The organism is Lacrimispora sp. YZC11 (assembly GCF_057543815.1).
This window is the reverse complement of the sequence record NZ_BAAJYQ010000005.1, coordinates 461,372-576,714: the sequence shown is the minus strand read 5'-3', so window position 1 is coordinate 576,714 and position 115,343 is coordinate 461,372. Positions and strand designations below refer to the sequence as shown.

Genomic DNA, 115,343 nt, shown 5'->3' with positions numbered 1-115,343 from the left:
AGGTGGGGAGCAATAAAATGAGTTTAGACTTCAGCATAAAAACTCTTATATTCGCAATTGTTATAGGTCATCTTTTTTCTGGAATATTAGGTATCGCCTACATGATCCAACATAAAAAGGATTCTTCTTTATATATATTTTTATTTGCAAGACTATTCGATACTTTTGCATGGGTTCTTCTTGGGTTACGGGACATCATCAATATATTTATTTCAATATCGCTTGGTAATTCCTTTTTAATTATTGCTCAGACTATGCAGATTATTGCGTTCTTAATTATAAAAAAACGCTGTAACAAATTGATAAAACGGGCATATTTTATTGCTGCCGCCATTTCTATTGTGATGATCCATCTAGCCATATTGCTGCATAATGTGGAGGGTGTGCGGGTTTCAATTATGTCCATCAGTATGATTATACTTTGGTGCTTCCCGATCTATGTATTATTAACGGATAAAAATTCTTCGGTTTTACAAAAGACGGTTGCTTTTATTTATTTGGCAGAATTTATTTTGCTTATTTTAAGAGCCTTTATGGGAATAAGTTTAAGAGAATCCATGTCTTTGATGTCGAATAACATTTACAATGTTTTGTTTTTTATTTGCTTATATCTGATTATGTTAATCGGGAATATTGGTTTTATCCTTATGGCAAAGGAAAAATCGGATTTAGAATTAACTAAGGTTGCTACATATGATGAACTGACTGATATATTCAACCGAAGAGCATTCTTATTACGGGCAAAAGAGAACATTTCATTATTTACAAGAAAAAAGGAGCCTATCTCATTCTTTCTTATTGATCTGGACAATTTTAAAAATATTAATGATGTTCATGGCCATTTTGCAGGAGATATGGTACTAAAAGATTTTGCAGTGAAAATAAAAAGTCAATTACGGGATTATGATCTGTTTGGCAGAATTGGCGGAGAAGAATTTACGGTACTCCTTCCGGGAACGAATGAAAAGGGGGCTTTAGAAGTTGCAGAAAGATTAAGAAAGATTGCGGAGAATGCTTCTGTTAACGTTGGCAGAGATCAAATTATAAAATACACGATAAGTATAGGAATCGTCACTGTTATTCCAGATGAAAACACTTCCATATATACACTGTATAAAATAAGCGATGATGCTTTGTATGCGGCAAAAAGGAATGGACGAAATCGGATAGAAGTAGTCAAATCATGATGTTATGGATAATGAATATCATCATTTTATTTGTTCATACATATGCTTCTCCGTCAAGAGGATATCAGTCAGGCAGGATTCTTTTTGGCCTTCCTGTTGCAATTCCGGAACACTTAATAGATAGAAAGTTCACAGGTTTATCATTGATTCAGAGCATTTATCGTAATTTATTAAAACACATTAGAGGAGTAGAGATTTTGAACAATAAGAGAGAACAACTTATATTAGAATTAAGAAAAATCCAGGAAAATCAATACAGGGTAACAGAAGAACAGAATCCGTGGGATTATGTTTTACAGATGCTTGACCATATTGGTGATATTGATTCCGAGTTTCGTGATGATTTAATATATAACACCTTCAGTGAGTGGATAGAAGTGAAGGAATTTTTCGATGAAGAGCAGCTTAAATATATTCTTTCCGTTCTTATGGATAATGAACATTTATTTTATCAAATAGGCAGCGACGGGAATGACAGTGTTTTTACAAGGACTTTTTCAGCGCTGGCCATAGTTCTGGTTTTAATTAGACATAGAAAAAAAGCATTGTTAAGTGTTGATGAGTTTACCGATATCAAGAACAAACTGATAGAATACTATACTTCGGAAAAGGATCTCAGGGGATATATTCAGAAATCAGAATGGGCACATGCAGCAGCGCACGGCGCCGATGTAATGGATGAGTTGGTACAATGCCATGAATGCAACGAGGATATGATTAAGGAAATTTTAAATGCCTTTAAGAAAATTTTGCATAATGGAAGATATATTCTTCATACTGAAGAAGACGAGCGTATCTGTCGTGTTGTTTTTAGAATTATGAAAGAAACCCTTTTATCAAACCAAGAGGTCGTTATATGGCTTGAAGAGCTAAGCGAATGTATTGGATGGCAGAGTGACCGGATACAGTATATTGCAAGAGTCAACTCCAAGAACTTCATAAGATGTCTGTATTTCAAAACTATGCATTATGACAGTACATTGGATCTTATAAATGTAATATTCAATGTAGAAGAGAAGCTAAACCGCTTCCTTAAAATAGATAAGGAATTAATAGAAAATCAATTTTAATAACTTCACTGACAGTAGTTGTCAGTGAAGTTGTTTTATTATAAAGCTAACATCGTTTTTTCTCGCGGCTGGCTGTTTGATCCGCGCTTAGAAACTAAAAAAATGGAGGATATGTATATGAATAAAAACGTTGTATATCTTTATGTTTTTGATACAATGGCTGATTGGGAAATAGGTTATTTAACTGCGGAACTGAACTCCGGAAGATATTATAAGAAAGGTTTAGCCCCATCTAAGATCGTTACGGTAGGAATTAAAAAGACTCCTGTTATTACAATGGGAGGCCTAAAAATATTACCGGATATAGAACTTGATGAGTGTACCATGGAAAACGCAGACGCCTTGATTTTACCTGGCGGAGATACATGGACAGAGAAGGTTCATGACCCTATTTTGTCTATGGCAGAGCAGTGCTTGAAGGAAGGTATTATTGTGGCTGCTATTTGCGGATCTACAATGGGTCTTGCCCGGAAAGGATTGCTGGATTCAGCCTGGCATACAAGCAATGACTTGGAATATCTTAAAATGATCTGCCCAGGCTATGGGGGAGAACAGTACTATAAGCAGGAGAATGCCGTAACTGACGGGAACTTGATAACTGCTTCCGGAATAGCTCCGCTGGAATTTTCCCTCCATGTCCTGAAAGCTTTGGATGTATTTTCTGCAAAAACATTAGATGCCTGGTATAATCTTTACAGGACACATAAAACTGAATATTTTTTTGAGTTGATGGATTCAATAAAGAATGTTTCTATGGAAGGATAAGATCTGGTCTATTGAAAGGAGTAGAAATTATGGGTGGATTTAAAGTGGAGCATAAGAATCCGGAGGGTTTATTCGTATCAAAAGCATTTAGCCAGGCGATTACTGTAAGTGGTAAGGCAAAAACAATTTATATAGGCGGACAAAATGCGACTAATTCCAAAGGTGAGCTGGTTGGAGCCGGTGATTTGGAATTACAGACAAAGCAAGTGCTTCATAATATCGCTACTATTTTGGCTTCTGAAAATGCAGGCTTTGCAGATCTGGTTAAACTCAACATTTATTTACAAAATGGATGCGACCCGCAAGTTGGCTTCAAAGCGTTTCAGGAAGTGGCTGGTTTATTAAATAATCCGCCGTTAGTCACGGTCTTATTTGTTTCAGGTGTTGGGCGTCCAGGCTGCTTGCTTGAAGTGGATGGAATTGCTGTCGTTGAGGATAAAGACTAAAATGGATGTGTTACAGAGATTCAGAATGAGTACCGGCAGGTTTTCCTGCCGGTACTTGTCATTCCTATTAAGCTGGATTATAAGTAAAGAAAAGTCTGGTCAGCCAAGAATTCTCCGGTTCCCGCCGATTTGTCAGCCTATCACAGAAGTATTCAAACTCATTCTCCCCAGTATGACAGAGCGATTCTCTGCCCCTGATCAATTTTTGCCCACTGTTCTTCTTCCGTCAGCTCGTTGCCGCCATCACAGGAAGCAAATCCGCACTGATGAGAGAGGAGCAGGCGGTCTTTCGGGATGATTTCAGATGCCTCGTTAAGCAACCGGATCACACGGGCTTCGTCATCCAGCGTATTGGTTTTTGATGACATTAAGCCCAGTACAATCTCTGTATCTGGCTTATCCTGAAAAACTCTTAGCGCTTCAAGGGATCCCGCCCGGTCATCATCCCATTCCAGGAAAAAGCGGTCATAATTTAACTGTTTTAAAAACAGGTTGGCAATCTTAACATAGGAGCCGCCGCCCATATTCCGTGAATCATAGTTACCGCGGCAGTTGTGGGTCCACATAGCAAGCCCCAGGCTGTGGCCGAAATCAATCACTGCATTATTGATTTCGATAAATGTAACGGCAAGTGCCTTGACTTCCTCCTGGTTGATGTGTTCACCCGTATATGGGGAATTGGGATTATCGTCTGCAAAAAGCTCCCAAAGGCAGTCATCAAACTGCAGGATTTTTCCGCCGGCAGCAGCGTATTCCTCTACGAATTCTATGTACGCTTTAGTCAGCCCCGCCTTCAGCTCCTGCGGGTTACTGTAAACAGAATTATTTCCGCCGATGTTATCTGACCATAACAGTTCTCCTAAGATATGGGACGGCGATGGTATGCAAAGCTTTGTTTCTCTATCCCCGGCAATGGACTGAAGCTTCTCAAAAACTTTGATGAAATGGTGATTCCTGCCCCTAAGCGGTTCCGTGATCTTAAGACCGATATCCCGGCGGGTCTCGTATTTCTTTGCATCATCTTTGTCACGGAAAAAGTAGCCGTGTTCAGCAATGTAACGGCTAACGCCGTGAAATCCCCAAACAAAGTCCAGATGCCACATGGACTTGGAATACTCGCCATCGGTAATGACTGTTAATCCATGTCCGATTTGTTTTTCGACGACATCTTTCGTTGATTCTGCTTCACACTGTTCATAGCCTTCAAAATCTTTGTAGAATGGATAGGTAATATCATCCCGCTTTTCAATTTGGTTCTTGTATTTCAGCAAAGCTGCCGGGCGCAGCAGGCTGCCTACTGTCTGGAATTTTTTGCTCATTGGGAAAGCCTCCTTTATCAGGTACATCAATTTAGTAAATTGATTGTACCATCCCAGGTGGACTTATTGGTAACATCAAAAAAATATGCCAAGTTATAGCTTTAGACTATAACTCATTTTTAATATCAACGCCGTATTCGGCCACAACCGCTTTCAATTCCTCAAGGTACATTGCCGCCTGCCGTGACAGATGAATATCTTTGTGGGAGATCCAGCCAACCTCAATCGAATCGTTGATGCGGAGAGGCACTGCCGTGATATTATCACCGTTTAAGTCTGCGCTCACAATTCCAGTGGAAATAGTATAACCGTTAAGCCCTATCATAAGGTTAAAAATAGTGGCTCTGTCACCGACGTGAATATCTTTCCTGGCGTATTCCGTGCTGAGTATTTCTTCTGAGAAATAAAAGGAGTTGTAATCTCCCTGTTCAAAGGACAAACGGGGGTAATCAGCCAGGTCTTTAAGAGTTACATATTTTTTCCTGGCAAGGGGATTGGAGGCACTTATAAAAACATGAGGAACGGCATTAAACAGCGGATGAAATGTCAGATTGTTTTCCCGCAGCAGCTTTTCTAACACCTGGCGGTTAAAATTGTTCATGTAGAGTATACCGAGTTCGCTGCGCAGGTTTTTAACATCCTCCACAATCTCAAAAGTCCTTGCTTCCCGCAGTGTGTACTCATATTCTTCTGCATCGGTTTTTTTTACCATATTGACAAATGCATTCACAGCAAAGGCGTAGTGCTGGGTGGATATGGAGCACAGCCGCCGTGACGGTTTCTTGTTCAGCCACCGTTGTTCTAAGAGACTCGCTTGTTCAACGACCTGACGGGCGTAACCCAGAAACTCCGCACCGTCAGTGGTTAAAGATATGCCTCTCGGAGTCCGGGTGAGAAGTTCGTGTCCGATTTCCGCTTCTAATTCCCGGAGAGCGTTTGAAAGGCTTGGCTGGGCAATAAACAATCGTTCGGCGGCTTTGTTGATAGAACCGCAGTTTGCCACTTCGATAAAATATTTTAACTGTTGTAATGTCATCTCATTGTTCCTCCCTTACACAACCGGCTGTATAACCGCCCAGAAATATTCTGCGATTTCCTCCGGCGGCTGTTTCATATGATTTTTCAGCCACCACCGTACCAGATTGACAAAGCTCCTTGAAATATGATCGATGAGAAAGTCTTCCGGTACAATGGTATTTTTACGGGTGTTCCCACTAAATATGTGCAGCGTCACAAGTTCATGGAAGTATTGATGAAAGTAACTCTGGAACAGTTCCCCGTTTTCGCAGGTCAAAAGGATAATCATCGTCCGCCCATGCTCTCTTAAGTGGTAGAGAATATGGGTGACAATCGCCTTTGGATCGCCGGTTACCATTGAAAAGTCATGAGTCGGTTCTGCCTCCGGCTTTTGGGAAAAAACATGCTCAAACAGTTCCGCACACATTTCCCGCAAAAGATCGTCCTTTGTTGGAAAGTGGGCATAGAAGGTTGTCCGGCCCACGTTGGCTTCATCAATGATTTCCTGCACGGTGATTTGCGAATAGCTGTTATGAATCAGCAGTTTGCTGAATGCATCGAATATTGCTTCCCTTGTTTTTCTTTGTCGTCTGTCCATATACCTCTCCATTTTGAACAATTTTGCAGATTTGTTCGGTATCGTACATTATGAATAAATCGTTTCTTGTATCGCTTAAGTGTCATTGTTATACTATTTAAAGAACAATATGTTCTGTTATGAACTTATTGTACTGAAAAATGTTAAAAGAATCAAGAGACAATTTTGGAGGACAGATCATGTTGAAAAAAATAAGCGACTTATTTGCTGGGCTTACTATGACTATATTTTCCGGTGCGTTTCTGGTGCTCAGTCTGATACTGCTGCTGACGGGGAAGGAATCCCTTTTGAATCCGGCATGGATAACCATTATTTTATCCGGATTTCCACTTGTTTTTCTTGCAGTCACTAGATTGGTATATGAAAAATGGATCTCTTCCGCATTGCTGATCTCTATTGCGATGGCTGCCTCCATTGCCATCGGTGAATACTTTGCTGCCGGTGAGGTTGCCTTCATCATGGCAATTGGTGCAATTTTAGAGGAAAAAACGGTTGAACGGTCAAAAAGGGGATTAAAGCAGTTAATCAGTCTTACACCCATGATTGGAAGAAGAATTCTTACTGATGCATCGGGAAGCCGGGAGGAAATAATCCCGTTGGAACTGATCAGAAAGGGCGATATCCTTCGTATACTGCCTGGGGAAGTAATCCCCGTAGACGGAGAATTAACAGAGGGAAACACATCCATAGATCAATCGATCATAACCGGAGAATCACTCCCGGTGGATAAAAGCGTGGGAGATCAGGTTTTCTGCGGAACCATCAACCGTTTCGGATCGATTGAGATTGTTACGGCAAGGGTTGGAGAGGATTCTTCCCTGCAAAAACTGATCCGAATGGTTGAGGAGGCTGAAAATAAAAAAGCGCCTATGCAGCGTATTTCGGATAAATGGGCGACATGGCTTGTGCCGGTGGCATTAGGTATTTCTGCGGCGGCATTTGGTATCACATGGGCCCTTGGATATGAAATCACGGAAGCTTTAAACCGTGCCGTTACCGTCCTTGTGGTTTTCTGCCCATGTGCATTGGCTCTGGCTACCCCCACCTCTATTATGGCAGCCATCGGCCAGGCAACAAAGCACGGCGTTATCATTAAATCCGGTGAAGCATTGGAAAATATGGGAAAGGTGGATTGCATTGCCTTTGATAAAACCGGGACTTTAACCAACGGCAATCTAGTGGTCTCAGATGTGGTTCCTTTGAAAGAAGAAGTAGGGAAAGAACAGCTTTTAAGCCTGGCGGCCTCTGCGGAAGCCTATTCAGAACATCCTTTAGCCAAAGCGATTGTCGCTCATGCGAATGAACTGCAGATGACAATAGGGCCTGCAGACAATTTTCAGATGCTGCCGGGAAAAGGCATCTCTGCAACGGTCAACGGACAGACACTGCTATGCGGAACCGTAAGCTTCTTAAAAGAATATGAGATACCGATGGATGAATTGGCGTTCATCAAATTAAAGGAGTTTCGTTCACAGGGAAAAGCGATGATACTTGTGGCAAAAGAAAGGTCATTAATCGGAGCGATTACCCTTTCCGATACGCTGCGGGATACCGCTCATGGCGTGGTAAAGGAACTCCATGGCATGAATAACCAAGTCGTGCTGCTGACCGGAGATCATATTCAAGCGGCACGATATTTTGCTGAAAGGACTGGTATTTCGACTGTGAAAGCCGGGCTGCTTCCCGAAGATAAAGTCAGCAGTATTGCGGAACTTAAAAAACAAGGAAAAAAGGTGTGCATGATCGGGGATGGCGTCAATGACGCACCTGCGCTTAAACTTGCAGATGTAGGTGTGGCCATGGGCAGTATGGGAAGTGATATCGCTATCGAAGCGGCAGACATTGCTTTGGCCGGCGACGATATTTCAATGATTCCATATTTAAAAAGGCTGTCCAATTCTACGGTTCACACCATAAAATTTAACATCGCTGTGTCAATGGCAATTAATTTTACCGCCATACTTTTATCGGTAACAGGCGTACTAAACCCGGTTAGCGGTGCATTGGTACATAATGCAGGCTCTGTACTGGTGGTACTGAACGCTGCGCTGCTCTATGACCGGAAGTTTATGTAAGGAGGAGATGAGAAAGAGGCCATTATCAGGATTCAGGAAAAATCCGCCAATCAGGAAAGAGCATCCCTCAATGTGCAGGGGTGCTCTTTCTTCTATCTTTGACCAATAATCGTCAATTCCCCGTATTATGGCTATCTGAGAGAGGTTTACCATGTCCCGCAGGAACATGGAATTCGTATAAATTTTATAAATCTGACAGTAAATTAATAAAAAAACATAAAAAGTGCTACAATATAATATTGCGCTATTTTTTATAGAAAAACAGACAAACTATCTGTAAAAAGATATCGTTATGTCGGAAGGATTTCTTAAATAAGGAGGAGCTTCAATTGCAGAGCTTTTTGGAAAAGACTAATTTTTATATAAATTCACCGTTTCTGCTGAATACTCTATTGATACTGGCTGTGTCGATCTGCCTTGTACTCTTCATATTGTATTACCGGCGTTATCATTTTAGTAAGAAAGTGCATTTCCCGGCCTGCTTCCAGGGAGAAGAAAATAAACTTGATCCAAGCGAGTGGGAGAAGCAGATGCTTGATATGGCAGAAAGCCATAGCCAGGTCAGACTGGTGGGACATAGCTTTGTTCTTAATGATTATAATCAGTCCGCCTATAAAAAACTGAATAAAATAAGAAACAGCATCTCTGCAGTATCCACGGATATCATTTCCCTGATTCCGGCGGCACGCTGGCTCTTTGACAATTTCCAGATGTTGTACCGGGAAATTAAAAAAGTCCGTACCTCGGGAACCAGCTATGCCGTATTGCCGGTTCTGGAGGGAAAGGAATACCGGAACTTTCCCCGTATTTATGTTGTGGCAAAAAAGATGGTGGCTCTTTCCGGCGGACACTTAAGTGAAGAAAATATTTCTGTGATGTTAAAGGCTTATCAGCAGAAGATCCCCCTTACGGACAAGGAAATCTGGGTTTTACCGGAAGTGCTGGGCTTTTGTATTCTTGAAGAAATCATTGTAATCGCGGAAGAAATTCTTCATATGATTGATGTGAAGTCAAAGGCAGAAAGGTTTCTCCGGGATAAGCTGGCAGATAAGAAGGGACCGGCCGATATATCAGCGCTGCTTTGCAAAACAGAGGATAACTTAAAGCAGAACTACTCGTTCCATGCCCATGTAATACACCTGCTGAAAAACCTGTCTTTTGATGAGGCTTCCATTCAAAAATACCTGGAACATCATTTTTCTTCTCTGGAAAGGCAGATGAAGACCTCCGGCATATTCATGGAGGAAGGAAAGATTGAATCATTTCTTGAGACAAATATCCGGACCTTGATTGTCAGTTTAAGGGATATTAATGAAGTTGATGAAGAAAAATTCTTTGAGGAATATTCTTGTCTGGAGCAGATTTTATCACAGGATCCGGATGGGGTATATCCAAAGATGGATTTGGAATCCAGGGGTATGTACCGTGGGGTGATCGTTAAATTATCGCACCGTTATCGGCTGCTGGAGGAAAAGATTGCAAGGGACTGTCTGGAGCTGGCGGTTCAGGGTAGGGAGGACTTACATTGTTCTCATCATGTGGGCTCCTATCTTTTGGGTAAGGGTTATCCGATTCTGAAAGCAAAGGCGTTAGGAAAACCGATTCCTCAAAATATTAAGAAAAGGATGAATGTAAATGGCATCCTTTATTTCCTTACCTTGTTCCTGATTATTCCGGGACTTTGCGCCTGTTTACTCTATGCTTTCCGGAACCTTGGCGGGCTTTGGAAGACCAACCGGCAAGTGATCATCCTTCTGGCAGCAATGCCGCTTTTAATGGGTATTTCCATAGAGATTACAAATTTTATTTTTACAAGAAGAATTAAAGTCAGGAAGATTCCTTCCCTGAACTATCTGGAGGAAATTCCGGAGGATGCAAAGACTTTTGTGGTTATGCCGGTTATTGTCTCCTCAAAGGAACAGGGCTTGGGGTACATGGAACGTCTCCAAAAACATTACCTTGCGAACCCGCAGCAGGGCCTTTTCTTTGCATTGCTGCTTGATTTTGAGGATTCCCCGGATCAGCTCATGGCAAAGGACCAGGTGATCGAAAATGCTCTTGCTGCACGTATGAAGGAGCTAAATGAGCTCTATCCGTCGGAACAACAGCGCTTTTCCCTGTTCTTCCGCAGCCGCAAATGGAATAAAGCGGAAAACTGTTATATGGGCTGGGAGCGTAAAAGAGGAAAGCTGGAAGAGTTTAATAATCTTTTAAATGGAGCAGAAAAGGAGAATACCACCTTTTCCTCCATTTACTGCGACGTAAAGCTCCTTACCACCTTCCGGTATGTAATCACACTTGATGCGGATACCAATCTGCTTCGTGACAATGCAGCAAAACTGGTAGGACTGATTGATCATCCTTTAAATAAACCGATTCTGGATCCGGCAGGCCAAAAGGTGGAAGAGGGCTATGTCATCATTCAGCCCTCGGTAAGAAACCATATTGTGGATAAGAACGGCAGCAGGTTTGCGAAAATTTTCGGTGGAGAATCGGGCCTTGCCCATTACGGAACTGTAATATCAGATATTTACCAGGATATTTTCAACAAAGGAATCTATACCGGGAAGGGCATCTATGATAGGAAAGCCTTCCACAAAGTACTTCAAAACAAGGTACCGGAAAACAGGATTCTCAGTCATGACCTTTTTGAGAGCTGCTATGCAAGGACGGCTTTTTCCAGTACGGTCAAGATTATGGACAATTTTCCAACCAGTGTTTTATCCTTTACCAAAAGGGAACACCGATGGCTGCGCGGGGACTGGCAGCTGTTACCCTGGCTGTTTTTAAGAAAGACCCAGGACGGGAGAAACTTATGCGCGCTGTCAAGATGGAAAATTTTTGACAACTTAAGAAGAAGCCTGGTTCCATTAAGTAAGACGGTATTTGTATTGCTGAATCTGGCATGGATGCCAAAGGCATATTATCTTTGGCTGCCCATTGTGTTCTTTAATGATATATTTACCCTGGTGATTCAGCTGCTTGCAGTAATCACCCAAAAGCTGATCAGGCCAAAACTTGCCCTTGTTTATAAATCCTTTTTAAAGGAGCTTGCTGCAATGTTTTACAGAGCATTTCTGGAGTTTACAATCACTCCTTACCGTGCTTATGTCGCAACTGATGCGATGATCAGAACCCTGTATCGGATCTTTATCAGCAAAAAAAATCTGCTTCGCTGGAATACGGCGGAAGCAGTGGACGCCTCCATTGTCAATACCAGAAGAGGATATTTTATCACCATGTGGAGTTCTCTTCTTCCGGCGATTGTCCTTGGGATCATTTTATTTATGGGATATTTAAACCCGGCAGGAATGATTTTGACGGCAATCGTTATTGCCGACTGGTGCTTTGCCTCCCAAATCGCCTACCGGATCAGTCAGCCGGATAAAAAGCTTCATCATAAGAATAATGCACAGAACAATGAACTGCTTCTGGATACTGCACGCAGAACCTGGCAGTTTTTTAAGGAGCTTTCCACTAAGGAGAATAACTGGCTTTGTCCGGATAATTACCAGATATCTATGGTTGAAAAAGTCAGTGATAAAACATCGCCGACCAATATGGGCCTTCAGTTTCTGGCAATCCTGTCAGCCAGGGATTTGGGATTTGAAACGTTAAGCTCAACGGTTATGGTCGTGGAAAACTTAATGGAAACGATTCAGAAAATGCCGAAATTCAATGGACATCTCTATAACTGGTATCATATTCAAACCCTGGAGGTATTAAATCCTGCCTATATATCAACCGTAGACAGCGGCAATTTTCTGGGTCATCTGGTCGCTCTGAAAAACGGACTTTTAGAACAGATCGACAGGCCGGTTTATCCGGAGAATTTTCTGTCCGAACTTAAGATTGCGGTTGAAAACAGCAATGAGGAAATTCGGATGAGAACAGGCAATCCTGCCGGAAATGAACTTAAGGCCAGGTATCAAAGGATAGGGGAGCTGATAGACGATATTGCGGAAATCTGGGAAGATTTAAACGAAAGGGAGCTTACACCGGCTGAAGATTACCCATGGACCAGACAGCTGATGAATCTCGTAGACAGCACCGTAAAGGAAGCTGCGGCCTTAAAACTGAAGGAAGAGACCTTTTCTTCTCATCCTTCCCTTCGCAGTATTACGTCGGAGGAGAATAAATTTGCGGATAGCATGATAGAACGGATCGGAGCGCTCGGCAATAAAATAGACTGTATTTTAACAAATGTTGATTTCCGCTTTTTATTTAACGAAAAGAGAATGCTGTTCCATATCGGATATCATGTTTCCTCCCACACGCTGGATGAGGGATGCTATGACTTGATGGCGTCAGAATCGGCACTTACAAGCCTTCTTGCCATAGCCATGGGAGAAGTACCGCTAAAGCATTGGCATAAACTGGGAAGACCGCTGACCATTGTGGGAGGCATTCCCTGCTTTGTATCCTGGAGCGGTACGATGTTTGAATATCTGATGCCCAATCTCGTATTCAAAGAATATGAAGACTCCGTCTATGCCCAGACCTCCAGGGCAGCGGTGCTCCAGCATATGAAGTATGCGAAAGAGGCGGAGATTCCCTGGGGAATATCGGAATCCCAGTATTACCGGTTCGACTTAAACTCTAATTACCAGTACAAGGCCTTCGGTGTTCCAAAGATAAGACTCCAGCCGGTCCGTAAAAATTCCCTGGTAGTTGCTCCCTATGCAACGATGCTGGCACTGGATATCGCAGAAGAGGAATGCATGGGAAATTTAAAACGGCTGAAGGAATTAGGCGCTTACGGCGCTTACGGTTTCTATGAATCCGTAGATTTTAATGTACCAAATTCTGTGGAACTGACACCTTATTGCATTGTAAAATCCTATATGGCCCATCACCAGGGGATGAATCTGGCTGCAATTAATAATTATCTGAATGGGGGAATCCTTCGGGAGAGGTTTCATGGGGAGATGATGATAAAAGCCACAGAAGTTCTTCTGGAAGAAAAACGCCAGTCCTATTTGATTTCCATTGCAAAACAGGGATATACAATAAAGATCGGGAAGGCTCTTTTTAAAGAAGACATTTACAGTAACCGGTATGTCAATCGCACCGGCGTGAATCCACCGGTTGTGAATTATTTATCAAATGGTATGTATTCATTGATGATAACTACCGATGGAGACGGCTTCAGTAAATATGAAGACCGGATGCTTTACCGTTTCCGGTCGGATATTTATGCGAATACAGGTAATTATATCTATATCAAAGACATGAAGCAGGGGAAGGTTTGGAGTGCCGCTTATCATCCGACCAGAAAGTCGCCGGATGATTACCAGGTGGTTTTCAGCCCGCACCAGGCGGAATTTAAACGCAGGGATGGGGATATCTCATCAAACATGATTGTCAGCTTGAATGCGGACCAAAACTATGAGATACGTAAGGTTATCTTTACCAATCACGGGAATGAGGAAAAGCAGTTGGAAGTGACCAGCTATCTGGAGGTGGTGGATGATACTCATCTGGCAGAAATAAGCCATCCTGCATTCAATAAGCTCTTTCTGGAGAGTGAGTACTTAGAAGAGCAGGACATCTTCCTTGCAAAAAGACGGCGGAAAGATGATGATGATAATCCTTATTTGATGCACATGGTAAGAACAGGAACAAAGTTATGCAAAAAATTGGAATATGAAAATGACAGAAAACGCTTTATAGGAAGAAACAATACTCTGGAAAATCCGGATTCTGTGGTTAACAGCATTGCTTTTTTAAATAATTCGGGATTTTGTAATGATCCGATCATGAGCCTGCGGGCACAGATTTGCATTGGGGCAGGTGAAACCGCCTGTATTTCTTTTATTACCGGAGTGTGCCAAAGTAAAGCGGAAGCGATAAAAATCGCAGGGGAATTAAATGTAAGTTACCGGATCGATGATATCCTGGAGAAATTCCGGCTTCAAACGAATCTGGAGTTAAAGTATTTAGAGATTACCAGATCACAGTTAAACGCCTTTCAGGATTTAATCAGCCCTGTTTTCTATCCTTCGGGCATTTACCGGGGGCCGGATGAAAATATAAGGCGGAATTTTATGAATCAGAGCTTTTTATGGAAATTCGGAGTGTCCGGCGATAACCCCATTCTGCTTTTAATGGTCCGGTCCATAAAAGAGGAGAGAATCGTGAAGGATGCATTAAAGGCTTATGAATATTTAAGAATCAACCGTGTTATGGTGGATTTAATTATCCTGATTGATTCCAAGCATGGTTATCATCAGGAGGTGGATGAATTAATCAACGATATGACCAGCTCTCTTCGGATTTATGATTCCAGAAGCGAGAAGCCAAGCTTCTTTACGCTGCATACGTATGAGATGAAACCGGCGGAGCTTGATTTGCTGTATACGGTAGCACGGGTTGTATTTTCAGAGAAAACGGGGATCTATTTTACCAATGTCAAAGAAAATCAGTATGAATTACTTGAAGAATATTAGGCTTTAAGGAGGAAGGGCTTTGGACACAGCATCTGCACCAACAACGCAGGAAAAAGAAACAGAAAATTATGAATTTTTTAACGGCTTCGGAGCATTTGCCTGTGAAGGCAGGGAATATGAAATTCTGCTGGAGGGGAATAACAGGCCGCCGGCACCCTGGATAAATGTTGTCTCAAACAAGAACTTTGGATTCCAGATATCGGAGTCGGGCGCTGGTTTTACCTGGAATATCAACAGCAGGGAAAATAAGCTGACTCCATGGTCCAATGACCCTGTAAGTGACAAAGCCTCTGAGGCAATCTATATTCTGGATGAAGTATCCGGTGAGGTAATGACTCCCATGTCATTAGGAAGGTCTGACCGGGGCACTTACCGGGTAAGGCATGGTTTTGGATACAGTAAGTTCCTTCATGAGGAAGCGCTTATTTGTCAGGAGCTGACTGTTTTTACTCCTTTGGATGAGTCATTGAAGCTATGGAGCCTTACGCTTACAAACCGTTCGGATAAGGTGAAATATTTAAGCCTGACCTATTACGTGGAATGGGTTCTGGGAACCCAGGGGGAGCAAACCAATCCCTATATCCTGACCACCTATGACAATGAGCATGAATGCTTATATGCAAAGAATATTTACACGATGAACTTTCAAAATACCTATTCCTACCTGTTTTCCAGTGAAACCATCATCGGTTATACCGGGGACAGGCAGGAATTTCTGGGGCAAAAGGGCAGCGTCCGGGAGCCGCGGGGAGCGGAGGTCAAGCTATCCTGCAATACGGGGGTATGCTTTGATCCCTGCGGGGCAATTCAGGTATCCGTTGCAATACAGCCGGAAGAGAGCAAGACGGTGTTGTTTGGGCTGGGGCAGAGCACCAGCCTTGAAGAGATATACAAAACCAGAAATAAGTACAGGGAGACCGCCGCTTCTGCAAAGGAGCTTGACAGGGTGAGAACTTATTGGGACGGGTTATTAGGGATGGTTAAAGTCAAAACAAAGGACAGGGCATTGGATATCCTGGTTAACGGCTGGCTGCTCTATCAGACGGTGTCCTGCCGCATCCAGGCAAGAGCAGGCTTTTATCAGTGTGGAGGAGCCTATGGATACCGGGACCAGCTGCAGGATACCCTTTCCCTTCTCTTTGCAGATTCAAGCATTTTGCGCGGGCAAATTCTTATAGCCTGCAGCAGGCAGTTTGAAGAGGGAGATGTCCAGCATTGGTGGCATCCTCCCATGGGGATCGGTGTGAGAACGAGAATAACCGATGATTTGCTGTGGCTGCCTTATTGCACCGCTGCTTATATCCGAAGTACCGGGGATACCACAATTTTAAAGGAGAAAGTCCCTTATATCAAAGGTCCGGTGCTTAAGGAGGGGCAGCATGATGTGATGTTTACCCCGGAAATATCCCAAAGTTTCGGAAGTGTTTATGAACATTGCAAAAAAGCCATCGACCGGACCAGCTTCGGAGAACATGGACTTCCTCTCATGGGAGGAGGTGACTGGAATGACGGTATGAATGAGGTAGGAATAGCGGGGAAGGGAGAGAGTGTCTGGCTGGCATGGTTTTTCTATACAGTGCTGGGTGACTTCATTCCTTTGTGCCATCAGGAGGAGGATGAGGCCTACGGCCGGGAACTGGAGCAGAAACGGGAAAGCCTGCTTCAAAGCATTGAAGAACACACCTGGGATGGGGAGTGGTATCTTCGAGCCTTTTACGACGACGGCTCGAAACTGGGATCCAAGGAAAATGATGAGTGCAGGATCGATTCTATCAGCCAGTCCTGGAGTGTGATATCAAAGGGGGCGAAAGAGGAACGGGCTAAAACGGCAATGCAGTCGGCATGGCGTTATCTGGTAAGAGAGGAAGAGGCCATTTCCCTGCTTTTGACGCCTCCCTTTAATAAAACAAGCAAAAACCCAGGTTATATTAAAAATTATATCCCCGGCATGCGGGAAAACGGAGGCCAGTATACCCATGCGGCGGTCTGGCTGGCGATTGCCACGTCAATGCTCCGTGACCATCACATGGCACAAACCCTGTTCACCATACTCAACCCGATTCATGTGACGCAAACCAGGAAGGATGTGCTCAGGTACGAGAAGGAGCCGTATGTCATGACGGCGGATATCTCCTTAAGCCCGCCCTATACCGGAAGAGGCGGCTGGAGCTGGTACACCGGTTCTGCCGGATGGATGTACCAGGGGCTGTTAAGCTGGTTTCTGGGCATTCGGAAAGAGGGGAATGAGCTGATCATTGATCCGGCCACACCGGCAAGTTTCGGCGATTTTTCCATAGAATATAAGTATGGCAGGTCCATCTATGAAATCAGGGTTGAAAGCAGAAGCAAGGGAATGCTGACAACGGAAGCAGTCACTTTGGATGACAGGTTCATTCAGGGGAACAGGGTTTCATTGGTGGATGATGGAGAAAAGCATCTGGTTATCGTATAGTGCCTTGCGCTGTTCCTGGGAAACAGAGTCTGTAGCAGCAGGAATGGGGATCAATGGAGGTAAAATGAAGACTGACAGACGATTAAATAATGCTTATAAAAATGCTGATATCGTGTATTTTGATGATAATTCAAAATATATATTTTTTAGTGATATCCACAGAGGGGATGACAGCATTTCAGATGAATTCACTAGAAATCAGAATGTTTTTTTGCATGCATTAAATTACTATTATAAAGAAGGATATGAATATATAGAAGTTGGAGATGGAGATGAGCTTTGGGAATACAAGAATTTTAGCGTTATTCGTTTAGCTCACAGCGATGTTTTTACAGTAATCAAAAAGTTTTATGATGAAGACCGCTTTATTATGTTATATGGGAATCATAATATTTATTTAAAGTCAAAGCGATTTATCAAAGCGAATTATTATCAATATTATGATGAATACAACCAAATACGAGTGGACTTATATAGGGGACTGAAGCCGAAGGAGGCTATCATTCTTAAACATAAGAAAACGAAACAGAAGATTTTTGTGCTGCATGGGCATCAGGGTGACGTTATTAATGATCAGTTATGGTTTATTTCCATGTTATTACTTCGATATTTTTGGAGGTATTTGCATATCGTTGGGTTCGGCAATCCAACCAGCCCGGCCCGTAATTTATTTAAAAGACACAAAGTAGAGAAGGTTTATGACAGATGGATAGAAAAACATAAAATGATGCTGATCTGTGGACATACTCACAGACCAAAGTTTCCGAAAGCAGATGACCTCCCTTACTTTAATACTGGCTGTTGTATACGTACCCGTGGGATTAATGGGATTGAAATCGTAAATGGTAAAATACAAATGGTTGACTGGAGAATAGCTGCCAATGAAAAAGGAGAATTGCGTGTGCACAGGACAGTAGTCAGAGGACCGATACCTCTTGAAAATTATGATTATAAAAACAATCCATATTCGACTCATTATAATAACTGAGGCGTAAAACCGCCTGAGGTTCTTGTTAACTGTATTGCTCCAGGCTGGATCAATGTAACAGAGCAGCAGGAATTCAGCCGTGAAGACCGCTTCGCAATTCCTGCAGGAAAAATAGGAACGCCAAAGGATATTTCGAATATGGTTTTGTTTTTATGTGAACAGGATTTTATTACAGGGGAGACCATCACTGTGGATGGGGGAATGAATAAACGGATGATTTATCATGGAGATTGGAATTGGCATTATAATGCTGACTGAGATAAAGTACCTTTACAAACGGAAATACTTATTGTGAAATTTAATGAAAACCGCAATCCTTTAAAAAAGGACTGCGGTTTTCATTTGCGGTTTAATATTTAAATTATAAATCTGCGGCTATAGTTACTTCCAATCGGAAAGCCAGGACTTGTCATTTGCAATAGCGGTTACGATTTCTTCTCCTGATTTGAAATTGTCAAAGGTTCCTCTGTTAATTTCGCCGATAGCTTTACTTAACAGGTTTTCATAATATGCTTCCGGTGTTATTTCGGTTGTGGTCTGGTGGAAATGCTGCTGGGATTCAGACGAGGCTATTCGTGCATATTCGTCTTTTACTTGGGATATGAGCTTATCACGGTTCATATAATTTGCTCCTTTGCATAAAAAGTTAATTATTTATCATTACCGGGTTTGTGACGGCTGCCAGACTGCTTCTTCGTATTTCGGCTTTCTCCATCTAATGCGCTCTCAGCCATGGTAGGGCCACCATTGGCTTTTTTCTTACGGATCGATTTTGGGTCAAGTTGTGAATCTTTTGCCATAATTATTCTCCTTAATATTAATAGGGTTATTATTTACAGGTAAAAGGATATTATTCTCCTTCTGATTTTGTATCCGGGTAAATTTCCGACTGATACGTTGAAGACTGGAGCAGCGTCTCATTGATATTTAAAACTTGTACCAGAAGATGGCAGCAAAGAAGTGTGTTGGATGAAATAAGTTGTTTGAAATATATGAAAACTCCATAAAAAGCGTTTATTATTTAACAAATTATACAATATGAACATTATGATTTCTTTATGTTAATAATATTTTCATCATAATACGTTTATGTTATCCTCTGTTTGTAGCAAAAACAACCAAAGGAAGTATTGGAAGGGAAGGGGATTCATAATGAATTATTTTGAAGAAAGCTTAAAATTACATGAACGTTATGCAGGAAAAATTGAGATTAAGTCTAAGGTTCCTGTGGTTACCAGAGAGGATTTAAGCCTTGCTTATACTCCGGGAGTAGCGGAGCCATGCCGGAAAATTCATGCCAATGAGGAGGAGGTATATAAGTATACCTCTAAAGGAAATTTAGTCGCAGTCGTTACTGACGGAACGGCAGTGCTTGGGCTTGGAGACATCGGACCAAAGGCAGGTCTTCCGGTTATGGAAGGAAAGGCGATTTTATTTAAGGAATTTGCAGATGTCAATGCAATTCCGATTTGCTTGGATACCAAAGATACGGATGAAATTGTAACAGCAGTTAAATGGATCGCCCCGGGATTTGGAGGCATCAATCTGGAGGATATTTCAGCACCAAGGTGCTTTGAGGTAGAAGAAAGGTTAAAAAAAGAGCTTGATATTCCCGTATTCCACGATGATCAGCATGGAACCGCCATTGTGGTGCTGGCAGGAATTATCAATGCGTTAAAGGTTGTGGGCAAAGATATCAGAGAAATCAAAGTTGTGGTGAACGGTGCAGGAGCAGCTGGAACCGCCATTGCCAAGCTATTACTTGCCTGCGGCGTTTCCAAAATGATTGTCTGTGATAAAGTAGGCATTCTATATCAGGGAATAGAAGGCGTTGACCATGCCAAGCAGGCGCTGGCAAAAATAACAAATCCGGATCAGTTAAAAGGAGATTTAAGCGATGCATTAAAGGGTGCGGATGTCTTTATCGGAGTCTCGGCTCCTGACATTGTAAGCAGGGAAATGGTAAGCTCCATGAACCATGATGCCATCCTCTTTGCCATGGCAAATCCCACGCCTGAAATTATGCCGGAGGCGGCCAGAGAAGCAGGTGCCAGAGTCATAGGAACCGGCCGTTCGGATTTCCCCAATCAGGTAAACAATGTTCTGGCTTTTCCGGGAATCTTCAAAGGCGCATTGGAGGTAAGGGCCAGGGAAATCAATGAGGAAATGAAGCTTGCGGCGGCATATGCCATTGCTTCCATGGTTTCCGATGAGGAGTTAAATGAGGAATGTGTTATTCCTGATGCATTGGATAAAAAGGTTTCAGAGAACGTGGCGGAAGCAGTAAAAAAGGCGGCAAGGGAGAGCGGTGCAGCCAGAATATAGCAGAAGTATTTTAAATCACATGCAGCAATCACAAAGCAGAGAAGAAAGGCTTGTATAAAAATAGGAGGATTGAAATATGCAGATTCCAATCAAAAAAACGCTGGATAAAATTCCGGGAGGAATGATGGTGGTTCCCTTGTTTTTAGGGGTTCTGGTCAATACCTTTTTCCCTCAATTTCTGGAAATGGGAGGATTTACCACCGCCTTATTCAGTAAATCGGCGTCCACGCCGATCTTAGCATGTTTTATGTTTCTGATCGGTTCGCAGATTCATTTTAAGCTTGCTCCAAAGGCAATAAAAAAGGGAGCCTTGCTGATTTCAGGCAAATTTATCGTAGGTGCGGGAATTGGTATTTTCGTCGGAAAGGTCTTTGGCTCAGCCGGTGTACTTGGACTTTCCCCGTTAGCCATTCTTTCGGCATTAACCAACTGCAACGGAGGCCTTTATGCATCTCTTGCCTCACAGTATGGGGATGAGACTGATGTGGGAGCATATGCTCTTCTGTCAATTAAGGATGGTCCGTTCTTTACCTTGGTGGCTCTTGGAGCTTCCGGTCTGGCACAGGTTCCTTTTAAAGCATTAATAGCAGTGATGATCCCGATTGTAATCGGAATGATCTTAGGAAATTTAGATTCCGATATGAGAGCCTTTTTGGGCAGCAGTAAATTACTGTTGATTCCGTTCTTTTCTTTCCCTCTGGGAGCTGGAATGAATCTGGAAACAATCGTGAAAGCAGGAGGCCCTGGCATTTTGCTTGGGATTGTGGCGTCATTCACCGGAATCGGGGCGTACATACTCCTTAAGCTGTTTAAAGAAGAACCGATCATTGGCCTTGCGACCGGTTCTACGGCGGGAAATGCGGTGGCAACGCCTGAGGCGGTTGCAGTGGCCGACCCGACACTTGCCGTGGTTGCAGCGGCAGCAACCGCACAAGTAGCCGCAGCCTGCGTGGTATCGGCTATCATCTGTCCGTTTATTGTATCCTTTGTATTTAAAAAGCTTAGACAGAATCAGTTGAATGCGGTTAAAAATAAGAGAAGTACTGAGGCGACAGGATAAAAACGGTTCAGGAAACCAATAACGAATACGATGCTCCCACGGAGGCAGACTAGAATATAACATGTTTGCATCCCGTGGGAGTATTCTTTTATACAAAAGAAAGGACATTGTGATCCGCCGGATTATTTGGTAAAATAAAAGGAGAAAGGATTAACTGTGTGCCATGGATAGAAAAAAACCGTTGAAGCTGCAGACAATGCTGAGTTTATTAGTCATTGCAGTTGTTTTTGTTTCAATTACCATCATTATTTCTTTTGTTGCTTCATGGATGACAAGGAATATCGAAAAGGAAGCGAAGACCAATGTCATGAATGTGGCGGAGCTTGTTGCACATTCCAGCGAGGTGATCGATGCACTGGAAAAAAAGGATACTCAGGTGATTGCGTCATATGTTGATATGCAGCTTAAGAACCTGGAGCTTATCGATTATATCACAGTGGCGGATAATCAGGGAATCCGTTATTCCCATCCCAATCCCCAAATGATCGGAAAAGCGTTTGAGGGAGGAGATGAGTACCGTGTGGTACGCCTGGGAGAGACTTATGTATCCGAAGCAACCGGAACTTTGGGGAAATCCCTGCGCGCCTTTGCGCCGATTTATGATGAACATAATCAAGAGATCGGTTTTGTCTCTGTCGGTACGCTGATTACGCGGATCGAAAAGGCGAAGCACATGGCTGTTTTCTATATCATGTTGATCGGCTTTGGAGGACTGTCTGCAGGAAGCGTGGGAGCCTTTCTTTTGGCGAACCATATTAAAAAGATGCTGCTGGGATTAGAACCAGATGAGATCGCAAAGCTTTATCATGAGAAAATGGGAATACTGGATGCCATTCATGAAGGTCTTGTAGCCATTGACCGGGAAGGTCGGATCACATTGATGAACGATTCGGCATTACAGATTCTTGGTTTCGATAAAGATGAAATGAAACATCAGGTGATAGGACGTAATATTGAAGATATAATCCCCAATACCCGTATGACAAATATATTGAGTACGAAAAAGGCGGAATTCGATGATGAACAGAGGCTTCATGATACTCTAATTGTAACCAACCGGATTCCTATCATGAATCGTGGACAGGTGATCGGAGTCATAGCCAGCTTTCGGGATAAAACCGAGGTGACAAAACTGGCGGAAGAGCTGACAGGAGTAAAAAAGCTGGCCTGGTCCTTACGGGCACAGAATCATGAATTTATGAATAAGCTTCATACCATAGCCGGGCTCATACAGCTGGAGGAATATGAAGAAGCCCTTCAGTTTATATCCGATGTTGCCAGGATAAGAACGGAAATGAGCCATATTCTTACTGATCATATCAAGGATTCAGCCGTGTCCGCTCTGCTTTTGTCCAAGTATAATAAAGCGGAGGAATGCAGAATAAAGTTAACCATCGATGAAAGCTCCAGACTGAATAAACTGCCCTGGGGCATGAATTCCCAGGATCTGGGTTCGGTTATCGGAAATCTGATTGAAAATTCACTGGATGAGGTGAAAAATGACGGGACAGGCCGGATAGATATCAGGATTGTTGAGGAGAAAGAGTTCCTTATGATCCGGGTAAAGGATAATGGAGAAGGAATCAGGCCGGAACTTCGAGAAAAAATATTTGAACAGGGCTTTTCCACCAAGGAAGGGCAGCGGGGTTACGGATTGTCCATTGTAAAAAAGATTATTGAGGAATACGGGGGAGCAATCCATTTAACGTCAGAAGAAGGCGTGCAATGGGATATTACAATTCCAATGGAAAGGAGGGAAGGACTTGATTGGAGTCATGATTGTGGAAGATGATCCAATGGTTCTGGAAATCAACTCGAAGTTTTTAAGGAGAGTGGAAGGATTTACCCTATGCAAAGGGGTATCAAATCTGGAGGATGCAAAAAAGGCAATGCTTTCCCAAAAGCCGGATTTGATTCTGCTTGATGTGTATCTTCCCAATGAAAATGGAATGGATTTTTTAAAATGGATCCGAGGCCAGGAACTTAATGCAGATATCATTTTAATTACGGCGGATAAATCCATAGAACGAATCCAGGAGGCATTTCGGTATGGGGTGGTAGATTATCTGATTAAGCCTTTTCGCTTTGAGCGCTTTAAGGAAGCCCTGCTGCAGTATAAGGACCGGTATGACAGCTTTAAAAACAGCGAAATGATTGAGCAGAAGGATTTAGATCGGTACTTATCCGGTCAGATTGCTGCCCAGAACGAAGCGGATTTTACCAAGGGCTTTAATAAGTACACCTATCATGTCATATGGGAGAAAATTGATCAGGGTGGGGAAGAGTATTATACTGCGGAAAATCTTGCAGAAATGCTGCAGATAGCAAGAGTCACGGTAAGAAGATATCTGGAACTTATGGAAAAGGAAGAAAAAATATATAAATTAGTTGAATATGGAAAGGTTGGAAGACCGCAGCACAAATATAGAAAGATATAAGAAACAGATTCAGGGATGATCGGCAAAGACACAGCCACCATTTGCCTGATAGAATTGTTTGAATGATATCAGGCCGAAGGTGGCTGGAAAGATTAATAAACAATTTTTAATATCTATTTGGGAAGCATAGGATTGCCAAACCTTGTGAACCCAAATTCGGTAGTTGAGTATCGAGGATAACCTGTGTCCGCATGAGTTTGCCATCCCGGTCAGTAAGGAAAACGCTGATGGAACCTTCATTTCCATTGAGTGCATATAAATTCCTGGAACAAACCCCGCTGTCAATTGGTGCGCCAGACCCATCTTTCGTACTGTAGATAATATTTGAAATCATCAAATGTCCATTGCAGTCAACTTCATACGTTGTTATCGTGTGGCTGCCGGCATTGGAAGTATAGGCAAATCGCCTGTTTTCAGATAGTGTGACCCAACAGGTAGCTGATTGGAAATTCAAAACGGACGGACTGATTACAGAAAGTGTTCCATTATGATTAACTTTGTAAGAAGATAATGCATTTATTCCAACCTCCGTAACCAGCAAGATTTCATTTGTATAGAAAACAGAGCCAAAAGGTCCGGAACCGCTGGAATTGCTGACCACAGGACCAGTGAGGGTTCCGTCTGGCTGAACGGTAAATACACTGATCAGGTTCGTATTCTGCTCGGAGACTGCTATTATGTTACCATTCTTATTAATGACAATGCAAGCTGGCCTGGCATTGTTTGAACTCAATGATTTAGCAGATCCTGTGATTTCGGTAAGCCTGCCGTTTTCGTCCACGTGAAAACCGGTAACATTGGATGCAATACTGCTCCCGTTTCCTGCATTTGCAACGTAAAGCAGATTACAGTGAGTCGCCAGGCTTATTGGAAGAAACCCGCCGGACTGCTTCACGTCTGCAAGAATCAGGGCTCCCGATCTGGCGATTTTGAAGCTGGAGATACTATTGCTGCCTGCGTTCACGACGAAAAGGAAATGTCCGTCGTCGGATAGTATGATTGAGCCCTGTGAACTAAGCGGATCAACAATTTGGGCTCCAGTACCCTGACCGCCTGTTTTGTAAGCCTTAACAAATGTAAAACTATCATTGAATTCCTGACGAATAGCTACAATTTCATTATAATCAGCGGCATTTGTCATAGCGTAAACCATGTACCCAACCTGACAATCTGTCATATCATACATTTATTTACCACTCCTTTATACGATTTATTATCAATAGGTATGTACGCGTTATGGTATTAGCGTCAATATCAATATATGTTATATTTACTAAAATGCTAAAATATCAAATATTATCCTTTAGCATGTAATAACTGGTTATTTTTTTCTATTATACTTATGGCGGCAATTTATCCGTTAACGACTACTCAATATTATCTATCTAAGGAGGATATTCATGATTTACCTGGACTATAATGCCACAACCCCTATCGACAAAAATGTGTACCATGCCATGCTTCCATATCTGGAGGCAGAATTTGGAAACCCATCCAACAGCTACGGATTGGGACAGCTTGCAAGACGTGCAGTTGAGAGTGCCAGAAAACAGGTTTCGGAATTAATCGGAGCCAAAAACAGCGAGATTTTATTCACAAGCTGCGGCAGTGAATCCAATAATGCTGTAATCAAAGGAGTAGCCTACACTTATAGAAACAAGGGGAAGCATATTATTACTTCCTGTATCGAGCACCCTTCCATTATGGAGCCACTCTCGTTTTTAAAGAAAAACGGTTATAGAGTTACGTATCTTCCGGTAAACCAGCAAGGCGCTGTTAGTCCGCAAGATTTAAAAGATGCCATCTGTGAGGAAACCATCCTGGTCAGCGTCATGCATTCCAATAATGAGGTGGGTACCTTGCAGCCAATCAGGGAGTTGGGGGAAATTTGCAGAGAACGGGACATTTTGTTTCACACAGATGCGTCTCAGTCCATTGGAAAGGTGGATATTAACGTATCCCAGTTACCAGTGGACTTTTTGACTATCGCCGGTCATAAGCTCTATGCTCCAAAAGGAATAGGAGCTTTATTTATTCGTGATGGTATTGAAATTGAATCATTTCTGCATGGCGCAGGCCAAGAGAATGGCAGGCGTGGGGGTACGGAAAATGTGCCTTATATCGTGGCTTTGGGAGAGGCAGCGGTACAGGCAAGGAAACATTTGGAGCAAAATGATTTGATGCCAATAAGAGATTATTTTTATAATCAGCTAAAGGAAGTGTTCGGCAGTAATATTCACCTCAACGGTGACCCGGTTCATCGTCTGCCTAATACTCTTAATATCAGTTTCGTGGGTGAAAATGGCGCTCAAATATTGGCGGCACTGCCTGAAATATGTGCCTCAACCGGCTCTGCTTGCCATTCTGGCTCAAAAACCATTTCTCCTGTTTTAGCTGCTATGGGTGTTGAAGAAGAAATTGCATTCGGTGCGATACGATTTAGTGTGGGCAGATATACCACAAAGCAAGAGATTGATCAAGCAATGAAATTGTTAAAAGGATAGCTCCTTTCCATTGCAGGCTGCTGAAAAACTTTATTTATTATGGACGGTAAACTTGAATTGATATGATACAAACCCAAGTAAGTATCTGACGTTTTTAAAAAAGAATTTGGGGAACTGCCGTCCGAGTTTAGAAAGATGTTGTCCAAATAGAGGGGATTTGGTCTTTTTAGAGTAGTGCAAAAAAATATAATACGATATACTGCCAACTGTGTGGGCAGATGATTTGAGAGCGCTGCAAGGCGCTCTTTTTTTAAGACTAAAGTTAGTTTTGGCTAACCAAATCAAAGGAGTGGAAGTGCATGAAACTGGAGGCTTTTGTTCTTTCACTTTCTTCCCCGCGCAGCGATAGGGTTGATCCCTAACTTTCTTCAAAGCGGATCTCCATTGCCCGTGCCATTTTGAAAGATGCTCCCATCATCATTTTGGATGAGGCTACTTCCAGTGTTGATCCGGAGAATGAGAGCCTGTTGATGAATGCAATTGCAGAAAGCTTTATGCCAAAAAAATAAAGAGGATAGCCATCACCGGGCGTAAAGCTGAGAATCTAAGGTGCTTATATACGATTCTAATTTATCTACAAGATTACAAGAGCCTGTCCCGTATATAAAAGGACAGGCTCTTGTAATAAAAATGTTATGGCTTTCGAAATTGAGCGGATCACTGCTCCTAGGTTTCTGAATTTTGATGGGATCCGCCATGGTTGTATTCATTATACTGCTTTGTATAATGGGCGATTTTATGAGATACCTTTTCAAGATGCTTGTTCATTTCCTGAATTTGAGCTTCCACATTCTTCTTATGTTCGATCAATATATCGCAACGCTGTTTGAGTGTCTCTCTGCCTTCTGCACTTAATTCCACAAATTCCTTGATTTGTTTTAAGGACATACCCGTGTTCTTAAGGCAGCAGATTAATCCCAGCCATTCTAAATCATCTTCGGTATAACTGCGGATGCCGCTTTTGCTCCTGTTGATATTGAACAGAAGACCTTCTTTTTCATAGAAACGCAGTACGTGTGCGCTTAGATTTGTGCGTTCCGATACCTGCTTGATTGTATAACCCATATAGATTTCCTCCCCTTGTAATGGAATTGTTTGTTGTTATTCAAACATGATAAAGTTTTTGCAAGTCGTAATATGATAAGTTAAAATCGTGATTTCCTGAAACGTTTGATTTTGCAGGATTAAATCAAAAAAAATAAGCATTAAGAATCGGACCCTCCTGCGCAGATCGATGTTTCTTGCCTCGAAGATCCCTAGATCAATATAGGAATACAGTGTTTTACGGCTGCAGGGAATTTCGTGTCCATGGTTCGCATAGATGTGTGCGATGGCCTGCCCTTGTTTCAGAAGCGGCCATAGGTACGGCCAATGCGAAATTCCCGTGCAGCAAGGCTGATTCTGGTTACTGATTTACGTTCCTTGCATTTAAAACGTACACGACGGCGCATATCTATATTTCGGGCTTCAAAGACTCCTTTATCAATATAGGTATAAAGTGTTCTGCGGGAACAGGGGATTTCATGTCCATGGGAAGCATAAATGTGTGCCATGGATTGTCCCTGCTTTAATAAAGGAGAAATGAGGCTATCAAGCATTGCAATATCAGCTTTAGATTGGTTGATACCATCTCTTGAAGAAACCAGGAGCTTATAGTAGGCCTCCTGTGCGTCTTGAGCGGAGTAGAACGCATGCTGCAAAATGCAGCGTTTTACTTTGGTGCATCCATTACATACATAAGGAGCGCTCACGAGCTTTTTACAGGTTTCGGGTAAATAGTCAGGGCAAGTATCAAAACAGTTTTTATGTTCTCTGTGAGGTTTGTAGCAGGATTTGCAAAGGTTCGGGCAGTCGTTGTCATCACAGAGGAAACGAATTTGGCAATCCTTTTTTCTGGTACAAGGAAGAGGTTTAAGAACCTCATTCCGTTTAGGGAAGAAACGGTTCCGCTTCACATCTTTGAGAATGGTAGAAGAATCCTTTTGAATACGCCTGGAAATGGAGGCGAAAGATTCGTTCTCATTTAACCCCTTTTCAATCCAAATACGCTGTGTCATGGTCAGGTGTTTCTGGTTATGTTTTTCCTTATTCATAAGATACCTCCTGCTAAATGAGGAAGGATCCACTGCAAAAACAGTATAGCAGAAAAGTTCGTGCAAGACTAACTTCATTGGAAAGGAATTTAGTCTTACATCATGAATTTAGTGTTGCAATCGTGAATTTAGTTTTTCATTTAACATACTTTAACATTTAACTAAGAATTTTTGCAATTTCATATTGACTTAGAGTTAAGATTAAGGTTTATGATACCAATATACAATCAAAATAACAGTTTGTCAAATTGCAGATTGGGGGAAAATATAGTGAAGACATTAACAGATTGTTATGAACTTTCAGGCGGTGTAAAAGTCCCATGCATTGGCTTCGGCACATGGCAGGCACAAAACGGAGATATAGCCGTCACATCGGTGAAAGAAGCTTTAAAATGCGGTTATCGTCATATTGATACCGCCGCAGGTTACGGGAATGAGGAAAGCGTCGGCATAGCTGTAAAGGAAAGTGGTATTGCCCGCGAGGATATTTTTATTACCAGCAAACTTCAAAATGATATGCATGGATATGAAAACACCATGGAAGCCTTTAAACAGACGATGAAAAATCTTGATATGGATTATCTGGATCTTTACCTGATTCACTGGCCTAACCCAATCAAGTACCGCAATCAGTGGCAGGAAGCCAATGCCGGCACCTGGAAAGCTTTTGAAGAGCTGCACAAAGCCGGTCTTATTCGCGCGATAGGTGTCAGCAATTTCCAACCTCATCATTTTGAGGCGCTTATGCAGACGGCAGCGATCCAGCCAATGGTCAATCAGATTCGGCTTTGTCCCGGCGATACACAGGATGAAGTTGTGGATTATTGCAGGACACATTCCATTCTTCTGGAAGCATATAGTCCCCTTGGCGTGGGCAAGATATTTGAAGTTCCACAAATGCAGTCGCTGGCACAAAAGTACGGAAAGTCCATTGCCCAGATTTGCGTGCGGTGGAGTTTAGAGCGCGGATACTTACCGCTGCCCAAATCCATCACTCCGGAGCGCATCCGGGAAAATGGCGATGTGTTTGATTTCCAGCTTACCCCTGAGGATGTGCAGGCAATTGCAGACTTAAAAGGCTGCTGCGGATATTCTGCTGATCCTGATACGATTACATGGTAAAACAAAAACATAAAATAACCCCAAAAGAAAGGATAAAAGATAATGCTCAATTTTGATTTTTATTCACCGGCACGTATACTATTTGGAAAAGATATGGAGAAACAGATTGGTGCGCTTTTAAAACCCCATGCAAGCAAGGTCCTGCTGCATTACGGCGGAGGCAGCATTAAAAAGAGCGGACTGTATGATACAGTGGTCACTTCACTGAAGGAGAGCGGACTCTCTTACGTAGAACTGGGCGGCGTGGTCCCCAATCCCCGCCTTTCACTGGTACATGAAGGAATTGCCCTGTGTAAAGAAGAGAAGGTGGATTTAATCCTGGCTGTGGGCGGAGGAAGTGCGATTGATTCTGCCAAGGCCATAGCAATGGGTGTATATTATGATGGTGATGTCTGGGAGATTTATGAACAGGGCAAAGCAATTGAAAAAGCGTTGCCGGTAGCTACGATTCTTACCATTCCTGCTGCTGGAAGCGAAGCAAGCGGCGATACCGTCATCACCAATGAGGAAAAACAACTGAAGTACGGTTATGGCAGCCCGCACCTGCGGCCATTGCTCAGCGTTATGAATCCGGAATTGTTCTATACCCTGCCAAAGAATCAGATTGCCAACGGTGTGGCTGATATGATGAGCCATGTATTTGAACGCTATTTCACCAACACGGTGCATACCGATCTGACGGACGGCTTGTGCGAAACGGTGCTAAAGACCATCATAAAGAACGCCCCGCTTGTCCTTGAAAATCCTCAGAACTACAATGCCTGGTGCGAGGTAGGTTTTGGAGGCACAGTTGCCCATAACGGTTTAGTGGGTATGGGCCGTGAGCAGGACTGGGCTTGTCATGGTATGGAGCATGAACTCAGCGCCATCTATGACGTGGCACACGGAGCAGGCCTGGCTGTGCTGACGCCTGCGTGGATGCAGTATGTGTACAAGGATAATGTCAACATGTTTGTACAGTTTGCGGTCAATGTCATGGGTGTAAAAGGCAGCTATCGCGATCCGGATGCAATGATTCAGGAAGCCATTTTGCGCCTGAGGGAATTTTTCAACAAGATGGGGCTTACTGCAACTCTTGGAGAACTTGGCATCGACGCCAGCAATCTTGAATTAATGGCTAAAAAGGCGACAGGTGCCGAATTTGGGAATGAGGAGCCTATTGGCGGTCTGAAAAAGCTGTACTGGCAGGATGTGCTGGAGATTTACAAGCTGGCACAATAGAAAAAGGTCTGAAATTCTATGCCGAGGACCTGGGAGGAGAGCTCGTGAACGGTCTTTACGAAGAGGTCATCGGTTATAAATCTGTTAAGGAGGTTCAATGTCATGAGAACAGTTAAGTTAGGGAATTTGCAGGTACCGGCGATTGCAGTCGGCTGCATGCGCATCAATAAACTGGATAAGTCTGAAGCGGAGCATTTCGTACAGGCAGCACTGGATATAGGTACTAATTTTTTTGACCATGCGGATATATATGGCGGAGGCGTATGTGAGGAGATATTTGCAGATGCGGTACATATGGATGCTACCGTTCGTGAAAAGATGTTTTTGCAATCCAAATGCGGTATCCGTCCGGGTATTGCTTTCGATTTCTCCAAAAAGCATATTTTAGAAGCAGTGGACGGCAGCTTAAAAAGGTTGAAAACGGATTATCTGGATGCATTATTGCTGCATCGTCCGGATGCGTTGATGGAGCCGGAAGAGGTTGCCGAGGCGTTTGACATCTTACAAAGTGCAGGTAAGGTACGCAATTTTGGCGTTTCCAATCAAAACCCCATGCAGATACAGTTGCTGAAGAAGTTTGTTAAACAGCCGGTTGTTGCTAATCAGCTGCAGTTAAGCATTACAAATGCCAACATGATCTCCCAGGGCCTTCATGTCAATATGCTTGATGAAGCGGCAGTAAACCGGGATGGCAGTGTAATTGATTTCTGCCGCTTAAATGACATCACCATTCAGCCATGGTCTCCTTTCCAGTACGGATTTTTTGAAGGTGTATTCCTGGGCAATGAAAAGTTCCCAAAACTCAATGCCAAAATTGATGAAATTTCCGCCAAATATGAAGTTAGCAATACGACCATTGCTATGGCATGGCTGCTGCGCCATCCAGCCCATATGCAGCCTGTGACCGGGACTATGAATGTGGAGCGTCTGAAGGATTGTGCCAAAGCCGCCGATATTAAGCTGACCCGGGAGGATTGGTACGAGATTTACCTTAGCGCCGGGAATATTTTACCGTAAGCAAAAAGATGCACATATATGGCGGTTATCTTCAAACCGCCATTCATAAATCACCCTGCCGAATTACAGTTTTTTATTCGGCAGGGTAATTTAATTTATTTTTCCAGCAGTATAGAAATAGTTGTATTATCTGTACGATAAGTGCTGCCTGCAATATCTCCAAACACTTCGCATACTTTGAAACCCACATCAATTGATTCTTTAATCAACATTTCTTTGGTAAAACAGGTATTCCATAAATAGTAAGAGATAGCCCCTGTATCATAAACAATAGAAGTTTGTTCTAATGTTACATTATCTGGATACCTATAGCATCCGTTAAATGCAATATATTTTTCTTTGCGCCAAAATCCCCCATTTTGATAAATCTCCCATGTTTGTTTTTCTTCAAAATCGTAATACTTAGCCATTGAAAAAACATCCAATAAGAACCTTCCCCCAGGCTTTAGATGACGATATACCGCAGTCATTACTATTTGCCTATCTGCTGCAGACAGCGCACCGTAGTCACAATAAATCATTGTTGAAAAATCATATTTACTATTCAAAATCATATTCAAATAATTCTGATGCAAGTAGCAAATATCTAAATTTCTTTTTTTCGCAGACTCTATGGCGTAGTTTATAGATCGTTTGGAAAAATCAATTCCCGTTACCTGATAGCCCGTTTGCGTAAATCTTTCCGCATATATTCCAGGCCCGCAGCCAATGTCAAGAAGCTGCTTATATCTTGATGGTGGTGCAATCTCTTTTATCCAGATAGCAGATTCATCTATGAATGCTAACTTTCTGCTTGCACCTTCAAAGTCAGGATCTAGATGGGCTTTGAGCATCTGCTTGGATATATGCTCATCATCCCAAAATGGAACTGCTGTTTTGGTGTATAGTGGCGGCCTTTCTAAAATTGGAATTAAGCTTTTAAACATAATGTTTTCTCCTTTCGAAATTGAATAACAAAAAAGCCGTAGATTTTACTCTACGACTAATCTTCTTAATATAAAATAGAAGTTAAGAGTAAAATAAAATCAAATATCAGGCACAAAAACAAAACTGTGTAAACAGCTCGTTCTTAAACCTATTAAATTGATTTTATCTGCTCTTTTCCAGTTATATCCATGCCACCGATTATATGGAATCAGATATGCCGGACTTCCATCACCTTTTCTGTTAAATTTTATGTATATATTTTATAGTACATAGCCTGCTTTGTCAACAGTGTCTGTCAGACACACGGGATGATCATTCATAAATAGGATATGAACCATTGAGGGTATAATAATCATGACATGAGGTATCAAACAAAAAAGAGTATGCCCATGGGGCGCACTCTATCTATATGATAATCTATCGGAAAGAAAAAGTCTATATATTTCTAAAATTTTATTATATAATTTTCACTGTTGCAACAAATATAAAAGATTGATAGGAGAATGAAAATGACAAAAACAAAGATAGCAAATATCCCTTATGGACCGTATGTTACTGTTTTAGCAGGGGCTTCTGTTAAAGGGAAGCCAAACTATGCCGCAATTGGAGCGTATGGAGTTGTAAGTCAGAAGCCTGTACTTTATATTTCGCTTAAAAATTCCCATTACACAACAGCCGGAGTTATAGAAAATGGATACTTCTCTGTAAACATCCCCTCTTCCGATGATATAGAAAAAACGGATTATTGCGGGACTGCAACGGGCAATAAAACAGATAAATCAAACATTTTTGAATCATTTTACGATAATGCAGGAAATGCACCCATGATAAAGGAGTGCCCGGTAAATTATCTTTGTAAAGTAATTGAAACGATTCCAATCTTTGATTTTACAATGTTTCTTGGAGAAATTGTTGCTGCATATGCGAATGAAGATTGTCTGGAAAATGGTAAACCAAATGCTTTAAAGGTCAACCCTACAATCATGATGGATTCCGGTTATTTTGATCTAAAGAGCAGAGTGGGTTCAATATTTCAAACATGCAGCGGGAATCGTTAGAACCTAAAAGCAGAATAGATATTGCCTGAACTGGATGAAGAGAATTCTAACATCAGGATAAATCTTTCTTAAAACGGTTGACATTGACGCTGCGTAATAGTTTATAGTGGTTTTAGCAAGGGGGTGAAAAGATGGAATACACCATTAATAAGCTGGCGAAACTGGCGGGTGTCAGTACAAGAACACTGCGGTACTACGATGAGTTGGGATTGCTGTCGCCCGCCCGGGTCAGCTCCAATGGGTACCGGATTTACGGACAAAAGGAGATCGATCGGCTGCAGCAAATCCTTTTTTACCGTGAACTGGGCGTATCGCTGGAAGAGATCCGAAATATTCTTGCTTCAAAGGACTTTGACGGACTTTCTGCGTTGGAGAGCCATTTGACTGCCCTGCTTGCCAGGCGAGAGCAATTGAATTTGCTGGTCGCCAATGTCGAGAAGACCATTAAGACCATGAAAGGAGAAATGATAATGAGTGACCAGGAGAAGTTTGAAGGATTCCTTCAAAAGCTGGTAGACCATAACGAGCGTAAATATGGAGAGGAGGCCAGGGCAAAATACGGAGATGAACACGTCAACCGCTCCAATACCAAGGTTTTAAACATGAGCAAGGAGCAGTATATTGAATTGGAAAAACTGACTGCGGATTTGGATGAAACATTAAAGGCAGCCTTTGAGCAAGGCGACCCGGCCAGTGAACTGGCGCAAAAAGCCTGCGAGCTGCATAAAAAATGGCTCTGCTTTTATTGGGACGATTACAGCAAAGAAGCCCATAAAGGCGTGACGCAGATGTATGTGGATGATCCCCGTTTTACTGCTTATTACGATAAAATCGTACCTGGCTGCGCGGCGTTTCTGCGGGATGCGGTAGCGATATACTGTAAATAGTTTATATGACGCACGAAGGATGCAAAGCCCACTTGCTGAAAAGCAGGTGGGCTTTTTCGCTGGATTTGCGGGGACAGATTCAAAAGTGGTTACCCCTTATTTCCGTGGCATTGCTTCCAATAGGATATCCTGCTGAAGGTTCAACACCTGGCTTTAGCCATGATCAGCGACTTGATATCGCTTTCCTATACTTGTTACGAAACTTAATTCTATCGTTCTTCTGTAGTAGAGTATGAACGAATCACATTGCTGAGGATACGGAGGCCTTCTGTTATTTTAGATAAAGTTAAATGTGAATACCCCATGAGAATTTCCTGTCTGTGCTCCCCGTTTCTTTCGAGCAAATAGTTCTCAATTGGATATACGTGAACACCTTGTCGAGTGATTTCCTTCAACAATTGTTTAGAAAAGGTTACATTGTGAAACCGGATCACCATATGCAGGCCTGATGCCTGCCCAAGAATCTCAAATTCATCAGGGAATTGTTCCGTTAATTCGCGGAGCATATGATTTCGGTTTTGGCTGTAATGTTTCTTCATCTTCCAGATATGCTTATCCAAACGGCCTCTGTGAATGAATTCTGCCATTGCATTTTGTGTAAGAGCGTCTGTGTGCACATCAGAATAGACTTTCAGTGTTTTGCAGCCAGTTAATAATTTATCTGGCAAAATTATAAAGCCCAGCCGGATTGCTGGGGCCAATATTTTACTAAAAGAGCCAATATAAATCACTCGATCCGGGTTTAACTCATAAAGGGAACTGACAGGCTGTCCCTCATATCGATACTCACTGTCGTAGTCATCCTCAACGATATAGCAATTATTTTCTTCCGCGTACTGGATTAAGGAAAGTCGTCTTTGAATTGATAATATTCCGCCTAATGGATACTGATGCGACGGAGTCGTATAGAAAAATGAAATATCATTGGCGGGTTTGAGAGCATCTGTATTTAGTCCTCGATTATCTGCAGAGATTGCTTCAATCATACAGCCCGCGGAAGTAATGACTTTACGCAGACCCGGATGCGACGGATTTTCTACGATGACTTTTTTATTATGTTCATTCAAAAGATTAGCAATCAGTGACAGTCCTTGTGTTGAACCGGAAGTTATGATCATGCGTTCTGGACTACATGATATTCCCCGCGAACGAAGCAAATACCTTGCAATTTCTTCTCGCAGCTTCCATACGCCGGATGCATCACAATATCCATAGGCTGTAACTGGCAGGTTGCTGCATACTTCCTGATATATCCGCGCCCATTCCTTTTGTGGGAAAAATTCCAACGCCGGAATGCCAGAGCGAAAATCAATGATATTATCGTTATCGTCATCTTTTCGTCTGGCATTTTTTTGCTTCTCGTATACGTTGCGGACGGGAAGTTTTAACTCTTGAAGTCCTTTCGTAACAATTGTTCCAGAACCTTGATACGCTTCCAGATAGCCCTCAGCAATCATTTGATTATATACATCAAGAACCGTATTTCTTGACACTCCTAATTCCTTAGAGAGTGTACGAGTGGAGGGGAGCTTTTGGCCAGAAACAAGTGAGCCGTCAGAAATCATTTCCCTGATCTTGTCATAGATTTGCCGGATAAGAGGGAGTTCACTTTCTCTTTCAATCGTAATCCACATAATTTTATTTCCTTTCAAAAGTGGTTCTATAAAAATATAATAAAAGTGGAACTATTTAAACCACTTATAAGATGATAAAATTATAGCATAATTTATTATAATATCAAATTAGAATTGAGGAAGATAAAAATGATTAAAATTTCACCTACTGTAAAAGAAATATACCCCGATGCCATGTTTGGCATTATGACTGCGAATATGTCTAATGCTTCGGCCTCAAGATCACAAATGGATACATTGAAAAAAGTTGAAATTGACCGGATTAAAACTAAATACAAAGAATACGATCGAAAAGTTATTATCAACTCAGAGCCAATATGCCATTATGTTACCCACTATAAAAAATTCAAAAAGACCTATCCTGTACTTTTGCAATTAGAGTCAATTTTATTAAAAGATAAGGGGATTCCGAGCGTTGGTATTTCGGTAGAAGCCATGTTTCTTGCGGAAGTAAAGAATCTGCTTTTGACTGGTGGCCATGATTTAAATCAAATAGGTGGATACTTAACATTGGATATTGCAGTTGGTGGAGAGAATTACCTAAGTATTTCCGGCAAACAGCAGCAGCTCACGAAAGGTGACCTATATTTATCGGATGATAGAGGTATTTTGTCAAGCGTTTTGAATGGTCCGGATTATCGTACCCGGATTACTGACACCACCCAAAATGTGCTTTATTTTGTCTATGGTGTTGATGGCATTACCGGGGAACAGATACGCAAACACCTTGAAAATATCCAATATTATCTATTGACAGCTAGCCCTAATGTAAATATACAAACGGTTGAGGTTTTCTAATGGAATCCAATATGCATACATATCGAGTTTCATATTTATATCTTGCGAATGCTATGTTAATTGCGGGAAGCGCTGTGGTGGTCAGCAAAATCATGGTAGGTTCTTTACCAATGTTTTTAGCGACGGAGCTCGGAATTATAGTCGGAATGATGTGCCTGATTCCACTGGTATTCTTTATAAAAAAAGAAGCGATCCAAACAGATCTGAAAACAAATGCTATACTTTTATTACAAGCTCTTTTCGGTGTGTTTTTCTACCGCATTTTTACCTTTTGGGGATTGCAATATACCACAGCCGCCAATAGCGGATTAATCACAAGTTCTTCTCCTGTTATTGTCGCATTGCTGGCATTTTTCTTTCTTAAAGAAAGATTATCGAGACAGCGGATACTTGGTATTTTCTTTGTTGTCATTGGACTGTTCATAATTAATTTGTATCCTTTTTTCAACGGTGAAACGGATGGTTCTACTTCAATCAAAGGGAATGTGTTGATCTTGCTTGCAGCATTTTGCGAAGCTTTGTTTTCCATTATGAGTAAAGTTGCCTGCAAACCAGTATCTGCTTTGTACCGTACAGCAATAATCACGTTTTATGCTTTTCTCTTACTTCTTCCATTTTCAATTTATGATGGACTATATTATGACTGGACACGAATAAATAGTTCTTCCATATTCTGTGTGTTTTATTATGGAGTTTTCGTTTCATTTCTCTCCTATGTGTTATGGTTTAAGGGGATTGAAAGAGTTCAGGCCAGTAGCTCTGCGGTTTTTACCAGCATTGTTCCGGTCAGCAGCATTATACTTTCTGCATTGGTATTGAATGACTCCATTCTATTTGTACACATCATTGGATTAATCTGTATTATTAGCGGGATTTTTGTATCTGCTTACACTCATACTCCAACCTAAGCGTTGGCCTATGCAAGGTATACATTCTAAGTGCGCTCTGGCAACTGAGACTCCTTTTTCCCTTTCCACTTATATCTGGCCCAAAGAGAATATAACTTAATCCGAATCATTGCATAGAGCATCACTATAAGTTCAAGTGGGATAAGCATATTTTCTGGGCTATTGCAAAAGAGTTTATGAATTTTAGCAATCAGAAAGTCTTGACAGAATATATCATAATGATATATTATTATGATATGTAGCGTATAGAAGGTGCACAGATGAAAGAAAATACAGGAAAATCAAAATATGTAATGCTGGGAATGCTTGCCCGCATGCCGCAGACCGGTTATACCATAAAAAAATGGATAGAGAACGAATACAGCCATTTTTGGCAGGAGAGTTACGGCCAGATATATCCGACTCTCAAAAAACTGGTGACCGAGGGGCTTGCCGTCACCTCCAATCATACGCAGACCGGGAATGGGCGCGGACAGATCGTATACATCATCACCGATGCAGGCAGGAAAGAGCTTTCAGACTGGCTGCGGGAGGAACCTGAGATCGAGAAGATAAGGTACGAACTATTGCTCAAAGTCTCCTTTGGCGAGAACACGGAGCCGGAGGTTTTACTTGGCCATTTGGACGATTTTTACAGAAGGAACGATAAGCTGGTCAAAGATATGAACTGCTATATTGAGCTTTGCGGGCAGTTAAAGGAACAAGATATTGACTGCTCTTACAGTCAGCTGACCGCACTCTGCGGCGTTTATATTTATTCTGCGATGAGGGATTGGGCTGTTGAGGCTAAGAATATTATTATTAAGAAAGAAGATGATAAATAACAGGATAATTTTACTTGAAATGTACCCATTAACCCTATAGATGAGTTAAGGAGGAGAGGAATCCCTCATGAAGTTGCCCATTCATCTATATCACAAAAAATAAGCCTATAACCAATTTTTCCCGGCTATAAACTTATTATATGAGGAGAATAGCTATGAGCACTCTGGTTGTATATTTTTCGTTTACTGGCAGCACGAAATTCGTTGCAGAAAAGATTGCAGAAACAATAGGCGCCGATATTACGGAGTTAAAAACAAGCAAGAACTATCCAACAGAAGGATTTCGGAAGTACTTTTGGGGAGGAAAGAGCGTTATCTTTGGTGACGAGCCAAAGTTGATAAACGATCCCATTGATTTGAACAAGTATGAAACTATAATAATCGGAACACCCATCTGGGCCGGGTCATTTACGCCACCAATTAAAAGTTTTATCAGCCAAAATAAAATCCAAGGCAAACGGATTGCGCTGTTTGCCAGCCATGCAGGAGGCGGAGCCCAAAAGTGCTTTACAAAACTAAAAAAAGAGCTTACCGGGAATGAATTCCTCTGTGAAATAGATTTTGTAGAGCCTAAAAAAAGCTTAGAGGAAAATTTATCTAAAGCTGTCAGCTGGGCCAAGGGCCTGGCTATCTGATAAATAACACACGATTGACTGCCATAAGGCTGCCGCCGTCTGTTATTCATTAAAGATGGCTGGAGATAAGGCTGGATCACATCGGATTTTTAATAAGGTAGATTGGAGATGCAATAATGGGGAATACGGATAAGTTTGAAATGATAGCTGATATATATGACACTCCGGAAAGAATCCAGATTGCAAGGGTATCATCAAATGCCATTCGTGAATACTTGGTTGATGCTAAAAGTAAGAGTGCCATTGATTTTGGGTGTGGAACCGGCCTTGTTGGAATGAATTTGATAAGCGATTTTAATTCTATGCTTTTTCTGGACACATCACAAAACATGATTCATCAAATAGAGCAAAAAATTTCAAGTTCTAATATACAGAATGCAGCTACATTGTGTTTTGACTTTGAAAAAGACAGCCTTTCAGATTTACATGCGGACTATATTTTTATGGCTCAGGTGTTACTCCATATCAAAGACATTGAATTACTTTTATCAAGATTATATGAGATTTTAGAAGAAAATGGACATTTACTAATCATAGATTTTGATAAAAATGAAAAAATAGCTTCAGATATGGTTCATAATGGTTTTGATCAGACAGAATTAAAGGAAGTCATGACAAAAATAGGATACAGGAATATTAAGTCCAAAACAATTTATACAGGAAGTAAAATATTCATGGGGCATGATGCATCTTTGTTTGTTCTTGATTCTCAGAAATAGAGTCGGAAGTAAAAAAACATCTTGCAAAGTTTAGAGAAATTCGTTATGATAATTTTAATGATACAAAGGGAGGTGGCTTGATGTCGTCTATTCGTTAAGATAATGAACAATAAAATTTAGCTCTCATATCACGAGGGGTTTTTTGTTGTACTTATTTTGCGGATATATGAAGCTCAGGCTGCCTGTAATTTGATTAAAAAAATTATAGGTTTTATTTACGCAGGCAATGCGTCTGGTGAACATAAATGGATGTTCGCCTGGTGACTGCCGCAATTCCGTGAGAAACCAGCAAAGCGTGTTTTTTACGCTAGTTTGCAATAAGTAAGCAGATAGCTCTAAGTGACAGAGTTATCTGCTTTTTTATTGTCCAGAATATCATATAATGGAATTAAATTATTTTGCTCAAAAGGAGAAAACATATTTTATTATGATCAGAGATTTTAAAGAAACCGATATCAAACAAATTATGAAGATATGGCTTGATACGAATATCATGGCGCATCATTTTATTGACGGCAGCTATTGGTTAAAAAGCTATGCCGCAGTTGAAAAAATACTGCCCCAGGCAACAGTTTATGTGTATGATTCCAATGGTCAGATCCTAGGATTCCTTGGACTGAACGGAGATTACATTGAGGGAATTTTTGTAGATGCAGAATATCAATCCAAAGGAATCGGAAGAGAACTGCTTTGTTATGCCAAAGAGAGGCATGACAAACTTCTTTTAAATGTTTATAAACGAAATGAGAGGGCAGCAGCATTCTATACGAGAGAGGGCTTTACGGTTTTGACGGAACAGATTGAGGAGGAAACAAAAGAAAGCGAGCTCACGATGGTATGGAAGCCGCATGAAGCAGAAATTTGTACCGCTTATAAATAACCTTTACGAGAGGAGGAAACATTTTATGATATTTAGCTCGGTTCGTTATGCATAGCAAAGGCTATCGCATGGCATCAGAAAATTGATACTTGTATAGCCTTTGCTCATTCCTGAAAACACAGATTGGGAGGAGCATAATGAGCTATATCAAAGCAGCCGATGTGCTGCCAAAAGAAATAATAGACTTAATTCAAGATTATATTGACGGTGAATATATTTACGTCCCAAGAAAAGAAATCAATCGTAAAACATGGGGAGAAAACACCAGAAGCAAAGAGATGATTCTTTTCAGAAACATGGAGATCTACGAAAAATATACAAAAGGAATATCAATTGATCATCTTTCAGAGACTTACTTTTTATCGCCAAAAAGTATACAGAAAATTATTGCAAAATTAAAACTTAAAGAACCAATAAACAAAGAAGCGCCATGAAACTGCATGGTGCTTCTTTGCTTCTGAAACGTTAAATCGGTTGCCGCTATATAGAAACAGAACCTATAATACTTATGAAAAGAGCAAGTGCAGCTCCAATGCTTGTTCCTGATCAGGAGGTAAAATAGGTGACTAAGAAAAAAGAAATTAAAATCAAAAAGGATATAAATACGGAAACTTTTCAGGCTACGGTTGTAAATATCATGAATAAACAAGTGAAAGTATTATCAAAAGGTGAAATCCTTTCTTGCCTGCTTCCCGGTCCTTTGATCTCGAATAAGAATTCCCTGGTTGTTGGTGATGAGGTTGAAGTAGGAAATGCTGGAAATGGTCAATATAAACTAATTCATGTACTCCCAAGAAAAACCGCCTTATATCGGGGAAATCGCCGTTCCCCGGAAGAGAATGTACTGGTAGCAGCGAATGTTCAGTATCTTTTGGCAATAGTGACCGCAGATTACCTGCTCAATCAGGCTGGTTACCTGGAATCGGCGATCATTGCCGCCAGACGTGCAGAAATTCAAGTCGGCATATTTATTAGCAAATGGGATTTGATTGGGGAAAGCGCTCAGGCTCTGTTAGAAGCCAAACTGGAACTGTATAAAAATACCGCCGGCTTTGTATTTGCAGGTTCTGCCCGTGAACGGCAGAAAGAACTTTTTAAAACAGTTGAGGGAAAAACTGTGGTTGTCGTTGGCGACAGGTCTTGCGGAAAGACAACTCTCATACATGGGGGTGATTCCCGCTGTCCGACGCCAAGCACGCATACCAGCGTAATGGAGGCTGGCCTTAATGAAACCTTATGGATTGATACACCGGGTTTCCGGGATTTTGCCCTGCAGCAAATCTCCGAGGAGGAGCGAAACGCTGTATTTCCTGAAATAGCACAATTAACAGAAGGCTGTTATTTCAGGAACTGTACCCATGTTCACGAAGATGGGTGCCAGGTTCTTGGGGCCCTTCGCACAAAGAAACTTAAAAGAGAACGATATGATGCCTTTCAGAAGATGACTGATGCCAAAGCCGTTTTAAGTATTGCCCCCAAAATTGATTACCGGCATTCTGTCTGCACAGAGAGCTTCACATGCAAAGTATGCGGGACACTTGTGGTGCCGGAAGGTGCCGGGAGCCGGCATCGAAACCATTGCCCGAAATGTTTAGCAAGCATCCATGTAGACAATGATCCTGGCGACCGTGCTTCCCTGTGCAAAGGAATTATGGAGCCGGTCAGTGTTTGGGTACGTAAGGGGGGCGAATGGGCCATTATCCACAGATGTCGAATGTGCGGCACCTTTAGTTCAAATCGAATTGCAGCAGATGATAATCCAGCCATGCTCATGTCCATTGCAGTTAAGCCGTTGGCTATGACACCATTTCCACTGAATAAATTGGAGGAACTGTTTGGTCAGTGATTTTTATAATAATACGATATCGAAGGGAATAGCAGTTAGGGCGGAATATACATACGCCCTAATTTTTTTACTGCCGCAAAGGAGCTGCCGGCTTCACAGTTCATTTTATGTGAATACAGGACTTGACAGCAAAATAAAGAAATGGTATATTTGTATGTACAAACAAAGGAGGGAATGTTTTGGATTGTAATTGTGAATCAAACGATCAGGAATGTATGCTTAATGGCTGCCTGTTTTTTACTTCTGCGAAACTCGCCCGGGAATTGGGAAGAATGGCAGATGAAGCCTTCAGTAAAACCGGGTTGTCGCCCAGCCATGCAATGCTCCTGTATATTGTAAACCTTAAAGGTGGTATACCGCAGAAAGAAATTGGCGAAATGCTGCATCTGACACCGTCTACCATAACCCGTTTGCTTGAGAGGCTTGAGCGAAAGGGACTTATAGTAAAACAAGCGGAAGGAAAGAATGTATATCTTTGCACGACACCAGAGGGCCTGGCCATGCAAAGTGAAATTATAACAGCATGGAATCAGCTTCAAGACAAGTACAAGGACGTTTTGACAGAAGAAGAAACCCTTAAATTTATAGAGATCAGCAACAAGCTTCTTGTAAGCCTGGACAATAAAAAATAAAATGAAAAATTAAATTAAGGAGGTCATGCTTATGGAAGAAATTTATATCAGAAGAAGTATTCGTAAGTTTAAAACTCAGGAAGTGGAACCTGAAAAAATTGATAAGCTGCTGCGCGCAGCTATGCAGGCTCCATCGGCTGCCAATCAGCAGCCATGGGAATTCATTGTGGTAAAGAATAAGGAAAGATTGGCTCAAATTGCTCAAACCTCTCCTTATGCAAAACTGGCTGAGAATTCCGCTGTAACCTTTGTTTTGCTGGCCAATGACAAAGAATTGAAAGTACCCACCGGTTGGGAGCAGGATATGGGTGCTGCGGCGCAAAATATGCTCCTGGAAGCGGTTCATCTGGGACTTGGAGGCGTATGGCTAGGCGTTGCCACATCCGATGTTGTTGCAGAAAATGTGAGCCGCTTGTTTGATCTTCCGGATCATATCAGGCCCTTTGCGTTTATTTCCATCGGTTACCCAGATGGACAGCATAACGAATTTGTTGACCGCTATAAGGCGGATCGGGTACATTACGAAAATTGGTGACAAAACGAAAAGGAGAGCTAATAATGATTAAAGTTGTTGCGGAGAATTTCATCAAATCAGAAAAGGTAGAAGAATTTATCGTATTAGCAAAGCAGCTTGTACAGGATACCCGGCAGAACGATGTTGGCTGCATCCGTTATGAGTTGCTGCAGGACATAAAAGACCCCCAGCTGCTGACAATACTTGAGGAATGGGAAGATCAGGAAGCGCTGAACAAGCATATGGCGGCAAAGCATTTTAAGGAAGCCATCGCTTTGTTTGCGGATCTCGTGGAAAAACCAGGTAAAATCAATCTTTATAAGACGTTAGTCTGAAAAAGGAGGAGCAGTAAAATATGAAAATGGATTTCCCTGTTGCAAAGACAGTCAATGCCCGCAGCAGTGTCAGGACTTATGAGAACCGTGGTCTTTCAGCAAATGAAAAGGATCAGATCAGCGCCTATATTGATAACTTATCCAATCCATTTTCCGCAGATGTTACCTTTCGTCTGCTGGAAAAGGCAGCATCATCCAATGGAGAAAAGCTGGGAACCTATGGGGTCATTAAAGGTGCAGGGAATTATATCGCCGCATCAGCGGCGGATAAAGAACTGGCTTTGGAAGCCCTGGGATATTCTTTTGAAAAACTGGTTCTGTTTGCCACATCCCTTGGTCTTGGTACCTGCTGGCTTGGCGGGACCTTTAACCGCAGCAGTTTTGCTGCGGCCATGAATCTAAAAGAAGGGGATCTTTTTCCTTGCATTTCTCCCATCGGATATCCTGCAGGTAAAAGAAGAACTCTGGAATCACTGATGAGGTGGGCGACAAAGGCAGATCAGAGAAAAGAATGGAGCGAGCTGTTTTTCAAACAGAAGTTCTCACAACCTTTGACGAAAGATGATGCGGGGGAGTTTGCCTTCCCGTTGGAAATGGTACGTCTGGCTCCTTCCGCTGTTAATAAGCAGCCATGGAGAATCGTGCAGGATAAAGACACGTATCATTTTTATCTGGCAAGAACTCTAAAAAGCGACAACGAAAAAGTTGACATTCAAAGAGTGGATATGGGCATAGCATCCTGCCATTTTCATATGGCCGCATTAGAAAAGGGACTGCCGGGGAAATTTCAAAAGCTTGTAAAACCCGAAATTCAAAGCCCGGAACAGGTGCAATACATTTTTTCCTGGATTGCGGGTTAAAGGCAGCTCTATTGCGATAAAGATTTTTTTATGAATCCGCTGATCCATTTTTACAGATCAGCGGATTTTTATATTTAACAGCTTAAGTATCTAAATTCTATACTAGTTATAGCTACCGCGCCGGCATAGTCATCAAAAGCTGGAATACGGGCAATACTCAGTAAGGCAAAATCTTCTGCATGAATAAAATCATCTAAAATAAATTCTATAACATAATGATTATACTGCTGGCTGCCAGGTGAGTTTTGAACAGGGATATTCTCCCTGTTAACAGTAGCTATCTTTTGACAGCATATTTCCGCTAAAGCCCATATCAAATCGGCAATAGGTTTGAGCTGTTTTTACCCTGCCATAAGGCGAAATAACATTGACTTATTGTAAAAACGAGTATATAATCAAGTTTAGTCTGAAAAAACGTTATCTTAGAAAAATTAAATATTTAAGTGATCTAGGGTTCCGCAGTTTAACTGGTTTGTGACCGAGAGAGAACTCACAGATTCATAGCTGTGTCACGGAAGGATAAAAGCCTGGGAGATATCAAGATGATATCATTCAGGCTTAAATTTTATTCTGGAGGTGAGAACATGGCTTGGGTATATCTGATCATTACAGGAGCTTTTGAAGTTGTCTGGGCAACGGAACTGAAATATTCCCATGGATTTACGATTTTAGCCCCTTCGCTGATCACGTTTGGGGGCATGGCAGTCAGCTTTTACTTATTGGCACTTGCAACCAAAACACTCCCAATGGGAACAGCATACGCAATTTGGACAGGAATTGGAGCTTTAGGTGCAGCATTAGTAGGCATCTTCCTTTTCAACGAACCTGTCAGCATTTTGCGAATTGTATTTCTCTGCTTTATTGTGGCTGGAGTTTTGGGATTAAAGTTTACTTAAATACCATTCAAGGAAGGGGAAAAACACTAAATGTTTAGAGAAATGAGAAGAAACAAACAATTATTATCGCCTGAAGATACAATGGCAGTAATGGACAGATGCACCAATGGTATCCTGGCATGCTTGGGGGATGACGATTATCCGTATGCTGTTCCACTGAGCTACGTATATTTCAATGACAAAATTTATTTCCATTCAGCAAAGACCGGACATAAAGTTGATGCAATCACAAAATGTTCCAAGGTATCATTTTCGGTAATTGATGAAGATACGATTGTAAGTAAGGAATATACTTCTTACTTCCGTAGTGTTATCGCCTTTGGAAAAGCCAGAATTGTGGATGGCGATGAAAGATTGGAAGCATTTAAGGCTTTGGTGAAAAAGTATTCAGGCGATCAGCCTGAGGATGCCAGGAATAAGGAAATAGCTGGATGTACCCATGCTTACGTTATTGCTATTGATGTTGAACACATAACCGGCAAGGAAGCAAAGGAATATGCCAGAGCAAAACAACAATGATTCTTAACACATCAATACATAATAAAAAGGCAATGGCTGAACGCCATTGCTTTTTTATCTCTTTCTCTTTATTATATCCGATTTATTTGGTGTAATTATCGAAGTAGCCTTGTACTAATACGATAGGTGTTCCTTTATCACCACTTCCGGAAGTAAGGTCACAGAGGGAACCGATTAAGTCGGTTAACCGGCGTGGGGTAGTTCCCTGAGATACCATGCTGCCAACTAAATTGCTGTCTTTGCTTTGAATATAATTAGAAATAGCAGCCTTTAATTCTGCTCCGCTTAAATCAGCAAAATCGTTATCCGCAAGATACTTTAATTTGACTTCATTGGGCTGGCCTTCCAGACCTTCCGTATATGCCGGAGAAACAACCGGATCTGCCAATTCCCAAATTTTACCCATAGGATCTTTGAATGCACCGTCACCGTAAATCATAACTTCAATATGCTTTCCAGTCTTTTCAAGGAGTCCGTCTTGAATCCTTTTAACAATAGGTTCGCAATTGCGGGGGAATAACTTAACGGTGTCTTCGGTAGCTTTATTGCTGCCAAGCAAGCCATAATTTTCGTTATATCCACTGCCATTAACCGGTGCGGTTAAGATGTCATCAAGACCAAATACAGTCTCTGCATTGGCGGCCTTTAATAAACGTTTCGTTCTGAAACGGGTATGAATATCACAGCTAAGAACATGCTTGGTATAATTTAGGATAGTCCGGCAGTCATTTGCAAGAATAACTTCTACCTCGCAGCCTTCCTTTTGGATAAGTTCCTTATAATATTCAATATAATCAACTCCGGTAAAGGTGTGCCTGCGGTATCCAAAAAGTTCACGGTATTGTGCCTCTGTCAACACATCAGTCCAGGGATTAATGCCCTTTTCATCCAAAGCATCAAGATCGATCAGGTGATTACCTACCTCATCCGAAGGATAGCTTAACATGATTACGATCTTTTTAGCGCCTCTTGCAATGCCCTTAAGACAAATGGAAAAACGGTTACGGCTTAAAATGGGAAATACAATACCGATGGTTTCATTACCGAATTTATTATTAATATCAGCGGCGATCTGATCTACAGTAGCATAGTTTCCCTGAGCGCGGGCAACAATTGCCTCAGTAGCAGCGACAACATCACGGTCACGCAATTCAAAATTTTCACTTTTGGCTGCATCAAGTACACTAGAAATAACTATTTCTGCAATGTCGTCTCCCTGTCTGATAATTGGAGCACGTACACCCCTTGAAACAGTACCTATTAATCTCTCCATATGCATGATTCTCCTTTAAACCCATGACAAATGCTGATGGGATGTATTTAATTCACTTTATTATATCATGATATTTGATATTGGTAAACTTAATGCTTTTTATATATGACATAAGTTTTACTTATATTAGAAGCGATTATCAATATAAGAAGACATTATGAATGGATAAAAGAGTAATTAATTTTTCGTGTATTTTGCTTTATAAAAAAGATCCAGGTACCGGTACCGGAAACGCACTTTATTTATATAAGAATAAAATCTTTTTTACCAGTGTTAAGCGTAAGAATGGTGAATAGGATTTCAATATCTGTTCCTTTATTAATATTTAGCAAGGCAGGAACATCTTTCTTATTAAATGAATGCTATAATACCATATAAGAAATGTCAGGAGGGAGTATGCATTGAATTACAGAGAACATATAGAAAAAAGTATTGAGTTCATGGAAGATCATATCAGAGAAAACATTACAATAGAAGAAATTGCAAGTCAATCCGGGTACTCTCTTTATCACTTTTGCAGGGTTTTCAATCTGTGTATGGGTGTATCTGCCATGGAATACATACGAGAGCGCAGATTGTCTTTAGCGTCTACGGAACTATTTAGGGGAAGGAAGGTCATTGACATTGCGGTGGATTATGGGTTTGAGACATCCGGTGGTTTCACAAAAGCTTTCCGAAAAGCGTTTGGCTATACGCCCACACAGTATGTGGAGCGGATGTCCGGATATGCTGATGTAAAAAATGCATGTCCTGTTATTGTAAGGAGACCCGCATGTAAGGTTGCCGGATATGGAATTAAAACCGATATTACCGGAGCAGCCTATACAAGGGATATTGCTTCCTTCTGGAAAAACTATGATGGCGAAAATTTAGAAAGTAAAATGTACAAAACTCTGAATCCTGCAAAGCATGGGGAAGTGGGATTGTATGTTCCTATATCAGAAGATGGCAATGCAATTTATCTTTTGGGTGTGATTGTGGATGATTTTACAAATGTCGGGGAAGATATGCTGACAGCAGAAATTCCAAATGCCGAGTACGCTGTTTTTACAACCAATCCTGTGGATACCACCAATGACCGGGAACAAAAAGAATTTGCAAGGGTTATTGCAGGAACATGGAAATATATTTTTGAAGATTGGTTTCGGGACAGCGGCTATGTTTACGACGAAAGTAAATTTGATTTTGAATTCTACGATGAACGATGTCATCATAGGCAGGATACGGTTATGGATATCTATATTCCTGTTAAAAAAGCATAATGACAGAATGAGAATCATCAGGAAGGAAAGGTGATAAAGGATGTTGAGCTATTATGGCAGATTGTCTTCCGAAGTATATGATATGGATAAACCTGTGGGCCATTCTTTTGGAGATATAGAATTTTATTCGGATCGGTTAAAGTCGTGTAAAGGCCCGATTCTTGAACCGGCAACAGGAACCGGTCGTATATTGATTCCGCTTTTAGAAAAAGGCTTTCATGTTGAAGGATTTGACAGTTCAAAGGATATGCTGCGTATCTGTCATGATAATTGCAAAAAGAGGGGTTTAAATCCTAATCTTTTTGAGGCAAAGATGGAGTCCTTTTCGCTGGATTCCAAATATGAGGCTATTATAGTGCCGTCGGGAACACTTCTTTTATTATACAAAAGAGCTGATTCCATAAAAGCATTACAAAACTTCTATGAGCATCTATCTGACGGCGGCCGGTTAATTGTAGATGTTTTATTGCAAAGTGATATTTCAAAAGGAATTGTATCCACAAGGACTTGGGAGTGCCCAAATGGGGATATCATTACATTAGAAAATAAAATTGTAGAAGTTGATTATATCAATCAATATACGATTTCCCACGGACGGTATGAAAAGTGGCGTGATGGCGTGCTTGTGCAGACGGAATTAGAGTATTTTCCGTTACGGTGGTATGGCGTGGAAGAGTTTCGATCAGTGCTTGAAAGCACCGGATTTAAAGATATCGTGATTTCTTCAGATTATAAACTGGGACGATATCCATCAGCATCAGAAGATATCATCACCTTTGAAGCTGTAGCAGCGAAATAATAATTAAGGGTGCATGCCAGAGCACTATGCAAAGAATATTGACGAATGGTCTAATAAAATATATAATAATAACCAGTTTAAAAGAATATTGTCTTATAAAAAGTAAAAGATAAGGTTTTCTAGGGTTCCGCAGTTTTAACCGGTCTGTAACAAGAGAGAACTCAGAGTTTATAATTGAGGTGCGGAATAATAAAGGCCTGAGAGATATCTGGATGATATCTTTCAGGCTTTATTGTCACTTGCTGCTGAATCGCAGCATTGGGAGCGGCATCCGGGCGGTTATGGATTACAGAATAATTATATAAGGAGATAACAATATGAAGAAAAAATTTGCTTTTTTACTGATGGGAAGCCACTATAACCCAGAGGTGCATCAGGCCTGCTTTGAGACAGAGAAACAAATCAGCTATGTATTTACAGTCAGAAATTTTAAAGAGGCCTGTGATAAGCTAACTTTCTTAGAAAGTGAAGGTTTTGGGGCAGTTGAATTATGCGGAGCATTTGGTGAAGAAGGCGCGCAAAAATTGATAGAACTTACAAGCAATAAAATTGCCATAGGCTATGTCACCCATAAGCCTGAACAGGATCAGTTATTTTCTGATTTTTTTTCAATCTTTGGTTGATGGAGGAGTAAGGTTTTATGAATGTTATCATCAGACCTATTGAGGAAAACGACGCTGAATCACTTTGGCAAATGATGTCTGCACTTGACGTTGAGACAAAATATATGATGTACGAGCCAAATGAACGGACGAAAAATATTGATAGATTAATATCCACCATCAAGGAAGCTGCCACAGGCAATAATCTGTTTTTAGCTGCCGAAGCAGATCATGAAATTGTTGGATATATATCTGCGCAAAAAGGCATTTTAAGAAGAGTAAAACATTCTGCATATATCGTAGTAGGGATTCGTGCATCCTATCAGCGGCAGGGAATCGGCTCCTCATTTTTCAAGCAGCTGGACAAGTGGGCCAATGATAAAGGGGTCACCAGGCTTGAATTAACGGTAATGTGTATCAATGATGCTGCGAAAAACCTCTACGAAAAAAATGGATTTGTTGTTGAAGGAATAAAGAAAAATTCCATGGTTGTGGATGGAACGTATGTGGACGAATATTATATGGCCAAACTATTATAAGTACGGGTATAATGCCAATCCGGTAAAAAGGAATTTGGGAGGTGATTTCAATTTGAAGCTGTTTATTATAGAAGACGATATCGTTCTGAGAACTGAATTGATCTCGTTGCTTGAAAGCTATAATTATTCTTGTGAAACAAGTGATAACTTTAAAAATATAATATCAGAAGCTACGGATTCAGATGCAGATTTAATTTTGCTTGATATCAATCTGCCTTATTATGATGGTTACCACGTATGCCGGGAGATCCGCAAGATATCAGATGTGCCAATCATGGTCGTGACAAGCCGCAACAATGATATGGATGAACTGATGAGCATGAACCTGGGCGCAGATGATTTTATAACAAAACCCTATAACATTCAGATCTTGCTTGCCAGGATCGGAGCGATACTCAAACGTACCAACCAGAAAAATTATTCATCAGAAATAGAATATAAGGGCATAACATTATCTGTGGCAAAAAGCACAGTATATTACGAAAGTAAAGAGGCTGAGCTCACTAAAAATGAATTGCGTATCCTTTCTGTTTTAATGCAAAACTCAAACAGCATCATTTCACGGGATGATTTGATGGATGAGCTTTGGCAGTCGGATGAATTCGTCGATGACAATACGCTGACAGTTAATGTCAACCGCCTGCGTAAAAAACTTGAAGAAATCGGTGCAGCAGATTTAATAAAGACCAAACGTGGCCAGGGGTATATGATATGAAGTTTTCAAGCTTTTTAAAAGATAAGATCCTGTTTTTATTGGCGCAAAGCTTCCTCATTGTTTTTTTGGTTTTGCTGTTAGATGTCTACCATATAAGCCGTTATGCCATCATACTTATTAGTACGACCATTGTCATAACCTCTTTTGTTGCGCTGGCATACGAATATCTGGTTCGCAGCAGATATTATAACAGACTGAATAAAACGCTTAAGTCAATGGAGCAAAAGCAGTATATCGCTTCCCTGTTAGAAGAACCTAATTTTGCCGAAGCGGAAATGCTATGTGAAATTCTTAAGCGCGTTACAAAAGCCATGAACGATGAGATTGCTTCCTATAAGATATCCCAGGATGAATACCGGGAATATATTGAAACATGGATCCATGAGATAAAGATCCCAATTTCCTGTATTGATCTTATCTGCAAAAATAACCGCAATGACATAACAAAGAGAATATCCGAGGAAACAGTACGGGTGGATTCTTATATCGAACAGGCCCTCTATTATGCCCGGAGCAAAAACGTAGCATCTGACTACAGCATCAGAAGGCTTTCTCTTGACAGCTTAGTGAAGGCCGCTGTAAAAAAACATTCAAAACAGTTGATAGGGTGCGGCGCACAGGTGAAACTGGACAATCTTGATCATACGGTTTATGCTGATGAAAAGTGGCTTGATTTCATCATTGGTCAGATTATTGCAAACAGTATCAAATATAAAAAGGATGATTTGACACTATGGTTTTTCGCTTCAGAAAACCAGGAAAACATGATTCTATTTATCCGGGATAACGGAATTGGTATATCGGAAGGCGACCTTGGAAGAGTGTTTGAAAAGGGATTTACGGGAGAAAACGGTAGAGCTTTCGCTAAATCTACGGGTATCGGACTATACCTTTGCAAGGAACTCTGCAATAAGATGTATCTGGGTTTAGAAGCCCAGTCATCCGTCGGCAACGGTACAACAATTAAAATAGCATTTCCAAAAGACAGACAGTCATTCCTGCAGTAAAGGGTTCCGCTTATTTTAAAGCGGAACCCTTTTATCTTACAATTCTGTTCGTTTTCCGTAAGTAAAATCTATGGTTCCATGATTCTTTCCCTGTTATACTGAGGAAGCAAACCACGAAAGGAGTAATTTTGATGAAAAATAAAACAATTAATTTCAGTATATTGTTACTTGCTGTCATCTGCTTCCTTATGGGTATTGTAAAAATATCTCCTATGGTTTCTGCCGGATATGAAATGTATAAAACTGCGACAGAAGCCATAAGCGTAACGGACAGAATTGAGGAGCTTAAACAGCAAAAAAGTTATATTACATTTGAAGAGATACCGGAAGATTACAAAGCGCAGGTGTTACAATCAGAGGATAAACGCTTTTATTATCATTTTGGTTTTGATCCCATTGCTACGGCAAGGGCCATGGCTAACAATGTGATTGCAGGAAGCTTTGTGCAAGGGGGGAGCACGATCACCCAGCAGCTTGCAAAAAATATGTATTTTTCTTTTGAAAAGAAATATGAGCGAAAGGTGGCAGAGTTATTTGTTTCTTTTCAGCTTGAAAAAGATCTTACAAAGGATGAAATACTGGAACTCTATTGTAATATTGCTTACTACGGGGAAGGATGCTATGGACTGAAACAGGCGGCGAATCATTATTACGGTGTTGAGCCTTTAGAACTGACAAACACGCAGATCAAGTCACTTGTATGGACAATTAAAAGTCCAAATAGATACAATCCCAATGCTTACAAAGCAATTCCGGTATAATTAACGAAAGCGTCGGTTATCGTGTTGCATACGCCAAATTGACGCTTTGCGGCGCTTGGCTCATTGCTTTCATGGTATAATGAAAAGTGACAAAAATGTTCGTTCCCTGTAAGCAAAATCAATGGCGTACAGTGGCAGATAGAATTATAATAAGCATAAGTTAGAAACAGAAAAGGAGATCATAATGATACAAAAAGGATTTAATAGTTTTCAGATTAAAATAATAGCTTTGGTGCTTATGGTATTCGATCATATTCACTATACTTTTACCGGTGTTTTCCCCGTTCCGATGTGGTTTACAATACTGGGCAGACTATCGGCGCCTCTATTCATCTTTGCTACGGCTAATGGCATGAGATATACAAAAAATCCGGTAAAATATTTAATGCGTTTATGGATCGGATCTGTATTTATGGGCTTTGGCAATGAACTGATTAACAGTTACTTCCCATTGCCAAATGGGGGGATCATCATAAATAATATATTTTCTACGTTATTTATCATAAGCCTGATTATATTCAGTATACAGCGGATTTCCATATGTAAGAAAGAGAGCCGTCCGTTTCTGCAATATATATTTTTAATGCTTGTTCCTGTTTTCAGCAGTATCATCATACTTTTAGCCATGTCTGATCCCGGATTATTCTTTATAACAAGAGGGATAATGCTTTTCGTTCCCTCCCTCTTATTCTGTGAAGGCGGTATTGTACTGGTTGCTTTAGGAGTTGGATTATATTTATGTAACCAGGATAAAAAGAAAATTGGTATCTTTTATTTTCTGCTCAGTCTTTTGATCTTTGCTATGGGTTATAACCCTGAGATCGGTGTGGAAAGCATGTTTTTGGATAATATTCAGTGGTATATGGTATTTGCCTTACCATTTATGCTGCTTTACAATAAGCAGAAGGGCCGTGGAATGAAATATTTCTTTTATGCCTTTTATCCGGCCCATATTTATATTTTAACGATTTTAGCCAATATTATTTCTAAATATTAGAGGAGAGGATGGACACTATGAATACAATCTTAAAGGTTCAGAACCTTCAGAAATATTACGGTAACAAAGGTAATGTCACAAAGGCTGTTGACAATATCAGCTTTAATGTTTCAGAAGGAGAATATATCGGGATCATGGGGGCATCGGGCAGTGGAAAAACCACCATTCTAAATTGTGTATCCACCATTGATGATGCGACCTCAGGGCATATTTATATTGACGGAACTGATGTTACTGAGATGAAGGCAGAGGCCCTTTCAAAGTTCAGACGTGAAAAGCTCGGCTTTATTTTTCAGGACTTTAATCTTTTGGACACCCTAACTGCCCATGAAAATATTGCCCTGGCCCTGGCAATTATGAAAGCTCCTGCAGAAGAAATGGATGAGCGGATCCACCAGGCTGCCTCCCTTTTAAACATCACGGAGGTATTGCATAAGTATCCGTATCAGATGTCAGGAGGCCAAAAGCAGCGTGTAGCAGCAGCTAGAGCCATCATTACAAATCCGAGCCTGATTCTTGCCGATGAACCTACCGGAGCCTTGGACTCTAAGTCTGCAAAGATGCTTCTGGAAAGCTTTAAAAATCTAAATGAACAGATAAATGCTGCCATTATGATGGTAACCCATGATGCTTTTACCGCCAGCTATTGCAAACGCATTTTGTTCATCAAAGACGGTAAGCTGTTTAATGAGCTTATCCGGGGAATGGAATCACGCAAGGAATTTTTTGACCGGATCATGGAGGTTATGGCCCTTCTTGGAGGTGATTTAAGTGCTGACTAAACTTGTTTTTAAAAATGTCGGAAAAAGCATGCAGGATTACACGGTATATTTTTTCACCCTTGTATTTGGCGTTTCTATCTTTTATATGTTTAACTCCATCTATGCGCAGCAGGAAATCATGGTTGTGACGGAAATACTGACTGATTCCATGGTTGCACTTAGAAAGATATTATCGGTCATATCCGTATTCGTTGCGGTGATCCTGGGTTTTTTGATCGTGTATGCAAATAGTTTTTTCATCAGGCGCCGTAAAAAAGAAATGGGTATTTACATGACTCTGGGTATGGGCAAAGGTAAAATTTCTGCTATTTTTGTACTTGAAACATTTCTAATGGGACTCCTTGCTTTAATTGCAGGGCTGATAATCGGTGTTTTCGGCTCCCAGTTTATGTCTGTGTTCACCGCAAAAATATTTGAGGCGGATATGACTGCCTATAAATTCATATTTTCTCCAGATGCAGCGGTGAAAAGTATCCTTTATTTCGCAATTATTTTTTTAACCGTAATCATTTTCAATACAATTGCAGTCAGCAAGTATAAACTGATTGACTTGATTTATGGCGGCCGGAAAAATGAAAGCTTAAAAATCAGAAGTACCAAATTATCGGTACTGGTTTTCCTGGTATCCATTGTTTTCTTAGGAACCGCATATGCTTTGGTTTTGAAAAATGGAATTATTAATATTAATCGTACTTTCCTTTGGTCCATTATTTTAGGAACGGTTGGTACGTTACTGTTTTTCTTTTCTCTTTCGGGAATACTTACAAAGCTGGTACAATCAAATAAAAAGCTGTATTATAAAAACCTGACCATGTTTGTAACCCGTCAGCTCACCAGTAAGATCAACACAAATTTTATATCCATATCCGTGGTCAGCATTGTATTGCTTCTGGTAATCGGTATTTTTTCAACCGGTTATAGCATGAAAAATATACTGTCAGCTGATTTGAGGGAGACTGCGCCCTATGATGTCAGCTTTTATGGCAGCAATGAGGAGGAGAATCATGAGACTATATATGAAAGCCTGCCTTTGTCAATAAAAAATATTGATGCGATTAGCCATGAATATAGTATTTACCGAGGGGACCTTCGTTACAAGGATTTCCCGGTTGATTATTCTTCCCTGTCCTTTAATATTGGTAAGCGTGTTCTTGATTTTGTTATGTTTTCTGATTACCAAATGTTTTTAGAAATGCAGGGAAAGGAAAAAAACGATCTTCCTGGAAATGAGTATTTCATCATTGCTTCCGGCGACGTCTATCAGCATATTGCACAGCAGTTTCTTGACAGAAATGTAACAATTTCCCTTGGGGATAAAACGCTCCAGCCAAATGGGGAAGTACAAAACATAAAGCTTTCCAACAGTGATTCCGGTATTACATTTGTTGTGAATGACGCGTTTTTTGAAAACCTTCACAAGTCGCCGGAACGTGTGCTTAACATGATATGCAAAACAGGGGATGGATCAAAGGAACTTCAGGAAAAGCTAAATCAATATAGTAACAGCGAGGATTATCAGGAAAAGGGCTTTTGGTACTATTCAAGCAGAGAAGAGATCTATGCCACATCGATTGCCATGAAAGCCATTATATCCTTTTTAGCCATATATCTTGGCATTGTGTTTATGGTTGCCTGCGCGGCAATTCTTGCTATCCAGCAGCTTGCCCAGGCAGCGGATAACAAGGAACGTTATGCACTGTTAAGGAAGCTGGGGGCTGAAAAGAAAATGCTGGACAGAGCATTGTTTGTACAAATACTCTGTTACTTTTTACTTCCTCTTATGCTTGGAATTGCCCATTCCATTGTTGGGCTTACGGCTGTAAATGATGTAATGATGGCCTTTGAACGTGTGAATGTGATGGATAGCGTTCTTATTCCGGCATTATTTATTATTGTTATTTATGGCGTTTATTTTGGTTTAACTTATATCGGGTGTAAACATATTTTAAGAAAGGATCATTATTAAATGTGTTTTATAGCCTAAAAGACAGGTCCATGTTTTCCACATATTGAAAAACATGGACTTTTTGTAACATTGTTTTTCTTTACGAAACTTAAGTCTGGTACTATAATTCTTCTATAAATATATATTAAGTGAGGAGAAAAGATGAAGAAAGAATTGCCCTATTTTAGAATCGGAGATTCCTTTGGGGGAAATCAGGATTGGTTCCGGGACCCAATGATGCATCTGGGAGGCTGTGGGGCTGCGGCAGCATGCGATGCCTGCATCAATACGGCACTACATGACAATAATGCCCATCTGTATCCCTATGATGTTCAAAGACTTGAAAAGGAAGATTATATAAATTTTTCTAAGAAAATGAAGCCCTATCTAAAGCCCCGTTTTCATGGAATTGATACTCTGGAAGTATTTATGGACGGATTTTATAATTATTTGAAAGATGTGGGAGAACAGGATATACAGTTGACAGGCTGTCCGGGAGAGGTTCCGGCAAAGGAAGCAGCCAGGGAAATCATAAGCCAGATTGATAAGGGGATCTCTATTCCTTTCTTGCTTCTGCGGCATAAGAATGTTAATTTTAAGGATCTGGTCTGGCATTGGTTCATGCTTGTGGGATATGAAGAATTTGAAGATGAGTTTTATGTAAAAATTGCAACCTATGGAGGGTTTCGCTGGCTGTCTTTTTATGAGTTGTGGGAGACTGGTTTCGAGCACAAAGGCGGGATGGTATTGATAAGAGTTAAGCAGTCCCAATATGACCTTCGCTGATAATAAATACACGGGCATATTTTGATGCAAAAACATATGCTGGCCGCGTTAAACGCCTGTCATGGATGATTGAACGATTAAATAAAAACCTAAAGCCAATGTAGGCATTTTGCCCACCTTTGTTTCCAATGGTGCAGATAGCAAAAACGTGAGGGAGTGTTAAGGATAAACAGGCGGATTCGCCGTCCTTGACACTCCCTCACGTTTTTGAGGGTAAAGCTGGCAAGTCCGGGCAATATATTTTTAAAAGGCTATAAATCACGAAATTGACAAATCCTATTTAAGTGCTATATTTGATGTATGATAAATAGAGAGCATAGAAGGAGGAAGTTGTCTTGAATGAAAGTTTGAGTTTTATAATAGGGATAATGGGACTCACATGGGTTCTTATATTAACTGCTACTGCTTTTACCCCATATTTTATGCGAAAAAATATCTGCTTTGGTATTTCTATTCCTGAAAGGGAGTATGACAATCCAAAGATCAAATCATTGCGACGCAATTACAGTATAAGCTGTTTTGTGATTGGGTTGATTTTAGGAATCGGGAGTACTGCTTTTTATATCTGGGTACCGGCAGAAAGAGCAATCTGGATCCAGCTTGGCGGAATATTTCTGTATATTGTTATCAGTAATTTCATATATTTTTTCATGCGTTCAGAGATCAAGGCGATGAAACAATCAAGTGATTGGGAGATTGATACTGAGACCGTCCCAGAGATTGGTGAAAGGTCTGATAAAACGATAGGTACTGCGTGGTATCTTTTATATCTTGTACCAATCGCAATCGCCGTTTTTGCGGCAGTGCTGAAATATCCCTCTTTGCCCGGGCAGATCCCCATGCATTATAACATTGCCGGAGAAGTGGACCGCTATGCTGCTAAATCCATAGGGACTTTTGCTGTTATGCCTTTGATCCAACTTTTACTTGGCCTGATGTTTGCAGGAATGAACTTTGGCATTGGTATGTCCGGGCATCAGCGGAATTTCCGAAGAACTCAGGCATTCCAGGGCATAATGAGCATTTACTTATTTGTTATCGGATTCATGGTAATGCTGATGTTTACCTGTATTCAGCTTACCATGGTGTCCATTATAAATGAAAAGCTGATGATGGTTCTGCCAGTGGTACTTTTAGTTGTTATTTTTGCGATTTGCATTTTTCTTGGAGTAAAGGTTGGTCAAGGAGGAAGCAGACTGGAAACAAGGGGCGATGCACCGATTAATAAAGTGGACGACGACCGGTATTGGCTGGGTGGATTTTTGTATTGTAACAAAGATGATCCGTCACTTTTTGTAGAAAAACGATTTGGTATGGGCTATACCTTAAACTTTGGAAACCTCAAAAGTTTCATTGCAATCGCTGTATTTGTAGTTCTTATTCTGGCAATTACAGTGCTTCCATTCCTATTAGGAGTATAAGCAGTGCTTCATCACCCATTCGCTGGCTGTTCTTAAGGTAAAGCTGGAACGGCCTGGGCAGTTGATTGCGCTGGGACTAGGAAGGCTTAGCGGCGCACTTCGGTGAGTTTAGTAAAGGAGTGAATTATATGGTGAGATATATTGGGGCAGCAACATTGGTTTTGCTAATAATACTTGTTTTAACCCGAACTTTTCAATTAAAAAGAATGGGAATAAAAGCCATTCAATTTGGTGAGAAAGATAAGAAGGATTTTTTGATCCTGCCATTTGCATTTCTACTATTCTACATTGTATTTGCGAGCGCTTTTGGTCTGCCTGAATTAGGGGGTGAATTGTTTAACAATGAATTTACCGGCTGGATAGGCGTGGCTGCATGCGTAATGGGGATTTTACTGTTTATATATGCTCTGATTTCATTTGGAATAAGTTTCCGTGTGGGCCTTGATGAAGACCACCCGGGTGAGCTTGTGACCACTGGTGCATTTTCCATAAGCCGTAATCCCATATATACGGCATTTGGATTGGTTCTGACAGGAATATTTTTCGTTATCCCCAATTGGATAATATTGATTTATGTTTTCGCCGGAATATGGCTTTTCAAACGGCAGATCCTGCTTGAGGAACAGTCATTAAAAGGAATATACGGTGAGAAATATGCAGCATATTGTAAAAAGGTCAGGCGGTTTCTATAGTCCGGTTACGGCAGAGGAAGGATATCCGATTCCAATAAAGCGCAGATTTTTTTATATCCCTGAGACATAGCAAAGACCTGATTTTTGCTGAGGTATAGGAAAGGATGGTTACTTTTGATAGGAAATAAAATAATAGGGCAACAGGAATACAATATCCGTTTATTATCGGGAAATGATGAGATTGATGTACAAAATCTATGCGAAAGATGTTCGGATTTCTTTGAGTTAATTGAAGGCAGGCTGCCAGAAAAAGATGCTGGAAACAGCATTCTGTTTGACTTGCCACCGGGTAAAGCGCTGAAAGACAAGTATGTTTTTGGAGTTTATAAAAAGAATGGTGTTTTAATTGCAGTAATTGATATGGTTAAAGATTATAAAGCCACTGGAGAATGGATCATAGGTTTATTTATGCTTGACCCAGATGAAAGAGGTAACCGTTTGGGAAGGAGATTGCATGATTCTATAAAAGACTGGGTCTTGGAAGAACATGGCAGGGCATTAAGAATCGGAGTGGTAGAAGAGAACCGCAGAGGGCATAAGTTCTGGTGTAAAATGGGATATATTGAAGTGGACAGGGTGAAAATGACCTATGGAAATAAAGAACATACAGTAAAAGTTATGAACCTGTTTCTTAAGTGACAGCTTAATCGCCCGATGGAGCGGGGAGGACGGTTGAACTATCTGCAAAATATAAGGTGGATGAACAATGGATAAAAGTAAAAGTTTAAATGACTATTTTCCTTTTTTTGATAGCTTTTTGCGAAGCAGAAAACTGCGGTTCGGTATCGTACTTAACCATAAGGATGTTCGTTTTGAGCTTTGGTTAATGGGACAGAACGCAGAGGATCAAAGGAATTATTGGGAACTGTTAAAAGACGCGAAATGGAACAAAGGCCGTTCGGTTATGCCAAGATATTCTGTTCTTGAAGTAGTATTAGTTGAAGCGCCGGATTTTAATGACTTAGACACTCTTTCCGCTGAAATTATAAATCGTGGGATTAGCGTCACAGAGGAAATACAGGATTTTATAAAACGTATAGAATAGAAACGGAAAGGTTGTGCTGCAAAACCAATTCACGCTGGTTTTGCGGCACGACCTTTTTCCAATACCTTATATTATGAAAGCTGGCTATGAAAAGAATTCGCCAGCTGATTAGCGGCTTCCTTACCGGTATATAATGCTCCCTGCATCCAGCCGTGTTTTGTGGATAAGTGTTCACCGGCAAAGTAAATCCTTTGATTAAATTCAGGCTTCAGCATCTCATAGGCAAATAATTTTTTCTGACCAGGGAGCGCCATAGCAAAAGCACCCCGGTTAAAAGGCTGATTATCCCATACAACTGTCTTATGGTCTTTCACAACGGAATCTAAGAATCCCCTTGGCAATCCGTGAACTTCTTCCACATTTTCCTTTATCAGTTCATACCGGAGTGATTCTTCCATATTACCCACTCTTGTTGAATTTAAATGATAATTATATGAAGCTACCAGCACACCAGGTTCATTTGGTGAGCAGGAGGATACATCAGGGCAAAGAAGATGATCTCCCGGATAGAAGATGGACTGAATAGGCAGGTCTGTCTGGGAAAATCCTCCCACCATACGTCCGTAATCTGCATCCTGTTCCCAAAAACGTTCATTGCACATAAATAACGTTTTTTGAGAATTAATATAATTAAACTCTAAAATGGCCTGCATCTTAGGATTGCTGAAAAATGGTTTGATTTCAACTTCCCTCAGAGTTGAGTAGGGAATTGCACATATAACGTAATCAAAAACATCGGCAGTTCTCCTGAAATCCCGCACATTGCGATGCGCCAGGACTATTTGATTGCTGTTGGGCAGCTGATAAATGCCTGTAACCGTTTGGCCAGGCTGATAAGTAACCGTGCCAAGCTGGGAAGCCGGAATATCTTGATACTGAGGCGGATTGTCTGTGAAAAAGGATTGGACAAAAGCATATGGCAGGTTTACAATTCCGCCTTCGATGGTATAGGTGTTGCGGTAGTCGAGGGTATATTCCTCATGGGTGATTTCATCGTAACTGGCATACAGCAGAGCGCCGGTCCCTGGACTTACCCCTGAGATCAAGCTGATCGCCCCCTGGCTTAATCCCAGATTTTCTAAGGTCTGCCGTACAGAATAGTTTGTGAGAGTCAGATATTCCGGGGAATATTCCGGTAGAATTTGTATTAGCTCTGCCCGGATATCAGGCGGAAGCTGCATCATGAGATACAAAAAGGCATAATCATCAAGCTCTGCCCAGGGAGTGCTTCTTTCCTGGGGAGTCAAATCGTATAAGGGATAAAGCATCTGCTCGATGGAGTCTGATGTTCTCAAACGGGTATTATGTACGTATAAAAAATTGTTGCGTTGCCTTACTGACAGAGGACGGGTGTTAAGGCCAAGCAAATTGATATAATGCCAGGTGGTTTCATGAGTTACCGGAATTCTGTGAGCGCCGAATTCATTGTAGTATTTGCCTTCTGGATCGAAATAATAGGTATAAACTCTTCCTCCGATTCTATTTTCATTGGCTTCCAGTATTGTAATATCGGCTCCCAGCTTACGAAGCTCGAATGCAGCGGATAAACCGGCAAGACCTCCTCCGATAACGCCAATTTTTACTCCTTTCAGTTCTCCCGGCGATGCATAATTTGTGATATCCGAGGGAGGACTTAGTAAATTAACAATATAATCGTAATCTTCAGGCCGGCCTGCCGTTTTTAATGAATTTCTGATCATTTCGCGCCGTTGTTCATTTGTAGGATTTAATACTTGATTTAATGGAACAGCCATTGATTATACCTCGTAATATCATACAGTAGTAATATATTGGAGACCTTCCACGAATATAACAAAATAGGGCAGTCATGAGCTGCTGGCCATCACAATATAACACTCTTTGGTATGGAGCTAAGGTAATTGCTGCACAAGGATAGGCCGGTGACGGTATTTTGTGGAAAAAAGACGGACAGTATGCTCGGCGGAATGAAAATATATCATGATCATTGATTTTCTATTTGTAATTTCAAGGTTTATTGTGTAAATTAATTACAGAGGATAAATACAGGGTTACCGACACAATCCCCATCTTTTTATCTTCCAATGGCATGCCGAGCATGCGATTCTAATGATTAATTTAAAATAAGTGAATAAATGAGGTTAGGCAATGTCTAAAAACGATAATATGCTGGCAATTCTCTGGATGCTGAATTCAGGAGCAAAAATTACTGCGAAACAAATAGCGGAAAGGCTGGAGATCAATATACGGACTGTTTACCGTTATATTGACTCGCTTTGTGCCAGCGGGGTACCGATTGTATCCGATGCAGGGCAGAATGGCGGATATAGTCTGCTGAATGATTTTATCAATGCGCCTTTATTTTTTGATGTCGATGAACAAAAGGCCATTCTCCATGCCGCAGTGTTTGCAAAAGAAGCAGGATACCCCTTTAATGAAGCATTAAGCAGGGCAACTGAAAAACTGAAAATGTATTCCAACCGGGAACAGGAACGCATTCTCAAGCGCCATTTAACCGGTTTTGAAGTGATAAGCCGTGATATCGATCCTTCTGTTAAGCCCAAATTGGTAGAATTGGAGCGGGCTGTGGCAAACGAGTATTCCGTGGAAATTGAATATCGTACAAGCCGTGAAGAAGAACCCAGACAAAGGGTGATTGATCCTTACGGCGTAATTTATTGGAACAATAAATGGTACACCATTGGATTTTGCCACTTGAGAGAAGAAATCCGCAGCTTTCGTGCTGAACGGATTTTACAGATAAATCGGACGCAAATGACTTTTAAACGGCCGGAAGCCTTTTCCGCCAAAAAATTCTTCTTACAGAATCTTTTGCCTGACTTAGCAAATAAGGACAGGGTGGTTTCAGTAGTGATCAGGGGCAGGGCAGAGGCCTTGGATGACTTGAGCATTCACTGGTTTTTAGGCCATCATCTGAAAGAGAGGACTTCAAACCAGGCTGTCTTTTTACTTGATGAAAGAGTAATGAATGGATATGTGCCTCATTTTCTCTTATCCTACGGGAGGGCCATTGAGATCGTGGAACCTGAGAGCCTGAAGAAAAGAATGGCAGCCATTGCGTCAGAGCTAATGGAATATTATAAAATTTAACGATAATACTGACAGCAGCTGTCAGTGCAGATGCTTTATAATGAGAAAAATATTGATGATTTGTATAAGGAGGAAGAGCAATGGCGAAATACATGGGTGCAACAGGAGATCATACAAACAATGGGATGCCGAATGGGTTTACTTCCATAACACCATTTATCGTGGTAAATAACCCCTCGGATGCAATTAAGTTTTATCAGTCCGTATTCAATGCAAGGGTTAAGGACAGCACGGAATTTTCCGATGAAAACGGCAATAGAATCATTGTCCATGCGGAATTGGATTTTGGAAACGGCTTTTTGCAGCTGGGAGCAGCGAATCCGGTCTATAAACTGGTTTTACCGCCTGGGGAGGATAATGCCTGCTATTCTTTGGCAATTTATGTTTCCGATGTTGATCAGGTGTTTAAAGATGCGGTGGCAAAAGGAGCAAAAGTCCGGGAGCCTGTTGCGAACTTTGTTTCAGGGGACCGGTTTGGAAGTATTTTGGATCCATTCGGAGTGAGATGGTCCATTATGACCAGGATCGAGGATTTATCAGAAGAAGAAAGCAGCCGAAGAGTAGAAGAATGGGCAAAGAGCATGAGCAAGGAATAGATCGCGGAATGCAATTTGTAATTACTTCAACAATCCAAGTTTGAAGGAGTTGTAGGGCTGTGTGAATGAAGGCATAATTGCTTTGAGGTGAGATCAATGAAAATACGCGAAGAATATACTTGCCCATTAGAAATTGTCCATGACATGATCAAAGGGAAGTGGAAAACGATTATAGTATTCCAATTAAAAGATGGAAGTAAATCTTTAGCACAGCTAAAACGAGATATTACAGGCATCACACAAAAAATGCTCCTACAACATTTGAACGAACTCAGACATTGGGGTGTTGTTGATAAAATAAATTATGAAGGTTATCCATTACACGTAGAGTATTATTTAACGGAAAGAGGTCAGAAAATGCTGCAGGCAGTAAAGATCATGCAGGAAATCGGAATAGATTATTTGGTTGAGCATGGTCAAACTGATTTTTTGGACAGCAAAGGCATTAGCTATAAGAAATAAAACGGTTTATCCATACCCACTAAAAAGTTGGTAATTTATTTTTTCTCACGGCAGGGTTATAATGCAGATACAAAAGAATTGATCTTTAATAAAGGAGAAATGCGATGAATACAGCATTTATATTGGTCGATGTTCAGAATGATTATTTCAAGGGCGGAAGAAATGAACTAGTGAATCCGGAACAAAGTGTTGCACAGGCTGAAAGGGCTTTGACATTATTCAGGGAGAAAGATTTACCAATTATTTATATACAGCATATAAACCTGCAAGAAGGCGCCACATTTTTTCTGCCAAATTCTGACGGAATCAAAATTCATGAACAGATATATCCGTTGGCAAAGGAAAAGATAATCACAAAGCACTTCCCGGATAGCTTTTTCAAAACAGAACTGCATGAATATCTTAAAGCCTTGGATATAAAACGATTAGTTATTTGCGGCATGATGAGCCATATGTGTATTGATACTACGGTGAGAATGGCAAAGCAGTTGGGATATGAAGTGCTGCTTTTAGCTGATGCCTGCACCACCAAAGACTTATCATGGAAGGATACGCTTATTCCGGCAGAAATTGTTCATCAAACATTTATGGCTTCCTTGCAGGGAACTTTCGCTAAAGTCATAGATACAGATTGCTTAGAATATGAAATAAGTGCGATTTAAAATATTGCCTCTATTCTTTAGGCAATTAAATAGCGCGCTGTGAAGAGCCTCCCAATAGCAGTATTGCGATTGGAGGGCTTTTTTTATCCTTAGGGAGTATGGTTTAATAGCGGCCCCATATAATCAGTAAAAAAGTAATCATATAGGCAACGACAGTTTTATATTTGTGCTAAAGACAATGGAAAATAAATATGATATGATATCAATTAATAAAAATGGGGAGGATAAGCTAAATTGAAAACAATTGGACTGCTTGGCGGAATGAGCTGGGAAAGTACGGTTACTTATTATAAAATAGTGAATGAAACGGTGAAAAAAGAGCTGGGAGGATTACATTCAGCAAAAGTGCTGTTATATAGTGTGGATTTTTCTGAAATTGAGAAGTGCCAGGCAGACGGCGAATGGGATAAAAGTGCTGTTATTTTATCAACGGCAGCCAAGAATCTTGAAAAAGCAGGGGCGGACTTTATTGTGATCTGTACAAATACAATGCACAAGGTAGTTCCCCAGATCCAAAACAGCATTAATATTCCTGTTATCCATATAGCGGAGGCAACAGCAGATGAATTAAAACATTATAACATTACCAAAGTTGCGTTGTTGGGAACTAAATATACCATGACTCAGGATTTTTATAAAGAAAAGATAGTTCATGCAGGTATTACTGTCCTTGTTCCAGAAGAAGAGGAAATTGAAATTGTAAATGATATAATTTACAATGAATTGTGTTTGGGTATAATTTCAGAGGCGTCTAAAGATAAACTCCTTAACATTATTCATGGCCTTGCGAAACAAGGTGCACAAGGAGTTATTCTCGGTTGTACAGAAATTGGTCTGTTAATACAGCAAAAGGATATGGAATTACCCGTTTTTGATACTGCACAAATTCATGCGGTAAGGGCTGCAGAGTTGTCCATTGAAGAATAAATGCAATCCCGGTTAAAAGTTGCTGCCTAATAATGATAAAACATTTGAAACTTTAAATTCTGTAGATACGTCTATTATATTATGTAGGCATACTCACATTCAGACCAAATTTGAAATCAACGGAAAAACTGTACTAAATGTAGGATCAGTCGGAGTTCCTATGAAAAGTAATAGAAAATTTTATTTTTATATTAGGAAAACAGTGGAAAGAAGAATTTATCAGTATTGAATATATCAGAATTTAAAGGAGGATAAAAAAATGGATATACAGCTTGTATATGAAGCTCCAGAAGCCCAGGATTACATAAGCCTGCGGTTACGTGCCGGAATGGAAAATAAAGATTTGGATAGAAGCAAAACTGCCTTAAAGAATTCTCTGTTTACAGTATCTCTGTATGATAAAGAAAAACTGATCGGTTTTGGCAGGGTGGTTGGGGATGGAGGCATCACCTACGTCGTAAGTGATATTATGGTTGATAAGGATTACCAGCGGAGAGGTTATGCAGAACAAATTATGAAGGCCATTGACTGTTACTTTGAAGAGAATTCACATGAGGACAGCTATATATGTCTGATAGCAAATTGCCCTGCCGACTTGCTGTACCATAAGCATCGGTTTGAATACTTACCGGACAATAAATGCGGAATGCTGCGGAACCAGAAAAAAGAAAACGATAATTGCTAAATGCTATTGGAATTTTCCCAATGCAATGCTAAGCTATAAGGGATTGCTCAATGAGCATCATTTACTAAAGAATTGATAGGGGGATTTTTATCATGACAGTTACAAACAGTACAACAGGTTATTCCACCAATTATGGTCAGGTGCAGAATATCAACAGCGTAAATCAGGACAGCAGACTGAAGGCGATACAGGATCAAATTGAAGAAGTGCAAAAGCAAATACAAAACCTTTCCAATAATGAAAAAATAACTTTGGAAGAGAAAATGAACAGGCAAAAGGAATTGCAGCAGCAGCTTCAGGATTTAAATAAACAGCTAAACCAAAGAAAAATAGAAATTCAACAGGAAAAGCGGGAAAAGGCAGATGCTAAGGTTAATAGTCAGGAATCGTTTTCTCCGGATACTGATAAGCAGGATGTCCATATGATGGGAACCGGTTTTATGGAGACCATGGTTCGGGCTGACAATTCAATAAAGCAAGCAAACGTAATTCAATCCGTGAAAACCGGTATGGAAGGCAGAGCCGGTGTATTGGAAAGAGAAATAATAACGGATCGAGGCAGAGGCTCGACAGAAAAAAAAGAGGCTGAACTTGCAAAGGTGAATGAACACATAAATGATGTATCTAATGATATGATGAAGCGGGCTTCTGATATTAATACTACATTGGAAGAAACAGAAGAAAAAAGGGAAACAAAGGCCGAAGAAAATAAAGAGGGGGCACAAGAAGTTAATCATGAAGTTCTCATAGAAGATGCTGATGGCGAAAAGCCGTTGAATTATACAAAATCAATGTACGTACAACCGTCTGAAAATCAGGCGAAAGGCCAGTATGTTGATATAAGACTTTAATACTCAGGAGGATTTTTAATGGAATTTAGACAACTGACAGACCGGGTGTTTTACAGCATGTTTGATAAAGCGGCAGACAGGCCGGTTCTTGGATATGTAAACGGACAGAAGTATTCTTTAATGATAGATGCAGGCAATTCCCAAAAGCATGTTGAATTATTTTATGAAGCTCTGTGCAGGGAAGGGTTAAAAAAACCAGGCATTACAGCGGTCACCCATTGGCATTGGGATCATACATTTGGTATGAATGCAGTAGAAGGGATCACAATCTCTCATAAAAAAACAAATGCAAAATTAGCAGAAATGGCGAAGTGGGAATGGACGGATGCGGAAATGAAAAAAAGGCTGGAAGCAAAGGTTGAAATTGAATTTGCTGATACCAGTATCCGTACAGAATATCCCCAGCTCTCAGAGATACGAGTGGTAACCTCTGATCTTTCTTTTGTCGAATCTATAGAAATTGATATGGGAGATGTTGTTGCAGAGCTTTATCATGTGGAATCTCCCCATAGTGAGGATTGCATATGTATATTGGTACCTCAGGAAAGAGTATTATTTATTGGAGATGCGGTTGGGGTGGATTATTACAATAACTGCTGCTTAGATAAAGATAAACTCCGTTCCTTAATTACTTCTATGGAAGGATTTGATTTTGATATTTGTGTCATGGGACATGCTGAGCCGATGAGTAAGCAAAATATCCTTAATATCATGCATTCACTCATGGATCGCCAGGAAAACAAATGATTGAAATCTGACCGGGTTATCTTTTCTTGCGGGAGTCTGTTTTCATGGTATATTTAAAATGAGAAAGTGAAAAATAACTATAATCAAAGTTGTTTGATAACGATCAAGACAGGAGGTTTTACCATGATAGGTCATTATTTGATGTTTAATAGAAATTGTGATGAGGCAGTTAAAACTTATGAAAAAGCATTTAACGGGAAAATTGTTGAGATGCGAAAATATAGTGACATGCCGTCAAATCCCGCTTTTCCTATTCCCGATGAAGATAAAAATCTGGTTCTGCATGCCCGCCTGCAGATTGACGGTATGGAAATCATGTGTGCCGACAGCTCTGAGAAAAGCACAAAAGGCGATAATATGTATGTTTCCATTACAACAGAGGATGAAAAACTTGTAGAAAAGGCATGGGGTCTTTTAAAGCAGGATGGTGAAATCTATATGGATCTTAGCCCGTCATTTTTTGCAACGCTGCATGGATCCTTGCGGGATAAATATGGCATCAACTGGATGTTTACAGCATTGAAATAGATAAAATCCTGATGATGCAAGGAAAGTGAAATGAACACCTATTAGATGGAAGGAGGGGTTTACTATGGAAGATCAGTCTTCTAAGGACATGAAATCCCCAGCCCAGCGAATTGACGAGAGAATTGAAGAGCTGGGTGACTGGAGAGGGCAGATGCTCTCAAAGGTGCGAAGCTTAATCCTGCAGGCGGACCCGGAGGCAGTAGAAGAGTGTAAGTGGAGGGGGACCCCTGTGTGGTACCATGAGGGAATGATATGCACAGGAGAGACTTACAAGAACGCTGTGAAGGTAACGTTTGCCAAAGGTGCTACCCTCATGGATCCTGCCCATATGTTCAACTCAAGCCTGGAGGGAAACACCAGGAGAGCCATTGACTTTCACGAGGGAGAGGAAGTGGACGAGGAGGCGTTTAAGGATCTGATCCGGAACGCCGTTGCCTTAAATCAGTCCAGCCGGAAGGAATGAATTTTCCTGGCGTCCCATGTCAGCAACCCTTCTTACGGCTCACCATGCCATGTGAGCCGTAAGAAGGACAATCTTTCTGGTGCAATGCTTTGCCAAAGAAATAGATTCGTCCTCAAAAGTGCTCATCTTATTTAAAATACGAAAGGAAGGCCGATGGGATGAAAAAACTAGACAGAGAATTCTATAACAGGGATTCGGTCCTGGTTGCCAGGGAGTTATTGGGTAAGGTACTTGTCCACGAATGGGAGGGGCAGAGGATCGCCGCTAAGATTGTAGAGGCAGAGGCATATATGGGCGTTGAAGATAAGGCTGCCCATTCTTACGGCGGAAAGAAGACACCAAGAGTGGAAGTGATGTATGGAGATCCCGGTTTTGCTTATATGTTTCTTATCTATGGGATGTACTGCTGCTTCAATGTGGTGACAAGGGAGAAGGGGATTCCACAGGCAGTTTTAATTAGGGCTGCCGAACCATTAGAGGGAATCCAGTGGATGGCGCAAAGGAGATTTGGAAAGGAGTATGAGCAGCTTTCTAAAAGCCAGCGCAAGGGCCTTATAAACGGCCCGGGAAAGTTATGCATCGCATTATCATTGGATAGAAGTGTTAACGGCATAGACTTATGCGGTGATCAGGTATATTTTGAGGAAGGCACAGAAAAAAAAATCAATATCATAGCGACAAAACGTGTGGGAATTGATTATGCGGAGGAAGCCAGAGACTATCTTTGGCGGTTTTGTATAGAAGGGAGCGAATAGCTCCCTTTGTGGTTTTCTGATGCCGCTTTATTTTTTTCTGGCTGAAATGATCAGCATCATGGGTCTGCGAAGCTCATTTTCCATGCCCTCAACGGTTTGAAGCAGATGTTCGGAGGGCTGAGGCTCCACAATCCCGGTTAATTCAAAGCCTGCCTGTATCAGACCGTTCAAATAGGTGGTCAGGGTTTTATGATATTTTGTGACGTTTTCCCCTAGGAAATTGGCCTGTCTCTGTCCCTCAAAGAAGTAGTTGTCAACCGGGAAGTGAAGGATCTTTCCGGTTTCATCGTAATACCAGTCCTGGCTGCCAAAGGCTGTAAAAACCGGATGTTCCACAGAAAAGACAAAATTTCCTCCCTGCACAAGGCAGCCGGATACCCTTTCAACAATCTGTTCAAAGGATTCAATATAGTGGAACGCAAGGGAACTGATGACCGCATCAAATGAATTTTCCTTGAAAGAAATTTCTTCTATCGGCATTTGGAGGTAGCAGATCTTATCACTTGTCTTTTCCTTTGCTATTGCAAGCATTTTTTCGGAAATATCAATGCCTGTGACAGCCTTGGCTCCATGCTCTATGGCATACTGGCAATGCCAGCCAAATCCGCAGCCTAAATCCAGTATCCGCTTATCTTTGAATTCAGGCAGCATTGATTCAAGAGTCTTCCATTCACCTGCACCGGCAAGTCCTTTTGTGGAACGGTCCATTTGGCTGTATTTTTCGAAAAATACTTTGTTATCGTAAAGATTCTGTTTCATAGTTAATTTCTCCCGTCCTTATTATTTTTATCTCACATTTGCATGAATAGGTTTTTTCCTTTATTTGAAGATTTAAAGGGATTATAGCACACTTACTTGCAAAAAACTTCAAAAATCAGGGGAAGATAGGAAAGAACTCCTCCAGTCATGGATCAGAACTATGATACGTTTGATCTGCGTCAGGCTGCCAGTCAATGACATGGTAAAAAAGGATGACCATATCGTGTATAAGTAGGAATTACTATTGTTATTATATAAAAATTAGTGTAGAATTTATATAGCATTTATCCCATGGTTTTGGGGATCGATCCATGACCGGACCGATCCGCAAGCGGAAGGAGGCCATTATTCTGGAGAAAGAACAATTTTCTACCCGGCGTCCAGGAATGATCGGAGAAGAAAAATTCAGACAGTATGCAGTGTTGATTCCCCTGATCCGTATTTCAGGGGTCACTTATTTGTTATTTGAAAAAAGGTCCAACGAGTTAAAACGCCAGCCTGGAGAGGTTTGCTTTCCGGGCGGAAAGCTTGAAGCTGGGGAATCTCTTCAGGAATGTGCGGTGCGTGAGACAGTTGAAGAACTGAACATATTGCCCCAACAGATTGAGGTGATTGGACCAGGAGATATTTATCTGTCCCCCTTTAACTTAATGATCCATCCTTTTATTGGCGTAATAAGCGATTATCAGGATACGTTCAGCAGGGATGAAGTAGAAGCGATCATAAAAATACCACTGGATTTTCTTTGCAGTCAGGAACCGGAGAGATTTGTGAGCAAACTGATCTCAGAGCCACCGGAGGATTTTCCGTATGAATGGATTCCGGGAGGGGTAAAATACCCTTGGGTAAAAGGGACGTATGACGTCTTGTTTTACAAATATGAAGACTGGATCATATGGGGGATGACGGCGCAGATCGTTAAATCTGCGGTGAATCTGATGGAGAAATATCATCTCAAATGATTCCATGACAGGGAAACTGACGGTTATTTATATTTTCAAGAAAGGTGATTCCTATGAAGAAAGAAATTTATCTTGCAGGCGGCTGCTTTTGGGGAACAGAAAAGTACCTGGAAAATATTTCGGGCATCCTGTTTACGGAGGTGGGATATGCCAATGGCAATACCGAGAATCCAACTTATAAGGAAGTATGCAGCCATGATACCGGGCATGCGGAGACTGTGAAGGTGGAATATGACGACAGCATAATAGGACTGTCCTATCTGCTGCAGCTTTATTATGACGTGATCAATCCAGTAAGCGTGAACCGCCAGGGCGGCGACGTTGGTTCTCAGTACCGTACAGGAATCTATTTCACGGATGGCGGAGATGAGGCGGTGATCCGGGATTCCATAAATGAGCTTCAGAAAAAATATGAAGAGAAGATAGCAATTGAAGTAAAACCTCTTACCTGCTACTACAGGGCAGAGGAGTACCACCAGAAATATCTGGACAAAAACCCGGGCGGATACTGCCATATTGGTGCTGATAAATTTGAAAAGGCAAAGAAGGCAGCGGATAAAAGTAAAAAGTACGGAAAAAAGACAAAGAGTGAATTGAGAGAAGGCCTGACTGACCTGCAGTTTGAAGTAACGCAGAACAGCGCTACAGAGCGTCCCTTTAAAAATGAATACTTTGATAAATTTGAAGAGGGAATTTATGTGGATATTACAACCGGGCAACCGCTATTTATGTCAACCGATAAGTTCGAGTCAGGCTGTGGCTGGCCCAGCTTTTCCAAACCGATTGACTTAGAGTCTATTGAGAATGTTGAGGACCGGAGCTACGGAAGGCTCCGCACGGAGGTCAGAAGCAAGCTGGGAGATGCCCATCTGGGCCATGTATTTGAAGATGGTCCCATAGACCGGGGAGGACTGCGTTATTGCATTAACAGCGCTTCTTTAAGATTCATTCCCAAAGAAAAGATGGAGAAAGAAGGATACGGAGATTATTTAAAGCTGTTTTAATGGCAGGACGGAATAAAAATGCGGAAGAAGAATGAAGGATGATTAATGAAATACTGCGATATAATAAAGAATTTGTTGAAAACAAAGGATATGTAAGATATATTACCAATAAGTTCCCGGATAAAAAGATCGCTATCGTATCCTGCATGGACACAAGATTAACAGAATTATTGCCGATAGCCCTGGGGCTTAAAAACGGAGATGCAAAAATCATTAAAAATGCCGGAGGAATTATTTCCCACCCATTTGGAAGTGCCATGAGAAGCCTGCTGATCGGTATTTATGAATTAGATGTCAAGGAAATCCTCGTAATCGGCCATACCGATTGCGGGGCCAGACATACGGACAGCAGGAAAATCATAGAGAAAATGAAACAGCGGGGAATCGAGCAAAAGAATATCGACATGGTAAAATACTATGGCATTGATTTTGATTCATGGCTGGGAGGATTTAAGGATCTGGATTTATCCATCAAAAAGTCCGTAGAGCTGATACGCAGCCATCCCTTTGTTCCGGAGGAGATCATGATATACGGATTGGTAATAGATTCAGTAACAGGAGAATTAAGAAAGGTCATTTAAGCAGCAGCCGTTGGCTGTTTCCAGATAGAAGGAGGAATTTTATGCTGATTTATGCAATGGTATCGATTACTTTGGCACTGGTTTTTTATACGATCGGCGTATGGAGCGAGCGGATCCAGGGCCAGCTTAAAAAGTGGCATTTAGCTATATTCTGGTTAGGCCTGATCTTTGATTCCATTGGTACCACATTAATGGGTAAAATTGCCGCAAACGGTTTCCAGCTTAATTTTCATGGAGTAACAGGTCTGCTTGCCATCCTGCTAATGGTATTTCATGCGGTATGGGCTACCATTGTTGTGGTAAGGGATAACAAAGAAGCCAGAGCGAATTTTCATAAGTTCAGCATAGTCGTATGGATTATCTGGCTGATCCCATATTTATCCGGCGCGGTACTTGGGATGACAAGATAAAAGGGGAAGAAAAAACAATAGATTGTACTTGAGAGGTGATAAGTATGAAGTTAGGTATCGTAGGATCAGGAATGATTGTGAAGGAGTTTCTGCCAATCGTTCATTATTTGGACAAGGTGGAGCTGACGGCTATTTGCTGTACAAAAAGAAGTGAGGATGTGGGAAGGGAGCTTGGAGAAAAATATGACATAAAACATATTTTTACGGATTACCAGAACTTCCTGAACAGTGATGTGGATACAGTTTATGTGGCTCTGCCCAATCATTTGCACTTCCAGTTTACGAAAGAAGCGCTGGAGGCAGGCAAGCATGTGATTGTTGAAAAGCCCTTTACCACAACCTTTCAAGAAGCCCAGATATTAAGCGGGCTGGCAAAAGAGAAAAAGCTGTTTTTATTGGAAGCGGTTACAACCCTGTATCTGCCCAATTATAAGAGAATAAAAGAACTGCTGCCGTCCCTGGGAAACATAAAAATCGTACAGTGCAACTATTCCCAGTATTCCAGTAGATATGACAGCTTTAAAGAGGGCCTTATTTTGCCTGCCTTTGATCCCAATTGTTCCGGCGGCGCGCTTATGGACATTAATATTTATAACATCCATTACGCTGCAGGATTATTCGGCAGGCCGCTTAAGGTGGAATACTTCCCCAATGTGGAGAGAGGGATTGATACCTCGGGCATATTGATTTTGGACTACGGCACTTTTAAATGCACATGCGTTGGTGCAAAGGACTGCAAGGCTCCTGTCGCAAATTATATCCAGGGGGAGAAGGGGGTCATCCGTCAGGATACGCCTGCCAGCATCTGCAGAAGCTTTGAAATCATCATGAATGATGATACAAAATCTCTTGTAAATGAAGATAATTTCGATCACCGCATGGTGAATGAATTTATGGAATTTCAGGATATGATCTGCGGCAATGATCTGGAAAGATGCTATCAGCTTCTGGACCACACCCTGCTTGTAAGCGAAATCCAGACAACTGCAAGGCACAAGGGAGGAATTCTGTTCCCGGCAGATGAGGAAATTTGAGGCAGGGCTGATCTGCGGAGCTGCTAAAATATTTTTAGTAATTGACAATCCTTCCTGCCTGTGTTATTATTGCGGAAATAGTGAAAAGGCAATGAAGAGAAATAGTACATATACAATGAATTTCAGAGAGAAGATGGTTGGTGCGAATCTTTATTTTAGTATATCGAAGCAGTCTCGGAGCTTTGGACCGAATAACGGTTTCCCCTGATTTCAGGGAGATGGTTTAGTAGGCTTCAACGTAATCCCACGTTACAGGGACACGATATGCTGGTATCGTAGAGAGTGCAGAGATTTCTCTGAATTTAGGTGGTAACACGGATTGTATATTCGCCCTAAACGTTTCGACGTTTAGGGCGTTTTTTTATTACCTTCATCTATTAAATTACTTAGAAAGAGGAGAGCAATGATGAGGAATTTTGAAAAATCCAGTAAGCTGGATCATGTGTGTTATGATATTAGAGGTCCGGTCATGGATGAAGCGAACCGGATGATTGACCAGGGAATTGATATATTAAAATTAAATATCGGGAATCCGGCCCCCTTTGGTTTTCGTGCGCCGGAGGAGCTGCTTCAGCTAATGAACGAAAACCTGTCCCATACAGAGGGCTACTCGGATTCCAAGGGGCTGCTATCGGCCAGAAGGGCCATCGTAAGATACTGTAAGAAAAAAGGGATTGAACAGGTTACTGTGGATGATGTATACACAGGAAACGGCGTAAGCGAGCTGATCACATTAACCATGCAGGGGCTGTTAAATTGTGGGGACGAGATACTGGTCCCTTCTCCGGACTATCCTTTATGGACTGCGTCCGTAACCCTTTCAGGAGGAACTGCTGTCCATTATATGTGCGACGAAGAAGCAGACTGGTACCCGGATATCAACGATATCAAAAGCAAAATAACAAGCAGGACCAAGGGGATCGTCATCATTAACCCCAACAATCCGACGGGTACCCTATATCCCAGGGAGATCCTGGAGGAGATTGTGGAACTATGCCGGAAACATGGGCTGATCATCTTTGCAGATGAGATTTATGACAGGCTTGTCTTTGACGGCTTGGAGCATATATCCATCGCCTCTCTGGCGCCGGACCTTTTGACCATTACGTTCAATGGCCTTTCAAAATCCCATTTAATTGCAGGATACCGCTGCGGCTGGATGAGCCTTTGCGGCGATAAATCCTTTGCAAAAGGCTATGTGGAAGGGATAAACCTCTTATCCTCCATGCGGCTTTGCTCCAATGTCCCGGCCCAGTCCGTGATCGAAGCTGCGCTGGAGATGGAAGAGGAAACAGAAAAATTGATGGTACCGGGCGGGAGAATATACGAACAGAGGGAATACACCTATCAGGCATTAAATGAGATTCCGGGAATATCCGTGGTAAAGCCAAAAGCAGCCTTTTACATGTTCCCTAAAATCCATACCAGTAAATTTAACATTTATGATGATGAAAGGTTTGTATTAGACTTTTTAAAAGATAAGAAGATCCTGCTGACTCATGGAGGTGGATTCCATTGGGAAAAACCGGATCATTTCCGGGTCGTTTACCTTCCGGAGCTAAACCAGTTAAAAATGGCATGTGATAAGTTGGCGGATTTCATGTCCTGTTACATACAAAAATAGTGACAAAAGAGCATTGGAGACAGCCTGTTTTCCTGCCGCCCAATGCTCTTTAAGAGTTAATTCTGTTCCGTAAGTTTAAGATAATTTTTCAGCTCTTTGTTCCAGATTATAAACCGTTCATCCGTCCGGTGATCGGTCAGGTCCGTGTGTTCGGACAAGTATTTTCCCATATAGTCCGACACTTTTTTGGCACCAAAGTAGTTTAAGTGATCACCGTCATCACGGGAGTCTTTTGCCCAATCGATGCCCAGGGTTTCAATATCTAAATTTAAGTCAATGTAAGTCAGCTGGTTAACGTTTGCAAAGGCTGCGGCTGCATTGTGCTTGGCGTAGGACCAGCACTTTGGCGACGGTGCGCTGTACACGATCAGTTGGATATCCTTATTCCTGCATAGGTTTACGATTTTATTTAAGTATAACAATGGCTGCTCGTCGATCACATAAACATCCTCTGTTTCAGTGACATAAGGCCCGCTCTTGTAGGGATTTACGATTGCGCTGTATTGGTATCCCTTATAAACAGTGGTCGGCTCCAGCTTTACCTTATGGCCTATGGTTTTCAGCATGTAAAAATGAAAAAATTTCCAGTTATCGTGGTATTTGTAAATGGGAAATATTTTTTTGACTGCTTCTTCAATGGAAGTTTCAAGGGTGTTGATGTATTTGAAATCCCGGTAAAATGCATTGGTTTCCAGGAAAACAACTTTTGGATGCTGGTTTCTAAGCAGCCGTTCCAGCAAATAGTAAGTATCCTGCAATTGCTGGCTTGGGACGCCGCAGTTATATCCGGAATAGCCGTAAGCATTCCAGACCTCCATGGGAGAAATGCTGGCGCTGCATTCGCTGTCCCCGATTGCCACATAGTCTATGGTGTCCTTTGGTTCCTTTAGGATGCCATTTGCCTTTTTGTATAGGCTATCCCCCATGTTGTTGTAAGGGAGGAGCAGGTAGGAGATAATGTACAATAAAATAAAAAGTCCGGTTAAAAATGATATTGATTTAATCTTGTTTTTGCTCTTCATCTCATCACCCCTTAAAATCCGGCATATATAAGTTTTGCAGGTAAATATCCGTCGCCGTACGCCCCCAAAACAATAATAAGAAGGATCGCAGCGTAAAGAAAACTCCAGCGGGCAAACATATTCCAGCCGGAAATCCTATCGCGGATAGAAATCCCTTTTTCATGGATTATGCCCACTGTATATACCGCAATAAAACCAAAGAATACGGCAATGAAATCCGGCAGAGACAGTCCAAGCTTAAACAGTGAGCCGTCTGTGACAGCAGACCAGTGAAAGCCGGTGAAAATGGACAGGAACATGCTCATACCGGCGGTCAGGCTGTTTGCACGGAAGAAAAGTTCTCCCGTAAACACGATCAAAAGCAGCTTCACCGTCTGGAAACACTTATACAAGGCGGAGGCCCGGTCGATCCTTAAGGCATTGGTCATCTTTTGGATCACCGGTTCCAGCAGATTTCCCAATAGAATGAGGACAAAATAATACATTCCAAAGAAAATATAGTTCCACCCGGTACCATGCCACAGCCCGTTTAAGATCCATACGCCAAACAGGGCGACGGAAGAAGAAATGATCTGCCCTAAATGCTTTCCATATTTGGCACGGGATTTTTTCCCTAAATTCTTGACGAATTTGGTTAAGGATATGGGATAAAAAATGTAATCCTTTAACCAGGCGCCAAGGGTAATATGCCAGCGTCTCCAGAATTCTGATGCGGTTTTGGAGAAAAAGGGCTGACGGAAGTTCTCGGGAATGATTACTCCAAACATTTCTCCGGTGCCGATGGACATGTCAATGCAGCCTGAAAAATCCGCATATAACTGAAAGGTATATAAAACGGCTCCGGCGATAACGATGATCCCGCCATAATGATTGGGGGTGTCGAAGATCGTTTCCACAAGCAGGTTAAGACGGTCTGCTATAACAAGCTTTTTAAATAATCCCCACATCAACCGCTGAAGGCCGTAGGTAACGTTCTTGTATTCCAATGGCTTCCCCTTGCAGAGGGCTTCGGCAGTCTGAGAGTAGCGGCAGATCGGGCCTTCTAAAAGGGTCGGAAAAAAGGAGAGGTACAAGGCCAGTCTGCCTAAATTGTCGTCAGCCTCTATTTTTTCATAATAGACATCGATCAGGTACGAGATTGCCTGCAGGGTGTAAAAAGAAATCCCAATGGGCAGGGCGAATTTCATGGTAGGCAGAAGCCTTGGGAAGGATATCGCTTTTAATACTAAGTTAAAGTTTTCAAAAAAGAAACCGGAGTATTTTAAAATCAATAAAATGCTAAGCTGCAATCCGATCCCAAGCCATAAGATCCTGCGGCGTTTGGCCTCATAGGCTGCTTTTTTTGCCTTTTTATCCTCCGGGGCGTAAACTGCCGGCATATAGTCTTTTTTGCAGGAAGCAAGCCAAAGGCCGATGTGGTGAATGGAAAGTGTAGAAAAAAGCAGATATGCCAGCAGTTTTCCGCTAAAGGAAAGGAAGAAAACATAACTGGCAATCAGCAATACTTTATAACGGAAGCTTTGGGGCGCAAGCTGGTAGGCCAGCAATGCAACCGGCAAAAAGATGAAAAGATATAGGAGGGAATTATAAGCCATCTTTTATTCCTCTTTTAAACGATGGATCATATCCCACATTGCTTTTGCAGAGTTAAAATTAGCGGGTACCATGTCTATGGGAGTGATCTCGATGCCAAATGCATCTTCAAGCTCTGGAATGAGGGAGAGAATGGAGAATGAGTCTAAGAGCTCTCCGTCAATAAGTCTTGTTTCTGTTTCATAATCAATCCCTGGGTTGATGTCATTTAAGATTTCTAATAATTGTTCCATAGTTTCGTCTCCTTAGGTTTAAAATAATTTAAAACATCCGTTTGAAAGTGAGATCTTGCAATGCGGAAATTTTCTTTTGCAGAATAGAGAAGGATCTGAGGCAAATCCCGGCTTAAAAATAATGACATGCCTTCTGTTGCCGAATAAGCGCCGGTCTTTTGGAAAATAAGACGGTCTCCCGTCTGAAGGTTTTGGAAGGGGTATTGCTTCACAAGCACATCATTCACCGTGCAGAGAGAGCCGCAGACGGTCCATTCCTTTCTATCTCCCTCCCTGTGATTAAAATGAAGGATGGGCGGCTTTTTCATGGCGAGCATTTGCCCGTAATAATTTAGCTGGTGGATACCGCCGTCAACGATGCAGTAGGGCTCTCCCTTGTTTGTTTTCATATCCACTACGCTGGTCACATAGGAGCCGCAGGGAGCTGCGATGAATCTTCCCATCTCCAATGCGACCCTGCCGCCAAAGGTAAGCTTTTTGATGGACTCGGCAAGGCCATATAACATCTGATCCTCTTCATTTTTCTCTTCCTCAAAATAGCAGATGGGAAGTCCGGGGCCATACTCCAGTCTTTTGACTTTAAATCCGTATTCCCGGTTTAAATCCAGGCAAAATTGGTCCAGCATATGAAGCTCGTTTTCCAATTTGGTTATGGACTTCTTCTGGGTACCGGAAAAGTACTGGATCCCCTCTATTGTTATAAATTTATGGACACCTCCTGCAATGATTTGCCGGATCAGGCTTTCATCCATGCCGAATTGGTTTCCGGAGGTCAGGCGGAGGAGGACCCGGACGGGTATTTGAAGGCTTTCTGTACAGGCGGTAAGAATCTGCCAGTGGGAGAGAGACTCAGCGGTATATATGATCTGATCCCCATAGTGTTTCAAGGTATATTCCATGTCCTCATGCTTCTTATGTACGCCGGACATAACCACTTTCCCCATGTTGATACCGGCTCTTTCGCAGATGGAGAATTCGCCGGGAGAACAGACCTCAAAGGAATCAACCATTTCCTCTAAATCCTTGATGACAAATGGATTGGCCTTCATGGCATAACATAATTCTGCATCATCGCCCAGTACATCCCTGATTTTTCTCACCTGCATGGCCAGGATATCCGTATCAAACATGTAGAAAGGGGTTTTGTATTCATGAATGGCATATTCAAACTTTTTCTCGTTCATGGCTGGTTTCCTTTACACCTCTCCAATAATTTTTTTCTGTCTATTTTTCCGTTTGCGGTAACCGGTAATTCCGGCAGGGGATAAAAGGCGGACGGGATCATATAAACCGGCAGGGTTTCCCTCATCCGTACTGAAATTTCCTTTCCTTCCATATCACCCACATAAAATGCACCAATCCGGTTTTTCTCATCATCAAAGACGCAGCATGCCCGCTGAATGAGAGGATAGCTGTTTATGACGGCCTCGATCTCTTCCAGTTCTATTCGGTGACCCATATGCTTGATCTGGAAGTCCTTGCGCCCGGCAAAGCAAAGCTCCCCGTTCTCATGATAGAAAGCCAGATCACCGGTCCGGTAAATCGTTTCCAGGCAGTGAGTGTTAAGGGGATTCTGTACAAATGCCCGTTTTGTCTGCTCCGGATTGTTATAATACCCCAACGCCAGAGCCGTACCGGAGACGCAAAGTTCTCCGATCCTGACTTTTTCTGAGATCAGTTCGTCATTCTGGTCCAGGAGAAAGACTTTTTCATTGGGAAATGCCTTTCCTATGGGAAGAGTTTCATGAGCTTCAAATATCCGGTCCACTTGGTAGTAGGTACAGTTGCATGTAATTTCCGTTGGTCCGTACAGGTTAACATAGTGTGCATCAGGAAGATATTTCTGCCAGGTCGTTAAATGCTTCACAGGCATTGCCTCGCCGCTGAATAAGATCTTATTGACTTTGGAAGGGACTTTATAGGTGAACCCCTTTAATTGGGTGATCAGGCACAGGGCCGAAACCGCCCAGATCAGGGTTGTTACCTGACGTTCGCACAGAAAGTCAAGGAGCTCCGTGGGAATGGAGAATAATTTCTTTGGAATGATGACCATGGTGGCTCCCACTTTAAGGGTGGAATAAATATCCTTGACAGACACATCAAAATCAAAGGGGGCCTGGTTCCCGATAATGTCCTCCCCGGTTATGCCGAACATGGAAGGAAAATATTCCATAAAATCAATGACCGACCGGTGACTGACCAATACGCCCTTTGGAACGCCGGTGGAACCGGAGGTAAAGTTGCAGTACAGAGGATCTATATCCAGAGAGAAGTCACGGATAATCTTTAAGGGTTCTTCCCTTATTTCACATTTCACAACCTCATGGTAATCAAACAGATTACCTGAAAACTCCATGTCTTTTAGCAGGGCCCCATGATCCCCAATGGTGATGATGGAACCTGCATTCAGCACATGAAGAATCTGCCGGATGCGGGCAGCAGGCTGTGCCGGGCTGATCAGGACATAGAAGCACCCGGCATATACAATGCCCATGAACGCTGTCAATGCCTCCACGCTTTTATCCATAAAAACCACAACAGGGCTTCCGGGTGATTCATAACCGGAAAGAAAGCTGCCGATCCGTTTTGCATTTAATAACAGTTCCTTATAAGAACAGTTTTTTTCCTGATCTTCCACAGCAATTTTTTCCGGGCAGATGCTTGCTGAGTGTTCAAGATACTCCAGTACGTTTCTCATAGGTTTTTACTCCTCTCTGACTGGTTCGATTGGAAACGTTACACGGACTTTGAAATTTGTCCGGTTTTCTTGTATCTCAAAGGTACCGTTCATTTGTTCTACTATTTTCTGACAGGTTTTCAGTCCGATGTTGGTGCTTTCCAAAAACACGCTGTCCTTGCGGATCTCATTGGAAATGGTGATGATCAGGTCATTGCCGTCCATATAGCTTTTGACTATGATCGGCCCATCCCCTCCGGCATATTTTTTTATATTGGAAAACAGGTTATCAAATAACCGCCTTAAATATTGGATATCAGCAGTTATGCTGCAGGGCTGCTCTACATATTCCGTTTTTACATCAAATCCCAAGTTGCCAAGGTCAAATACGTGTTCCATAAAAAGCTGCTGGAGCAGGATCTTTGCATCGAATGATTCCATCTGCATTAAGATCCTTTCCTTACCGAATACAAGAAAATACTGGAACAGCCGGTCGGATAAGTCTTTTAACTGAATGGATTTTTCCTTGCAGCTCTTGATGTATTTGTCAAGCTGTTCTTCCGAATGGTAACTTTTTGAGTCCAGTATTTCCAGGTAGCCAATCAGGGAGGTAAGCGGCGTTCGTATGTCGTGGGATATGGAAGTGATCAGCTCACTGTTTGCTTCCCAGGCTTCCTTTTCACTTTTATATCTTGTAATAATGGAATTTCTCATGTTATCTGCATTGATTGCCAGAAGAGAAATCTCATCATTTCCTTTATAATAAATCGGCTGCTCCAAATCTCCTTTTTCAATCAGGGATACCTCTTTTGACAAAAGCATGATCCTGGCAATGATCCGGTGGTTATAGAGGATCAGGATCACAAACAGAAACAGGAAAAAGACTCCCCATGAAACATAGGATACCAGGTTATACCATTTTATTTCCGATGAATCGATAATGGATACGGAGTAAGTTCCGTCGCTGAACGTGATATCCCGAGTGGCCTCCTTGATGTTTTCCTCAACGGAGCCGATGGCCTCATAGGAAGTGTAGGAATCATTCCAGAAGCCGGATTCGTAGATGATTTCATTGTCGTTAAAAATGGTCACGTAAACGTATTTATGGTTTTTCACCCATTTGGAAATGGATCTTACGTTTTTCACGGATATATTGTATTTATTAATGTAATTTTCAAAAGAGTTTTGATAATTGGTCAGCCGTTTCCATGCGGCATCTTCATTCATATGGTTCCTGGAAACCAGATAATCGCCAAAAGCCTGGGCGGCAAAGTACATCCCAAAGCTGATGACCGCTCCGAAGATCAATACAAATATTTGCTTATACCGTAAAGATGAGATCCATTTATGCTTCATCGATCTGATAGCCCTTTCCCCAAACGGTTCGTATGATGGTGGGATTATTAAAATCCAATTCCAGTTTTTTCCGGAGCTTTAAAATGTGAACCATGACGGTATTGGTGGAAGAAGGGAAGAACTTATCGTTCCATACGCCCTCATAGATTGCCTGTGCGTCTTTGGCTTTTCCCCTGTTCTTGACCAGATACATCAAAACCTGATACTCTGTGTCCGTAAGCTCAATTTTTTGATTTTCCCGGTAAACAAAACGGCCTGTGGTATCAATCAGAATATCCTGTAGACGGATTTCCGAAATGCCGGAGAGGGGTGTTCCTTTCCCTTTATAGACAACATACCTTCTTAAAAGAGAGCGGACCTTCATGAGAAGCTCTGCCTGTGAAAATGGTTTTACAAGATAATCGTCGCCGCCGTTTTCATAGGCCAGCCTTTTATCGCTCTCCTTTGATTTTGCTGTTAAAAAAAGCACGGGAGCAGATGATATCCGCCGGATCTGGGTACAGGCATCGATCCCTGATAAACCGGGCATCATGATGTCTAAAATAATAAGATCAATATCAGGATTGCCTGTGACGGCTGCGACTGCATCGTTTCCATTTGCCGCTGACCATACGGAATAGCCATTGTTTTCCAGCTGAATGCGAAGAACTTCCCGGATGTCTGCATCGTCATCCACTACCAGTATCTGCTGTGATGTATTCATGGATCGGCAGCCTCCTTTTCTATTATTTTAATATGAAAAATTATATCATTTATGGATAGAATAACAATGGAATTTAAGGGAATTAAGAATTATTAAGAAACGGTCCGAGAGTAAAAGAAGACCGGTCAGGAAGGACCGGTCTTTGTGCTTTTTTTAGGGGAGTATGCCATGCCCATATAGGCATCACCGGAACGCAGCTCATCTAACATCTGGTCGATCCGCTTCCTGCGGGTTTCCGGACGCCGGGCTCTTGTGATCCAGCCGATATAATCATTTTTCTGATAGGGAGGGCGGGCATCATAAGCCTCGGCTAAATCTTCTTTCTGAAGCTCTGCCATTATATCATCGGGCATGGGATAGCGGGGCCGCAATGTTTTTTCCTTTGTTTTTCCCGCTTTTTTCTCTTCAAAAAGAGCTGCCTGTTCGGCGGTCCGAAACCGGACCATTCTTTCTATGAGTTCATAGGGAAGGGGCTTGTCATAGGGAAACTGAACCGTACCCTTTGAGTAACGGTATTCCTTCAGCTCTTCCTGAAAGGCAATGATGGCGGAAGGTGCCGGATGAAACCCAATATGCTTTTTCTCTGCGGAGAAATGAACCAGATTGCCGTGATAGACAAATGTGGCCATTCCCCAGCTGATTTTTTCCGTTGCTTCCGGTGCGGCCTCTTTTATGGTCTGGTACAGCTTTCCCAGGATGGGCTGAATTTCCGGGTTTTGGCCTGCAATGTATTCATCGATGGTGGTTGGGAGTTCCTGTTCCATATCCTACCTCCTCTTTCTATCGTTTATTTTATTTTACCACAAAAATTATGTTTTAAAATAAAAAATAAAATTCTTGTTTCCTTTTTGCTTTTTACAGAAATAATATCATATTTTCAATTATTTTGCTTTAAACCAGCACTGGCTTTGGGGAAATATCATAGAATATGGAAAGAATCTTATTAGGAGATTGCATAATGGGTTATTATGATTACGAAGGTTACCATCCCTATTCCAATGGTTATATCGCTCCATACTGGAATACGGCGGCATATCCCCTGTCGTATCAACAAGTGGTGAATATTGACATTTTCACATATCCCCAGAATCTTGACGGCGCTCTTGAATTAATTCAGGAAGCACTTGCAGGAGAAACCGAGGACGGGATATTTTATGCGTGGCTGATAGATCAGGCTCCCACAGAAGATGATAAACAGATAATTTCCGGCATCCGCGACAATGAAATAGGACATTATGCATTATTCCGGCAGATTTATCGTGATCTGACCGGTGTAATGGCGCCTGCTGTGGAGGGTGAGCCCTTTATGGAACCTGAAAGTTATTGCGATGGCCTGTCAAAAGCTTTGTTAGGCGAGCAGAATGCAGTACAAAAATACCGAAAAATCCTTTATGCCATGCAGTCACGCCTCCATATAAATATGATAACTGAAATCATCACAGATGAAATCCGGCATGGAATTCTGTATAATTATCTCTATTCTAAAAATGGCTGCGGGAGCGGGAGTCAAAGCCAAAACCAGAGCTAAAGCCAAAGCTAAAGCCAAAGTTAAAGCCAAAGTTAAAGCGAGAACTAAAGCCAGCCAGTTAATGCCTAAAAGCATGATTTTAAAGCAGCCGGGTCCTGTGGGATCCAGCTGCTTATTTATTGCCGTTTTTGTAAGATATTCCCCAATAGGAAGGAAATCATGATATGATGAACATACAAGAAAAAGCACCAAAAACGAAAGGTGGAAAACATATGGCCATAACGGAAAGCAATATACAAAACCACGGTACCGGCATTATGAAGGAAGGAGAGGAATTAATACATGAAATGAATGAAAGCGAGCCGGCTTTTGGAGAATCGGCAATCTGGTGGCTTGGGCAGATCGGTTTTGCCGTAAAGCTTGCCGGCAGGATTTTTTATCTGGATGCGTTCTTATCCCAACATCCGAACAGGAAGATCCCGTCCTTGTTAAAGCCTGAGGAAGTGACAAATGCGGATTACTTCTTTGGCAGCCATGATCATACGGACCATATTGACAGAAAGGTATGGCACCAGTTATCAGTCAGTTCTCCAAATGCCAAATTCATAGTATCAAAGCTGCTTATCCCTTCTCTTTCCAATGATCTGAATATAAAAGAGGAACGGTTCATCGGACTAGACGATGGAATTACCCTGGAGCTTTTGGATGATATCCGCATGACAGGGATCGCCGCCGCCCATGAATTCCTCGACCAGGACCCGGCTACAGGCGCCTACCCCTATCTGGGCTGTGTCTTGGAAGGCGGCGGCTGTTCCCTGTATCATTCCGGCGACACCTGCATTTATGAAGGAATGTATGACAAGCTTAGGAAATTCGGGAAACTTGATGTGATGTTCCTTCCTATCAACGGGCGTGATGGCAGGAGATACAGAGAAAACATCATCGGCAATATGACGTATCAGGAAGCGGCGGATATGGTAGGTACTTTTAGGCCCGGTCTGGCAGTTCCGGCACATTATGAAATGTTTGACAAAAACAGTGAGGACCCGCTGCTGTTTGCAGATTATCTTACGGCCAAATACCCTGGCATAAACTACTGGATCGGCAGGCATGGAGAGCGGATTCTGGTTAAACGCTAAGGGATAAAAAAGGCATCCGAAGGAGGATTCGGATGCCTTTTTATTAATTTAACGATTTCTTCACACCCGGATTTCCTGTAAGAAGATGACAACTCGTTAAAATACTGTTTAATTTCCTTGGAATCTTGTTAAGAAGTTGTATATATTTTTGCAAAAAGACATGGTTTGTTCCTGTATTTTCCCGTTTTATCCTGTTTTATAAGAAGTTCACACTTCCCTATGAATTGAATTTCCATATTCTGCTTTTGGGTGTAAAAGTTGTGTAAATTGTACACAAAACAAAACATTGACAACCACTTTTAGTGTGATATAATGAGCACGAATTAATCGAAGATGCGGAAAAGATCATTCAGTTAGAGAATTTTGACGGTGTCGTTGATTTTTTTGTTCTTGATTGTGACGGATATAATAAAACAAAAACAGGGTGATGAATGTATGGGTGCGATTACAGGATTAATTTTATTTCCATTGGCTGCGGCGTTAGGGATTTTACTGGTTAGAAATGATGAGGTAAGGAATATGATTGTCAGGGTAGGAGCCGCTGGTACGGCTGTATTGACTCTGGCAGTTGTAGGGTTATATTTTAAGAATGGAATTGTTTTGTCCTTCCGCTGGGAAAAGACGATTGAAGTTATCATGGCAATGACAGAGACGGCAGTGGCCGTGTACGTGATTTCCCTTGGTATCCGGTATAAAAAGTATGCTGTTTCGGTTTTATCATTTGTACAGACGGCATCAATGCTCTGCTTTGAATTAACGGTAAAACATAAAATTGAAGTAAAACATGCCATGATTTTCGACAAGCTGACAGCAATTATGGTATTGGTTATTGGACTGGTAGGAAGCCTGATTTGCATTTATGCGGTGGGGTATATGAAGACATACCATATTCACCACAAGGAATATAAAGAAAGGAAAAGCTTCTTCTTCGCAGTTCTATTTTTATTCCTTTCCGCCATGTTTGGAATCGTATTAAGCAATGATCTTACCTGGATGTATTTTTGCTGGGAGCTGACGACTCTTTGTTCCTTCCTGCTGATCGGCTATACCAGGACAAAAGAAGCCAGAAACAATTCCTTCCGCGCCCTTGTGATTAATCTGGGAGGCGGAGTTGCTTTTGCGGCTGGGATCATTTTCATCGGTATTTATTACAATACCCTGGAATTGTCGGTGGTTACTTCCATGAAGCCGGAAGCTGCTTTGATGATCCCCGTGTTTTTCCTGTCCCTGGCCGCACTGACCAAATCAGCCCAGCTGCCCTTTTCCTCCTGGCTTCTTGGAGCGATGGTGGCGCCCACGCCTTCTTCCGCATTGCTGCATTCCGCTACCATGGTGAAAGCAGGTGTGTATTTAATCCTCCGTCTTGCTCCTCTGTTAGGTGCAACTCCTGTAGGAAAAACCGTAACCTTCGTGGGAGGAATAACTTTTCTGGCCTGTTCCCTGATGGCTATTTCACAAAGCGACGCCAAGAAGATTTTAGCTTATTCCACTCTGGCAAACCTTGGGCTCATCATAATATGCGCCAGCATCGGAACCCAGGAATCCTTATGGGCTGCCATCCTTTTGATCATATTCCATGCAGTGTCCAAATCCTTGCTTTTTATATCCGTTGGCTCCATCGAGCATCAGATCGGGAACCGGGATGTAGAAAATATGGATGTCCTTCTTGGAATTTCAAAAAAACTCGCGCTTTACATGATGATCGGCATTGCAGGAATGTTTCTTGCCCCATTTGGAATGCTGATATCAAAATGGGTTGCTATGAAGGCATTTATTGATTCAAATAACATTATCATTGTCATTATTCTGGCTTATGGCAGTGCCGCCACATTGTTTTACTGGACAAAGTGGATGGGGAAACTGGTATCAAGGGCAAATATGAATCATCAGAGTGAGAGTAAATTTCATCTGGATGAGGAAATCCCCATTACAATCCTTGCGGCAATGGTAGTGGTGTCCTGCTTTACCTTTCCGCTGGTATCGAAATATGCCCTGATTCCTTATCTGACTGAGGTATTTGGCAGACCGGCTTCGATCCCCATCGGAACCAATGATATTAAGCTGATGCTGTTTATGCTGAGCATGCTCATCCTTCTGCCCATCAGTTTTATCCCGTTTTATAAAAACGATAAAAGAAGAAAAGTTCCGGTTTATATGGCAGGAGAAAACACCGGAGATAATGAAACGTTCTATGGAGCTATGGAAGAAAAGAAAAAGATGGAACTGCGTAACTGGTATATGGATGATTATTTTGGCCCCAAGAGATTATCTCTGTGGAGCGATGTCATAGCTGCCGCAATTCTGGTCGGCGGAGTTATACTGATGATAGGAGGAATGGCGTAATATGAATATTGTAATCCTGATAGGAATCGCTGTGCTTGCTCCTGTTGCAGGCGGCCTGCTGACCGGAATTGACCGTATTTTATCAGCCAGGCTTCAGGGGAGGCAGGGACCGCCATTATTTCAGCCATTTTACGATGTACTGAAGCTGTGTCAGAAGGAATCCATTGAGGTTAATTCCATGCACCGTTTCTTCGTGTATATTTCACTTGCGTTTGTGGTATTTACCACGTTGATCCTGCTTTCAGGCGGAGATATCCTGTTAGCCATATTTGCCCTGACTCTTGGCTCTGTATTTTTCGTATTAGGCGGCTATGCATCCAATTCACCCTATAACACCATTGGTTCGGAAAGAGAGTTGCTGCAGATCATGGCTTACGAGCCCATGGTGCTGCTTACCTGCATTGGCTTATATTATGCTGAGAACAGTTTTTTTGTAAAGGATATTATAATGGCGAATACGCCATCGATTGTTTATCTTCCGGGAGTGTTTGTGGGACTATTATTTATCCTGACATTTAAGCTTAGAAAATCACCCTTTGATTTAAGCATGTCCCACCATGGACATCAGGAAATCGTAAAAGGCATTACCACCGAATATTCCGGCAAGGATCTGGCCGTGATTGAGGTGACCCACTGGTATGAGGTGATTATCTCTCTGACTCTGGTTTTTGTATTTTTTGCAACTGCTGCACCGATGAGCCGTGTTTTTGCGGTCATCGTGTGCCTGCTGGTTTATTTTCTTGAGATCATTATAGACAATGGAGCCGCTAGGCTTAAATGGCAGCAGGCTCTTAAATCAGCGTGGATCGTAACCGGTATTATGGGTACGGTGAACTTAATTATCCTGTCATTTTTCAGATAAACTACTGGCAGGTCATGAAAACTGCCCAAAGGCGGAATGGAGGATATTATGAGTGTCGTAAAAAAATCGCCCTGGATTCTGCATTATGACGGTACAAGCTGCAATGGCTGTGACATAGAAGTGCTGGCATGTCTTACGCCCCTTTACGATGTGGAGCGTTTTGGAATTATTAATACAGGCAACCCAAAGCACGCGGATATTTTACTCATTACCGGAAGTGTAAATGAACAGAATATACCGGTCGTAAAGCAGCTTTATGAACAGATGCCTGATCCAAAGGCAGTGGTGGCAATTGGAATCTGTGCCACGTCAGGAGGCATTTTTGCAGAATGCTATAACGTGGTCGGCGGAGTAGGAAAGGTAATTCCGGTGGATGTTTACGTGCCGGGCTGTGCGGCCCGCCCGGAATCAATCATAGATGGTGTCGTGAAAGCACTTGATGTTTTGGAAGAAAAGAGAAAGAAAACCGGCAGAAAGAAATCTTAAGGGCTGCGGGGCGGCAAAGAAGAAGGTTGAAAGAAAAGGATTTTTCAACTTTGAATTTGTGAATCAACAGGATATGCAAGCATATCCGCTTGATTCATTAGGAGGCAAATTATGGCTGAACAGATTTTAAACGAGATCTCCGCAAATGATCTGCTGGCGGAGACACTGAAAATAAAAAATGACGGTTACCGGCTTGTTGCCATTACCGCTACCAATCGGGAAGGCATGGAATTGACCTATTCCTTTGATAAGGATCATGAGTTTTTAAACTTAAGGATCATAACCGATACAGAGACAGAACTGCCAAGCATCAGTATTATTTACCCTTATTCCTTCCTGTATGAAAATGAGATAAAGGAGCTATTCGGAGTAAAGATCACTGGGATTACGCCGGACTTTAACGATACACTGTATAAGATTCCGGTTAAAACACCGTTTCACATGAACGATTAGGGAAATGATGCCATTTCGCATCAGAATGGAGGCTACTTATGGGAAACAGGACAATTGTTCCTTTTGGTCCTCAGCATCCGGTGCTTCCGGAGCCGATCCATCTGGATCTGGTTCTGGAGGATGAAAGGGTTGTTGAGGCGATCCCAAGAATCGGATACATTCACAGAGGACTGGAAAAACTGGTAGAAAAGAAAGATTATCAGCAGTATGTCTATGTTGCGGAGCGGATCTGCGGTATCTGTTCCTTTATGCATGGTATGGGCTACTGTATGTCAATAGAAAGCATTATGGAGGTGGAGATCCCGGAGCGGGCAAAATTCCTGCGGACCATATGGGCCGAGCTGTCCCGTCTGCACAGCCATCTTTTATGGCTGGGCCTTCTGGCCGATGCCTTTGGATTTGAAAGTCTGTTCATGCAATCCTGGAAATTAAGGGAGCAGGTTCTGGATATTTTTGAAGAAACCACCGGAGGCAGAGTCATATTTTCCGTGTGCGACATCGGCGGTGTGAAAAAGGATATCTCTCCTGAGACATTAAGCAGGATTCGGGATGTATTGACCGGCATGGAAAAGGATTTAAAAGAGGCTGCCGCCGTATTCTTAAACGATTCCACAGTAAAACTCCGCACAAAAGGAGTTGGCGTGCTGTCAAAGCAGGCGGCTTTCGATCTGGGAACAGTGGGTCCCATGGCAAGGGCCAGCGGGATTGAAATGGATATAAGGTCTCAGGGATATGCGGCTTATGATAAACTGGATTTTAAGCCGATTACCGATCAGGGCGGAGACTGCTATGCCAGAACCAAGGTCAGGATCGGGGAATTGTTCCAGTCCATTGATATTATCAGGCAGTGCATTGCCATCATGCCCGATGGAGAGATAAAAAGAAAAGTAACAGGAAATCCAAAGGGAGAGCATTTTACCCGTCTGGAGCAGCCGAGAGGAGAGGTCCTTTATTATACAAAAGCAAACGGAACAAAATTCCTTGACAGAGTCAGGGTCCGTACCCCTACCTTTGCCAACGTCCCGGCTTTGCTTGAGACTTTAAAGAACTGTTCTCTTGCCGATGTGCCGATCCTGATCCTTACCATTGATCCATGCATCAGCTGTACCGAGCGGTAATACCCCCGGTCCATGAAATGTTATTGCTGGGAAGAACAGCGGAATTGAGGATAGTATGTCTATATTAAGGATGTCAAAAACGCTTATAAAGAACCTGATTCATGGTCCCTATACGGTTCCATATCCGGTTAAGCGAAAGGAAACATATGAACGCACCAGAGGAAAGATCGGGATATCGGTGGAGGAATGTATATTCTGCGGGATGTGTGAAAGAAAGTGTCCCACAGGAGCCATTCAAACAGATAAATCGAAAACCCTGTGGAGCATTGAAAGGCTTAAGTGTATCCAATGCGGTTATTGCAGTGAAGTATGTCCGAAGAAATGTCTTAGGATGGAAAACCAGTACACCGAGCCATCATACGGAAATGTAAGGGATGAATTTGTGAAATGCATGAATACCCAATCACCCGGCGAATCATAGAAATTGCCGGAGAATATGCTGAGAAATACCACGCAGAAGAAGTAAAGGCCATCAATCTGGTGGTGGGGGATACCTGCGGTTATGTAGCCAGTTCCATTGAACTTTATTTTGATTTGATCGCGGAGGGAACTCCCTGTGAAAACGCGAAGCTTCATATGAAACGGGTAGCGCCTGAGCTTCAGTGCAGCGCCTGCGGAAAATTTTTTGTCCGAAAGCCCTTTACTTTTGAATGTCCTTACTGTAAAGGAGAAGGCCGTCCTACAAACATCGGGCAGGAGTTTTATATCAAGTCGATTGAAATTTAGATATGGAGGTAACGATGTCTGAGAATAAGGAAATAGAAATCATGCAGTCTGTCTACGACAGGAATGACCAGGTTGCAGCACAGATCAATGTGTCATTAACAAACAACGGCATTTATGCCATCAATGTCATGGGAGCGCCAGGAGCTGGAAAAACCACTTCCCTGATACAGATTATCAAACGTCTGACGGATGTGACCTCTTATGTGATCGAAGGGGATATTGAGGCGGATTACGACACGAAAACCCTCCAGTCCCTTGGGGTAAAGGCCATTCAGATCAATACGGGCGGAGCCTGCCATCTGGATTCTCCCTTAATCGGAGATGCGGTGGAAGAACTGAAAATCAGTGACGGGATTTTGTTTATTGAGAATATCGGCAATCTGGTATGCCCCGCCGAATTCATGATCGGTGAACATGTCAAGATGCTGGTTTCAACCGTAACAGAGGGCAGTGATAAGCCGTATAAATATCCTCTGGCATTTGAAAAAGCCGATTTGATTTTGTTGAATAAATGTGATCTTTTGCCATATATTGATTTTGATGAGGACTTTTTTATGAAAGGGGTCCGGGCTTTGAATCAAACGGCGCCGGTGATTAAGGTATCCGGAAAGACGGAAGAAGGTTACGAAAAGGTAGTAGAATGGATCATGGAAAAAGCAAGGTCATAACAGAAAAAATAAAGGTTTACGGCATTGTGCAAGGGGTTGGATTCCGGCCCCTTGTTTATCGTACAGCCAAACAATATGGGATAAAAGGAACGGTCCGCAATGTAGGCGGCTACGTTGAGATCGTGGCACAATCCGAAAAGGAGGTTCTTGGCCGGTTTTTCGCTGATCTTAAGGAAAATAAGAAGGGCGGCTATGAAATCATAAGGATGGAAGCCGAAGAACTTCCTTTCATGGAGCTTGAAGATTTTGTCATTGTAGAGAGCGGGTCCAGTGCGGAAATATTAGTGATTCCGCCTGATCTGCCGGTTTGTCCGGAATGCATGAGAGAGCTTTCTGATGCATCGGACAGAAGATATCAGAATCCCTTTACCAGCTGCATGTCCTGCGGCCCCAGATATACCATCATCGAAGATCTGCCTTATGACAGAAACCGGACTTCCATGGATGACTTTTCCATGTGCGGTGCCTGCCGGGAAGAATATACCTCCCCTGAAAGCAGGCGTTTCCACGCCCAGACCATATCATGCAATGACTGTGGCCCTTACCTGATCTATCAGGATAAGGAAGATGACCATGGCGGACTGCTGGAAAAAGAAGCGTTTGAAAAGACGATAGAAGTGCTGTCACAAGGAGGGATCGTTGCGGTTAAGGGAATTGGGGGCTATCATATGGTTTGTTCCCCTTTTCTCGAAGACACCGTAAAACGGCTTCGTAAATTAAAGGGCAGGGAGGAAAAGCCTTTTGCGGTCATGTTTCCGGTAATTTCTGAAATAAGAAAGTACTGTGTGGTCTCTCAAGAAGAAAAAACATTGCTGGAATCAAAGGCAAGACCAATCGTACTGCTTGCCATGAAACAGGATTCTATGGCGCCTTCTACGGGGAATGGAAGTATTTATTGCGGCTCTTTTCTGCCTTACACTCCCCTTCAGCATATGCTGACTGAAAAACTGGGGCCTCTTATCATGACAAGCGCCAATAGTTCCGGACAGCCTATTATCCGGGAGGATGGCCCCATGCTGGCCCTCTCATCACCTTATTTAAACGGGGTATTATATAATGAAAGAAGGATCGTCCGCTCTGTGGATGATTCTGTTGCAAAGATTATAGAGGGAAAGCTCCAGATGATCCGAAGGAGCAGGGGATATGTCCCTTATCCTGTTTTTCTTTCTAAAGAAGAGGGAAGAGGGGAAGACTGGACAAACACCGGGATCTTTGCGGCGGGCGGAGATTTAAAGGCCGCGTTCTGTCTCTGCCAAAAGGGAAGCGCAGTGGTATCCCAGTATTTCGGGGATTTAGAAGAAGACGCGGTTATGGAGGAGTATCAAAGATCCTATGCGGACCTGACCAGGCTGTTTCAATTGGTCCCAGGGCTGGCAGTCTGTGATCTTCATCCAAACTACCACTCGGCTCGTTTTGCAGAAGCCTTAGGATTCCCTGTCCTTAAGGTACAGCACCATCATGCTCATATTGCATCGGTCCTGGCCGAGCATGATTTAAAAGGGCCTGTAATCGGAGTTGCTTTTGACGGGACCGGCTATGGAACAGATGGGAACATATGGGGCGGAGAATTTCTGGTCTGTGAAGAACGTGATTTCATACGGGCAGCCCATGTAAGCATGTTTCCCATTCTGGGAGGAGACGGTTCTATGAGGGATGCCAGGAAAACGGCTGCCTGCTATTTGCTTCACGCAGGCCTTGAAGCTTATATCCGGGATGAAAGAATCGGTGTGATAAAGGCCGCGCTGGAGCATAATGTCAACACGGTCCTGACTTCCAGCATGGGGCGTTTATTTGATGCGGCCGCGTCTGTTTTAAATATCGGGCATGAGAACCGTTATGAAGGAGAATGTGCCATATTGCTGGAAAAAGAGGCAGTGCTTGCAGAAAGAAAGGCAGTAAAGCCGGCTGACATCTGTTTTGGCATAAATGAAAGGGAGGGTATCCTGGAATTAGATCCCCGGCCGGTCTTTAAGGCTCTTTGCAGCATGAGAAATAAGGAGGAGACAGGCTCCCTTGCACTCGGCTTTCATCTTGCCCTGGCACAAGCGGTCGCAGCAATCTGCGAAAGGCTGAGGAGCAAATACTCAAGCAATGCCGCAGCCTTAAGCGGCGGCGTATTTCAGAATGCCCTGCTGGCAGGACATACGGTCAGGCTTTTAAGGGAAAAAGGATTTAACGTCTATTTGAATCAGGCTGTTCCTCCAAACGATGGAGGCGTGAGCTTAGGCCAGGCTTACCTGGGAAATAAATATTTAAAATCCGGGATTATGGATTTGGAAAGGACAGGATGTCATGTGTGTTGCAGTACCGGGAAAAATAATTCAGATAAAAGGTGATTATGCAAAGGTCAACATTATGGACAATATCACCGATGCCAATATTAAGCTGGTGGATGCCAAAATCGGAGACTATGTTCTCATACATGCCGGTTGTGTCATTGATGTCTTAAAGGAAGACGTAGCTGAGGAAATCCTCACTATATTTTCCCAGCTTCAGGAGGAGCAGTAGAATATGATTGACCAGGTGATCAGTGAATTGAAAAATTATGACGGCAGGCCGGTAAAGATCATGGAGGTATGCGGGACCCATACGTCCAGCATCTTTAAAAACGGAATCCGCTCCATGATCTCTCCGAAGATCCAGCTGATTTCCGGGCCAGGCTGTCCGGTCTGCGTTACCTCTCCTGCTTATATCGATAAGCTGACGGAATACGCCCGAAAGGAGAACCATTGCGTGCTTACCTTTGGAGATATGATGAAGGTCAAAGGAAGCAGGATGACACTTACAGAGGCAAGGGCAGCAGGAGGAAAGGTAAAGATCCTGTATTCTCCCCTTATGGCAGTGGCAGAAGCGGAGCAAAACAGAGAGATCCAGTACATCTTTGCTGCAGTGGGGTTTGAAACCACGGCTCCTGTTTATGCCTTGCTTCTTGAGGAAATCCGGCAGAAAAAGCTTGAAAATCTAAAGCTCCTGACTTCCATAAAGACCATTATGCCGGCTCTTTCCTTTCTCTGTGAAAAAGAAAAGAGCATTGATGGGTTTCTAAGCCCAGGACATGTCAGCGTGATCACAGGAAGCGGAGCATACCGGGAGCTGGCAGCCAGGTACCGGAAGCCCTTTGTAATAGCAGGCTTTGAAGGGGAGCATATCCTGGCCGCCATATACGAGATCATGAACCAGCTAAAGAAGCAGCGCCATGAAGTGAAAAATATGTATGCCAGTGCTGTGACAGAGGAGGGAAACCAGAAGGCGGCCGCTCTTATTAAGGAGTATTTTGAAGCTGCGGATGGCTTCTGGCGGGGAATCGGAACCATAGAAAAATCCGCTTTAAGGCTTAAGGAAGAATACGGTGCCTATGATGCCGGAAGCGGGGAAGAAGAGCTTGAGGAGGATATGCCAAATGGCTGTAAGTGTACGGATGTAATACTTGGTCGGATCAATCCGACGGAATGCCCGCTGTTTAAGACAGTTTGTACCCCGCTTCACGCAATCGGTCCCTGTATGGTGTCCCCGGAAGGCTCCTGCGGCATCTGGTATCAGAATTCATGATCATTGAAAGAATTGTATAAGAGTATGACAAGAGGAGGCACAGCCATGAAAATCGATATGTCCTACGGCAGCGGAGGAAAACAGACCGGCAATCTCATCAGTGAGGTGTTTCTAAAACATTTTAATAATAAAACCATAAATAAACTGGAAGATTCTGCAGTATTGAATATAAAGGGGAAAATTGCCTATACCACGGATTCCTTTGTAGTCACTCCCCTGTTTTTCAGAGGCGGAAACATCGGGAAGCTTGCCGTATGCGGGACCGTGAACGACCTTTCCATGATGGGAGCTGTCCCTAAGTATCTGACCGCAGGTTTTATAATAGAAGAAGGTGCGGAGCTTGAGAGCATCGAGCAGATCGCCGCTTCCATGGCCATGGCGGCAAAAGAGGCGGTCGTAAGGATTGTTGCCGGTGATACAAAAGTAGTGGAAGGAAACGGCGGAATTTATATTAATACCTCTGGAATAGGAGAGATCCGGAAGGGAGGTGTTAGCATCTCAAACTGTAAGCCAAAGGATGCTATTATTCTTTCCGGTAATTTGGGAGAACATCATGCAGCCATTTTGTCTCACAGGATGGGGATCGAAAATCAGATCGCAAGTGATTGCGCGCCCCTAAACTCCATCGTAAAGAATCTTCTTGATGAAAATATCCGGGTCCATTGTATGAGAGATGTTACCAGAGGAGGGCTTGCTACGGTTCTTAATGAGGCGGCAGACCAGTCCTCCTGCAGGGTGGAGATCTGGGAGGAGGTTCTTCCGGTCAGCCCGCAGGTAAGAGGCTTCTGTGATATCCTGGGCCTTGACCCTCTTTATATGGCAAATGAAGGGAAAATGATAGCGGTCGTTCCTGAAAACCAGGCGCAAAGGGCGTTACAGGCAGTTCAGAAGAGCAAATACGGGAAAAATGCCAGAATTATCGGAACTGTTCTGGAGGGTAAGGGCGTGACAATGAAAACCAGACTGCATGGAAGCAGAACCATTGATGTCTTATATGGGGAGGGCCTGCCCAGGATTTGTTAGGGGAAATCCGTGTTTTTGTATGTAAAAATAGCCGAAAAGTTGAATAAAATGTGGCATTTGCAGGATTAGGTCATATATTTATTATAGTTAAGTAAGAAAGGAATGCTGATATGGCTATAAAAATATTTATTGATCAAGGACATAATCCCAGCGGATATTTTAACAGCGGGGCAGAGGCCAATGGTTTAAATGAGTCAGAGATCAACTATCAGGTTGGAATTTATCTGCAAAATCTTTTAAACAGTGACCCAAGGTTTGAGGCACGCGTATCCAGGCCGGAACCTAATACCGTATTAGGAACCAATAATACTACCAGTTTGGCACAGAGAGTTGCCTTGGCAAATGAATGGCCGGCCGATTATTTTATCAGCATACATTGTAATCTGAATCCGAACCCGGCAATTCATGGTACGGAGGTATATATTTATCAATTTTATACGCAGGCTCAGTGGCTGGCAGAGCAGATCATGGAAGGAATTAACCAGGTGGCAGGAACGTCAAACAACGGCATCAGGGAAAACCCATCCCTGTATGTATTAAGAAACGCAAATATGCCGGCCAACCTAGTTGAATTAGGCTACTTAAGCAACGTAGCGGATGCAGAAAAGCTGCGCGATGACCAGTATGGATTTGCATATGGCATTTTTTTAGGTCTTATGAGATATTTTGGTTTTGCATAATGATTTTTAGTCAAATACAATGATATGCTCCCTTTGTGGTAAATAAGATGAAGAATCCGTCTATTTGCTGCAAGGAGGGCATTTTTTGTGGGAATCCGGAAGATATTGTGCAGAACAGAAATACATCAAATGGGCGGTTCTTATCTGCGGTGAGCCAGAATGAATTCCCTTTTTATGATCAGCAGTTTTTTTGTCTGCTTTAAAATATAAAAAAGAATTGCCCTGGCTTCAAATTCCTCCCGGTTAGAGGGAAGCTCATGGCTTTTTAGATCCTGAAATAAAAGGTCCAAATCCTTTAAAAGACCTTCTGCCGTATTTTCTCTGTGATATCCCTGTTCAATTCCTTCCAGAAGCAGTGCCACCTGTTTTGCCTGTCTGGGCAGGCAGGTGATGCTTTTGATGTTTTCGTAGATTTCCTGAAGCACCATGCTTTGCTGCTGGCGCATTTGGATATAATCCATTTCATAAGAGTCATTTTTCCAAAGGGCATTGTTGTAATTATTAAGGGCACATGTTCTTGCCAGGTCCAGGCTTTCCTTAAGCGCTATAAGACAATCCGGGCTATATTCGCTTTTATCCTCCTCCATCAGCCAGAGGGACATGCGGCTTAAGATTCCCTTTATCTGTAAATCTACATCATCTGCCAGTTTTTGAAATACTTTTTCCTTCTTCCGAAGATGCATATTGACCAGAACCCCAACGGTAGTGCCGATCAGGAACAGGGCGATCTCATTTCCTATGAGAGGTGCCGACATAGACCGCTCGGACAGGAAATGAGTGATCAATACGGAATCCATGGCAATTGCTTCTCCCCAGTCCGCATAAAGGCAAAGCAAGGCGAATAACAGGAGGTACCAGGCAAATGCAAAAAGAGTAAAGCCCAAAAGACGGAAGGAAGCGGCTGCCAGTATTAACGCGCATACAAAGGCCAGCGTCCGGTTTCTGGCGCTTTTTATGGTTTCTCTCTTGGTATTCTGGATGCTTAGAACCGTGATGATGCCGGCCGTAGCAGAATACTTTAAACCGAGCTCAGCGGCAATGGTAATTGCCAGCACTGCGGCGGCGGCAATTTTAATGCTTTTAATTATCTTTTCTTTATCCATGTGCGTTACCTCTTGAAAAGCAGTTTGTGTTATCAGTATACCATATTTTTAAAAACATCCCATCAGAAAGATTGCTATTTCCTTCACAAATTAGTATAATTTCTATATTGCTGTTTTTATGTAAAAATGTATTTCCTAAGGAGGAATCGTGTGGATAACAACGATATATTAATAAGATTGCGGTATGCAATGGATATTAAGGATTCTGATATGATTGAAATATTCAAACTGGGCGGAATCACGATTACGAAGGAAGGGGTCCGAAGGCTTCTGGCAAAGCCTCAAACCGATTTAAGTGCTTCCGGAGATCAAAAGGCCGTTGCTGATAAAAACAGGGACATCTGCAATGATTTTACGCTGGAGTCCTTTTTAAACGGTTACATTATTTTTAAACGGGGAAAGCAGGAATCAAAGCCGGGAGAGCCGGAAAAACCGCTGTTCATGGTGAAGGATCACCGATCCGTCAATAATGTCCTGCTTAAGAAAGTTAAAATTGCACTGTCTCTCACCGGTGATGACATGCTTGCTATTTTTAATTCTGTAGGAATTAATCTGTCCAACGGTGAATTAAGTGCGCTCTTGCGAAGGGAAGGGCAGCGCAATTATAAGGAGTGCCAGGACCGGTATATCAGAAATTTCTTAAAGGGCCTGGCAATCAAATACAGATCAGACCAATGATAAAAGCAAGGACAGCCGTCTGAAGATGCTGAGGAGGGGTCTTGCTTATTATTATTTTTTGTGATATAATGTAATCAGACGTTAAATCCTGGTGTATTTGGAGGTTTGATGTTTCATGAACAATCTTATAATTGACATGTAAAGAACCGTCTTTTTAAGAAGGGCTTTTAGTATTGTGCCAATGGCATGGATATGAAAAGCCCTTCTTTTTTTTGAAAGGAGGAATATTATGCAGTTGGAAGGAATGGAAGTCAGCCATATGAAGTTCGGAGAGGGGAAGGTCATGGAGCTGCGGGAACAATACATCACCATACTGTTCCATCAGGGTGAAAAAAAGTTTTTATATCCCAATTCCTTTAAGAAATTTCTGACCCTTAAGGATAAGAAAGTGCAAACAGAAATGAACAATATGCTAAAGCATATCATGGAGGAAGAAGAAATCAGGCGGGCGGAGGAGCTCAGTGAACAGGAACGCCTGGAGGAAATACAAAATTTGAAGATTCGTCCCGATTCCCAGGCGGCCTTTGGATTTGTGGAGAATAACAAGGAAAATGTCTTTTCTACCTGGACAGTCTATGCAGGCTCCTATCAAAGCGGAGGATCCAAAGGAAAGCCCAAACTTCCGGTCAGGCTTAAAATGAATTCCGCCTGTCTCCTTACGGAATGCCCCAAGGGGGTTGCAGAAAAGAGGAGGCGAATCATAGGGGCTTTTATGCTGCAGGACAATTTTGAAAGCTCTGCCTGCAGAGATGGCATAATTCAAAGCCACGAAAAGTACAGGATTCAACTGAACGACAAAGAAACTCTGTTTTACTGGGATTATTTTTCCGATGGAGCGGAGATTTCAAAATGGGGAAATGTGGAGCTTAAATATTTTTCCCATATAATCATGCAAAAGATTCTTTATGATATGCAAAAAGGGCTCCTTGATGAGGAGCGTCGGAAAGACGCAGAGGAATTTTACCAGTACTTCTGCCTGATAAACAAGCTAAAGCCTTTGGACCAGTAGAGAAATGGGGAAAGAAGAGGAGTGATGCGTATGGAATATGAGCGGAACAGAAGAAAAGAATATGAGAAACGGAGGCTGCATAGATTTTAATATGCGGCTCATTGTGTTAGGCTCATGAGATATCGCCTCCGTTTTTCAGAAAACGGAGGCGATTTTTCATGCAAAAAAGAATACTGAACACACCGTTTGTTTGTCAAAACTGTAAAAGAACGGTACTGCCCATATCAAACGGCAGCTACAGAAACCATTGCCCCTTTTGCCTGTTTTCTCTCCATGTGGATGGCGAAGTCCCGGGTGACAGAAAAAACAGATGCAAGGGACTTATGGAGCCAACAGGGATCCGATATCATACGAAAAAGGGATTTCAACTGATCCACCGGTGTACCAGGTGCGGGACATACAGGCACAATGTCATTTGTGAAGGTAATTGCCAGCCAGATAATAGAGAATTGATTCGGGAACTTATGTATATGATTACATAGAGCGGGAGAGGTGATTGATTCATTATATGTTATCACAGGTAAATACAGCTTCCATTGCATTCCGGCTTATTCTGTCCATTATTTTATGCGGGGCGATCGGAATGGAAAGGGGTTTGAGAAACCGACCGGCAGGTTTTATGACTTATCTCCTGGTGGGGTGCGGCTCAGCCCTTATTATGATTACCAATCAATATATAGCAACAATCTATACCAATGTGGATCCTACCCGAATGGCATCCCAGGTGGTAAGCGGGATTGGCTTTTTAGGAGCCGGAACGATTATCACCACCTCTAAAAACGAGATCAGGGGCCTTACGACTGCGGCGGGCCTCTGGGCGGCTGCAGCCGTTGGGCTGGCGGTCGGAATCGGTTTTTACGGCGGAGCCATTTTAGGAAGTATTTTTATTATTTTTTCCCTGATGTATTTAAAGAAGATTGACCTTTACATAAAAACCCATGCAAAAACCATGGAAATATATCTGGAATATAACGAAGAATTTTCCATGCAGAATTTATCCTTATATACGGAGCAGTCTCATTACGAAATTTTTGATATGGAAGCCGGCAAAATAAAGACTTTAAACGGGGAATTTGGCACCCTGACCTTTGATGTCAATTTCCATCATAAGGTAAACCATCTAAAGATTATAGAAGAAATCAGGCAGTTACCCGGTATTCTTTATGTAAGAGAGGTGGCATAAACCGGCAAAGAATCGTAGAACTGGTCTAATACAATGTCTTGCAAAATGGAAGGAATCTGTTATACTGTTTTTCATAGGAAAAACATGAAAACTATGGAAGACTTGTTGTTACAGGGAGGAAGAACGACCGTGATAGGGACCATTGTGAATACAGCTGCGATTCTGACCGGCAGTTTAATAGGAACTTGTGTGAAAAAGGGAATCGAAGAGAAATATCAGGATGCATTATATAATGCCATGGGACTTTCCGCCTGTGGACTTGGCATCAATGCAGTCGTACAGAATATGCCAAAAAGCAGCTTTCCTGTGCTGTTTATCATCAGCCTTGCAGCAGGCAGCCTCCTTGGCGCCAGGTTAAATCTGGTGGATAGGTTTGATAAGGTTGTAGCCCGCTTTTCTAAAGGAGATCTGGGCCAGGGGCTGTCTACGGCCATATTGCTGTTTTGCATCGGAACGCTTTCGATTCTGGGTCCCATGGAAAGCGCTCTTTATGGAAATAATACCTATCTGTTTACAAATGCAACCCTGGACTTTGTTACATCCATGGTCCTGGCATCCACCTATGGGATCGGGATTGCATTGTCCGCAGTGATTCTGTTTTTGTGGCAGGGAAGCATTTATCTTTTTTCCGGCTGCTTATCTGTTTTTTTAACTTCCGAATTATTAACCGAGATTTCACTTGTAGGCGGTTTTTTAATCTTTAGTTCCGGCCTTTCCATATTAAAAATCAAGGACTGTAAGGCGTTAAATATGCTTCCTTCTTTATTGGTGCCTGTCTTATGGTTTTTAATAAAAGCCATTCTCTGATCGGAAGGGGCTCTAAGTCTGACGAGAGGAAATTGTTGACAAGCCGGTGAAAGAAGTGTATCTTATCGTTAATACAGGCATACCTTTACACCCGGTAAAGCGGGTGGATCCTGCCCGGAAAAGATGGGCAATAGAGTAAGAAGGAGAAAAAACGATGGAAAAAAGAATTTCGGGAAAAACAGGTTTATTGGGTTTGATTGGCTCGCCGGTGGGACATTCCGGTTCACCGGCTATGTATAATTACTGCTTTGAGAAGCTGGGGCTGGATTACGCATATCTTGCCTTTGATATCAAGGTGGATGAGGTAGAAAAGGCGATTGATGCCATAAAAACATTCCGCATGAGGGGCTGCAACGTGACCATGCCCTGTAAAAATGAAGCCGTGAAATACATGGATGAGCTGTCGCCCGCCGCCCGGATCATAGGCGCGGTCAATACCATTGTAAATGAAGATGGAAGGCTGATCGGACATATTACGGATGGCCAGGGCTTTGTAGATAATCTCCGCGACCACGGAGTTGAAATCAAACATAAGAAGATCATTGTCTGCGGCGGAGGCGGAGCAGCTGCCGCAATCCAGGTTCAGTGTGCGCTGGAGGGAGCCAGGGAAATTTCCGTCTTTAACATAAAGGATGCATTCTTTGAAAGAACTCTTCAGACCGCAGAAAAGATCAGGCAGGAAAAGCCGGAATGCGTTGTAAATGTATTTGACATTGCGGATATTGAAAAGATGAGGGAAGAGATTGCTTCCAGTGATATTCTGGCTAATGCCACCATACTTGGGATGAAGCCAATGGATAATGAGAGCGTTGTAAAGGATGTTGCCATGTTCCGCCCTGGCTTAGTCGTGGTTGATGCGGTTTACAATCCAAAGGAAACGAAGATGTTAAGAGAGGCAAAGGCTGCCGGATGCACATGCATTGACGGGCAGGGAATGCTTGTATGGCAGGGGGCTGAGGCCTTTAAGCTTTATACAGGGCAGGAAATGCCTGTAGAGGAAGTGAAGGAACTGTTTTTCAGTTAATGGGTTCATTCCATGAGAGGCGAGGCTTATGGATTTGGATGAGAAAGTGATGACCGTATGAAAAGGATCGTTGTTGCTACAAAAAGACTTTGTATAATGCCTCAAAGCATGGAAGAACTCACCATACTGTATGAAAAAGAGTTGGACTTGGACATGAAAAAGGCGTACAGGGATATGATGGAAACCATGAGGTTGCTTCCTGGCAAGGAAGAATGGGGATCGAATTGGAAAATCAATTTGGCTTCCGGATTGACCATAGGCGGAATTGGCTTCAAAGGAGCGCCTGATGCAGAAGGAACCATTGAAATCGGATATGGGATAGATGAGGAATACCGTGGGAACGGCTACGCAACGGAAGCTGTAAATGGTTTGATGAAATGGGCATTGGAGCAAAAGGGTGTCCGTTGCATCACCGCACAGACAGAGCCGGGCAATGACATATCCCAAAAGGTGCTGCTGAATAATGGTTTTGTCCGTGACGGATACGGAGAGGAAGGGCCCCTTTATAAAATTACATTATAAATTGTACATTACGTCAGCTTCCAACTTAGCGATCCAGTTATGCATATCGCTCAAATGACAGTAAATTAGAACGTAGTATCAAGAAAGGTTCAAAGGACCGGCAGCGGTTCTTTGGGCCTTTTTGGCTGGCATGGATGATATCCAATAGAGAAGGCACCGGCACCGGCTATGGGAACAGATGGCTGTCTTATTTTTTTGTGAGGGGGTATTGCTTATCATTTTTCTGTGCTATAATATAATTGGACATTAATTCCAGGAATTGCAGGGAATCTGACGTTCCTTTTAAACTTATTCAACAGGGATCCGACGCCATTGGAAAAGGGGATTTCCGATCCTTTGAGAAGGGAATTGCATGAAAACGGCGGGTTTAATAAGAGGCAGGTACGAATGATAAAAACGAAGTTGTAAAATACGGGAGCTTATTTTCAAAGGACATTTGAAGATAGCGCTTTTTTTGTTTAAAGGAAATGTGAGAAAATGATTAAAATGTAAGAATCGTAAAATTCTATAATAAAAGAATTAGGTAAAAATGAAGATATTGCTAGAAACCTTAAGATGATTTATTTTTACGCCGATCCATAAATGCTATACTTTTTATATAAACAAACGCCTTTGTTCCGCTGGTTCCGGGAAATCGCCGCTATTTCCAGAATGAACGGATAAGGGGGTAATAAAAAGTAAGGGGGATCTTTTCTTATGCTTAAAAGCAGCAGGCTTTTCAAAAGAAAAGCGGCTGGCATGATGGCAGCAGTGATGATGATCGGTATCTTGCCTGTAAACATGATCGGATTTGCTGATGTCCTGGAAATGCCGCCGGACAGCTATGATAACATGGATGTACATACGGCGACAAGGTCCAATGCCAGCTTGGCCACTGAATCCAATGCACAGAAAGCACAGGAGCTGCAAGAGGAGGGGACTGTGTATTATGTGGATGCCAAAAACGGCAATGACAGTGGGGACGGAAAAACAGAAGAGACTGCGTGGAAGACCTTTGACAGGGTCAATTCCAAAACCTTTCTGCCCGGAGACAAGATACTGCTGAAAGCGGACGGAATCTGGAACCAGGCGCTGAATCCCAAAGGAAGCGGCCGTGAGGGCGCGCCCATCACCATTGATACATATGGAGAAGGCAGCCGCCCTGTGATTAACGGCAATGGCACCTCTGGCCCTTCCATCACCGGCGCGTTGACGATCTATAACGAAGAATACTGGGAAATTTACAATCTGGAAGTGACGAATCTGGAAAATACGGATAAGATGGGAGAAGCCATGGACAGCGGTACCAGTGAACGTGCCGGGATCCTGATCTATTCTTCCAATCAGAAAAAGATATACAAACACATTACCGTAAAGAATTGTTATGTACACGATGTCAACTCCAACTTTAAAGGCGGAAAAACTTCCGGCGGCATCATCGTTATGGGTCATTATCTGGACAAAGACGGAAACCGGGTCACCATTGATGACAGCGGCAATTTAACTGCCAAAGCCATGGGGCGGGCCGCCTTTGAGGACGTGCTTATTGAAGGGAATTATGTAAAGAACGTGGCGATTGAAGGAATCCGGAATAAATGCAATACGGATATATCCGGTTCTGGCTGGGGGAAAAACGAATTCCTTAAAAACTATTCCAATGTGACCATCCGCAATAATTATCTGGAAAATGTTGTGGGTGACGGCATCGTTTTGACGGAAACAAAAGGCGGACTGATCGAGGGAAATATGGTGAATTCTTCCTGCGGTTTTGACCGGGGCGCAGTAAACTATGCCCAGTGCTGGACCATGTTTACTGATGATGTTACCGTACAGTACAATGAAGTTTACGGCAACCGGTACGGGTACGATGACGGCGAGGCCTTTGACTCCGATATGATGAATGTGGACAATATTTTCCAATACAATTTAAGTCATGACTGCGGCGGCGGTGCCATGCTGTTTATGTCGAGCCAGAAAAATACCATATTCCGTTATAATATAAGCATTAATGACGGTACAGGCACTTATCCCGGTGAAAGCAGGATGCAGCAGCAGACCTTCCATTATGACAGTACAACTTCTGCGGGACCCGGCGTAGGCAAAATTTATAACAATACCATCGTTGTCTTTGGAGAAGATAAAAAAACCTCACTGTTTGGCGGAATGAGTAAAAGAACTTGTTTTGTAGATTTCAAAAATAATATCGTTCTGGCCAAAGACGGAGCAACCATTGACTTTGCAGTTTTAGCGCAGGGATCCACCATTCATGACGACAGCGTGATAGAAAACAACTGTTTTTATCCGGATACCATTGCAAACACCAGTGCTGGTTCTGTTTTGAATAAGGAGAGCCTGGAGGCCAAAGGAAATATATTTAAGGATCCCATGCTGATCGATTATAAGGCGGGAAAGGATTATTCCAAATATAAATATCCTTTGGAGGAGCTGGAAGATCTTATGGATTCCGATTTTACAAAAGACAGGATAAAGAAGCTGGCAGAACCATATCAGCTGACGGATGGATCCTCTTGTATCCGTGCCGGTCAGAGGATCGAAGGCATGCCTATCGAAGATATTATGGGCAATACCATTGCCGGACGTGTGGACATAGGCGCTTTGGAATATTCCAGTGAGGATGAGATGGCAGAGGAAGTGGAGGAAGTTCATATTGTAACGACTCCCGGTGTTGTGCCGAAACTGCCGGCAACCTTAAAAATCATTCTGGAAGGGGAATCCTATCATTATCCGGTTAAGTGGGATGAGCTGACAAAGGAAGACTGCATGCAGGCGGGAGTAATCGAACTTGCCGGAATCCTGCCAGGATTGTCCAATCAGGTTGTGGCTGCTATCATTGTGGCAGACGCACCGGAAAGCTTTGCGCCGGTTGAAGCATCGACTTTTGCAGGAATCTACCCGGTTCTCCCCGATAAAGTTACAGCAGAATTTACAGGCGGTATGACCCTGGAGCTTGGGGTGATATGGGAAACGCTTACTCTGGAACAGTATTCCCATGAAGGGGACATTACGGTAGAAGGGACCGTTTCGGGTCTGAAGGAAAGATGCATGGCAAAGGTAACGGTCATCGGTGAGCTGGGGGATGGAACAAGTGTAAAGGAAAAGGTAACATCAAAGGATGCCTATACCCAGCAAAGCGATGGAAACAAGGCTTACGGAAGCTCCGATCCCAATGTCATTAAGGTCAAAACGGCCAATAATTCGCCTTCCTACACAAGAAATGGGCTGATCGGTTTTGATTTAAGTGATGAAGAGCAGATGTTAAAATCCGCCTCCAGTATTACCATAAAACTGCAGATGACAAGACCGGTTTCGGAGGCAGATTATAAAACCATTAACAATCATTTTTATCTCAAGGTTTATGAAGTGGCCGACAACTGGGCGGAAGGAACGGTGACATGGAACTCCTCTCCGGCTGTTTCCGATGATAAGCTGGTGATCCGTGATAAAAAAATAGTTTACACCAATATCCGGGATGCCCATGAAAATATTGTGGAACTGGATGTGACCGATTGGGTAAAGAATGCTTATGCAAAAAAAGGGCAGACAAAGTTTTCCTTCCTTATGACGACCGATTATTTCGGCGAGTATGCAAACGGTGACAACGGAGGCATTGATTTCGCTTCCAAAGAAGCAAACGGAAAAATGGCTCCTGCCATGATCTTAAGCAATGTATACGAAACGGAGTTGGAGGCTGCTTCTGTTTCAACACCGGCAGGAAAGATGCCGGCTCTGCCGGAGACGGTATCAGTCAGTTACTCCAACGGGGAACAAAAGAACGTGACCGTGGAATGGAACAGCATTGACTCTGCAATTTACCAGAGCGAGGGGAACTTTGTGGTGTATGGGAAGGCAAATGGGGTGAGGCTTCCCATCAGGTGTACCGTATATGTCATGGAATCGCTGCATAAAATCGTCTCGATAAAGGATATTCCCCCCATCATACAGTTGGTTGGAACAACCTGGGAGGAACTGGGACTTCCAAAGACAGCAGCAGCACTGCTGGATAATGGGAAGGAAGCGGAGGTGCCCATTGAATACTGGTTCCCGGATAATGCCTATGATCCGGAAAAAGTATTTTCCTATACCTGCATCGGATATCTGGATCTTAACGGCCATGAGACAATTGAAAACCCGGGTCAGAAGTTTGCTGCGGTAACGGTAAGCATTATTGAACCGGAAGACAAGAATGCCCTCCTTGTTCTCTATACAGAAGCAGCCGATTTAATTAATAAAGGTGTATTGGACCGGCTGACCGATGGGGCCAAAAATCGTTTTATGAAGGCATTTAACCAGGCTGCCTCCGTACTGATCAATACAAAGGCAACCGAATCAGAAGTACATAACGCTTATGTTCATTTGATGGAAGCCATCTGGAGTCTGGATTCAGAAGAAAATTTAAAGCCTGATACTTCCGCTCTTCGGGATCTGGTGCTCATAGGGGAATCCAGGAATAAAAAGGATTATACAGAAGAGTCCTATGAAGTATTAAAGGATGCTCTTTCAGAAGCCAAGTCTGTTCTAAAGGATAAGACTCTTACAAAGGGTGATCAGGACCGGGTGGACCAGGCATTCGACTATTTAAAAGAAGCCATTGACGGTCTTGAGTTTAGTGGAAACCCGGGAACGGAAAATAAGATTGTCACAGGAATAAAAATTATCGCACTGCCGGGTCAAACAGAATACAAATTAGGGGAACGAGTCAGCCATTCCGGCTTAAAGGTGGCTGCTGAGTACAGTGACGGCTCATTTAAGATCATAAACGGCTATGAAATATCGGATGTGAGCACTTCTGTACCGGGCGTAAAGGATGTGATCATCACCTATCGGGTAGCGGTCAATAACGCCGTTAAGGTGTTCACGGACGTCTTCCAGATCACGGTTATAAAGGAGACTTCTCAGGGAAGCGGTTCCGGAAGTTCGGGAGGAGGCACGTCCTCTCAAAGGACAGGGTCCGGTATGAACGGACAATGGCAGAAAGTGAGTGGAACGGCGTGGAAATTTTTAAAGGCTGATAAAACCTATGCGGCCAACGAATGGGCAAAGATAAGCGGGAAATGGTACCGGTTCAATGAAAACGGCATGATGCAGACCGGATGGATCGTGGATCAGGGCACATGGTATAGGCTTAACCCGGATGGTTCCATGGAGTCGGGCTGGGTAAAAGAAGAATCAGACGGGTACTGGTATTTCCTTGATGAATCCGGCGCCATGAGAACCGGCTGGGTCCTTATTAATGGAATCTGGTATTACTTTAACCCTGTTACCCAGGGGAATACCGGCTGGCAGAAAACAGAAGACGGGGAATGGGGACATCAGACTGGAGAAAGCGGCAGCAGGCCAATGGGAGCCCTTTGCACCGATATCATAACTTCAGACGGGTATCGGGTAGATGAAAACGGAGCCTGGATCCGGTGATCAATTTAACCTGAAAGAGGGATTTCCCTCTTTCAGGGACCATTTGGGGGAAACGGTCTTATGAAGGTAAAATGGAAAAAGATATGCGGGGCGGCGCTGATTTGTACTATGGTCATGGGAAACCTTACTTATGCAGCTCCTTTACCCGGTAATCCTGCGTCTGATATGGATCAAAACGATCTGGAAACGATTTTAAATGACGGACTGGTCATGCATTCTTCTTTTGACGAAAGCAGTATATCCGGGAACAAGGTAAAGGACCAGACCGGAAGAGGAAATGATGGAACAATTTACGGCCAGCCGGTTTTTGTAAAGGGGATTCGCGGCAATGGTATTTCAATAAATAACGGAAGCAAAGCCGGGCAGCCCAACACCAAAGCCGATCAGTATATTACCTATGGCCAAACCGCTGATTTAAAATTTGGAACCGAAGATTTTTCTCTGTCCTTCTGGATGAAAACAGAAAATCATGGGCAGAATAACGGAACCATTCTTTCCAATAAGAATTATTTAAGCGGCAGCAATATTGGTTGGGCCTTTGGCAATTTTAATAATGCCAGCGACGTGGATATGAGAATGAATTTTTCCGGAACAGGAAACAGCCGGGTGGAATTAAAAGGAATACCTGCCAACGATGACAAATGGCATCATGTGGCTGGCAGCTTTGACAGGGATGGCGATATGACGGTTTATCTGGATGGAGAGAAGTATTCGTCTGCTTCTATGGCAGGACACAAAGGAAAATCTGTTGATACGGGACTGGACTTTATATTGGGCGGCGATGGCAGAGTGTGCTATGGCATGAGCGGCTGCACCATTGATGAACTCCGGGTGTATAAGAAGGCAATCAATGCCTCTGCCGTAAAAACAATTTATGAAACGGAAGGAGTAATGGCAACAGTGGAACAGATGGAAAAGCAACTGGCATCCATTAAGCCGGGATCTCAGTATCCTCTGGATCGGATCCGTGCTATGGAGCTGGAAATTGAAAATGTAAAAAACGGGCTGGAGGGCATGACAGCCGCCGCAGCCATAGCAGCCGTCAGAAGCCTTAAGGAAAAGTACAATGAATTTTTGGAAGGGAGCGAACCGCTTTGCAGCTTTCAGGTGGTATCCGATGTCCATATTAAGTCCGACAACCTGACGGATACCAATGCGATGAATTTTATAGCGGGTTTAAAGGATATGAAAACCATTTCCCCGGATTCTTTAGGGGTGCTGAATTTAGGGGATTTTACACAGAACGGCACAGAAGTCCAGTATAACGGGATCTATAACATCATGGACCAGTACTCTCCGGTTTCTGATGATAAGGTTATCATGACCCTTGGAAATCACGATGTCAGGGGATACAATTCCGCTGACTGGAACAAGGATGAAACTGTTATCAGTGCATACTGGCCTGCGGCTAAAGCACTTTATCTGAAAAAGAACAAAAGATACATGCCAAACAACGGTGAAGCTCTCTATTTTGACCGGTGGATGGGAGGCTATCATTTTATCGTGATCAATACGGAAAACGGCCTAAAGGATGCCATGTACCTTTCCCAGGAACAATTAAACTGGCTGGAAGAAACTATGGCTGAAAATGCCAGCCCGGATAAGCCTATCTTTGTTATGGGGCACAATGCATTAAAGGATACCCACTGGAGAAGCAACATCCTGCTGGATTTCGGGAACCAGGATTCCAGAGTAAAGGAGATATTTTCTAAATATCCTCAGGTGATTTACATGTCCGGCCACATTCACAACGGATTTGGGGTGGCGGAAGCCATTGACAGGGAATACGGCACCTTAATTGACGTCCCATCCTATAATGAATCTGAAAACGGAGGAAAGGAAGCCGGAATAGGCTACCATGTAAAGATTTATGAGGACAGTGTGATATTTAAGGCAAGAAACTTTAAGACCTCTGCCTGGCTGCCGGAGTTCGATATTACAGTGGATATTCCTGGCCTTCCTGCTGTGTATAAAAAGGCAAAAAGCTTAAATCCCGGTGATTATACTCCCGAGTCCTATGGAAAAGTACTGGACCTTATGGAAGAAGGGAAAGGAATTTTTCAAAAGGTATACGATCAGAGTAAATTGACCTACGAAAATGTGGGCCCACCTGAGGTCAGCCTGTTTACCAGAGAGGTGAGAGACAGGATCAATGAGCTGGGGGCAAGGCTTTCTGCAGCCATGGAAGAGCTTGAATCCACGGAAAAAGTTACTGTTCCCATTGCGGATGTTTACCTTCAGGGAGGGAGCGATGCTGGTAGGACCAGCAGCCAGTACAGCAATTACGATGCTTCCAAGCTAAGAGTAAAATTTTCCGATGGCCAGCAGAATTATACCAGAAGAACGGTTATGACCTTTGATTTATCGGGAGTGGAAAGAACAACCAGGGAGGCTGATCTTGTACTTGAGCTGACCGGAGGCATCAGCAATACCAATCCTGCAAAGGATTTTGTTTCTGCAGAGATATATGAAGTGAAAAGCGACTGGAATTCCGGTGTGTTGACCTGGAATACAAAGCCGGAACGATTAAGAGATAAGGCGGACGGAATGATTTCAAAGGACAATATATCCGGTGGGATCGTAACCGCAGATGTCAGCAAAAGCGTGAGAAATGCTCTGAATGAAGGGAAAACGGCTATTTCCTTTGAGATCGGCTGTCCTGTGGCGGCCAATGACAACATGATTGATTTTTATTCCACAAGAGCAGAAGGGAAGGAAGGGCCAAGGCTGATCACGCGCACAGCCGAGACAGAAAAACCGGTTGATCCCCAGTTTCAGAAATTAAGGGATAAATGGCTTGGCACGCTGTCTGGCGGCACGCTGGACACTGGAAATGAGGCGGTCCGTACCTACATTAAGGGAATGGATGAAAAAGCCGGAGAATATTGGAACGCTATGATAAAAGGAGACGACGGATCCAGAACCAATCTCTGGAACGATCTGGATATGAGCTACATAAAAGGTACAGGTGCAGAGGCCAAGGTCCATTCCGGCAATGTGGCTGAGACCTTCTACCGGTTAAAAGATATGGCAATTGCATGGGCAACTAAGGGATGCCAGATGTACCAGGACGAGGAAGTGAAGAATGAGCTGATCCTGGCCCTGGAATTTATGAATGAACATCACTATAACAGCAGTGATGATAAAACCCCGGTGTTCGGAAACTGGTGGCACTGGGAAATCGGAGGACCCATTGCATTTCTGGATACCGCTTTGATTCTTTATGAGGACTTAACTCCGGAACAAATTGGCCGTTATGCAGCAGCGGTCAGCCGGTTCACCAACGTATGCGACCAACCCTCCGGTTATCCTGGTTCTCCGGCCATGACTGGGGCAAATTTAATCGACAAAGGCATGGTAGTGGTCCAAACCGGTCTTTTGACTGACAACAGGGAGAAACTGAATCATGTGAAGAAGGCATATAAAACCGTGTTTGAATATGTGACCACAGGAGATGGATTCTATGAGGACGGATCCTTTATCCAGCACCAGGCTCTTTCCTATATGGGCGGATACGGTTCCCAGCTGTATGAGAAGCTGAGCATTCTGTTTTCCGTATTTTCCGGCACTGATTTTGAACTGACCTACCAGGATCACGCGGAGCAGTTGATCTTTGATATGGTATTTAAAGGGATTGAGCCATTTATCTATAATGGCCTGTGCATGGATATGGTATCGGGAAGAGATGTTACAAGAAAAACCTCAAACGACAAGGCAAGGGG

110 protein-coding genes, 2 pseudogenes, 1 riboswitch and 1 other annotated feature (1 of these 114 cut by a window edge) are annotated in these 115,343 nt (G+C 42.4%); of the genes and pseudogenes, 90 read left to right on the top strand and 22 right to left on the bottom strand.

All coding sequences use genetic code 11. The features are described 5' to 3' along the window. Positions 1 to 17 precede the first annotated feature (17 nt). The 4 genes from AC27IJ_RS05770 (at position 18) to AC27IJ_RS05755 (ending at position 3,468) form a co-directional block, all read left to right on the top strand. Positions 18 to 1,187 carry a GGDEF domain-containing protein gene (locus AC27IJ_RS05770; protein WP_312501902.1) on the top strand — a complete coding sequence of 390 codons (1,170 nt, stop codon included), beginning with the start codon at positions 18 to 20 and terminating at the stop codon, positions 1,185 to 1,187. A gap of 11 nt (positions 1,188 to 1,198) precedes the next feature. After that, on the top strand, positions 1,199 to 2,257 hold the full coding sequence (locus tag AC27IJ_RS05765) for a DUF2785 domain-containing protein (RefSeq protein ID WP_487147926.1): 1,059 nt from the start codon (positions 1,199 to 1,201) through the stop codon (positions 2,255 to 2,257). Between the two features lie 111 nt (positions 2,258 to 2,368). Next, complete coding sequence (locus AC27IJ_RS05760; protein WP_487147924.1) at positions 2,369 to 3,022, top strand: type 1 glutamine amidotransferase family protein; 654 nt, start codon at positions 2,369 to 2,371, stop codon at positions 3,020 to 3,022. Between the two features lie 29 nt (positions 3,023 to 3,051). After that, positions 3,052 to 3,468, top strand: coding sequence for a RidA family protein (locus AC27IJ_RS05755; RefSeq protein ID WP_312441563.1), 417 nt, complete (start codon positions 3,052 to 3,054; stop codon positions 3,466 to 3,468). 158 nt (positions 3,469 to 3,626) lie between these two features. Here AC27IJ_RS05755 and AC27IJ_RS05750 read toward each other — a convergent pair whose 3' ends face one another. The 3 genes from AC27IJ_RS05750 to AC27IJ_RS05740 form a co-directional block, all read right to left on the bottom strand. Beyond that, positions 3,627 to 4,787 (bottom strand): cobalamin-independent methionine synthase II family protein, encoded by a 1,161-nt coding sequence (locus tag AC27IJ_RS05750; protein WP_487147921.1) that lies wholly within the window; start codon positions 4,785 to 4,787, stop codon positions 3,627 to 3,629. A gap of 106 nt (positions 4,788 to 4,893) precedes the next feature. After that, positions 4,894 to 5,823 carry a LysR family transcriptional regulator gene (locus AC27IJ_RS05745; RefSeq protein WP_487147919.1) on the bottom strand — a complete coding sequence of 310 codons (930 nt, stop codon included), beginning with the start codon at positions 5,821 to 5,823 and terminating at the stop codon, positions 4,894 to 4,896. A 15-nt stretch (positions 5,824 to 5,838) separates the two neighbouring features. After that, the gene (locus AC27IJ_RS05740) at positions 5,839 to 6,402 is read right to left on the bottom strand and encodes a TetR/AcrR family transcriptional regulator (protein ID WP_312441567.1); all 564 of its coding nucleotides are present in this window, start codon (positions 6,400 to 6,402) and stop codon (positions 5,839 to 5,841) included. Positions 6,403 to 6,581: 179 nt separating this feature from the next. On the opposite strand from AC27IJ_RS05740, the gene AC27IJ_RS05735 reads away from it, so the two are divergent. The 5 genes and pseudogenes from AC27IJ_RS05735 to AC27IJ_RS05715 all read left to right on the top strand — a co-directional run. Then, the gene (locus AC27IJ_RS05735) at positions 6,582 to 8,477 is read left to right on the top strand and encodes a heavy metal translocating P-type ATPase (protein ID WP_312501904.1); all 1,896 of its coding nucleotides are present in this window, start codon (positions 6,582 to 6,584) and stop codon (positions 8,475 to 8,477) included. Between the two features lie 329 nt (positions 8,478 to 8,806). Continuing rightward, positions 8,807 to 14,926, top strand: coding sequence for a glucoamylase family protein (locus AC27IJ_RS05730; RefSeq protein WP_487147916.1), 6,120 nt, complete (start codon positions 8,807 to 8,809; stop codon positions 14,924 to 14,926). A gap of 19 nt (positions 14,927 to 14,945) precedes the next feature. After that, on the top strand, positions 14,946 to 17,378 hold the full coding sequence (locus AC27IJ_RS05725; RefSeq protein ID WP_313260990.1) for a glycoside hydrolase family 94 protein: 2,433 nt from the start codon (positions 14,946 to 14,948) through the stop codon (positions 17,376 to 17,378). Further along, complete coding sequence (locus AC27IJ_RS05720; RefSeq protein WP_487147913.1) at positions 17,308 to 18,366, top strand: metallophosphoesterase; 1,059 nt, start codon at positions 17,308 to 17,310, stop codon at positions 18,364 to 18,366. Before AC27IJ_RS05725 ends, AC27IJ_RS05720 begins: the two co-directional genes overlap by 71 nt. A gap of 27 nt (positions 18,367 to 18,393) precedes the next feature. Further along, positions 18,394 to 18,624 (top strand): annotated as a pseudogene (locus AC27IJ_RS05715) (SDR family oxidoreductase); the annotation flags it as partial. 123 nt (positions 18,625 to 18,747) lie between these two features. On the opposite strand, the gene AC27IJ_RS05710 reads toward AC27IJ_RS05715, so the two are convergent. Together AC27IJ_RS05710 and AC27IJ_RS05705 are read right to left on the bottom strand one after the other, a co-directional pair. Continuing rightward, entirely contained in the window at positions 18,748 to 18,987 is a 240-nt protein-coding gene (locus tag AC27IJ_RS05710) for a hypothetical protein (protein WP_312441573.1), read from the bottom strand. Positions 18,988 to 19,016: 29 nt separating this feature from the next. Then, positions 19,017 to 19,166, bottom strand: coding sequence for a hypothetical protein (locus tag AC27IJ_RS05705; RefSeq protein ID WP_166429703.1), 150 nt, complete (start codon positions 19,164 to 19,166; stop codon positions 19,017 to 19,019). Between the two features lie 352 nt (positions 19,167 to 19,518). On the opposite strand from AC27IJ_RS05705, the gene AC27IJ_RS05700 reads away from it, so the two are divergent. The 4 genes from AC27IJ_RS05700 to AC27IJ_RS05685 all read left to right on the top strand — a co-directional run bounded on the left by AC27IJ_RS05700 (position 19,519) and on the right by AC27IJ_RS05685 (position 24,189). After that, positions 19,519 to 20,691 (top strand): NAD(P)-dependent malic enzyme, encoded by a 1,173-nt coding sequence (locus AC27IJ_RS05700; protein ID WP_487147910.1) that lies wholly within the window; start codon positions 19,519 to 19,521, stop codon positions 20,689 to 20,691. Between the two features lie 76 nt (positions 20,692 to 20,767). Next, entirely contained in the window at positions 20,768 to 21,751 is a 984-nt protein-coding gene (locus AC27IJ_RS05695; protein WP_487147908.1) for a 2-keto-3-deoxygluconate permease, read from the top strand. Positions 21,752 to 21,914: 163 nt separating this feature from the next. Further along, on the top strand, positions 21,915 to 23,543 hold the full coding sequence (locus AC27IJ_RS05690) for an ATP-binding protein (RefSeq protein WP_312441578.1): 1,629 nt from the start codon (positions 21,915 to 21,917) through the stop codon (positions 23,541 to 23,543). Next, on the top strand, positions 23,515 to 24,189 hold the full coding sequence (locus AC27IJ_RS05685; protein ID WP_312441579.1) for a response regulator: 675 nt from the start codon (positions 23,515 to 23,517) through the stop codon (positions 24,187 to 24,189). Before AC27IJ_RS05690 ends, AC27IJ_RS05685 begins: the two co-directional genes overlap by 29 nt. Positions 24,190 to 24,295: 106 nt before the next feature. Here the strand turns inward: AC27IJ_RS05685 and AC27IJ_RS05680 are convergent, their stop codons facing one another. Beyond that, complete coding sequence (locus tag AC27IJ_RS05680; RefSeq protein ID WP_312441581.1) at positions 24,296 to 25,375, bottom strand: lactonase family protein; 1,080 nt, start codon at positions 25,373 to 25,375, stop codon at positions 24,296 to 24,298. A 214-nt stretch (positions 25,376 to 25,589) separates the two neighbouring features. Here AC27IJ_RS05680 and AC27IJ_RS05675 point away from each other — a divergent pair, with 214 nt between their 5' ends. Next, the gene (locus AC27IJ_RS05675) at positions 25,590 to 26,693 is read left to right on the top strand and encodes a cysteine desulfurase family protein (RefSeq protein WP_312441582.1); all 1,104 of its coding nucleotides are present in this window, start codon (positions 25,590 to 25,592) and stop codon (positions 26,691 to 26,693) included. Between the two features lie 666 nt (positions 26,694 to 27,359). On the opposite strand, the gene AC27IJ_RS05670 is transcribed toward AC27IJ_RS05675, so the two are convergent. Both AC27IJ_RS05670 and AC27IJ_RS05665 read right to left on the bottom strand, forming a co-directional pair. Further along, a complete protein-coding gene (locus AC27IJ_RS05670; protein ID WP_312441583.1) occupies positions 27,360 to 27,758 on the bottom strand; it encodes a MerR family transcriptional regulator in 399 nt (132 codons plus the stop codon). 281 nt (positions 27,759 to 28,039) lie between these two features. After that, positions 28,040 to 28,786, bottom strand: coding sequence for a helix-turn-helix domain-containing protein (locus AC27IJ_RS05665; RefSeq protein WP_487147904.1), 747 nt, complete (start codon positions 28,784 to 28,786; stop codon positions 28,040 to 28,042). A 270-nt stretch (positions 28,787 to 29,056) separates the two neighbouring features. Between AC27IJ_RS05665 and AC27IJ_RS05660 the strand changes: the two genes are divergently transcribed. The 3 genes from AC27IJ_RS05660 (at position 29,057) to AC27IJ_RS05650 (ending at position 32,146) form a co-directional block, all read left to right on the top strand. Continuing rightward, the gene (locus AC27IJ_RS05660) at positions 29,057 to 29,908 is read left to right on the top strand and encodes an aldo/keto reductase (RefSeq protein WP_487147902.1); all 852 of its coding nucleotides are present in this window, start codon (positions 29,057 to 29,059) and stop codon (positions 29,906 to 29,908) included. A gap of 42 nt (positions 29,909 to 29,950) precedes the next feature. After that, the gene (locus tag AC27IJ_RS05655) at positions 29,951 to 31,129 is read left to right on the top strand and encodes an iron-containing alcohol dehydrogenase (RefSeq protein ID WP_487147900.1); all 1,179 of its coding nucleotides are present in this window, start codon (positions 29,951 to 29,953) and stop codon (positions 31,127 to 31,129) included. Positions 31,130 to 31,231: 102 nt separating this feature from the next. Then, on the top strand, positions 31,232 to 32,146 hold the full coding sequence (locus tag AC27IJ_RS05650) for an aldo/keto reductase (protein ID WP_487147897.1): 915 nt from the start codon (positions 31,232 to 31,234) through the stop codon (positions 32,144 to 32,146). A gap of 95 nt (positions 32,147 to 32,241) precedes the next feature. Here AC27IJ_RS05650 and AC27IJ_RS05645 read toward each other — a convergent pair whose 3' ends face one another. Beyond that, a complete protein-coding gene (locus AC27IJ_RS05645) occupies positions 32,242 to 33,072 on the bottom strand; it encodes a class I SAM-dependent methyltransferase (RefSeq protein WP_487147895.1) in 831 nt (276 codons plus the stop codon). A 510-nt stretch (positions 33,073 to 33,582) separates the two neighbouring features. Here AC27IJ_RS05645 and AC27IJ_RS05640 point away from each other — a divergent pair. Both AC27IJ_RS05640 and AC27IJ_RS05635 read left to right on the top strand, forming a co-directional pair. After that, on the top strand, positions 33,583 to 34,131 hold the full coding sequence (locus AC27IJ_RS05640; protein WP_487147893.1) for a flavin reductase family protein: 549 nt from the start codon (positions 33,583 to 33,585) through the stop codon (positions 34,129 to 34,131). A 131-nt stretch (positions 34,132 to 34,262) separates the two neighbouring features. Next, a complete protein-coding gene (locus AC27IJ_RS05635; RefSeq protein WP_312501922.1) occupies positions 34,263 to 35,018 on the top strand; it encodes a MerR family transcriptional regulator in 756 nt (251 codons plus the stop codon). Positions 35,019 to 35,227: 209 nt separating this feature from the next. On the opposite strand, the gene pdxR is transcribed toward AC27IJ_RS05635, so the two are convergent. Next, entirely contained in the window at positions 35,228 to 36,652 is a 1,425-nt protein-coding gene (gene pdxR, locus AC27IJ_RS05630) for a MocR-like pyridoxine biosynthesis transcription factor PdxR (RefSeq protein WP_487147891.1), read from the bottom strand. A 129-nt stretch (positions 36,653 to 36,781) separates the two neighbouring features. Here pdxR and AC27IJ_RS05625 point away from each other — a divergent pair, with 129 nt between their 5' ends. The 14 genes from AC27IJ_RS05625 (at position 36,782) to AC27IJ_RS05560 (ending at position 47,018) form a co-directional block, all read left to right on the top strand. Beyond that, entirely contained in the window at positions 36,782 to 37,450 is a 669-nt protein-coding gene (locus AC27IJ_RS05625; protein WP_487147888.1) for a phenylalanine--tRNA ligase beta subunit-related protein, read from the top strand. Further along, the gene (locus AC27IJ_RS05620; protein WP_487147886.1) at positions 37,450 to 38,358 is read left to right on the top strand and encodes a DMT family transporter; all 909 of its coding nucleotides are present in this window, start codon (positions 37,450 to 37,452) and stop codon (positions 38,356 to 38,358) included. Before AC27IJ_RS05625 ends, AC27IJ_RS05620 begins: the two co-directional genes overlap by 1 nt. 260 nt (positions 38,359 to 38,618) lie before the next feature. Continuing rightward, the gene (locus AC27IJ_RS05615; RefSeq protein ID WP_487147884.1) at positions 38,619 to 39,182 is read left to right on the top strand and encodes a helix-turn-helix transcriptional regulator; all 564 of its coding nucleotides are present in this window, start codon (positions 38,619 to 38,621) and stop codon (positions 39,180 to 39,182) included. Between the two features lie 155 nt (positions 39,183 to 39,337). Further along, entirely contained in the window at positions 39,338 to 39,817 is a 480-nt protein-coding gene (locus tag AC27IJ_RS05610) for a flavodoxin family protein (RefSeq protein WP_313152286.1), read from the top strand. A gap of 116 nt (positions 39,818 to 39,933) precedes the next feature. Continuing rightward, the gene (locus AC27IJ_RS05605) at positions 39,934 to 40,536 is read left to right on the top strand and encodes a class I SAM-dependent methyltransferase (RefSeq protein ID WP_312441602.1); all 603 of its coding nucleotides are present in this window, start codon (positions 39,934 to 39,936) and stop codon (positions 40,534 to 40,536) included. A 427-nt stretch (positions 40,537 to 40,963) separates the two neighbouring features. Then, positions 40,964 to 41,416, top strand: coding sequence for an N-acetyltransferase (locus tag AC27IJ_RS05600; protein WP_312441603.1), 453 nt, complete (start codon positions 40,964 to 40,966; stop codon positions 41,414 to 41,416). Positions 41,417 to 41,553: 137 nt separating this feature from the next. Beyond that, positions 41,554 to 41,850 (top strand): CD3324 family protein, encoded by a 297-nt coding sequence (locus AC27IJ_RS05595; RefSeq protein ID WP_312441604.1) that lies wholly within the window; start codon positions 41,554 to 41,556, stop codon positions 41,848 to 41,850. 128 nt (positions 41,851 to 41,978) lie between these two features. Further along, a complete protein-coding gene (locus AC27IJ_RS05590) occupies positions 41,979 to 43,262 on the top strand; it encodes an RNHCP domain-containing protein (protein ID WP_331662721.1) in 1,284 nt (427 codons plus the stop codon). Positions 43,263 to 43,441: 179 nt separating this feature from the next. Further along, entirely contained in the window at positions 43,442 to 43,894 is a 453-nt protein-coding gene (locus tag AC27IJ_RS05585; protein WP_312441606.1) for a MarR family winged helix-turn-helix transcriptional regulator, read from the top strand. Positions 43,895 to 43,925: 31 nt separating this feature from the next. Next, positions 43,926 to 44,429, top strand: coding sequence for a nitroreductase family protein (locus AC27IJ_RS05580; RefSeq protein WP_312501928.1), 504 nt, complete (start codon positions 43,926 to 43,928; stop codon positions 44,427 to 44,429). 23 nt (positions 44,430 to 44,452) lie between these two features. Beyond that, positions 44,453 to 44,743 (top strand): putative quinol monooxygenase, encoded by a 291-nt coding sequence (locus AC27IJ_RS05575; RefSeq protein WP_312441609.1) that lies wholly within the window; start codon positions 44,453 to 44,455, stop codon positions 44,741 to 44,743. A 20-nt stretch (positions 44,744 to 44,763) separates the two neighbouring features. Continuing rightward, positions 44,764 to 45,603 carry a nitroreductase family protein gene (locus AC27IJ_RS05570; RefSeq protein WP_487147879.1) on the top strand — a complete coding sequence of 280 codons (840 nt, stop codon included), beginning with the start codon at positions 44,764 to 44,766 and terminating at the stop codon, positions 45,601 to 45,603. A gap of 437 nt (positions 45,604 to 46,040) precedes the next feature. Then, positions 46,041 to 46,139, top strand: a riboswitch (guanidine-I (ykkC/yxkD leader). Between the two features lie 48 nt (positions 46,140 to 46,187). Then, positions 46,188 to 46,499 (top strand): quaternary ammonium compound efflux SMR transporter SugE, encoded by a 312-nt coding sequence (sugE, locus tag AC27IJ_RS05565; protein ID WP_487147877.1) that lies wholly within the window; start codon positions 46,188 to 46,190, stop codon positions 46,497 to 46,499. Positions 46,500 to 46,529: 30 nt separating this feature from the next. Further along, positions 46,530 to 47,018 (top strand): pyridoxamine 5'-phosphate oxidase family protein, encoded by a 489-nt coding sequence (locus AC27IJ_RS05560; protein ID WP_487147875.1) that lies wholly within the window; start codon positions 46,530 to 46,532, stop codon positions 47,016 to 47,018. Positions 47,019 to 47,100: 82 nt separating this feature from the next. On the opposite strand, the gene AC27IJ_RS05555 is transcribed toward AC27IJ_RS05560, so the two are convergent. After that, positions 47,101 to 48,291 (bottom strand): coenzyme F420-0:L-glutamate ligase, encoded by a 1,191-nt coding sequence (locus AC27IJ_RS05555; RefSeq protein ID WP_312441616.1) that lies wholly within the window; start codon positions 48,289 to 48,291, stop codon positions 47,101 to 47,103. A gap of 401 nt (positions 48,292 to 48,692) precedes the next feature. On the opposite strand from AC27IJ_RS05555, the gene AC27IJ_RS05550 reads away from it, so the two are divergent. The 16 genes and pseudogenes from AC27IJ_RS05550 (at position 48,693) to AC27IJ_RS05475 (ending at position 61,644) form a co-directional block, all read left to right on the top strand. Next, entirely contained in the window at positions 48,693 to 49,553 is an 861-nt protein-coding gene (locus AC27IJ_RS05550; protein ID WP_312501933.1) for an AraC family transcriptional regulator, read from the top strand. 40 nt (positions 49,554 to 49,593) lie between these two features. Continuing rightward, on the top strand, positions 49,594 to 50,352 hold the full coding sequence (locus AC27IJ_RS05545; protein ID WP_312441618.1) for a class I SAM-dependent methyltransferase: 759 nt from the start codon (positions 49,594 to 49,596) through the stop codon (positions 50,350 to 50,352). A 317-nt stretch (positions 50,353 to 50,669) separates the two neighbouring features. Beyond that, positions 50,670 to 50,975 carry a DUF6506 family protein gene (locus AC27IJ_RS05540; protein ID WP_312441620.1) on the top strand — a complete coding sequence of 102 codons (306 nt, stop codon included), beginning with the start codon at positions 50,670 to 50,672 and terminating at the stop codon, positions 50,973 to 50,975. Positions 50,976 to 50,992: 17 nt separating this feature from the next. After that, on the top strand, positions 50,993 to 51,493 hold the full coding sequence (locus tag AC27IJ_RS05535; RefSeq protein WP_312501935.1) for a GNAT family N-acetyltransferase: 501 nt from the start codon (positions 50,993 to 50,995) through the stop codon (positions 51,491 to 51,493). Positions 51,494 to 51,545: 52 nt separating this feature from the next. After that, complete coding sequence (locus tag AC27IJ_RS05530; protein ID WP_312441624.1) at positions 51,546 to 52,208, top strand: response regulator transcription factor; 663 nt, start codon at positions 51,546 to 51,548, stop codon at positions 52,206 to 52,208. Then, complete coding sequence (locus AC27IJ_RS05525; RefSeq protein WP_312441626.1) at positions 52,205 to 53,215, top strand: sensor histidine kinase; 1,011 nt, start codon at positions 52,205 to 52,207, stop codon at positions 53,213 to 53,215. Before AC27IJ_RS05530 ends, AC27IJ_RS05525 begins: the two co-directional genes overlap by 4 nt. Before the next feature lie 131 nt (positions 53,216 to 53,346). Then, positions 53,347 to 53,976 (top strand): biosynthetic peptidoglycan transglycosylase, encoded by a 630-nt coding sequence (locus tag AC27IJ_RS05520; protein ID WP_312441628.1) that lies wholly within the window; start codon positions 53,347 to 53,349, stop codon positions 53,974 to 53,976. A gap of 184 nt (positions 53,977 to 54,160) precedes the next feature. After that, the gene (locus tag AC27IJ_RS05515; RefSeq protein WP_312441630.1) at positions 54,161 to 54,973 is read left to right on the top strand and encodes a TraX family protein; all 813 of its coding nucleotides are present in this window, start codon (positions 54,161 to 54,163) and stop codon (positions 54,971 to 54,973) included. Positions 54,974 to 54,990: 17 nt separating this feature from the next. Next, positions 54,991 to 55,755 carry an ABC transporter ATP-binding protein gene (locus AC27IJ_RS05510; protein ID WP_312441631.1) on the top strand — a complete coding sequence of 255 codons (765 nt, stop codon included), beginning with the start codon at positions 54,991 to 54,993 and terminating at the stop codon, positions 55,753 to 55,755. Further along, complete coding sequence (locus AC27IJ_RS05505) at positions 55,745 to 57,721, top strand: ABC transporter permease (protein WP_487147867.1); 1,977 nt, start codon at positions 55,745 to 55,747, stop codon at positions 57,719 to 57,721. The genes AC27IJ_RS05510 and AC27IJ_RS05505 overlap by 11 nt, the downstream gene beginning before the upstream one ends. A 141-nt stretch (positions 57,722 to 57,862) precedes the next feature. Next, the gene (locus AC27IJ_RS05500) at positions 57,863 to 58,486 is read left to right on the top strand and encodes a hypothetical protein (protein ID WP_487147865.1); all 624 of its coding nucleotides are present in this window, start codon (positions 57,863 to 57,865) and stop codon (positions 58,484 to 58,486) included. A gap of 8 nt (positions 58,487 to 58,494) precedes the next feature. Continuing rightward, a pseudogene (locus AC27IJ_RS05495) lies at positions 58,495 to 58,590 on the top strand (YdeI/OmpD-associated family protein); the annotation flags it as partial. 231 nt (positions 58,591 to 58,821) lie between these two features. Further along, on the top strand, positions 58,822 to 59,907 hold the full coding sequence (locus AC27IJ_RS05490; RefSeq protein WP_487147863.1) for a DUF1648 domain-containing protein: 1,086 nt from the start codon (positions 58,822 to 58,824) through the stop codon (positions 59,905 to 59,907). Positions 59,908 to 60,035: 128 nt separating this feature from the next. Next, the gene (locus AC27IJ_RS05485) at positions 60,036 to 60,599 is read left to right on the top strand and encodes a methyltransferase family protein (protein ID WP_312441637.1); all 564 of its coding nucleotides are present in this window, start codon (positions 60,036 to 60,038) and stop codon (positions 60,597 to 60,599) included. Between the two features lie 114 nt (positions 60,600 to 60,713). After that, positions 60,714 to 61,238 (top strand): GNAT family N-acetyltransferase, encoded by a 525-nt coding sequence (locus tag AC27IJ_RS05480; RefSeq protein ID WP_312441638.1) that lies wholly within the window; start codon positions 60,714 to 60,716, stop codon positions 61,236 to 61,238. Between the two features lie 67 nt (positions 61,239 to 61,305). After that, on the top strand, positions 61,306 to 61,644 hold the full coding sequence (locus AC27IJ_RS05475; protein ID WP_487147860.1) for a DUF7000 family protein: 339 nt from the start codon (positions 61,306 to 61,308) through the stop codon (positions 61,642 to 61,644). Between the two features lie 71 nt (positions 61,645 to 61,715). Here AC27IJ_RS05475 and AC27IJ_RS05470 read toward each other — a convergent pair whose 3' ends face one another. Further along, positions 61,716 to 63,398, bottom strand: coding sequence for a flavin monoamine oxidase family protein (locus tag AC27IJ_RS05470; RefSeq protein WP_313257979.1), 1,683 nt, complete (start codon positions 63,396 to 63,398; stop codon positions 61,716 to 61,718). A 373-nt stretch (positions 63,399 to 63,771) separates the two neighbouring features. On the opposite strand from AC27IJ_RS05470, the gene AC27IJ_RS05465 reads away from it, so the two are divergent. The 11 genes from AC27IJ_RS05465 to AC27IJ_RS05415 all read left to right on the top strand — a co-directional run bounded on the left by AC27IJ_RS05465 (position 63,772) and on the right by AC27IJ_RS05415 (position 71,410). Further along, positions 63,772 to 64,734 carry a helix-turn-helix transcriptional regulator gene (locus AC27IJ_RS05465; protein ID WP_487147858.1) on the top strand — a complete coding sequence of 321 codons (963 nt, stop codon included), beginning with the start codon at positions 63,772 to 63,774 and terminating at the stop codon, positions 64,732 to 64,734. Positions 64,735 to 64,814: 80 nt separating this feature from the next. Further along, a complete protein-coding gene (locus tag AC27IJ_RS05460) occupies positions 64,815 to 65,330 on the top strand; it encodes a VOC family protein (RefSeq protein WP_312441642.1) in 516 nt (171 codons plus the stop codon). A gap of 96 nt (positions 65,331 to 65,426) precedes the next feature. Beyond that, positions 65,427 to 65,792 (top strand): winged helix-turn-helix transcriptional regulator, encoded by a 366-nt coding sequence (locus tag AC27IJ_RS05455; RefSeq protein ID WP_312441643.1) that lies wholly within the window; start codon positions 65,427 to 65,429, stop codon positions 65,790 to 65,792. A 104-nt stretch (positions 65,793 to 65,896) separates the two neighbouring features. Further along, positions 65,897 to 66,454 (top strand): cysteine hydrolase family protein, encoded by a 558-nt coding sequence (locus AC27IJ_RS05450; protein WP_487147855.1) that lies wholly within the window; start codon positions 65,897 to 65,899, stop codon positions 66,452 to 66,454. Positions 66,455 to 66,688: 234 nt separating this feature from the next. Then, positions 66,689 to 67,381, top strand: a complete 693-nt coding sequence (locus AC27IJ_RS05445; protein ID WP_487147853.1) for an aspartate/glutamate racemase family protein — start codon at positions 66,689 to 66,691, stop codon at positions 67,379 to 67,381. A 259-nt stretch (positions 67,382 to 67,640) separates the two neighbouring features. Next, positions 67,641 to 68,066 (top strand): GNAT family N-acetyltransferase, encoded by a 426-nt coding sequence (locus tag AC27IJ_RS05440; protein WP_312441646.1) that lies wholly within the window; start codon positions 67,641 to 67,643, stop codon positions 68,064 to 68,066. A gap of 92 nt (positions 68,067 to 68,158) precedes the next feature. Next, positions 68,159 to 68,917 carry a FlxA-like family protein gene (locus AC27IJ_RS05435; protein ID WP_312501960.1) on the top strand — a complete coding sequence of 253 codons (759 nt, stop codon included), beginning with the start codon at positions 68,159 to 68,161 and terminating at the stop codon, positions 68,915 to 68,917. A gap of 18 nt (positions 68,918 to 68,935) precedes the next feature. After that, entirely contained in the window at positions 68,936 to 69,664 is a 729-nt protein-coding gene (locus tag AC27IJ_RS05430) for an MBL fold metallo-hydrolase (RefSeq protein ID WP_487147850.1), read from the top strand. 123 nt (positions 69,665 to 69,787) lie between these two features. Further along, positions 69,788 to 70,192: a VOC family protein gene (locus AC27IJ_RS05425; RefSeq protein ID WP_312441649.1), complete on the top strand. Its 405-nt coding sequence runs from the start codon at positions 69,788 to 69,790 to the stop codon at positions 70,190 to 70,192. 64 nt (positions 70,193 to 70,256) lie between these two features. After that, positions 70,257 to 70,655 (top strand): DUF1801 domain-containing protein, encoded by a 399-nt coding sequence (locus AC27IJ_RS05420; protein WP_312441650.1) that lies wholly within the window; start codon positions 70,257 to 70,259, stop codon positions 70,653 to 70,655. 158 nt (positions 70,656 to 70,813) lie between these two features. Then, entirely contained in the window at positions 70,814 to 71,410 is a 597-nt protein-coding gene (locus AC27IJ_RS05415) for a DNA-3-methyladenine glycosylase (RefSeq protein WP_487147847.1), read from the top strand. Positions 71,411 to 71,437: 27 nt separating this feature from the next. Here AC27IJ_RS05415 and AC27IJ_RS05410 read toward each other — a convergent pair whose 3' ends face one another. Continuing rightward, a complete protein-coding gene (locus tag AC27IJ_RS05410) occupies positions 71,438 to 72,169 on the bottom strand; it encodes a class I SAM-dependent methyltransferase (RefSeq protein WP_313257968.1) in 732 nt (243 codons plus the stop codon). 311 nt (positions 72,170 to 72,480) lie between these two features. On the opposite strand from AC27IJ_RS05410, the gene AC27IJ_RS05405 reads away from it, so the two are divergent. The 6 genes from AC27IJ_RS05405 (at position 72,481) to AC27IJ_RS05380 (ending at position 77,784) form a co-directional block, all read left to right on the top strand. Beyond that, on the top strand, positions 72,481 to 73,131 hold the full coding sequence (locus AC27IJ_RS05405; protein ID WP_487147845.1) for an NUDIX hydrolase: 651 nt from the start codon (positions 72,481 to 72,483) through the stop codon (positions 73,129 to 73,131). A 53-nt stretch (positions 73,132 to 73,184) separates the two neighbouring features. Further along, positions 73,185 to 74,135 (top strand): peptide-methionine (R)-S-oxide reductase MsrB, encoded by a 951-nt coding sequence (gene msrB, locus AC27IJ_RS05400; protein ID WP_487147842.1) that lies wholly within the window; start codon positions 73,185 to 73,187, stop codon positions 74,133 to 74,135. Positions 74,136 to 74,173: 38 nt separating this feature from the next. After that, the gene (locus AC27IJ_RS05395) at positions 74,174 to 74,716 is read left to right on the top strand and encodes a beta-class carbonic anhydrase (protein ID WP_312501972.1); all 543 of its coding nucleotides are present in this window, start codon (positions 74,174 to 74,176) and stop codon (positions 74,714 to 74,716) included. 41 nt (positions 74,717 to 74,757) lie between these two features. After that, a complete protein-coding gene (locus AC27IJ_RS05390; protein ID WP_312441656.1) occupies positions 74,758 to 75,126 on the top strand; it encodes an HsmA family protein in 369 nt (122 codons plus the stop codon). Positions 75,127 to 75,170: 44 nt separating this feature from the next. After that, positions 75,171 to 76,160: a Gfo/Idh/MocA family protein gene (locus tag AC27IJ_RS05385; RefSeq protein WP_312441657.1), complete on the top strand. Its 990-nt coding sequence runs from the start codon at positions 75,171 to 75,173 to the stop codon at positions 76,158 to 76,160. An 82-nt stretch (positions 76,161 to 76,242) separates the two neighbouring features. Next, positions 76,243 to 76,498: a binding site (T-box leader), on the top strand. Positions 76,499 to 76,566: 68 nt separating this feature from the next. Further along, positions 76,567 to 77,784 carry a pyridoxal phosphate-dependent aminotransferase gene (locus tag AC27IJ_RS05380; protein ID WP_312502145.1) on the top strand — a complete coding sequence of 406 codons (1,218 nt, stop codon included), beginning with the start codon at positions 76,567 to 76,569 and terminating at the stop codon, positions 77,782 to 77,784. A 56-nt stretch (positions 77,785 to 77,840) separates the two neighbouring features. Here AC27IJ_RS05380 and AC27IJ_RS05375 read toward each other — a convergent pair whose 3' ends face one another. The 8 genes from AC27IJ_RS05375 to AC27IJ_RS05340 all read right to left on the bottom strand — a co-directional run bounded on the left by AC27IJ_RS05375 (position 77,841) and on the right by AC27IJ_RS05340 (position 86,132). After that, positions 77,841 to 78,806 carry a hypothetical protein gene (locus AC27IJ_RS05375; RefSeq protein WP_312441658.1) on the bottom strand — a complete coding sequence of 322 codons (966 nt, stop codon included), beginning with the start codon at positions 78,804 to 78,806 and terminating at the stop codon, positions 77,841 to 77,843. A gap of 11 nt (positions 78,807 to 78,817) precedes the next feature. After that, positions 78,818 to 80,401, bottom strand: coding sequence for an MBOAT family O-acyltransferase (locus AC27IJ_RS05370; RefSeq protein ID WP_313257958.1), 1,584 nt, complete (start codon positions 80,399 to 80,401; stop codon positions 78,818 to 78,820). A 3-nt stretch (positions 80,402 to 80,404) separates the two neighbouring features. Further along, the gene (locus AC27IJ_RS05365) at positions 80,405 to 80,632 is read right to left on the bottom strand and encodes an acyl carrier protein (RefSeq protein ID WP_312441660.1); all 228 of its coding nucleotides are present in this window, start codon (positions 80,630 to 80,632) and stop codon (positions 80,405 to 80,407) included. Continuing rightward, a complete protein-coding gene (locus tag AC27IJ_RS05360; protein WP_312441662.1) occupies positions 80,617 to 81,816 on the bottom strand; it encodes a diaminopimelate decarboxylase family protein in 1,200 nt (399 codons plus the stop codon). The genes AC27IJ_RS05365 and AC27IJ_RS05360 overlap by 16 nt, the downstream gene beginning before the upstream one ends. Further along, the gene (locus AC27IJ_RS05355; RefSeq protein WP_487147837.1) at positions 81,813 to 83,330 is read right to left on the bottom strand and encodes an amino acid adenylation domain-containing protein; all 1,518 of its coding nucleotides are present in this window, start codon (positions 83,328 to 83,330) and stop codon (positions 81,813 to 81,815) included. The genes AC27IJ_RS05360 and AC27IJ_RS05355 overlap by 4 nt, the downstream gene beginning before the upstream one ends. Before the next feature lie 6 nt (positions 83,331 to 83,336). Further along, positions 83,337 to 84,665, bottom strand: coding sequence for a HAMP domain-containing sensor histidine kinase (locus tag AC27IJ_RS05350; protein ID WP_313152323.1), 1,329 nt, complete (start codon positions 84,663 to 84,665; stop codon positions 83,337 to 83,339). After that, positions 84,655 to 85,368 carry a response regulator transcription factor gene (locus AC27IJ_RS05345; protein ID WP_487147835.1) on the bottom strand — a complete coding sequence of 238 codons (714 nt, stop codon included), beginning with the start codon at positions 85,366 to 85,368 and terminating at the stop codon, positions 84,655 to 84,657. Before AC27IJ_RS05345 ends, AC27IJ_RS05350 begins: the two co-directional genes overlap by 11 nt. Before the next feature lie 125 nt (positions 85,369 to 85,493). Then, complete coding sequence (locus AC27IJ_RS05340) at positions 85,494 to 86,132, bottom strand: DUF1801 domain-containing protein (protein ID WP_487147833.1); 639 nt, start codon at positions 86,130 to 86,132, stop codon at positions 85,494 to 85,496. A gap of 194 nt (positions 86,133 to 86,326) precedes the next feature. Here AC27IJ_RS05340 and AC27IJ_RS05335 point away from each other — a divergent pair, with 194 nt between their 5' ends. The 15 genes from AC27IJ_RS05335 to AC27IJ_RS05265 all read left to right on the top strand — a co-directional run bounded on the left by AC27IJ_RS05335 (position 86,327) and on the right by AC27IJ_RS05265 (position 99,883). Beyond that, positions 86,327 to 86,896: a ferritin-like domain-containing protein gene (locus tag AC27IJ_RS05335; RefSeq protein WP_312441670.1), complete on the top strand. Its 570-nt coding sequence runs from the start codon at positions 86,327 to 86,329 to the stop codon at positions 86,894 to 86,896. Positions 86,897 to 87,060: 164 nt separating this feature from the next. Further along, complete coding sequence (locus AC27IJ_RS05330; RefSeq protein ID WP_313152327.1) at positions 87,061 to 87,975, top strand: MBL fold metallo-hydrolase; 915 nt, start codon at positions 87,061 to 87,063, stop codon at positions 87,973 to 87,975. A 435-nt stretch (positions 87,976 to 88,410) separates the two neighbouring features. Then, complete coding sequence (locus AC27IJ_RS05325) at positions 88,411 to 90,318, top strand: NADH-quinone oxidoreductase subunit 5 family protein (RefSeq protein ID WP_487147830.1); 1,908 nt, start codon at positions 88,411 to 88,413, stop codon at positions 90,316 to 90,318. A gap of 1 nt (position 90,319) precedes the next feature. Beyond that, the gene (locus AC27IJ_RS05320; RefSeq protein ID WP_312441676.1) at positions 90,320 to 91,180 is read left to right on the top strand and encodes a respiratory chain complex I subunit 1 family protein; all 861 of its coding nucleotides are present in this window, start codon (positions 90,320 to 90,322) and stop codon (positions 91,178 to 91,180) included. Between the two features lie 48 nt (positions 91,181 to 91,228). After that, entirely contained in the window at positions 91,229 to 91,666 is a 438-nt protein-coding gene (locus AC27IJ_RS05315) for an NADH-quinone oxidoreductase subunit B family protein (RefSeq protein WP_312441677.1), read from the top strand. Between the two features lie 111 nt (positions 91,667 to 91,777). Then, a complete protein-coding gene (locus AC27IJ_RS05310) occupies positions 91,778 to 92,119 on the top strand; it encodes an NADH-quinone oxidoreductase subunit C (RefSeq protein WP_312441678.1) in 342 nt (113 codons plus the stop codon). Between the two features lie 38 nt (positions 92,120 to 92,157). Beyond that, positions 92,158 to 93,237: a hydrogenase large subunit gene (locus AC27IJ_RS05305; protein ID WP_312441680.1), complete on the top strand. Its 1,080-nt coding sequence runs from the start codon at positions 92,158 to 92,160 to the stop codon at positions 93,235 to 93,237. 55 nt (positions 93,238 to 93,292) lie between these two features. Further along, entirely contained in the window at positions 93,293 to 93,658 is a 366-nt protein-coding gene (locus tag AC27IJ_RS05300; protein WP_312441682.1) for a 4Fe-4S binding protein, read from the top strand. Then, complete coding sequence (locus tag AC27IJ_RS05295; protein WP_312441683.1) at positions 93,625 to 93,963, top strand: hydrogenase maturation nickel metallochaperone HypA/HybF; 339 nt, start codon at positions 93,625 to 93,627, stop codon at positions 93,961 to 93,963. Before AC27IJ_RS05300 ends, AC27IJ_RS05295 begins: the two co-directional genes overlap by 34 nt. Positions 93,964 to 93,977: 14 nt before the next feature. Continuing rightward, positions 93,978 to 94,631 (top strand): hydrogenase nickel incorporation protein HypB, encoded by a 654-nt coding sequence (gene hypB, locus AC27IJ_RS05290; RefSeq protein ID WP_487147825.1) that lies wholly within the window; start codon positions 93,978 to 93,980, stop codon positions 94,629 to 94,631. Further along, positions 94,604 to 96,967, top strand: coding sequence for a carbamoyltransferase HypF (gene hypF / locus AC27IJ_RS05285; RefSeq protein ID WP_487147823.1), 2,364 nt, complete (start codon positions 94,604 to 94,606; stop codon positions 96,965 to 96,967). Before hypB ends, hypF begins: the two co-directional genes overlap by 28 nt. Then, positions 96,924 to 97,139, top strand: coding sequence for a HypC/HybG/HupF family hydrogenase formation chaperone (locus AC27IJ_RS05280; protein WP_025233824.1), 216 nt, complete (start codon positions 96,924 to 96,926; stop codon positions 97,137 to 97,139). The genes hypF and AC27IJ_RS05280 overlap by 44 nt, the downstream gene beginning before the upstream one ends. 3 nt (positions 97,140 to 97,142) lie before the next feature. Next, positions 97,143 to 98,180 carry a hydrogenase formation protein HypD gene (gene hypD / locus AC27IJ_RS05275; RefSeq protein WP_487147821.1) on the top strand — a complete coding sequence of 346 codons (1,038 nt, stop codon included), beginning with the start codon at positions 97,143 to 97,145 and terminating at the stop codon, positions 98,178 to 98,180. A 45-nt stretch (positions 98,181 to 98,225) separates the two neighbouring features. After that, positions 98,226 to 99,203 (top strand): hydrogenase expression/formation protein HypE, encoded by a 978-nt coding sequence (gene hypE / locus AC27IJ_RS05270; RefSeq protein ID WP_312441688.1) that lies wholly within the window; start codon positions 98,226 to 98,228, stop codon positions 99,201 to 99,203. A 110-nt stretch (positions 99,204 to 99,313) separates the two neighbouring features. Beyond that, positions 99,314 to 99,883, top strand: a complete 570-nt coding sequence (locus tag AC27IJ_RS05265; protein ID WP_312441690.1) for an N-acetylmuramoyl-L-alanine amidase family protein — start codon at positions 99,314 to 99,316, stop codon at positions 99,881 to 99,883. Positions 99,884 to 100,023: 140 nt separating this feature from the next. Here AC27IJ_RS05265 and AC27IJ_RS05260 read toward each other — a convergent pair whose 3' ends face one another. Continuing rightward, entirely contained in the window at positions 100,024 to 100,986 is a 963-nt protein-coding gene (locus AC27IJ_RS05260) for an aromatic acid exporter family protein (protein WP_487147818.1), read from the bottom strand. A 150-nt stretch (positions 100,987 to 101,136) separates the two neighbouring features. Between AC27IJ_RS05260 and AC27IJ_RS05255 the strand changes: the two genes are divergently transcribed. The 9 genes from AC27IJ_RS05255 to AC27IJ_RS05215 form a co-directional block, all read left to right on the top strand. Continuing rightward, a complete protein-coding gene (locus AC27IJ_RS05255; RefSeq protein WP_312441692.1) occupies positions 101,137 to 101,664 on the top strand; it encodes a YehS family protein in 528 nt (175 codons plus the stop codon). Positions 101,665 to 101,893: 229 nt separating this feature from the next. Then, positions 101,894 to 102,673 carry a hypothetical protein gene (locus tag AC27IJ_RS05250; protein ID WP_312501999.1) on the top strand — a complete coding sequence of 260 codons (780 nt, stop codon included), beginning with the start codon at positions 101,894 to 101,896 and terminating at the stop codon, positions 102,671 to 102,673. Between the two features lie 158 nt (positions 102,674 to 102,831). Further along, complete coding sequence (locus tag AC27IJ_RS05245) at positions 102,832 to 103,155, top strand: RNHCP domain-containing protein (protein ID WP_312441696.1); 324 nt, start codon at positions 102,832 to 102,834, stop codon at positions 103,153 to 103,155. 14 nt (positions 103,156 to 103,169) lie between these two features. Next, positions 103,170 to 103,856 carry an MgtC/SapB family protein gene (locus AC27IJ_RS05240; protein ID WP_312441697.1) on the top strand — a complete coding sequence of 229 codons (687 nt, stop codon included), beginning with the start codon at positions 103,170 to 103,172 and terminating at the stop codon, positions 103,854 to 103,856. 93 nt (positions 103,857 to 103,949) lie between these two features. Next, positions 103,950 to 104,663: a DUF554 domain-containing protein gene (locus AC27IJ_RS05235; RefSeq protein WP_331655633.1), complete on the top strand. Its 714-nt coding sequence runs from the start codon at positions 103,950 to 103,952 to the stop codon at positions 104,661 to 104,663. Positions 104,664 to 104,817: 154 nt separating this feature from the next. Further along, positions 104,818 to 105,687, top strand: a complete 870-nt coding sequence (locus AC27IJ_RS05230) for a shikimate dehydrogenase (protein ID WP_312441698.1) — start codon at positions 104,818 to 104,820, stop codon at positions 105,685 to 105,687. Positions 105,688 to 105,744: 57 nt separating this feature from the next. Next, complete coding sequence (locus AC27IJ_RS05225; protein WP_312441699.1) at positions 105,745 to 106,209, top strand: GNAT family N-acetyltransferase; 465 nt, start codon at positions 105,745 to 105,747, stop codon at positions 106,207 to 106,209. A gap of 696 nt (positions 106,210 to 106,905) precedes the next feature. Next, on the top strand, positions 106,906 to 111,621 hold the full coding sequence (locus tag AC27IJ_RS05220; protein WP_487147814.1) for an Ig-like domain-containing protein: 4,716 nt from the start codon (positions 106,906 to 106,908) through the stop codon (positions 111,619 to 111,621). Between the two features lie 60 nt (positions 111,622 to 111,681). Further along, positions 111,682 to 115,343 carry the 5' portion of a polysaccharide lyase family 8 super-sandwich domain-containing protein gene (locus AC27IJ_RS05215; protein ID WP_487147812.1) on the top strand. Its footprint extends 2,407 nt past the window's final position, so the window shows 3,662 of its 6,069 coding nt (coding positions 1-3,662); it begins with the start codon at positions 111,682 to 111,684; the stop codon falls past the right edge of the window.

Bases quoted from the DNA above. Each gene is read 5' to 3' on its own strand.
- hypD (WP_487147821.1), top strand. From the start codon at position 97,143: ATGATTGACCAGGTGATCAGTGAATTGAAAAATTATGACGGCAGGCCG.
- AC27IJ_RS05545 (WP_312441618.1), top strand. From the start codon at position 49,594: ATGTTGAGCTATTATGGCAGATTGTCTTCCGAAGTATATGATATGGAT.
- AC27IJ_RS05670 (WP_312441583.1), bottom strand. From the start codon at position 27,758: ATGGGTTATACAATCAAGCAGGTATCGGAACGCACAAATCTAAGCGCA.
- AC27IJ_RS05645 (WP_487147895.1), bottom strand. From the start codon at position 33,072: ATGTTTAAAAGCTTAATTCCAATTTTAGAAAGGCCGCCACTATACACC.
- AC27IJ_RS05295 (WP_312441683.1), top strand. From the start codon at position 93,625: ATGCATGAATACCCAATCACCCGGCGAATCATAGAAATTGCCGGAGAA.
- AC27IJ_RS05620 (WP_487147886.1), top strand. From the start codon at position 37,450: ATGGAATCCAATATGCATACATATCGAGTTTCATATTTATATCTTGCG.
- AC27IJ_RS05735 (WP_312501904.1), top strand. From the start codon at position 6,582: ATGTTGAAAAAAATAAGCGACTTATTTGCTGGGCTTACTATGACTATA.
- AC27IJ_RS05635 (WP_312501922.1), top strand. From the start codon at position 34,263: ATGGAATACACCATTAATAAGCTGGCGAAACTGGCGGGTGTCAGTACA.
- AC27IJ_RS05745 (WP_487147919.1), bottom strand. From the start codon at position 5,823: ATGACATTACAACAGTTAAAATATTTTATCGAAGTGGCAAACTGCGGT.
- AC27IJ_RS05600 (WP_312441603.1), top strand. From the start codon at position 40,964: ATGATCAGAGATTTTAAAGAAACCGATATCAAACAAATTATGAAGATA.
- AC27IJ_RS05765 (WP_487147926.1), top strand. From the start codon at position 1,199: ATGAATATCATCATTTTATTTGTTCATACATATGCTTCTCCGTCAAGA.
- AC27IJ_RS05675 (WP_312441582.1), top strand. From the start codon at position 25,590: ATGATTTACCTGGACTATAATGCCACAACCCCTATCGACAAAAATGTG.
- AC27IJ_RS05390 (WP_312441656.1), top strand. From the start codon at position 74,758: ATGCTGATTTATGCAATGGTATCGATTACTTTGGCACTGGTTTTTTAT.
- AC27IJ_RS05265 (WP_312441690.1), top strand. From the start codon at position 99,314: ATGGCTATAAAAATATTTATTGATCAAGGACATAATCCCAGCGGATAT.
- AC27IJ_RS05365 (WP_312441660.1), bottom strand. From the start codon at position 80,632: ATGGAACAATTATTAGAAATCTTAAATGACATCAACCCAGGGATTGAT.
- AC27IJ_RS05330 (WP_313152327.1), top strand. From the start codon at position 87,061: ATGATGAACATACAAGAAAAAGCACCAAAAACGAAAGGTGGAAAACAT.
- AC27IJ_RS05615 (WP_487147884.1), top strand. From the start codon at position 38,619: ATGAAAGAAAATACAGGAAAATCAAAATATGTAATGCTGGGAATGCTT.
- AC27IJ_RS05510 (WP_312441631.1), top strand. From the start codon at position 54,991: ATGAATACAATCTTAAAGGTTCAGAACCTTCAGAAATATTACGGTAAC.
- sugE (WP_487147877.1), top strand. From the start codon at position 46,188: ATGGCTTGGGTATATCTGATCATTACAGGAGCTTTTGAAGTTGTCTGG.
- AC27IJ_RS05690 (WP_312441578.1), top strand. From the start codon at position 21,915: ATGGATAGAAAAAAACCGTTGAAGCTGCAGACAATGCTGAGTTTATTA.
- AC27IJ_RS05475 (WP_487147860.1), top strand. From the start codon at position 61,306: ATGGATAAAAGTAAAAGTTTAAATGACTATTTTCCTTTTTTTGATAGC.
- AC27IJ_RS05465 (WP_487147858.1), top strand. From the start codon at position 63,772: ATGTCTAAAAACGATAATATGCTGGCAATTCTCTGGATGCTGAATTCA.
- AC27IJ_RS05245 (WP_312441696.1), top strand. From the start codon at position 102,832: ATGCAAAAAAGAATACTGAACACACCGTTTGTTTGTCAAAACTGTAAA.
- AC27IJ_RS05250 (WP_312501999.1), top strand. From the start codon at position 101,894: ATGCAGTTGGAAGGAATGGAAGTCAGCCATATGAAGTTCGGAGAGGGG.
- AC27IJ_RS05455 (WP_312441643.1), top strand. From the start codon at position 65,427: ATGAAAATACGCGAAGAATATACTTGCCCATTAGAAATTGTCCATGAC.
- AC27IJ_RS05325 (WP_487147830.1), top strand. From the start codon at position 88,411: ATGGGTGCGATTACAGGATTAATTTTATTTCCATTGGCTGCGGCGTTA.
- AC27IJ_RS05740 (WP_312441567.1), bottom strand. From the start codon at position 6,402: ATGGACAGACGACAAAGAAAAACAAGGGAAGCAATATTCGATGCATTC.
- AC27IJ_RS05640 (WP_487147893.1), top strand. From the start codon at position 33,583: ATGACAAAAACAAAGATAGCAAATATCCCTTATGGACCGTATGTTACT.
- AC27IJ_RS05650 (WP_487147897.1), top strand. From the start codon at position 31,232: ATGAGAACAGTTAAGTTAGGGAATTTGCAGGTACCGGCGATTGCAGTC.
- AC27IJ_RS05320 (WP_312441676.1), top strand. From the start codon at position 90,320: ATGAATATTGTAATCCTGATAGGAATCGCTGTGCTTGCTCCTGTTGCA.
- AC27IJ_RS05235 (WP_331655633.1), top strand. From the start codon at position 103,950: ATGGAAGACTTGTTGTTACAGGGAGGAAGAACGACCGTGATAGGGACC.
- AC27IJ_RS05435 (WP_312501960.1), top strand. From the start codon at position 68,159: ATGACAGTTACAAACAGTACAACAGGTTATTCCACCAATTATGGTCAG.
- AC27IJ_RS05375 (WP_312441658.1), bottom strand. From the start codon at position 78,806: ATGAAGAGCAAAAACAAGATTAAATCAATATCATTTTTAACCGGACTT.
- AC27IJ_RS05610 (WP_313152286.1), top strand. From the start codon at position 39,338: ATGAGCACTCTGGTTGTATATTTTTCGTTTACTGGCAGCACGAAATTC.
- AC27IJ_RS05500 (WP_487147865.1), top strand. From the start codon at position 57,863: ATGAAGAAAGAATTGCCCTATTTTAGAATCGGAGATTCCTTTGGGGGA.
- AC27IJ_RS05540 (WP_312441620.1), top strand. From the start codon at position 50,670: ATGAAGAAAAAATTTGCTTTTTTACTGATGGGAAGCCACTATAACCCA.
- AC27IJ_RS05665 (WP_487147904.1), bottom strand. From the start codon at position 28,786: ATGAATAAGGAAAAACATAACCAGAAACACCTGACCATGACACAGCGT.
- AC27IJ_RS05300 (WP_312441682.1), top strand. From the start codon at position 93,293: ATGTCTATATTAAGGATGTCAAAAACGCTTATAAAGAACCTGATTCAT.
- AC27IJ_RS05680 (WP_312441581.1), bottom strand. From the start codon at position 25,375: ATGTATGATATGACAGATTGTCAGGTTGGGTACATGGTTTACGCTATG.
- hypE (WP_312441688.1), top strand. From the start codon at position 98,226: ATGAAAATCGATATGTCCTACGGCAGCGGAGGAAAACAGACCGGCAAT.
- AC27IJ_RS05380 (WP_312502145.1), top strand. From the start codon at position 76,567: ATGAGGAATTTTGAAAAATCCAGTAAGCTGGATCATGTGTGTTATGAT.
- AC27IJ_RS05525 (WP_312441626.1), top strand. From the start codon at position 52,205: ATGAAGTTTTCAAGCTTTTTAAAAGATAAGATCCTGTTTTTATTGGCG.
- AC27IJ_RS05535 (WP_312501935.1), top strand. From the start codon at position 50,993: ATGAATGTTATCATCAGACCTATTGAGGAAAACGACGCTGAATCACTT.
- AC27IJ_RS05705 (WP_166429703.1), bottom strand. From the start codon at position 19,166: ATGGCAAAAGATTCACAACTTGACCCAAAATCGATCCGTAAGAAAAAA.
- AC27IJ_RS05450 (WP_487147855.1), top strand. From the start codon at position 65,897: ATGAATACAGCATTTATATTGGTCGATGTTCAGAATGATTATTTCAAG.
- AC27IJ_RS05360 (WP_312441662.1), bottom strand. From the start codon at position 81,816: ATGAACGAGAAAAAGTTTGAATATGCCATTCATGAATACAAAACCCCT.
- AC27IJ_RS05580 (WP_312501928.1), top strand. From the start codon at position 43,926: ATGGAAGAAATTTATATCAGAAGAAGTATTCGTAAGTTTAAAACTCAG.
- AC27IJ_RS05460 (WP_312441642.1), top strand. From the start codon at position 64,815: ATGGCGAAATACATGGGTGCAACAGGAGATCATACAAACAATGGGATG.
- hypB (WP_487147825.1), top strand. From the start codon at position 93,978: ATGTCTGAGAATAAGGAAATAGAAATCATGCAGTCTGTCTACGACAGG.
- AC27IJ_RS05485 (WP_312441637.1), top strand. From the start codon at position 60,036: ATGGTGAGATATATTGGGGCAGCAACATTGGTTTTGCTAATAATACTT.
- AC27IJ_RS05350 (WP_313152323.1), bottom strand. From the start codon at position 84,665: ATGAAGCATAAATGGATCTCATCTTTACGGTATAAGCAAATATTTGTA.
- AC27IJ_RS05260 (WP_487147818.1), bottom strand. From the start codon at position 100,986: ATGGATAAAGAAAAGATAATTAAAAGCATTAAAATTGCCGCCGCCGCA.
- AC27IJ_RS05595 (WP_312441604.1), top strand. From the start codon at position 41,554: ATGAGCTATATCAAAGCAGCCGATGTGCTGCCAAAAGAAATAATAGAC.
- pdxR (WP_487147891.1), bottom strand. From the start codon at position 36,652: ATGTGGATTACGATTGAAAGAGAAAGTGAACTCCCTCTTATCCGGCAA.
- AC27IJ_RS05355 (WP_487147837.1), bottom strand. From the start codon at position 83,330: ATGAGAAACGTACTGGAGTATCTTGAACACTCAGCAAGCATCTGCCCG.
- AC27IJ_RS05755 (WP_312441563.1), top strand. From the start codon at position 3,052: ATGGGTGGATTTAAAGTGGAGCATAAGAATCCGGAGGGTTTATTCGTA.
- AC27IJ_RS05425 (WP_312441649.1), top strand. From the start codon at position 69,788: ATGATAGGTCATTATTTGATGTTTAATAGAAATTGTGATGAGGCAGTT.
- AC27IJ_RS05305 (WP_312441680.1), top strand. From the start codon at position 92,158: ATGGGAAACAGGACAATTGTTCCTTTTGGTCCTCAGCATCCGGTGCTT.
- AC27IJ_RS05230 (WP_312441698.1), top strand. From the start codon at position 104,818: ATGGAAAAAAGAATTTCGGGAAAAACAGGTTTATTGGGTTTGATTGGC.
- AC27IJ_RS05695 (WP_487147908.1), top strand. From the start codon at position 20,768: ATGCAGATTCCAATCAAAAAAACGCTGGATAAAATTCCGGGAGGAATG.
- AC27IJ_RS05700 (WP_487147910.1), top strand. From the start codon at position 19,519: ATGAATTATTTTGAAGAAAGCTTAAAATTACATGAACGTTATGCAGGA.
- msrB (WP_487147842.1), top strand. From the start codon at position 73,185: ATGAAGAAAGAAATTTATCTTGCAGGCGGCTGCTTTTGGGGAACAGAA.
- AC27IJ_RS05335 (WP_312441670.1), top strand. From the start codon at position 86,327: ATGGGTTATTATGATTACGAAGGTTACCATCCCTATTCCAATGGTTAT.
- AC27IJ_RS05575 (WP_312441609.1), top strand. From the start codon at position 44,453: ATGATTAAAGTTGTTGCGGAGAATTTCATCAAATCAGAAAAGGTAGAA.
- AC27IJ_RS05430 (WP_487147850.1), top strand. From the start codon at position 68,936: ATGGAATTTAGACAACTGACAGACCGGGTGTTTTACAGCATGTTTGAT.
- AC27IJ_RS05750 (WP_487147921.1), bottom strand. From the start codon at position 4,787: ATGAGCAAAAAATTCCAGACAGTAGGCAGCCTGCTGCGCCCGGCAGCT.
- AC27IJ_RS05345 (WP_487147835.1), bottom strand. From the start codon at position 85,368: ATGAATACATCACAGCAGATACTGGTAGTGGATGACGATGCAGACATC.
- AC27IJ_RS05405 (WP_487147845.1), top strand. From the start codon at position 72,481: ATGACCGGACCGATCCGCAAGCGGAAGGAGGCCATTATTCTGGAGAAA.
- AC27IJ_RS05220 (WP_487147814.1), top strand. From the start codon at position 106,906: ATGCTTAAAAGCAGCAGGCTTTTCAAAAGAAAAGCGGCTGGCATGATG.
- AC27IJ_RS05555 (WP_312441616.1), bottom strand. From the start codon at position 48,291: ATGGAGAGATTAATAGGTACTGTTTCAAGGGGTGTACGTGCTCCAATT.
- AC27IJ_RS05625 (WP_487147888.1), top strand. From the start codon at position 36,782: ATGATTAAAATTTCACCTACTGTAAAAGAAATATACCCCGATGCCATG.
- AC27IJ_RS05710 (WP_312441573.1), bottom strand. From the start codon at position 18,987: ATGAACCGTGATAAGCTCATATCCCAAGTAAAAGACGAATATGCACGA.
- AC27IJ_RS05385 (WP_312441657.1), top strand. From the start codon at position 75,171: ATGAAGTTAGGTATCGTAGGATCAGGAATGATTGTGAAGGAGTTTCTG.
- AC27IJ_RS05720 (WP_487147913.1), top strand. From the start codon at position 17,308: ATGACAGGTTCATTCAGGGGAACAGGGTTTCATTGGTGGATGATGGAG.
- AC27IJ_RS05470 (WP_313257979.1), bottom strand. From the start codon at position 63,398: ATGGCTGTTCCATTAAATCAAGTATTAAATCCTACAAATGAACAACGG.
- AC27IJ_RS05520 (WP_312441628.1), top strand. From the start codon at position 53,347: ATGAAAAATAAAACAATTAATTTCAGTATATTGTTACTTGCTGTCATC.
- AC27IJ_RS05315 (WP_312441677.1), top strand. From the start codon at position 91,229: ATGAGTGTCGTAAAAAAATCGCCCTGGATTCTGCATTATGACGGTACA.
- AC27IJ_RS05395 (WP_312501972.1), top strand. From the start codon at position 74,174: ATGATTAATGAAATACTGCGATATAATAAAGAATTTGTTGAAAACAAA.
- AC27IJ_RS05415 (WP_487147847.1), top strand. From the start codon at position 70,814: ATGAAAAAACTAGACAGAGAATTCTATAACAGGGATTCGGTCCTGGTT.
- AC27IJ_RS05280 (WP_025233824.1), top strand. From the start codon at position 96,924: ATGTGTGTTGCAGTACCGGGAAAAATAATTCAGATAAAAGGTGATTAT.
- AC27IJ_RS05410 (WP_313257968.1), bottom strand. From the start codon at position 72,169: ATGAAACAGAATCTTTACGATAACAAAGTATTTTTCGAAAAATACAGC.
- AC27IJ_RS05605 (WP_312441602.1), top strand. From the start codon at position 39,934: ATGGGGAATACGGATAAGTTTGAAATGATAGCTGATATATATGACACT.
- AC27IJ_RS05340 (WP_487147833.1), bottom strand. From the start codon at position 86,132: ATGGAACAGGAACTCCCAACCACCATCGATGAATACATTGCAGGCCAA.
- AC27IJ_RS05570 (WP_487147879.1), top strand. From the start codon at position 44,764: ATGAAAATGGATTTCCCTGTTGCAAAGACAGTCAATGCCCGCAGCAGT.
- AC27IJ_RS05420 (WP_312441650.1), top strand. From the start codon at position 70,257: ATGGAAGATCAGTCTTCTAAGGACATGAAATCCCCAGCCCAGCGAATT.
- AC27IJ_RS05560 (WP_487147875.1), top strand. From the start codon at position 46,530: ATGTTTAGAGAAATGAGAAGAAACAAACAATTATTATCGCCTGAAGAT.
- AC27IJ_RS05760 (WP_487147924.1), top strand. From the start codon at position 2,369: ATGTATATGAATAAAAACGTTGTATATCTTTATGTTTTTGATACAATG.
- AC27IJ_RS05310 (WP_312441678.1), top strand. From the start codon at position 91,778: ATGGCTGAACAGATTTTAAACGAGATCTCCGCAAATGATCTGCTGGCG.
- AC27IJ_RS05370 (WP_313257958.1), bottom strand. From the start codon at position 80,401: ATGGCTTATAATTCCCTCCTATATCTTTTCATCTTTTTGCCGGTTGCA.
- AC27IJ_RS05440 (WP_312441646.1), top strand. From the start codon at position 67,641: ATGGATATACAGCTTGTATATGAAGCTCCAGAAGCCCAGGATTACATA.
- AC27IJ_RS05515 (WP_312441630.1), top strand. From the start codon at position 54,161: ATGATACAAAAAGGATTTAATAGTTTTCAGATTAAAATAATAGCTTTG.
- AC27IJ_RS05225 (WP_312441699.1), top strand. From the start codon at position 105,745: ATGAAAAGGATCGTTGTTGCTACAAAAAGACTTTGTATAATGCCTCAA.
- AC27IJ_RS05770 (WP_312501902.1), top strand. From the start codon at position 18: ATGAGTTTAGACTTCAGCATAAAAACTCTTATATTCGCAATTGTTATA.
- AC27IJ_RS05655 (WP_487147900.1), top strand. From the start codon at position 29,951: ATGCTCAATTTTGATTTTTATTCACCGGCACGTATACTATTTGGAAAA.
- hypF (WP_487147823.1), top strand. From the start codon at position 94,604: ATGGATCATGGAAAAAGCAAGGTCATAACAGAAAAAATAAAGGTTTAC.